Origin of the sequence: Micromonospora sp. NPDC048935, assembly GCF_043197875.1 — a bacterium.
GTDB lineage: Bacteria > Actinomycetota > Actinomycetes > Mycobacteriales > Micromonosporaceae > Micromonospora.
The window spans coordinates 89118-202647 of the sequence record NZ_JBICTZ010000004.1; the positions used below are offsets into that span (position 1 = coordinate 89118).

The 113530-nt window shown below is 72.3% G+C and carries 100 protein-coding genes and 1 pseudogene (2 of these 101 only partly in view); 61 read left to right on the forward strand and 40 right to left on the reverse strand.

The window, feature by feature from the left end; genetic code table 11:
* From ACGFIW_RS13655 to ACGFIW_RS13665, 3 genes are all read left to right on the forward strand, one after another.
* Nucleotides 1–3247 carry the 3' portion of an adenylate/guanylate cyclase domain-containing protein gene (locus ACGFIW_RS13655; protein WP_393314277.1) on the forward strand. The gene continues 380 nt to the left of window position 1, outside the view, so the window shows 3247 of its 3627 coding nt (coding positions 381–3627); its start codon lies off the left edge, out of view; it ends in the stop codon at nucleotides 3245–3247.
* A 183-nt stretch (nucleotides 3248–3430) separates the two neighbouring features.
* Nucleotides 3431–3934: a hypothetical protein gene (locus ACGFIW_RS13660; RefSeq protein WP_393314280.1), complete on the forward strand. Its 504-nt coding sequence runs from the start codon at nucleotides 3431–3433 to the stop codon at nucleotides 3932–3934.
* A 30-nt stretch (nucleotides 3935–3964) separates the two neighbouring features.
* Nucleotides 3965–5461, forward strand: a complete 1497-nt coding sequence (locus ACGFIW_RS13665; protein ID WP_393314283.1) for a serine/threonine-protein kinase — start codon at nucleotides 3965–3967, stop codon at nucleotides 5459–5461.
* Here the strand turns inward: ACGFIW_RS13665 and ACGFIW_RS13670 are convergent.
* The 3 genes from ACGFIW_RS13670 to ACGFIW_RS13680 all read right to left on the reverse strand — a co-directional run bounded on the left by ACGFIW_RS13670 (nucleotide 5448) and on the right by ACGFIW_RS13680 (nucleotide 7772).
* On the reverse strand, nucleotides 5448–5789 hold the full coding sequence (locus ACGFIW_RS13670; RefSeq protein ID WP_393314286.1) for a hypothetical protein: 342 nt from the start codon (nucleotides 5787–5789) through the stop codon (nucleotides 5448–5450). The two genes, ACGFIW_RS13665 and ACGFIW_RS13670, sit on opposite strands and share 14 nt — an antisense overlap.
* 103 nt (nucleotides 5790–5892) lie before the next feature.
* The gene (locus tag ACGFIW_RS13675; protein WP_393314288.1) at nucleotides 5893–7020 is read right to left on the reverse strand and encodes an ABC transporter permease; all 1128 of its coding nucleotides are present in this window, start codon (nucleotides 7018–7020) and stop codon (nucleotides 5893–5895) included.
* The gene (locus ACGFIW_RS13680; RefSeq protein WP_393314291.1) at nucleotides 7017–7772 is read right to left on the reverse strand and encodes an ABC transporter ATP-binding protein; all 756 of its coding nucleotides are present in this window, start codon (nucleotides 7770–7772) and stop codon (nucleotides 7017–7019) included. Before ACGFIW_RS13680 ends, ACGFIW_RS13675 begins: the two co-directional genes overlap by 4 nt.
* Before the next feature lie 153 nt (nucleotides 7773–7925).
* Here ACGFIW_RS13680 and ACGFIW_RS13685 point away from each other — a divergent pair, with 153 nt between their 5' ends.
* From ACGFIW_RS13685 to ACGFIW_RS13700, 4 genes are read left to right on the forward strand one after another with little or no spacing between them, the layout of a single operon-like run.
* Nucleotides 7926–8867, forward strand: coding sequence for a transporter substrate-binding domain-containing protein (locus tag ACGFIW_RS13685; protein ID WP_393314294.1), 942 nt, complete (start codon nucleotides 7926–7928; stop codon nucleotides 8865–8867).
* The gene (locus ACGFIW_RS13690) at nucleotides 8864–10072 is read left to right on the forward strand and encodes a hypothetical protein (RefSeq protein WP_393314297.1); all 1209 of its coding nucleotides are present in this window, start codon (nucleotides 8864–8866) and stop codon (nucleotides 10070–10072) included. The genes ACGFIW_RS13685 and ACGFIW_RS13690 overlap by 4 nt, the downstream gene beginning before the upstream one ends.
* 49 nt (nucleotides 10073–10121) lie before the next feature.
* The gene (locus ACGFIW_RS13695; RefSeq protein WP_393314300.1) at nucleotides 10122–10469 is read left to right on the forward strand and encodes a PadR family transcriptional regulator; all 348 of its coding nucleotides are present in this window, start codon (nucleotides 10122–10124) and stop codon (nucleotides 10467–10469) included.
* On the forward strand, nucleotides 10466–11482 hold the full coding sequence (locus tag ACGFIW_RS13700) for a hypothetical protein (protein ID WP_393314302.1): 1017 nt from the start codon (nucleotides 10466–10468) through the stop codon (nucleotides 11480–11482). The genes ACGFIW_RS13695 and ACGFIW_RS13700 overlap by 4 nt, the downstream gene beginning before the upstream one ends.
* Nucleotides 11483–11634: 152 nt before the next feature.
* Here ACGFIW_RS13700 and ACGFIW_RS13705 read toward each other — a convergent pair whose 3' ends face one another.
* Genes ACGFIW_RS13705 through ACGFIW_RS13735 form a run of 7 tightly spaced genes read right to left on the reverse strand, consistent with a single transcriptional unit; the run spans nucleotide 11635 to nucleotide 20786 of the window.
* Complete coding sequence (locus ACGFIW_RS13705; RefSeq protein ID WP_393314304.1) at nucleotides 11635–12798, reverse strand: acyl-CoA dehydrogenase family protein; 1164 nt, start codon at nucleotides 12796–12798, stop codon at nucleotides 11635–11637.
* A gap of 14 nt (nucleotides 12799–12812) precedes the next feature.
* Nucleotides 12813–14867, reverse strand: coding sequence for a biotin carboxylase N-terminal domain-containing protein (locus tag ACGFIW_RS13710; RefSeq protein WP_393314307.1), 2055 nt, complete (start codon nucleotides 14865–14867; stop codon nucleotides 12813–12815).
* An 11-nt stretch (nucleotides 14868–14878) separates the two neighbouring features.
* The gene (locus ACGFIW_RS13715) at nucleotides 14879–16480 is read right to left on the reverse strand and encodes an acyl-CoA carboxylase subunit beta (protein WP_393314309.1); all 1602 of its coding nucleotides are present in this window, start codon (nucleotides 16478–16480) and stop codon (nucleotides 14879–14881) included.
* Nucleotides 16477–17673, reverse strand: coding sequence for an acyl-CoA dehydrogenase family protein (locus tag ACGFIW_RS13720; RefSeq protein WP_393314312.1), 1197 nt, complete (start codon nucleotides 17671–17673; stop codon nucleotides 16477–16479). The genes ACGFIW_RS13715 and ACGFIW_RS13720 overlap by 4 nt, the downstream gene beginning before the upstream one ends.
* Complete coding sequence (locus ACGFIW_RS13725; RefSeq protein WP_393314314.1) at nucleotides 17670–19349, reverse strand: acyclic terpene utilization AtuA family protein; 1680 nt, start codon at nucleotides 19347–19349, stop codon at nucleotides 17670–17672. Before ACGFIW_RS13725 ends, ACGFIW_RS13720 begins: the two co-directional genes overlap by 4 nt.
* Entirely contained in the window at nucleotides 19346–20143 is a 798-nt protein-coding gene (locus tag ACGFIW_RS13730) for a TIGR03084 family metal-binding protein (RefSeq protein WP_393314317.1), read from the reverse strand. The genes ACGFIW_RS13725 and ACGFIW_RS13730 overlap by 4 nt, the downstream gene beginning before the upstream one ends.
* A gap of 37 nt (nucleotides 20144–20180) precedes the next feature.
* Nucleotides 20181–20786, reverse strand: a complete 606-nt coding sequence (locus ACGFIW_RS13735) for a TetR/AcrR family transcriptional regulator (RefSeq protein ID WP_393314320.1) — start codon at nucleotides 20784–20786, stop codon at nucleotides 20181–20183.
* Between the two features lie 251 nt (nucleotides 20787–21037).
* Here ACGFIW_RS13735 and ACGFIW_RS13740 point away from each other — a divergent pair, with 251 nt between their 5' ends.
* Nucleotides 21038–22768, forward strand: a complete 1731-nt coding sequence (locus tag ACGFIW_RS13740; protein WP_393314323.1) for a helix-turn-helix domain-containing protein — start codon at nucleotides 21038–21040, stop codon at nucleotides 22766–22768.
* Nucleotides 22769–22874: 106 nt separating this feature from the next.
* Here the strand turns inward: ACGFIW_RS13740 and ACGFIW_RS13745 are convergent, their stop codons facing one another.
* The 3 genes from ACGFIW_RS13745 to ACGFIW_RS13755 all read right to left on the reverse strand — a co-directional run bounded on the left by ACGFIW_RS13745 (nucleotide 22875) and on the right by ACGFIW_RS13755 (nucleotide 26642).
* Entirely contained in the window at nucleotides 22875–24845 is a 1971-nt protein-coding gene (locus tag ACGFIW_RS13745) for a hypothetical protein (RefSeq protein WP_393314326.1), read from the reverse strand.
* A 237-nt stretch (nucleotides 24846–25082) separates the two neighbouring features.
* Nucleotides 25083–25826, reverse strand: a complete 744-nt coding sequence (locus tag ACGFIW_RS13750; RefSeq protein WP_393314329.1) for a metallophosphoesterase family protein — start codon at nucleotides 25824–25826, stop codon at nucleotides 25083–25085.
* A gap of 138 nt (nucleotides 25827–25964) precedes the next feature.
* On the reverse strand, nucleotides 25965–26642 hold the full coding sequence (locus ACGFIW_RS13755; protein ID WP_110563686.1) for a Crp/Fnr family transcriptional regulator: 678 nt from the start codon (nucleotides 26640–26642) through the stop codon (nucleotides 25965–25967).
* 143 nt (nucleotides 26643–26785) lie between these two features.
* Between ACGFIW_RS13755 and ACGFIW_RS13760 the strand changes: the two genes are divergently transcribed.
* The 6 genes from ACGFIW_RS13760 to ACGFIW_RS13785 all read left to right on the forward strand — a co-directional run bounded on the left by ACGFIW_RS13760 (nucleotide 26786) and on the right by ACGFIW_RS13785 (nucleotide 32190).
* Nucleotides 26786–27448: an adenosylcobinamide amidohydrolase gene (locus ACGFIW_RS13760; RefSeq protein ID WP_393314332.1), complete on the forward strand. Its 663-nt coding sequence runs from the start codon at nucleotides 26786–26788 to the stop codon at nucleotides 27446–27448.
* Nucleotides 27449–27504: 56 nt separating this feature from the next.
* Nucleotides 27505–28674: a CapA family protein gene (locus ACGFIW_RS13765; protein ID WP_393314335.1), complete on the forward strand. Its 1170-nt coding sequence runs from the start codon at nucleotides 27505–27507 to the stop codon at nucleotides 28672–28674.
* Between the two features lie 41 nt (nucleotides 28675–28715).
* Complete coding sequence (gene nth / locus ACGFIW_RS13770; RefSeq protein ID WP_357554594.1) at nucleotides 28716–29504, forward strand: endonuclease III; 789 nt, start codon at nucleotides 28716–28718, stop codon at nucleotides 29502–29504.
* The gene (locus ACGFIW_RS13775; protein ID WP_393314338.1) at nucleotides 29501–30259 is read left to right on the forward strand and encodes a TlpA family protein disulfide reductase; all 759 of its coding nucleotides are present in this window, start codon (nucleotides 29501–29503) and stop codon (nucleotides 30257–30259) included. Before nth ends, ACGFIW_RS13775 begins: the two co-directional genes overlap by 4 nt.
* Nucleotides 30256–30948 carry an NUDIX hydrolase gene (locus tag ACGFIW_RS13780; RefSeq protein ID WP_393314341.1) on the forward strand — a complete coding sequence of 231 codons (693 nt, stop codon included), beginning with the start codon at nucleotides 30256–30258 and terminating at the stop codon, nucleotides 30946–30948. The genes ACGFIW_RS13775 and ACGFIW_RS13780 overlap by 4 nt, the downstream gene beginning before the upstream one ends.
* Nucleotides 30949–31011: 63 nt before the next feature.
* Nucleotides 31012–32190, forward strand: a complete 1179-nt coding sequence (locus ACGFIW_RS13785) for a MarP family serine protease (protein WP_393314343.1) — start codon at nucleotides 31012–31014, stop codon at nucleotides 32188–32190.
* A 13-nt stretch (nucleotides 32191–32203) separates the two neighbouring features.
* On the opposite strand, the gene ACGFIW_RS13790 is transcribed toward ACGFIW_RS13785, so the two are convergent.
* From ACGFIW_RS13790 to eccCa, 4 genes are all read right to left on the reverse strand, one after another.
* The gene (locus ACGFIW_RS13790; protein ID WP_393314346.1) at nucleotides 32204–32908 is read right to left on the reverse strand and encodes a phosphatase PAP2 family protein; all 705 of its coding nucleotides are present in this window, start codon (nucleotides 32906–32908) and stop codon (nucleotides 32204–32206) included.
* 37 nt (nucleotides 32909–32945) lie between these two features.
* Entirely contained in the window at nucleotides 32946–33737 is a 792-nt protein-coding gene (locus ACGFIW_RS13795) for a phosphatase PAP2 family protein (protein ID WP_393314349.1), read from the reverse strand.
* A gap of 41 nt (nucleotides 33738–33778) precedes the next feature.
* Nucleotides 33779–35116 (reverse strand): type VII secretion-associated serine protease mycosin, encoded by a 1338-nt coding sequence (mycP, locus tag ACGFIW_RS13800; protein WP_393314351.1) that lies wholly within the window; start codon nucleotides 35114–35116, stop codon nucleotides 33779–33781.
* 74 nt (nucleotides 35117–35190) lie between these two features.
* A complete protein-coding gene (eccCa, locus tag ACGFIW_RS13805; RefSeq protein WP_393314354.1) occupies nucleotides 35191–39171 on the reverse strand; it encodes a type VII secretion protein EccCa in 3981 nt (1326 codons plus the stop codon).
* A 101-nt stretch (nucleotides 39172–39272) separates the two neighbouring features.
* Between eccCa and eccD the strand changes: the two genes are divergently transcribed.
* Nucleotides 39273–40676, forward strand: a complete 1404-nt coding sequence (gene eccD / locus ACGFIW_RS13810) for a type VII secretion integral membrane protein EccD (protein WP_393314357.1) — start codon at nucleotides 39273–39275, stop codon at nucleotides 40674–40676.
* A gap of 31 nt (nucleotides 40677–40707) precedes the next feature.
* Here eccD and ACGFIW_RS13815 read toward each other — a convergent pair whose 3' ends face one another.
* The gene (locus ACGFIW_RS13815; RefSeq protein WP_109816465.1) at nucleotides 40708–41214 is read right to left on the reverse strand and encodes an inorganic diphosphatase; all 507 of its coding nucleotides are present in this window, start codon (nucleotides 41212–41214) and stop codon (nucleotides 40708–40710) included.
* A 561-nt stretch (nucleotides 41215–41775) separates the two neighbouring features.
* On the opposite strand from ACGFIW_RS13815, the gene dacB reads away from it, so the two are divergent.
* From dacB to tilS, 3 genes are all read left to right on the forward strand, one after another.
* Entirely contained in the window at nucleotides 41776–43257 is a 1482-nt protein-coding gene (dacB, locus tag ACGFIW_RS13820) for a D-alanyl-D-alanine carboxypeptidase/D-alanyl-D-alanine-endopeptidase (protein ID WP_393315280.1), read from the forward strand.
* A 92-nt stretch (nucleotides 43258–43349) separates the two neighbouring features.
* Nucleotides 43350–44420 (forward strand): zinc-dependent metalloprotease, encoded by a 1071-nt coding sequence (locus ACGFIW_RS13825; RefSeq protein ID WP_357075570.1) that lies wholly within the window; start codon nucleotides 43350–43352, stop codon nucleotides 44418–44420.
* A 10-nt stretch (nucleotides 44421–44430) separates the two neighbouring features.
* Nucleotides 44431–45423 carry a tRNA lysidine(34) synthetase TilS gene (gene tilS, locus ACGFIW_RS13830; RefSeq protein ID WP_393314360.1) on the forward strand — a complete coding sequence of 331 codons (993 nt, stop codon included), beginning with the start codon at nucleotides 44431–44433 and terminating at the stop codon, nucleotides 45421–45423.
* A gap of 202 nt (nucleotides 45424–45625) precedes the next feature.
* On the opposite strand, the gene ACGFIW_RS13835 is transcribed toward tilS, so the two are convergent.
* Nucleotides 45626–46588, reverse strand: a complete 963-nt coding sequence (locus ACGFIW_RS13835; RefSeq protein ID WP_393314363.1) for a GlxA family transcriptional regulator — start codon at nucleotides 46586–46588, stop codon at nucleotides 45626–45628.
* A 150-nt stretch (nucleotides 46589–46738) separates the two neighbouring features.
* On the opposite strand from ACGFIW_RS13835, the gene ACGFIW_RS13840 reads away from it, so the two are divergent.
* The 4 genes from ACGFIW_RS13840 (at nucleotide 46739) to folE (ending at nucleotide 50736) form a co-directional block, all read left to right on the forward strand.
* The gene (locus ACGFIW_RS13840) at nucleotides 46739–46876 is read left to right on the forward strand and encodes a hypothetical protein (protein WP_357554605.1); all 138 of its coding nucleotides are present in this window, start codon (nucleotides 46739–46741) and stop codon (nucleotides 46874–46876) included.
* Between the two features lie 100 nt (nucleotides 46877–46976).
* The gene (hpt, locus tag ACGFIW_RS13845; RefSeq protein WP_179781302.1) at nucleotides 46977–47552 is read left to right on the forward strand and encodes a hypoxanthine phosphoribosyltransferase; all 576 of its coding nucleotides are present in this window, start codon (nucleotides 46977–46979) and stop codon (nucleotides 47550–47552) included.
* Between the two features lie 464 nt (nucleotides 47553–48016).
* Entirely contained in the window at nucleotides 48017–50035 is a 2019-nt protein-coding gene (gene ftsH, locus ACGFIW_RS13850) for an ATP-dependent zinc metalloprotease FtsH (protein ID WP_393314366.1), read from the forward strand.
* 35 nt (nucleotides 50036–50070) lie between these two features.
* The gene (folE, locus tag ACGFIW_RS13855; RefSeq protein ID WP_393315283.1) at nucleotides 50071–50736 is read left to right on the forward strand and encodes a GTP cyclohydrolase I FolE; all 666 of its coding nucleotides are present in this window, start codon (nucleotides 50071–50073) and stop codon (nucleotides 50734–50736) included.
* A 64-nt stretch (nucleotides 50737–50800) separates the two neighbouring features.
* Here folE and ACGFIW_RS13860 read toward each other — a convergent pair whose 3' ends face one another.
* Nucleotides 50801–51520: a hypothetical protein gene (locus tag ACGFIW_RS13860; RefSeq protein ID WP_393314369.1), complete on the reverse strand. Its 720-nt coding sequence runs from the start codon at nucleotides 51518–51520 to the stop codon at nucleotides 50801–50803.
* 28 nt (nucleotides 51521–51548) lie between these two features.
* On the reverse strand, nucleotides 51549–54110 hold the full coding sequence (locus ACGFIW_RS13865; RefSeq protein ID WP_393314372.1) for an FtsK/SpoIIIE domain-containing protein: 2562 nt from the start codon (nucleotides 54108–54110) through the stop codon (nucleotides 51549–51551).
* A gap of 194 nt (nucleotides 54111–54304) precedes the next feature.
* Here ACGFIW_RS13865 and ACGFIW_RS13870 point away from each other — a divergent pair, with 194 nt between their 5' ends.
* Nucleotides 54305–54859, forward strand: coding sequence for a hypothetical protein (locus ACGFIW_RS13870; RefSeq protein ID WP_393315286.1), 555 nt, complete (start codon nucleotides 54305–54307; stop codon nucleotides 54857–54859).
* Nucleotides 54860–54865: 6 nt separating this feature from the next.
* On the opposite strand, the gene ACGFIW_RS13875 is transcribed toward ACGFIW_RS13870, so the two are convergent.
* The 7 genes and pseudogenes from ACGFIW_RS13875 to ACGFIW_RS13905 all read right to left on the reverse strand — a co-directional run bounded on the left by ACGFIW_RS13875 (nucleotide 54866) and on the right by ACGFIW_RS13905 (nucleotide 63375).
* Nucleotides 54866–55465, reverse strand: a complete 600-nt coding sequence (locus ACGFIW_RS13875; protein ID WP_393314375.1) for a hypothetical protein — start codon at nucleotides 55463–55465, stop codon at nucleotides 54866–54868.
* A gap of 13 nt (nucleotides 55466–55478) precedes the next feature.
* Nucleotides 55479–56654 (reverse strand): M23 family metallopeptidase, encoded by a 1176-nt coding sequence (locus ACGFIW_RS13880; RefSeq protein WP_393314377.1) that lies wholly within the window; start codon nucleotides 56652–56654, stop codon nucleotides 55479–55481.
* Entirely contained in the window at nucleotides 56651–57208 is a 558-nt protein-coding gene (locus tag ACGFIW_RS13885; protein ID WP_393314380.1) for a hypothetical protein, read from the reverse strand. Before ACGFIW_RS13885 ends, ACGFIW_RS13880 begins: the two co-directional genes overlap by 4 nt.
* Nucleotides 57205–59160 (reverse strand): MFS transporter, encoded by a 1956-nt coding sequence (locus tag ACGFIW_RS13890; RefSeq protein ID WP_393314382.1) that lies wholly within the window; start codon nucleotides 59158–59160, stop codon nucleotides 57205–57207. The genes ACGFIW_RS13885 and ACGFIW_RS13890 overlap by 4 nt, the downstream gene beginning before the upstream one ends.
* 1 nt (nucleotide 59161) lies before the next feature.
* Nucleotides 59162–61860, reverse strand: a pseudogene (locus ACGFIW_RS13895) (ATP-binding protein); the annotation flags it as partial.
* Between the two features lie 824 nt (nucleotides 61861–62684).
* Complete coding sequence (locus tag ACGFIW_RS13900; RefSeq protein ID WP_007466101.1) at nucleotides 62685–63047, reverse strand: hypothetical protein; 363 nt, start codon at nucleotides 63045–63047, stop codon at nucleotides 62685–62687.
* Between the two features lie 13 nt (nucleotides 63048–63060).
* Complete coding sequence (locus ACGFIW_RS13905; RefSeq protein WP_074315118.1) at nucleotides 63061–63375, reverse strand: hypothetical protein; 315 nt, start codon at nucleotides 63373–63375, stop codon at nucleotides 63061–63063.
* A gap of 354 nt (nucleotides 63376–63729) precedes the next feature.
* Between ACGFIW_RS13905 and folP the strand changes: the two genes are divergently transcribed.
* From folP to ACGFIW_RS13940, 7 genes are all read left to right on the forward strand, one after another.
* Nucleotides 63730–64626: a dihydropteroate synthase gene (gene folP / locus ACGFIW_RS13910; protein ID WP_393314385.1), complete on the forward strand. Its 897-nt coding sequence runs from the start codon at nucleotides 63730–63732 to the stop codon at nucleotides 64624–64626.
* Entirely contained in the window at nucleotides 64623–64991 is a 369-nt protein-coding gene (folB, locus tag ACGFIW_RS13915; protein WP_393314388.1) for a dihydroneopterin aldolase, read from the forward strand. The genes folP and folB overlap by 4 nt, the downstream gene beginning before the upstream one ends.
* Nucleotides 64988–65515: a 2-amino-4-hydroxy-6-hydroxymethyldihydropteridine diphosphokinase gene (gene folK / locus ACGFIW_RS13920; RefSeq protein ID WP_393314391.1), complete on the forward strand. Its 528-nt coding sequence runs from the start codon at nucleotides 64988–64990 to the stop codon at nucleotides 65513–65515. Before folB ends, folK begins: the two co-directional genes overlap by 4 nt.
* Nucleotides 65516–65534: 19 nt before the next feature.
* Nucleotides 65535–66074, forward strand: a complete 540-nt coding sequence (locus ACGFIW_RS13925; RefSeq protein ID WP_393314393.1) for a DUF3180 domain-containing protein — start codon at nucleotides 65535–65537, stop codon at nucleotides 66072–66074.
* Nucleotides 66075–66194: 120 nt separating this feature from the next.
* Nucleotides 66195–67409, forward strand: coding sequence for an ABC transporter permease (locus ACGFIW_RS13930; RefSeq protein WP_393314396.1), 1215 nt, complete (start codon nucleotides 66195–66197; stop codon nucleotides 67407–67409).
* A gap of 53 nt (nucleotides 67410–67462) precedes the next feature.
* Nucleotides 67463–67771 carry a hypothetical protein gene (locus ACGFIW_RS13935; RefSeq protein ID WP_030489956.1) on the forward strand — a complete coding sequence of 103 codons (309 nt, stop codon included), beginning with the start codon at nucleotides 67463–67465 and terminating at the stop codon, nucleotides 67769–67771.
* Between the two features lie 53 nt (nucleotides 67772–67824).
* Nucleotides 67825–68328, forward strand: coding sequence for a hypothetical protein (locus tag ACGFIW_RS13940; RefSeq protein WP_393314399.1), 504 nt, complete (start codon nucleotides 67825–67827; stop codon nucleotides 68326–68328).
* A 103-nt stretch (nucleotides 68329–68431) separates the two neighbouring features.
* Here the strand turns inward: ACGFIW_RS13940 and ACGFIW_RS13945 are convergent, their stop codons facing one another.
* Nucleotides 68432–69436, reverse strand: a complete 1005-nt coding sequence (locus tag ACGFIW_RS13945) for an ABC transporter ATP-binding protein (protein ID WP_393314402.1) — start codon at nucleotides 69434–69436, stop codon at nucleotides 68432–68434.
* Between the two features lie 2 nt (nucleotides 69437–69438).
* Between ACGFIW_RS13945 and ACGFIW_RS13950 the strand changes: the two genes are divergently transcribed.
* The 4 genes from ACGFIW_RS13950 to ACGFIW_RS13965 all read left to right on the forward strand — a co-directional run bounded on the left by ACGFIW_RS13950 (nucleotide 69439) and on the right by ACGFIW_RS13965 (nucleotide 73979).
* Nucleotides 69439–70125: an ABC transporter permease gene (locus ACGFIW_RS13950; RefSeq protein ID WP_393314405.1), complete on the forward strand. Its 687-nt coding sequence runs from the start codon at nucleotides 69439–69441 to the stop codon at nucleotides 70123–70125.
* A complete protein-coding gene (locus ACGFIW_RS13955) occupies nucleotides 70122–70862 on the forward strand; it encodes an ABC transporter permease (RefSeq protein WP_393314408.1) in 741 nt (246 codons plus the stop codon). Before ACGFIW_RS13950 ends, ACGFIW_RS13955 begins: the two co-directional genes overlap by 4 nt.
* A 201-nt stretch (nucleotides 70863–71063) precedes the next feature.
* Nucleotides 71064–72071, forward strand: a complete 1008-nt coding sequence (locus ACGFIW_RS13960; RefSeq protein ID WP_393314411.1) for a glycine betaine ABC transporter substrate-binding protein — start codon at nucleotides 71064–71066, stop codon at nucleotides 72069–72071.
* A 108-nt stretch (nucleotides 72072–72179) separates the two neighbouring features.
* Nucleotides 72180–73979, forward strand: coding sequence for a hypothetical protein (locus tag ACGFIW_RS13965; RefSeq protein ID WP_393314414.1), 1800 nt, complete (start codon nucleotides 72180–72182; stop codon nucleotides 73977–73979).
* 18 nt (nucleotides 73980–73997) lie between these two features.
* On the opposite strand, the gene ACGFIW_RS13970 is transcribed toward ACGFIW_RS13965, so the two are convergent.
* From ACGFIW_RS13970 to ACGFIW_RS13980, 3 genes are all read right to left on the reverse strand, one after another.
* Complete coding sequence (locus tag ACGFIW_RS13970) at nucleotides 73998–75185, reverse strand: NADH-quinone oxidoreductase subunit D (protein WP_393314417.1); 1188 nt, start codon at nucleotides 75183–75185, stop codon at nucleotides 73998–74000.
* Complete coding sequence (locus tag ACGFIW_RS13975) at nucleotides 75182–76471, reverse strand: SAM-dependent methyltransferase (protein WP_393314420.1); 1290 nt, start codon at nucleotides 76469–76471, stop codon at nucleotides 75182–75184. The genes ACGFIW_RS13970 and ACGFIW_RS13975 overlap by 4 nt, the downstream gene beginning before the upstream one ends.
* 155 nt (nucleotides 76472–76626) lie before the next feature.
* Nucleotides 76627–77535, reverse strand: a complete 909-nt coding sequence (locus ACGFIW_RS13980; RefSeq protein WP_393314423.1) for an SDR family oxidoreductase — start codon at nucleotides 77533–77535, stop codon at nucleotides 76627–76629.
* 120 nt (nucleotides 77536–77655) lie between these two features.
* Here ACGFIW_RS13980 and ACGFIW_RS13985 point away from each other — a divergent pair, with 120 nt between their 5' ends.
* The 8 genes from ACGFIW_RS13985 to ACGFIW_RS14020 all read left to right on the forward strand — a co-directional run bounded on the left by ACGFIW_RS13985 (nucleotide 77656) and on the right by ACGFIW_RS14020 (nucleotide 85106).
* Entirely contained in the window at nucleotides 77656–78225 is a 570-nt protein-coding gene (locus ACGFIW_RS13985) for a TetR family transcriptional regulator (RefSeq protein WP_393314425.1), read from the forward strand.
* Nucleotides 78226–78353: 128 nt separating this feature from the next.
* Complete coding sequence (locus ACGFIW_RS13990; protein WP_393314428.1) at nucleotides 78354–79325, forward strand: Rossmann-like and DUF2520 domain-containing protein; 972 nt, start codon at nucleotides 78354–78356, stop codon at nucleotides 79323–79325.
* Nucleotides 79322–80170, forward strand: coding sequence for a pantoate--beta-alanine ligase (gene panC / locus ACGFIW_RS13995; protein ID WP_393314431.1), 849 nt, complete (start codon nucleotides 79322–79324; stop codon nucleotides 80168–80170). The genes ACGFIW_RS13990 and panC overlap by 4 nt, the downstream gene beginning before the upstream one ends.
* Nucleotides 80171–80211: 41 nt before the next feature.
* A complete protein-coding gene (gene panD / locus ACGFIW_RS14000; RefSeq protein ID WP_357554627.1) occupies nucleotides 80212–80640 on the forward strand; it encodes an aspartate 1-decarboxylase in 429 nt (142 codons plus the stop codon).
* Nucleotides 80641–80736: 96 nt separating this feature from the next.
* Entirely contained in the window at nucleotides 80737–81633 is an 897-nt protein-coding gene (locus tag ACGFIW_RS14005; RefSeq protein ID WP_393314434.1) for a septum formation family protein, read from the forward strand.
* A 109-nt stretch (nucleotides 81634–81742) separates the two neighbouring features.
* Nucleotides 81743–83437 carry an L-aspartate oxidase gene (locus ACGFIW_RS14010; RefSeq protein WP_393314436.1) on the forward strand — a complete coding sequence of 565 codons (1695 nt, stop codon included), beginning with the start codon at nucleotides 81743–81745 and terminating at the stop codon, nucleotides 83435–83437.
* Nucleotides 83434–84330: a carboxylating nicotinate-nucleotide diphosphorylase gene (gene nadC, locus ACGFIW_RS14015; RefSeq protein WP_393314439.1), complete on the forward strand. Its 897-nt coding sequence runs from the start codon at nucleotides 83434–83436 to the stop codon at nucleotides 84328–84330. Before ACGFIW_RS14010 ends, nadC begins: the two co-directional genes overlap by 4 nt.
* Before the next feature lie 17 nt (nucleotides 84331–84347).
* Entirely contained in the window at nucleotides 84348–85106 is a 759-nt protein-coding gene (locus ACGFIW_RS14020) for a type III pantothenate kinase (RefSeq protein WP_357067967.1), read from the forward strand.
* A 3-nt stretch (nucleotides 85107–85109) separates the two neighbouring features.
* On the opposite strand, the gene ACGFIW_RS14025 is transcribed toward ACGFIW_RS14020, so the two are convergent.
* On the reverse strand, nucleotides 85110–85847 hold the full coding sequence (locus ACGFIW_RS14025) for a class I SAM-dependent methyltransferase (RefSeq protein WP_393314442.1): 738 nt from the start codon (nucleotides 85845–85847) through the stop codon (nucleotides 85110–85112).
* Between the two features lie 88 nt (nucleotides 85848–85935).
* Here ACGFIW_RS14025 and lysS point away from each other — a divergent pair, with 88 nt between their 5' ends.
* The 3 genes from lysS (at nucleotide 85936) to ACGFIW_RS14040 (ending at nucleotide 90979) form a co-directional block, all read left to right on the forward strand.
* On the forward strand, nucleotides 85936–87444 hold the full coding sequence (lysS, locus tag ACGFIW_RS14030) for a lysine--tRNA ligase (protein WP_393314445.1): 1509 nt from the start codon (nucleotides 85936–85938) through the stop codon (nucleotides 87442–87444).
* 111 nt (nucleotides 87445–87555) lie between these two features.
* Complete coding sequence (locus tag ACGFIW_RS14035; protein WP_110563841.1) at nucleotides 87556–87900, forward strand: Lsr2 family protein; 345 nt, start codon at nucleotides 87556–87558, stop codon at nucleotides 87898–87900.
* 535 nt (nucleotides 87901–88435) lie between these two features.
* On the forward strand, nucleotides 88436–90979 hold the full coding sequence (locus ACGFIW_RS14040; protein WP_393137234.1) for an ATP-dependent Clp protease ATP-binding subunit: 2544 nt from the start codon (nucleotides 88436–88438) through the stop codon (nucleotides 90977–90979).
* Nucleotides 90980–91988: 1009 nt separating this feature from the next.
* Here the strand turns inward: ACGFIW_RS14040 and ACGFIW_RS14045 are convergent.
* Nucleotides 91989–92900: an A/G-specific adenine glycosylase gene (locus ACGFIW_RS14045; RefSeq protein ID WP_393314448.1), complete on the reverse strand. Its 912-nt coding sequence runs from the start codon at nucleotides 92898–92900 to the stop codon at nucleotides 91989–91991.
* A gap of 96 nt (nucleotides 92901–92996) precedes the next feature.
* On the opposite strand from ACGFIW_RS14045, the gene ACGFIW_RS14050 reads away from it, so the two are divergent.
* The 3 genes from ACGFIW_RS14050 to ACGFIW_RS14060 all read left to right on the forward strand — a co-directional run bounded on the left by ACGFIW_RS14050 (nucleotide 92997) and on the right by ACGFIW_RS14060 (nucleotide 94919).
* Entirely contained in the window at nucleotides 92997–93509 is a 513-nt protein-coding gene (locus tag ACGFIW_RS14050) for a glycine cleavage system protein R (RefSeq protein ID WP_393314451.1), read from the forward strand.
* Nucleotides 93506–94078 (forward strand): peptide deformylase, encoded by a 573-nt coding sequence (locus tag ACGFIW_RS14055; protein ID WP_393314453.1) that lies wholly within the window; start codon nucleotides 93506–93508, stop codon nucleotides 94076–94078. The genes ACGFIW_RS14050 and ACGFIW_RS14055 overlap by 4 nt, the downstream gene beginning before the upstream one ends.
* 118 nt (nucleotides 94079–94196) lie before the next feature.
* A complete protein-coding gene (locus ACGFIW_RS14060; protein ID WP_393314456.1) occupies nucleotides 94197–94919 on the forward strand; it encodes a hypothetical protein in 723 nt (240 codons plus the stop codon).
* 6 nt (nucleotides 94920–94925) lie between these two features.
* Here ACGFIW_RS14060 and disA read toward each other — a convergent pair whose 3' ends face one another.
* From disA to ACGFIW_RS14080, 4 genes are all read right to left on the reverse strand, one after another.
* Nucleotides 94926–96110: a DNA integrity scanning diadenylate cyclase DisA gene (gene disA, locus ACGFIW_RS14065; protein WP_393314459.1), complete on the reverse strand. Its 1185-nt coding sequence runs from the start codon at nucleotides 96108–96110 to the stop codon at nucleotides 94926–94928.
* A 132-nt stretch (nucleotides 96111–96242) separates the two neighbouring features.
* On the reverse strand, nucleotides 96243–97700 hold the full coding sequence (radA, locus tag ACGFIW_RS14070; RefSeq protein WP_357067983.1) for a DNA repair protein RadA: 1458 nt from the start codon (nucleotides 97698–97700) through the stop codon (nucleotides 96243–96245).
* 85 nt (nucleotides 97701–97785) lie between these two features.
* Entirely contained in the window at nucleotides 97786–98607 is an 822-nt protein-coding gene (locus ACGFIW_RS14075; protein WP_393314462.1) for a hypothetical protein, read from the reverse strand.
* 140 nt (nucleotides 98608–98747) lie between these two features.
* A complete protein-coding gene (locus ACGFIW_RS14080; RefSeq protein ID WP_393314465.1) occupies nucleotides 98748–99587 on the reverse strand; it encodes a UbiA family prenyltransferase in 840 nt (279 codons plus the stop codon).
* 46 nt (nucleotides 99588–99633) lie between these two features.
* Between ACGFIW_RS14080 and ACGFIW_RS14085 the strand changes: the two genes are divergently transcribed.
* From ACGFIW_RS14085 to ACGFIW_RS14100, 4 genes are all read left to right on the forward strand, one after another.
* Entirely contained in the window at nucleotides 99634–100404 is a 771-nt protein-coding gene (locus tag ACGFIW_RS14085) for a methyltransferase domain-containing protein (RefSeq protein WP_393314468.1), read from the forward strand.
* 42 nt (nucleotides 100405–100446) lie between these two features.
* Nucleotides 100447–101613, forward strand: coding sequence for an acyl-CoA dehydrogenase family protein (locus tag ACGFIW_RS14090; protein WP_393314471.1), 1167 nt, complete (start codon nucleotides 100447–100449; stop codon nucleotides 101611–101613).
* Nucleotides 101614–101706: 93 nt separating this feature from the next.
* Nucleotides 101707–102756, forward strand: coding sequence for a type III polyketide synthase (locus ACGFIW_RS14095; protein WP_393314474.1), 1050 nt, complete (start codon nucleotides 101707–101709; stop codon nucleotides 102754–102756).
* A gap of 32 nt (nucleotides 102757–102788) precedes the next feature.
* Nucleotides 102789–103424 (forward strand): hypothetical protein, encoded by a 636-nt coding sequence (locus tag ACGFIW_RS14100; protein WP_393314477.1) that lies wholly within the window; start codon nucleotides 102789–102791, stop codon nucleotides 103422–103424.
* Nucleotides 103425–103445: 21 nt separating this feature from the next.
* On the opposite strand, the gene ACGFIW_RS14105 is transcribed toward ACGFIW_RS14100, so the two are convergent.
* Nucleotides 103446–104132 carry a hypothetical protein gene (locus ACGFIW_RS14105; RefSeq protein ID WP_393314481.1) on the reverse strand — a complete coding sequence of 229 codons (687 nt, stop codon included), beginning with the start codon at nucleotides 104130–104132 and terminating at the stop codon, nucleotides 103446–103448.
* 328 nt (nucleotides 104133–104460) lie between these two features.
* Between ACGFIW_RS14105 and ACGFIW_RS14110 the strand changes: the two genes are divergently transcribed.
* From ACGFIW_RS14110 to ACGFIW_RS14125, 4 genes are read left to right on the forward strand one after another with little or no spacing between them, the layout of a single operon-like run.
* Nucleotides 104461–104946, forward strand: coding sequence for a CarD family transcriptional regulator (locus tag ACGFIW_RS14110; RefSeq protein ID WP_007073334.1), 486 nt, complete (start codon nucleotides 104461–104463; stop codon nucleotides 104944–104946).
* Between the two features lie 55 nt (nucleotides 104947–105001).
* On the forward strand, nucleotides 105002–105697 hold the full coding sequence (ispD, locus tag ACGFIW_RS14115) for a 2-C-methyl-D-erythritol 4-phosphate cytidylyltransferase (protein WP_393314484.1): 696 nt from the start codon (nucleotides 105002–105004) through the stop codon (nucleotides 105695–105697).
* A gap of 16 nt (nucleotides 105698–105713) precedes the next feature.
* Nucleotides 105714–106196 (forward strand): 2-C-methyl-D-erythritol 2,4-cyclodiphosphate synthase, encoded by a 483-nt coding sequence (gene ispF / locus ACGFIW_RS14120; RefSeq protein WP_393314487.1) that lies wholly within the window; start codon nucleotides 105714–105716, stop codon nucleotides 106194–106196.
* Nucleotides 106197–106206: 10 nt separating this feature from the next.
* The gene (locus tag ACGFIW_RS14125) at nucleotides 106207–107235 is read left to right on the forward strand and encodes a tetratricopeptide repeat protein (RefSeq protein ID WP_393314490.1); all 1029 of its coding nucleotides are present in this window, start codon (nucleotides 106207–106209) and stop codon (nucleotides 107233–107235) included.
* Between the two features lie 141 nt (nucleotides 107236–107376).
* Here ACGFIW_RS14125 and ACGFIW_RS14130 read toward each other — a convergent pair whose 3' ends face one another.
* On the reverse strand, nucleotides 107377–108543 hold the full coding sequence (locus ACGFIW_RS14130; RefSeq protein ID WP_393314493.1) for a homogentisate 1,2-dioxygenase: 1167 nt from the start codon (nucleotides 108541–108543) through the stop codon (nucleotides 107377–107379).
* A gap of 94 nt (nucleotides 108544–108637) precedes the next feature.
* Between ACGFIW_RS14130 and ACGFIW_RS14135 the strand changes: the two genes are divergently transcribed.
* The 5 genes from ACGFIW_RS14135 to ACGFIW_RS14155 form a co-directional block, all read left to right on the forward strand.
* Nucleotides 108638–109507: a hypothetical protein gene (locus ACGFIW_RS14135; RefSeq protein ID WP_393314496.1), complete on the forward strand. Its 870-nt coding sequence runs from the start codon at nucleotides 108638–108640 to the stop codon at nucleotides 109505–109507.
* Nucleotides 109504–110700: a fumarylacetoacetase gene (fahA, locus tag ACGFIW_RS14140; RefSeq protein ID WP_393314499.1), complete on the forward strand. Its 1197-nt coding sequence runs from the start codon at nucleotides 109504–109506 to the stop codon at nucleotides 110698–110700. The genes ACGFIW_RS14135 and fahA overlap by 4 nt, the downstream gene beginning before the upstream one ends.
* Before the next feature lie 223 nt (nucleotides 110701–110923).
* The gene (locus tag ACGFIW_RS14145; RefSeq protein ID WP_393314502.1) at nucleotides 110924–111133 is read left to right on the forward strand and encodes a DUF397 domain-containing protein; all 210 of its coding nucleotides are present in this window, start codon (nucleotides 110924–110926) and stop codon (nucleotides 111131–111133) included.
* Between the two features lie 132 nt (nucleotides 111134–111265).
* Entirely contained in the window at nucleotides 111266–112024 is a 759-nt protein-coding gene (locus ACGFIW_RS14150) for a hypothetical protein (RefSeq protein WP_393314505.1), read from the forward strand.
* A gap of 220 nt (nucleotides 112025–112244) precedes the next feature.
* A protein-coding gene (locus ACGFIW_RS14155; protein ID WP_393314508.1) for a helix-turn-helix domain-containing protein crosses the window boundary here: on the forward strand, nucleotides 112245–113530 show its 5' portion. 580 nt of this gene lie beyond the right edge of the window; only the first 1286 of its 1866 coding nucleotides appear in the window; the start codon lies at nucleotides 112245–112247; the stop codon falls past the right edge of the window.

A 113530-nucleotide genomic window follows, 5' to 3' on the forward strand; every position in this document is an offset into this window, starting at 1 on the left:
CGGCGGCGCGCCGCTCGGGCTGCGGGTCGGGTTGAACACCGGCGACGTCATCGCGGGCATCCAGGCCGCGATCGAGTACACGGTCATCGGCGACACGGTGAACACTGCCGCCCGGCTGGCCGACGCCGCCGCGGTCGGCGCGGTCTACGCGGGCGGGCGCACCGCCGCCGCCACCCGGCACGTGTCGTCCTGGCGGGCACTGCGCCCGCTGCGGCTCAAGGGCAAGCGCGAGCCCGTCGAGGCGTACGAGCTGCTGGGTCTGCTGGACGCGCCGGGCACCCGCTCGGGGCTCGGCGACGAGGCTCCGTACGTCGGCCGGGAGACGGAGATCGGTCGGGTCGCCGGGCGGCTCGCCGAGGTGATCGACCAGGGTGACCCGCGCGTGCTGCTGATGACCGCCGAGGCGGGCATCGGCAAGTCCCGGTTCGCCGCCGAGGTCGAGCGACTCGCCGCCGGGTACGACGTGGGCGCCGGCCGGTACGCGGCGCACACCGGAGCCCGGGTGCTCTCGGTGCGCTGTGCCGCGTTCGGGGAGCGGCGGAGGCTCGCGCCCCTGGCCGACCTGGTGCGGGCCGCCGTCGGCCTGCCCAGCGACGCGTCGACCGCACTGACCCGCCCGGCGGTGGAGGAGCGGCTGCGCCGGCTCGGGCAGCGGCTCGCCCGCTCCGCCGCGGACACCGCGCCGATCGCCACCGACCAACTGCTCGCACTGCTCGGCTATGCCGAACTTCCGGCGCACGCGGGCACCGACAGCGGCGAGTGGGGCGGATCGGGCACCCCGGCCGCGGACGCTGAGGTGGTGCCGAACGCGGTCGCCGACCTGCTCAGCGGGCTCGCCTCGGAGGCGCCGCTGGTGATCGTGGTGGACGACCTGCACGACGCCACCGCCGAGACGATCGGCGCTCTCGGGCTGACCCTGTCCCGGCTCACCGGCCCGGTGCTGGTGCTGCTGCTGGGCCGCCCCGAGCTGGTGCGTACCGCCGGCGCGCTGACCCGGGTCGCGGACGCCGAGGTGCACTCGCTGCCGCCGCTGCGGGGTGCCGACGCGGCGCGGCTGCTCACCAGCTATCTCGGTGGCGGCAAACTGCCACCGGCCGACGCGGACCGGCTGCTCGCCACCGCGCAGGGCAACCCCTTCTACCTGGCCGAGCTTGTCACCCTGCTTATCGAGCGTGGGGCGCTCACCACGGAGACAGCGCGCGGTGTCCGCACCGCCGCGGAACGCTCCGGTGCCGGCGAGCGGGACCAGAGCGCCTCGGCCGGCTGGCGGTTGGTGCCCGGTTCGCTGGGGAGTCGGCTGCTCTCCCGCGACCTCGCCGCCGTGCTCGCCGCCCGGATCGACGCGCTGCCCCCGGACGCCCGTTCGGTGCTGCGCGACGCCGCGGTTACCGGCGACACGGTGCCGACCGGTGCGCTGGAGGCGATGCGTGAGCAGCGTGCCGGCCGCGACGGTCGACCGTCGGCCGTTGTCGCCGTCGAACTCGACCGCGCGGTCGAGGAGCTGCTGCAACGCCGGATGCTGCACCGCTCCCGGTCCGGCTACTCGTTCGCGACCCCGCTGATGCGGGAGGCCGCGTACGCCGGGGTGAGCAAGGCGGAGCTGGCCGAGCGGCACGCCGCGTTGGCCCGCTGGGCGGCGCCGGTGGACGGGGCCGCGACCGCAGCGCCGGGCGGGTTCACGGACGAGGCCCGGGACGACTTCGTGGCGACGCACGTCGAGCGGGCCGCCACGCTCGCCGACGCGGTGAAGCTGCGCCCGGACGCGCCGGCCCGGGCGGTGGTGCCGCTCGGCGTCGCCGCGCTCGGCCGGGCCGCCCGTCGGTCCTTGGCCGCCGGTGAGCCGGTGTTGGCCGTCGAGTACGCCGAGCGCGCCACCGAGCTGGCCCGCGACGGTGTGCCGGCGGCCGATCAGGTGGTGCACGCCCGGGCGCTGCTCCAGGTCGGCCGCGTCGCCGACGCGCTGGCGTACGCGGAGAAGATCGCCGCGAACGCGGGGGACGAGGCCACCCGGGTCGGAGCCCTGCTGCTCGCGGGGCAGGCCCAGGAGACCCTCGGTGACCAGGGCCGGGCGATGATCGCCTGGCACGAGGCGTTGCAGGTCGCCACGGCGGGTGGGTTGCCCGTGCAGCGGGCGACGGCGATGCGCCGGCTCGGCATGGCCGACTTCGTGGCCGGGCGGCTGAGCCAGGCGAGCAGCCGGTTGGCCGCCTCGTACCAGGTCAGCCTCGGTGCGCAGGATCGGCGCGGGCAGGCCTGGTCGCTACAGAACCTGGCCTGGGTGACCACCACCCGGGGTGACTTCGCCGGCACCGACGCGGTCCTCGGCCGGGCCGCCCGGCTCTTCGCCGAGTTGAAGGACCCGTACGGGCGGGCCTGGCTGCGCGGCACCACGGCGTTCGCCCGGCTGCTCGCCGGCCGGCTGCGTGAGGCGTGTCGGATGGCGCAGGTGTTCCTGCCCTTCGGCGAGCGGGTCGGTGAGGCGTGGGCGGTGGGCACACTCCGTGCGGTGGCGGCGTTCGCCACCGCCGAGCTGGGCGACCTGGCCGAGGCCGACCGGGAGGCCCGTCGGGCGTACCGGGAGTTCGCCGCCGTCTCCGACGACTGGGGGCGCGGGTTCGCACTTGTGGTCCGGGCGGTGGTGGCGCGTGGGCTGGGCGAGCCGGAGCACGCGGCGGACCTGCTCACCGACGCCCTCGCGTACGCCGAGCGCACCTCCCACCCGCTGCTCACCGGGATGGCCGGCGCGCTGCGCGGCTTCGTGGCGTTGGACCTGGGCGACTGCGAGACGGCCGAACGGGTCGCCCGCGCGGTGCTGACGGCAGTGGAGCCGCACAACCCGCAGGCCCCGGCCCAGGTGGCACCCCGGGTGCTGCTGGCGACGGCACGCCTGGCCGCCGGTGACTCGGCGACCGCCGTCGGGTTGCTCGCCCCGGTGGCGACGGCCGCCGCGAACGCGCCCTCGCTGCTCTTCTCCCGCCGCCAGACGATGGCCCAGTACGCGGCGGCGCTGCTCGCCCACGGCCAGCGGGAGCAGGCACTGGACTGGGCCCGGCGGGCGGTCACCGCGCCGGCCGAGGACGTGCGCAGCCAGGTGATCGCCGCCAGCGTGTTGGCCGAGGCGCTGGCCGCCTGTGGTCACCCGGAGGAGGCCCGGTCCTGCGCGGAGGAGGCGGTCCGCCTGGCGTACGCGACGGAGCAGCGCAGCGAACGCGCCGCCGCCAACGCCCTCCGCGCCCGCCTGGCCTGACCCTCCCTTTCTCGTCGGAAAGTGGCCCGCCGGTGACCGAAAGCTCTTGATCAATCTGGTGTCGGGGGTGCGGGCAGGGTTTTGCCGGTTCTGGGGATGTGGCGGTCGGGGTGAGCGGCTAGCGTGTCACCACCGTGTGCCGGTCCACAGTGCTGACCGTCGCCGTGCCTGGGGAGGCCCTTCATGAAGCTGCCGCGTTCCATCGCGGGCTGGACCATCGCGGTCTTCGGCGTGTTGGCGCTGGTGATGGGTGCGGTCGGTCTGCTCTGGCCGGAGGCGCAGTTGCGCATGCTCCGGCTCGAGGTGCCCCAGACGCGTGCCGTCGGTGACTACACCGGCACGTTCCTGGTGGCGTCCTCGATGGCGGCGTTCAACATGGGCGTCTACTACCTGCTCGCCACGATCACCGAGTGGCGGGCGTTCTACCGGTTCACCGTGGTCTTCCGACTTGTCACGTTCACGGTGTTCACCATCGCCGTGCTCTCCGACATCGCTCCGGGCGGGTTCTTCGGCGTGGCGGCCTGGGAGGGCCTGGGGGCTCTGGCCACCGCCGTCGGCCTGCGCCTGGATGCCCGTCGGGGAGCGTCGGCCGGTGGAGACGTGGCGTCCGACGGTGCCGGGCCGGCTGCGCGTTCCGCGGAGGGTACCGGTCCGGCCGGTGCCGCTCCGGCGGACGCGGTGCGCTGAGTCGCCGGCCGGGTTGGGTATTTTCGAGCGGTGACCGACACTCCGACCGGCGGCCTGCCGGTGCCGATCGTGCCAGGTCTGACTGATTTGCGGGTCTTTGCCCGAGGCGGCTACGCGACCGTCTACCAGGCCACCCAGATCTCGGTGGGTCGCGAGGTCGCCGTCAAGGTGGAAAACCGGACGCTGGACAGCGAGCGGGATCAGGCCCGCTTCCTGCGCGAGGCGCGGGCGGCCGGACGGATGTCGTCGCACCCGCACGTGGTGGACCTCTTCGACGTCGGGGTCACCGTCGACCAGCACCCCTACCTGATCATGGAACTCTGCGACGGCTCGTACGCCGAACGGATGCGGACCTCGCCGCTCGACCCGGTGGAGGCCCGTGACCTCGGCATCAAGATCGCCGATGCGCTGGCCCACTCGCACGCGGCCGGGGTGCTGCACCGAGACGTGAAACCAGCCAACATCCTGCACTCGGCCTTCAACTCGGCGGTGCTCGCCGATTTCGGGCTGGCCGTGCTCGCCGAGCACCGGGACGCCTCGGTCACCCTGGAGGTGCTCACCCCGGCGTACGCGCCGCCGGAGATGTTCAGCCACAGCCCACCGTCACCGGCCGTCGACGTGTACGCGCTCTGCGCCACCCTCTACGCGGTGATGCACGGCCGGCCGCCCCGCTGGCAGTCCGAGCGCAACCCCAGCCTGGTCACCGTCCTGGAGATGTTCAACCAGCCGCTCCCCGCCCTGCCGGGCGTCCCGGACGAGCTGATCGACGTGCTGCGCGCCGGCATGGTCAACGATCCGGCCGAGCGGCCCTCTGCCCTGGAACTGCACGACCTGCTCGTCAACCTGCCACTCGGTCCACCGTCGGCCCCGGTCAGCGGCGCGCCGGTCAGCGGTGGCGCGACCCGCCCCGGCCCGTACGCGGCCAGCAAGCCGGTGCCCCGACCGCCCATCGAGGACACCCAGCAGGTGCTCCCCGGTGGCAGGCGCTGGCGGCGCTGGTTCCTCGGCGGTGCCGGCGTGCTCGCACTCGCCGGCTCGGCGACCGCCGGAGCCTGGTTTGCCGACCACGGGTCGACGCCCACCCCGAGCCCGACGGTCAGCCAGGTCGCCGCACCGGCGACCGGGCCGCTGCCCGGCTGCACGACCGGCCCCGGTACGCCCACCGCCCTGCCCGAGGGCGCCCGGTGCCTGCCCGAGTTGGAGTGCTTCGGCCCGATGCGGATCCGCGGCAACCGCGCCGAGGCGGTTCGGCTGTCCTGCACCGGTCGGCACACCTGGGAGACGTACGCCGAGGGGATCCTGCCGGTGTCCCTGGTCGGCGCCGACTACGACGACGTGGTCACCGCCGCGCCGGTGCGACAGGTGTGCAGCGCCACGACGTTCCGGGTGACCACCGGGATCGCCGAGCCGAGCGGCTGGCACCTGGAGGTGCTCCCGCCGGTCGACGGCAGCGTCGACCGGACCTACCGGTGCCTGGCCGGGCGGGGCGTGGACGCGCTCGCCGCGCCCACTCTCACCGACCGCTGACGCCGTCCGACCCGCGCCGCCGGTCCCGCACCGCCCGCAGGGCGTCCCGACTGTCCAGGGCGTCGAGGGTGTCGGCGTCGATCCCGTACGGCATCAACTCGGCCGGCCCGGTGGTCGCCGGCCGGTCCTCCGGCTCCGGATGATCGGCCTGACGGGCGGCGGAGAAGTTGACCCCGGCGACCATGGCCAGCAGGACGCAGAGCAGGGCGAGGACCACGCCGACAAGGTCCTGTCGGCGCCAGACGACAAGCAGGGCCAGTGGCACAAGCGCTCCGAGTGCCGCGAGCACCGCCACCGTCCGCGCATCGGGCCTGGACAATCGACTCATTCGTCCAGCATGTCGTGACATCGGCGGCTGTCAACCGCAGAGTCGGGTCGACGCGCCGGTCGGCCGGTCCGTTCGACCTGGCCCGACCCGCCAGGTGAACGTCTCAGTGGTTGAGGTAGGCGAGGACTGCGCGAACACGCCGGTTGGCGTCGTCGGCCGGCGGCAGGTGCACGTGGGCGAACACCACACCCAACGGTAGGCCCGGCAGTGCGGCGACCCCGGCGAGCAGGACACTTTCCAGGCCGAGCAGGCGGCGCAGCTGTGCGGGGGTCGCGCCAGCGGTGCGCAGCAGGGCCAGCTCGCGCAGGCGTTGACGTACCCCGAGCGTGACGGTGCCGGTGAGGACGAAGACGGCCGCGAACGCCGTGATACCGATGACGGAGCCGAAGATCGAGATGGGGCCGATGTAGTCGGGCAGGGCACCGGGCAGGTCGGCCCGGACCCGGTCGGCGCCGGTGAGCACCGGCGCGTCCCCGGCGACCCCTTCGACGGCTTCGCGGAGCGCGACCGGATCGGTGCCAGGTCTGGCCAGGATCGCCACCGCGGTCGGCCCGGGCAGCCCCGACACCGACGCCACGTCGGAATCGGCGAGGAACAGTGCGCCCTGGGCGGGCAATCCGTCCCGCCCGGCTGGCGCGGCGACACCGGACACGACAAGGGTACGGACGCCGGTCTTCGTGGTGACGACGAGACGTCCACCAACAGTGGTGCCCGAGCGGTTGGCAAGGTCGGCGTCGATCACGACCTGGCCCGGACCGGGCGCCTCGCCGGTGCGCAGCGAGTACGGGGTCAGCTGTGCGGAACCCCACCCGTGTCCGATCACGGGAGCGTCATCGGCACCGCGCAGTCGCAGCCCGTGCGGCGTGCCTGCCTGGACCGGGAAGGCGACGTCCGCGGTCGCGGCCGCGACGCCCGGAAGGTCGTCCAGCCGACCGGCGAGGTCCGTCGGCAGCGTGCCGGCGCCGGTGAGCTTCTCGGACTTGACCTTGACCTTGACCTTTACCTTGTCCTTCTTCTGCTTGGTGGTGCGCTTCTCCACTGTCACGTCGCGGTCGCCCGACACGACGATCGGCGCCGCCGCGAACCGGTCGGCCGGCGGCTTCGCGGTGAGCACGGAGGCGAGCAGCAGACCGCCGCCGGCGAGTAGGGCCACGGCGAGCAGCGCGGCGAAGAACGTGCCCGCGTAGGCGCCGCGGTGCTGGCGCAGCGTGCCGAGAGCGAGCCGGATCATCGGACGGTCACCGCCATCATCTGTGCCGCGATCTTCTCGGCGGTGGGGTCGGCTAGCTCCGTGACGATCCGCCCGTCGGCGAGGAAGACCGCGCGGTCGGCCCACGCCGCCGCGGCCGGGTCGTGGGTGACCATGACGATCGTCGTGCCGACACCGTCCACCGCTTCGCGCAGCAGTTGGAGTACCTCGCGGCCGGTCGACAGGTCCAAGGCCCCGGTCGGTTCGTCGGCGAAGATGACCTCCGGTCGGCCGGCCAGGGCGCGGGCGAGGGCGACCCGCTGCCGCTGACCGCCGGACAGGTGGCCGGGCCGAGCGTTCTCCCGTCCCGTGAGCCCGACGCGGCGAATCACCTCCTGCGCCCACTTCCGGTCCGGTCGTACCCCGGCCAGCCGCTGCGGCAGCAGGATGTTGTGCCAGACCGACAGCGAATCCATCAGGTTGTACGACTGGAAGACGAAGCCGACCCGCTGCCGCCGTGCCTGGGTGAGCTGCGGTTCACGCAGCCCGCCGATGTCCTGGCCGGCGAGGAGTACCCGTCCGCTGTCCGGCCGGTCCAGGCCCGCCGCGCAGTGCAGGAGCGTGGATTTGCCCGAGCCCGACGGGCCCATCACGGCGGAGAACGAACCGGCCTCGAAGGCGACCGACACGCCGTCCAACGCCCGGACACCGCCCCCGCCCGGATAGGTCTTCGTCACGTCGAGTACTTCGACGACGACCGGCCCTCGACCGGCTGTCACATCGCTGTTTCGCATAGCGGAAAGCCTGGTCGAGGCGGCGTTTCTGGAACACACGGCGGCCCATGACCTCGGTGGTGGGGAAACCCCTACCACCGGCGACGTCTACACGAATTGGACACGAACGACTACTCTCGGTGTCTCGCAGGCTCTACCGGCAGCGAGGTGCGCATGAACTCAGGCAGTTCGCAGTCCCGGCTCCGCTCGGTCGCGACGACGCTGGCGGTCGCCCTCACCCTCACCCTGGCAGCCGCCGCCGGCTGCGACAGCCGGCAGGAACCCGACCTGCCGTCCGTGCAGCAGAAACTCCGTGAGTCGCACATCTACCGGCAGGCACAGCTGCGCATCGGCGTCGCCACCAAGGAACCGTTGATGGGCGACCTGCGCAACGGTCAGCACGTCGGCTTCGACGTCGAGATCGGCAGGTACATCGCCGCCTCCCTCGGCTACGAGGGCGAGCAGCGGCTGGAGTTCGTGTCGGTGGCCACCGAGAGCCGGATCCCCGCCTTGCAGGGCGGCACCGTCGACCTCGTGGTGTCCAGCTTCTCCATGACCGAGGAGCGCGAAAAGCTTGTCAGTTTCGCCGGCCCGTACTTCGTGACCACACAGGAGGTGATGGTGCCGGTCCGTCTCAAGGACAAGATCCGCACCATCGAGAACCTGCGCGAGCCGGTCTACCGGGTCTGCACCAGCGGCGGTTCCACCACCGAGGCCGAGTTGGAGAAGCATGGGGTCAAGACGTTCGTGGTGAAGGACGTCAAGGACTGCGTCGACGGCATTCGCGGCGGCAGGTACGACGCGGTCAGCTCGGACGAGACGATCCTCGCCGGCTTCCTGGCCACCTACCCCAAGGAGTTCGAGGTCGTCGACATGCCCTTCGGCACCAGCGAGCTGCTGGGCATCGGCGTGCCGATCGGCGACCCCGCCCTGCGTGACCTGGTCGCGTACTTCCTCCAGAAGAGCTACGAGCAGGGCCGCAACGGGCAGGCGAGCCCCTGGCAGAGCGCGTACAACCGCACCCTGGGCCCGTGGCTGAAGGTGGAGAAACGTCAGCCCCAGCCGCTGAAGGTGCCGCAGCTTGTCGACTTCGACGACAAGGCGCCGTCGAGGTGAGCACGGCGTCGACCGCGACCGGCGCGGACGGCCCGGTGCCGCCACCCCGCGCGTCCGTGCCGGGTGCGGGGGCCACGCCGGCCTTCGACGGTACGGCCGCAGCCGAACCGCCGGTTGCTGGGGTGGACCGCGCTGGGGTGGACCGTGCTGGCTGGCCGGTCGGCGTGCCGGTCGCCGAACCAGCCGAACCGGTCGTCGCCGACGTCGAGCCCGGGCGGGTCCGTTGGGATCCGGCCGAGCGACGCGCCCGCGCCAGCCAGTCCTTCTGGACCGCGCTGGTGGGCGTACCGGCGATCTTCTCGGTGCTCCGCCTCGGGGTGGAGGCGGGCGGCGAGCTTCAGACGACACTGCTGCTGGTGGCCAACGTCGGGCCGGTCAACCTGCTCGCCGGCTTCCTGACCACGGCGGCCCGGCTGCTCTCCACCGGAATGGTCGCCGTCTTCGCGCTCGGGGCGGTGCTGGCCGTGGGTGCGAACCAGTTGCCACCGGGGACCCGCCGGCGTCCGCTCTTCGCCCGCTGGGCCGACCTCACCCCGGCCTGGGTGGTGCTGGCCAGCTTCCTGCTCGCCCTGATCACGTGGCCGCTGCTCTACCTGCCGCTGCTGCTGCCGGCGTTCGCGGCAGCGTTTCAGCTCCGCCCCGGGCGGCTGCACGAACGGGTGCTGCCCCGGCTGCTCATGATCGTCGCGCTGCTCGCCGGGTACGCCTGGCTGCTGCTGCCCACGCTGCGCGACGCCGGCAGGCAGGGCGTGCTGTTGGTGCTGGCGCTTCTCGCGGTGCCGCCGCTGCTGGCCCTGTTCGTCGCGGGGCCGTTGCCCGGCCTGGTGATCCGGCCGCTGGCCTCGGTGACCGAGGTGGCGGTGCTGGCCATGCTCGTGTGGGCCGCGGTGCCGGTGATCAGCACACCGGTGCTGCCGCTGACGGTCACGACCGTGGGCGCGGAGAGCGGACCCACCGAGGACGTACGCGGGCACGTGATCACCACCGACGACGTCAACATGGTGATCCTCCAGGAGCGGGGTGGTGTGCGGTACGTGCCTGTCGATTTGGTCCGCGCGCAGGTGCTCTGCCCGAGTGAGGAGGAGCTGCCCCGGTACCGGCTGCGCATCCGTGACTTCCACGTGGAGGACTCGCTGCTGGAGGGCATGGGCCGCCGGGTCCGCCCGGTGCACCGCATCGACGCCGCCTGCCGGATTCCCGGTTGATGTCGTCCAGGACACTCGCATATACATTTCGACTGTATATACTGCGACGATGACTAGGGCTTCCCTGCACGAATCGACATACCTGATCCTCACCGCGCTCGTCGAGGCCCCTCGGCACGGCTACGCCGTCCTCGACGAGGTCCGCCGGATCTCCGACGGGCGTGTCGACCTGCGCGCCGGCACCCTCTACGCGGCGCTGGACCGGCTGCGTACCGAGGGCCTCGTCGACATCGAGCGCGAGGAGCAGGTGCAGTCCAGGTTGCGCCGGTACTACCGCCTCACCGCCGCCGGGGCGCAACGCCTGGCCGAAGAATCGGCACGCCTGCGGAGCAACGCCGACGCGGCGAGTGTGCGGCTGCGCCGTGCCGGCCTCATCTTCGAAGGCGGTGCGGCGTGACGTTGCACCAGGCATACCGGTGGCTGCTGGCCTGTTATCCCCGCGCGTACCGGCGGCAGTACGAGGACGAGTTGCTCGGGGTGTTGCTGGACGACGCCGCGCCGGGCCAGCGCAGGCCGACGGCACGAGACGTGTCCGCCCTGCTCGGTGGGGCGGTTCGGGCGCACGTACGCCAGGTTGGCACCCGATTCTCGATCGACGCGTGGCGGGACGCGGCGCAGGTGCTGGGCCTGATCGCCGCGCTGCTGCTGTTCGTGCGCGCCGCTCGCGTGCCGGTGCTGCACCTCGCCATGGTCGCGGACAGCTATCCCGCCGGGATCGGTGAGGAGTTCGCCCTCTGGCCGGGTTGTCTCGTGGCGGCGCTGTGGCTCGTCGTGGCGGTGTCGGCCGCATTCGGGTGGGGCCGGGCGGCAGCCGCCATCGCCGTCGGCGGCGCGGCGTACGAGGTGGTTCGGGTCGCCGAGGTCTACGGACAGTATTCGACGGTCCGCAACCTCTGGCCCGCCGTGCTCGCCGCGATGGTCCCGTTGGCACTCGCCCTCCGCGCTCCCCGTCCCGTCCCGGCTGTCCTCGCCCGCTGGCGGCTCGGCACGCTCGCGGCGGCGACGGTGGTAAGCGTCGGCGCTCCGAGCATCGCCATGCTGACCGGCGCCGACGACTCGACGTCGCCCATCTACGGCACGTGGATCTTCACGGTCGGCGTCGGCCGGGTCGAGGCGATCCTGCTGATCGTGGGATACCTGCTCTTCGCCCTTGCCGTCCTGTCGACGCCGACGGCGCTCCGGCTGCGCCTGCTCGCGCTCGTCGTCCCGGTGGGCGTCACGCTGCTGCTCACCCGGGTGGGGCTCGGGACCACCGGCACGTACCTGGAACGGTCCACCCACGACGGTGTCCTCGACGCGCTCACCTGGGCGCAGTGGTCGACCCTGGTGCTGGTGCCCGCGCTGCTCTTCGCGGTGGCCGTCGCCATCCTGCACCGTCGCGAGCGTCCGGGCCCGGAGCAGCCTGCCTAGGCAGGGCACGGGCCACGGGTGATCGACACGGTTTTCCTGAAGTCGGGGCATCGATGGGCCTTGGACACCCCGGAATCAAGGAAACCGAGTCCATCACCCGGCCGGGCGGACCGCCCGGGCTGGCCGGCCCGGGCCGGCCTGGGCGGTCCGGTTCAGTAGGACTTGTCCTGGCCGAGGACGTGTTGGGCGACGAAGTTGAGGATCATCTCTCGGCTGACCGGGGCGATTCGGCCGGCCCGTACCGCGCCGAGCAGGGTCGCCACCCCGTACTCGGTGGTCATGCCGGCCCCGCCGAGCACCTGGACGGCGGTGTCGACGGCGAGCGCGGCGGCCTCCCCGGCCGCGTACTTGGCCATGTTGCCAGCCACCCCGGCCTCCAGGTCGCGGCCCGCGTCGTAGAGGGTGGCGGCCTTCTGGATCATGAGTCGGGCCAGCTCCACCTGCACCGCAGCGTGTGCCAGCGGATGTGACACGCCCTGGTGCGAACCGATGCTCCGACCACCCCAGACCTTGCGGGTGGCGGTGTACCCGCTGGCCCGCTCGATGGCGTACCGGCCGGTACCGGCACCCATCGCGGCCACGGTGATCCGCTCCGGGTTGAGCCCGGCGAAGAGCGCCGGCAGGCCGGCGTCCAGCGACTCACCGAGCAGCGCGTCGGCGGGCACCCGCACGTCGTCCAGGTAGAGCAGGAACTGGTTCTCCGGGGAGACGATCTCCATGTCCAGCTTGGAGCGGGTCAGCCCGGCGGCGTCGGTCGGAACGAGGAACAGCGCCGGCTTGAGCTTGCCGGTGGAGGAATCCTCGGTGCGGGCCACCACCAGGACGTGGCCGGCCTCGTCGACCCCGGAGATGTAGCACTTGCGGCCGTTGAGCAGCCACCCGTCACCGTCGCGGCGGGCCACGGTGCCGAGTCGGTGGAAGTTGGAACCGGCCTCCGGCTCGGTGATCGCGAAGACGATCTTCTGGGTGCCGTCGGCGAGGCCGGGCAGGTGCCGCTTGCGCTGCTCCTCGGTGCCGTGTCGGCTGAGCACGGTGCCCGCGATCGCGGGGGAGACCACCAACAGCAGCAACGGGCAGCCGGCGGCGGCCAACTCCTCGCAGACGATGGCCAGCTCGGTGATGCCTCCGCCACCGCCGCCGTACTCGGTGGGGATGTTGACCCCCAGGTAGCCGAGCCGTCCCGCCTCCGCCCACAGCTCGGTGGTGTGTTCGCCGGCCTTGGCCTTCTCGACGAAGTAGCCGTGGCCGTAGCGGCGACCCAACGCCCGCACGGCGTCGCGAAGCTGGTCCTGTTCGGGGGTGAGGTCGAAGGTCATCACAAGTCCTCTCTTCAGTTGTCGATGACGGCCAGCACGGCGCCGGTGCGCACCTGACCTCCGGCCGGCACCGGCAACTCGGCGACCACGCCGTCGGTCGGGGCGAGCACGGGATGTTCCAGCTTCATCGCCTCCAGGGTGAGCAGCGGATCGCCGGCCGCGACCCGCTGGCCGACCTCGACGTGCACCCTGGTCACCGCGCCGGGCAGCGGCGCGAGCAGCGACCCGGCGGCCACCGCCGCCGTGGGTGGCGGGAGACGCGGCAGCTCGACCAGGCTCGCCGCCCCGTCCGGGCCGTCCACGAAAACCGCGGACCCCACCCGGTGTACGCGGTACGCGCACCGCACCCCGTCGACGTCGAGCACCACCCGGCCCGGGGCGGCCTCGACAAGCGCCACGACCGACCGTCCGGCGACCGGGCCGATACCGGCAGGACCCGTGGCGGTGGGTTCAGCGGCGGCACGGTCGGCGGAGGCGGTGCGGTCGGCGGCGGTGGGGCTGGTGGCGGCCGGGTCGGTGGACCACTCGGCGAGCCCGCCCGTGCGGTCCAGCCGGTAGCGGACCTCGATCTCGCCGTTCGGACCGCCGAACCGGGTGACCTGCGGGACGGCCGGCACGTTGCGCCAGCCCGACGGCAGCCCGGCCAGCACCTTGGCCTCGGCGCGGCGGCCGGTGGCGGCCGCGAGGGCCGCGGCGAGCGCCACCAGCGGAAGCTGGTCGGCGGGAAGCAGTGGTGCGAACACCTCCGGATGCCGGTCCAGGAATCCGGTGTCGATCTCCACGGCGGCGAACGCGGGGCTGCGCAGCACCCGGACCAGCAGGTCCCGGTTGGTGGTCACCCCGTGCAGCTCGGCTCGGGCCAGCGCGGTGGACAGCAGCCGGGTCGCCTCCGCGCGGGTGCGACCCCAGGCGGTCAGCTTCGCCAGCATCGAGTCGTAGTGCACCCCGACCACCGAGCCGGCCACCACCCCCGAGTCGAGCCGCAGGCCCGGCCCGGCCAGCCCACCGAACTCGGCGGCCACCCGGGGGACCGCGAACCGGTGCAGCGTCCCGGTGGCCGGCCGCCACCCCGCAGCCGCGTCCTCGGCGCACAGGCGTACCTCGATCGCGTGCCCGGTGCTGACCGGCAGGCTCGCCGGCAGGGGCTCGCCCTGGGCGACGAGTAGTTGCCAGCCCACCAGGTCCAGACCGGTGCACAGCTCGGTGACCGGGTGTTCCACCTGAAGGCGGGTGTTCATCTCCAGGAAGAAGAACTCCCCGCCCGGGGCGAGCAGGAACTCCACAGTGCCCGCCCCGACGTAGTCGACGGCGCGACCGGCGGCCACCGCCGCCTCGTGCAACGCCGTACGCACCCGTTCCGGAACGACAGCCGGCGCCTCCTCGACGATTTTCTGGTGTCGGCGCTGGATCGAGCACTCCCGGTCGCCGAGGGCCACCACCCGACCGTGGGTGTCCCCGAAGATCTGCACCTCGACGTGGCGGCCGCGCTCGACGTACCGCTCGATGAAGACCGTGCCGTCGCCGAACGCCGCAGCCGCCTCGCGGCTCGCCGAGGCGACGGCCTCGGCCAGCTCGTCGGCCTCCCGGACGATTCGCATCCCCCGCCCGCCGCCACCGGCGGACGCCTTCACCAGGACCGGAAAGTCGGTGATCGCATCGGTGTCGGTCCAACTGGGCAGCATCGGCACGCCGGCCTCGGCGAGCAGCGCCTTCGCGGCGAGCTTGTCGCCCATCGTGGCGATCACCTTGGCCGGCGGGCCGACCCAGGTCAGCCCCGCGTCGGTCACCGCCGCCGCGAACTCGGCATTCTCGGCGAGGAAGCCATACCCCGGGTGGACGGCGTCCGCGCCACAGCGCCGGGCCGCGTCCAGGATCAGCTCGACCCGCAGGTACGTCTCGGCGGGCGTGTCCCCGGGCAGCCGGACCGCGTAGTCGGCCTCGGCGACGAACGGCGCGTCGGCGTCCGCGTCCGAGTGCACGGCCACCGTCTGCACGCCGAGCGCCCGGCAGGTCGCGAAGACCCGGCGGGCGATCTCGCCGCGATTGGCCACGAGCAGTCTGTTGATCATGAGTGGCCCCTCTACATCCGGAAGACGCCGAAGCCGGTGGCACCGCGCACCGGACCGCTGTGGATCGCCGAGAGGCAGAGCCCGAGGACGGTACGGGTGTCCCGCGGATCGATCACCCCGTCGTCGTAGAGCCGGCCGGACAGGAAGAGCGCGCCGGACTGCGACTCGATCTGCTGCTCGACCATCATCCGCATCGCGGTGTCGGACTCCTCGTCGAAGGAGCGCCCCCGGGCGGCGGCGGCCTGCCGGGCCACGATGGACAGCACCCCGGCGAGCTGCGCCGGGCCCATCACCGCCGACTTCGCGTTCGGCCAGGTGAACAGGAACCTCGGCTCGTACGCCCGACCGCACATGCCGTAGTTGCCGGCCCCGTACGAGGCGCCCAGGTTGACGGTCAGGTGCGGCACCGTCGAGTTGGACACCGCATTGATCATCAGTGCGCCGTGCTTGATGATGCCGCGCTGCTCGTACTCGGTGCCGACCATGTAGCCGGTGGTGTTCTGGAGGAAGATCAACGGGGTGTCCGCGGCGTTCGCGAGCTGGATGAACTGGGCCGCCTTCTGCGCCTCCGCACTGAACAGCACACCCCGGGCGTTGGCCAGCACGCCCACCGGGTAGCCGTGCAGCTCGCCCCAACCGGTGACAAGCGCGTCCCCGTACGCCGGCTTGAACTCGTCGAAGTCACTGCCGTCCAGGATCCGGGCCAGCACCTCCCGAGGGTCGAACGGCACCTTCAGGTCGGCGCTGACGATGCCGAGCAGCTCCTCCGGGTCGTACTTCGGCGGCTGCGGCACCGCCGTCCGGGGCGACGGCCCCTGCTTGCGCCAGTTCAACCGGCGGACACACTGCCGGGCCAGCCGGATGCCGTCCCGCTCGTCGGCGGCCAGGTAATCGGCCAGCCCGGATGTGCCGGCGTGCATCACGGCCCCACCCAGCGACTCGTCGTCGGTGACCTCGCCGGTCGCCATCTTCACGAGCGGCGGCCCGGCCAGGTAGACCTGCGACCAGTCCCGGATCATGATCACGTGGTCGGACATCCCCGGCACGTACGCGCCACCGGCCGTGGCGTTGCCGAAGACCACGCTGACCGTGGGGATGCCCGCCGCCGAGAGCCGGGTCAGATCGCGGAACACCCGCCCGCCCGGGATGAAGATCTCCGCCTGGGTGGGCAGATCCGCCCCGGCCGACTCGACCAGGTTGACCATCGGCAGCCGGTTGGCCAGGGCGATCTCACCGGCCCGCCGGGTCTTGGCAAGCGACCACGGGTTGACCGCGCCGCCGCGTACCGTCGGGTCGTTGGCGACGATCAGACACTCCACGCCCTCGACCACCCCGATGCCGGTGACGACGCTGGCCCCGACCGGGAAGTCGGTGCCGTACGCGGCGACCGGCGACAGCTCCAGGAACGGGCTGTCCGCGTCCACAAGCAGCTCGATCCGCTCACGGGGGAGCAGCTTGCCGCGTTCGTGGTGTCGGGCGACGTACTTCTCACCACCACCGGCCCGCGCCTGGTCCAGCGCGGCATCCAACTCGGCCAGCCGTTCCCGCAGTGCCGCCCGGTTCGCCGCGTACCCGGGCGCGGCCGGGTCGATCGCGCTGTCCAGGATGCTCACAGGCCCATGCCCTTCGCGATGATCTCGTTCATGATTTCGGTGGTGCCGCCGCCGATGCCGAGGATCCGGGCATCGCGGTAGTGCCGCTCCACCTCCGCGTCGCGTAGGTAGCCGAAGCCACCGTGCAGTTGCAGCGCCTGGTCGACGACGTGGTCGCAGGCGGCCACCGCCACGTTCTTGGCCATCGCCACCTCGGTCACCACCGGCTCGCCCGCCGCCACCCGGGTGGCCACCTCGTGCACGTACGACCGGGCCGCCTCGGCGCGGGTGTGCATCTCGGCCAACCGGTGCCGGATCAACTGCCGGCTGGCCAGCGGACGCCCGAAGGTCTCCCGGTCCCGACACCAGCGCGTCGCCAGCTCGACGCAGCGCTGCGCCGTCGCGTACGCCTGGGTCGCCAGCGAGAGCCGCTCGGTGGCGAAGTGCTGCATGATCGCCAGGAAACCGGTGTTCTCCGTGCCGATCCGATTGGCGGCCGGCACCCGCACGTCGACGAACGACAGCTCGGCGGTGTCCGAGCAGTGCCAGCCCAGTTTCTCCAGCCGCCGCCCCACGCTGAACCCCGGCAACCCCTTGTCGATGACCAGCAGGGTCAGTTCGCCGCTGCCGGGAAAGTCGGTGCAGACCGCAGTGGTCACGAAGTCGGCCCGGTGCCCGCTGGTGATGTACGCCTTCGACCCGTTCACCACGTAGTGGTCGCCGTCGCGGCGGGCGGTCGTGCGGATGCCTGCCACGTCGGAGCCGCCGTCCGGCTCGGTGATGGCCAGGGCGCCGATCATCGTGCCGGCCAGGGTGGGCCGGACGTACCGCTCGATCAGACCGTCGTCGCCCGGGGACGCGGTGCCGCCGAGCCGGCCGCCCAGCGAGCCACCGGAGCGGGCGCCGGCCGCCGCCACCATGTGCGGCAACGCGATGCCGTGCGTGAACAGGGCCGCCACCAGTCCGGACGAGCCGCCGGAGCGGATCACCTCCTCGGTCACGATGATCGAGTCGAGCAGGTCACCGCCGCTGCCACCGACCGACTCGGGAAAGCCGACGCCGAGCAGGCCGAGCTTCGCGGCGGTCGCGTGCAGCGCCCGGGGCACCTCGCCGGCCCGCTCCCAGTCGTCCAGGTGCGGCAGCACCTCCCGGGTCACGAAGGAGCGGGTCAGCTCGCGTAGTTGCCGCCGCTCCGGCGTGTCCACGATGGTCACGACGTCACCCCGGCGGGCAGGTCGACGAGCCGGGCGCGCAGCAGCTCGCCGAGCGCCTTGGCCTGCGGGTCGAACCGGGTGGACGCGGCCACCCCCGCCCCGAGCAGCCCTTCGATCACGAAGTTGAGCGCGCGCAGGTTGGGCAACTCGTAGCGCCGCACCGACAGCGGCGCGGTCTCCGGCACCAGCGTGGCCAGCCGCTCGACCGTCAACCAGGTGCGCAGCCACGCGTACCCGGCGTCGGTTCGCGCCCAGACACCGAGGTTGGCATCCCCACCCTTGTCCCCGGAGCGTGCGCCGACCACCTCGCCGAGCGCACCGCGCCGGGTCGGACCGTCGACCGCCGCGTACGGGACAGTCCCGTCCGAGGCAGCAGCGGAATCGGAGGCGGCGGCGGAGGCGGTGCGGATCGGCGGGGCGATCGGCACCCGCTCACCGCCGGGAAGCACCGCGACGTGCGCCACCGCGGTCTGCGGCACCGCGTCGGCGGTGAAGACGCCGTACGGTGTCGCGTCGCCCGGCAGGGTGGTCAGCGTGCAGCCCGGGTACGAGGCCAGCGCCAACTCCACCGCGGCGGCCGAGAAGGCCCGCCCGGCCCGCGCCCGGTCGCCGTCCCGCAGGTGTACGTGCAGCAGCGCGCTGGCGGCCTCGGTGTCGGCGGCGTCGGCGTGGTCGGTCCGGGCCAGCGTGAACTCCAGCCCGTCCTTGCCCACCGCCTCCTCGACCTGCCCCCGGACCAGCGCGGCCTTCGCCTCGATGTCGAGCCCGCAGAGGACGAACGTCATCGAGTTGCGGAAGCCGCCGAGGTTGTTGACGCCGACCTTGAGTGTGGCCGGTGGCGGCGTACCCCGGACACCGGAGACCCGGACCCGGTCCGGCCCGTCGGGGCGCAGTGTCACCGTGTCCAGTCGGGTCACCACGTCCGGGCCCAGGTACGCGGGCCCCCCGATCTCGTAGAGCAGTTGGGCGGTGACCGTCTCCACGGTGACCGCACCACCGGTGCCGGCATGCTTGGTGAGCACCGTCGAACCGTCGGGGTGCACCTCGGCGATCGGAAATCCGGGTCGGTGCCCACCGTCGGGCAGCTCCGTGAAGAAGCTGAAGTTGCCGCCGGTGACCTGTGCGCCGCACTCGACGAGGTGCCCCGCCACGGTGGCCCCGGCCAGTTCGTCGAGGTCGTCGCGGCCCCATCCGTACCGGGCGATGGCCGGGCCGACGACCAGCGAGGCGTCGGTGACCCGTCCGGTGACCACCACGTCCGCTCCGCCGTCTAGGCAGGCCGCGATTCCGAACGCGCCGAGGTAGGCGTTCGCGCTCAACGCGTCCGGTCGCTGGATGGTGTCGCCCTCGACGTACCCGACCCTGGCCGGCAGGCCGAGCCGGGCGGCGAGTGCGGTGATCGCGGCGGCCAGGCCGGCCGGGTTCAACCCGCCGGCGTTGGTCACGATCCGCACCCCGCGTTCCAGGGCGGTGCCGAGGCACGTCTCCAGTTGACGCAGGAACGTCTTCGCGTAGCCCAGGTCGGGGTCGCGCAGCCGATCCCGGGCGAGGATCAGCATGGTCAGCTCGGCCAGGTAGTCACCGGTCAGCACGTCCAGCTCGCCGCCGTCGAGCATCTCTTGCCAGGCGGTGAAGCGGTCGCCGTAGAAGCCGGAGGCGTTACCGATGCGGATCATGCCGGCACTCCGTGGCGGCCGGTCGGTTGCCGGCCGTCACCCGGCGGCCCGGCGAACGCCTGCGCCACGTCGAGCCACTCGTCGGCGACCGGCCCGGTGGCGACCAGGGCGAGGTCCGCGCGGTGTCGGCGCTGGGTGACAAGCAGGCAGAAGTCCAGGGCGGGCCCGCTCAGCCGGTCGGGGGCGTCCGCCGGCCCCCAGGTCCAGATGTCGCCACCGGGCCCGACCAGTTCGACCCGGACCGGCGTCGTCGGGATGTCCCGGCCGCGGGCGGCAAAGCCGTGCCCGAGGGTACGCACACCGAGGTGCGCGACGTGCCGGAGCCGGTCGCTGTCGGGGCGGACCACGCCGAGGGCGTCGGCCACGTCCGTGCCGTGTGCCCAGGTCTCCATGATCCGGGCGGTGGCCATCGAGGTGGCCGACATGCGGGTGCCGTACCAGGGCAGTTTGCCCCCGGCCGGAACGGCGGCGAGTGCGTCGCCGAGCGCGGTTCGCCCGGCCCGCCAACGGGCGAGCAGTTCGGCCGGTGGGGCGAGGAACTCCTCGGCGCCGACGTCGACGAGCCGGGTCACGTCCGGTGCGGCGGTCACCGTCGCGTAGAACGCCTCGGGGTCGGTCGCGGCCAGCAGCGCGACGTGGTCGGTCCAGGCGAGGTGGGCGATCTGGTGCCCGATGCTCCAGCCCGGCGCGGGCGTCGGCCTCGCCCAGTCGGCGGTGGGCAGTGGTGCCACCAGGGCGTCCACCTGCGCGGACTCGTCGGCCAGGTCCGTGAGCAGGTCGCTGAGGTCGACCATGGTGCCTCCGGTCGGTGATGGCCGGTGCGGCCGGCGGTCAGGGCGTGAGGAGGGTGGCGAGTTGACGCTTCCAGGTGCTCAGCAGGGCGGTGCGGCGGGTGGAGTCGTCGTTGAGCAGGTTGGCCACCCCGAGCCCGCGGAGCAGGTCGAGGGTGGCCTGCACCGCCTCTCGGACGCCGGGTCGGCGTTCGTCGACGCCGAGCAGAGCGACGGTGAGCCGATGCATCTCCCGGCCGACGGTGGCCTCCAGCGGCACCAGGGCGTCCCGTAGTTCGCGATCGGTGCGGGCGGCGACCCAGAGCTCCAGAGCCGCCACGAACAGCGGCCCGGTGAACGCCACGCCAAGCAGGTCGATCACCCGGTCCAGTCGCTGTGGGCCGGCCGGCAGTGCCTCGGCCTCCACCCGCAACTCGTCCGCCCGGCGCTCGGCGAGATGTGCCACGGCGGCTGTCACCAGCGCGGCCCTGGTCGGGTAGTGGTGCAACTGGGCGCCGCGCGAGACCCCGGCCCGGGCCGCGACGACGGTGGTGGTGGTGCCGGACCAGCCGTGCTCGACCAGGCAGTCGACTGTCGCCTCCAGCAGGCGGGCCTGGGTGGCCCGGCTGCGCTCCTGCTGAGGAACACGCGTCGATGTGGTGGACACGGGGACAGCCTGCGCCCTGTAAAACAAACAGTCAAGACTGACTTTTTCTGGCCGCCGTTCCCCTCGCCTCCGGGGCGTCCGTGCCACAGCGGTCAGCGGCCAGGTCCGAAGGGCGGCCAGGTCCGAGGGGCGTCCTGGTTGCGGAGGTTGTTCTGGTTTGAGCCGCACGAGGTAGCGGTACGCCGAGCGATCGGCTTGAATCGTTCCGCATGGCTGTGGGCGTGCTGGCAGACGCGGGGGACGAACGGTCAATGGCGAACGAGCAGTACACCGACGGCACAGCACCTGACCCGGCGACCGCCGGCTCGGCTGCCGAGTTCGTGGCCCAGATGCGCGCGCTGCGTCAGTGGTCCGGGCTGACCATTCGACAGGTGTCGAAGAGGGCGCGGGATGCCGGCGACGTGCTCCCGCACAGCACCCTGAACACCGCCCTGGGCCGGGCCAACCTGCCGAGGGAGACGCTGGTCGCGGCGTTCGTCCGTGCCTGCGGGGGCGATCAGGCCACGGTGGCCCACTGGGTCGCCGCGCGCAAGGCGCTTGCCGCGGCCACCGCCGGCCAGCCCGAGCCGGTCGCCGTCGCAGTCGCCGCCGACCCGGGCATGGCCGATGCCGACTCGTTCGTCGACGAGTCGAGGGTCCGCCCGCCGTGGGGTTTGCTCGACGCGGTTCCACCCCTGCCGGCCGAGCTGGCGTCGGAACCCGGCTGGGGGCTCGACGGCCCGACACCGCCGGCAGCCGAGATCGCGGATCGCACCGGCGACCCGGCTGCCGGTGGGCAGCCTGTCGCCGCCACGTCCGGTGCTGGCCAGCCGGTCGTCGCGGATGCGCGGGGTGCCGCCGATCAGCTTGTCGCCGTCGCGGCGGGCATCGGTGCGTCGCACGGGTCGGTCGCGACCGGGCCGAGTCCCGTTGGCGAGGGCGGGCGTGCGCCGGGTGACGAGTCCGCCCCGAGCCGCGAGCCCGACCCGGCGGGAGGGCGGCCCGAGCCCGCCGCCGACGAGTCGACGCCCACCGAGGACCGGCCGGTCCGTCCCCTCCTCTACGCCGATGGACCGCTGGCCACGGCCGTGAAGGGCCGGCGCAACAGCGCCTGGTCGGGGCTGCACCGCAAACGTGCCCCGGACGCCGACGCCGCCGCCGCACCACTGCGGCTGCGGGACTTCGTGCCACCGCTGGCCTTCCGGTTCGGCCGACCGACACGCGCACTCCTCGGCGTACTGGTGCTGCTGCTGATCGTGGTGGCCGGCGGCATGGTGATCCAGACCCTGCGTGATCCCGATGTCGGGGACGATCCCCCGCCGGTGCTGGCCGAGCCGACGGCCAGCCTCGACGTCGACGTGCAGCTGCCGCCCGCGGACGCTGGCGCGCCGACATCCAGCCCACGCCCGAGCCTGCCCCCGACCAGCGCCGCACCGACGGTCACCAGCCCCGCGCAGAGTGCACCCCGGTTGAGTGCGCCCAGGTCGTCTCCGCCCCAGGCGGCGCAGACCAGGGCGGCCACCACGCTGCCCGCCGCAGGCCAGTACCGGATGATGCCGGCAGCCACAGTCGGGCAGTCGTACTGCGTGGGCGTGGGTCCCGAGCCGGGGAACGACCGCCCGGAGGTGGCGACGCTCGTTCCCTGCGCCGAGGCCGAGCCGGCCACCAGCGAGCTGCGGAAGGTCGGCTCGAACACGTACCAGATCTACTGGGCACACCCGTCGGGAGGCGGTGGCTGCCTGCAGGTCGACCCCGACCCGAACGGCGAACCCTCGACCGTCGACGGACAACTGGTGGCGCCACGCAGCTACTGCAATCGCCCCGACCAACGCTTCATCCTCGAACCGGTCCAGACGAGCGGAGGTCAGGGTTACCGGCTGCACGCCACGACCGCACCGAACAGGTGCATCGGTCCGATCGGCGGTGGCCGGGCCGCGGGTACGGCGATCGCACAGGTGTCGTGCTTCAACGACAACGTGCAGGTGTTCCTCTTCAAGCGGTGACGCACTCCGGCCAGCCACTCGTACGCCCCGGGTGGTGGTCGTGGTCGGTCGATGCGACGCCCCGCTGAGAACGACCATGAGCTGCCCCTGACCGCCTGATCCCGCCCTACTTGCCGCCGGTCTTCTTCGTGTCCTTGCCACCGGTCTTCTTGGCGCCCTTGTCGGCGTCCGCGGTCTTCTTGGTGGTGGTGGTCTTCTTGGGTGTGGGCTTGTTGCCGGTGGTGGTCTTCTTGGTGGTGGGTCCGTTGTTGGCGTTGCGGGCGTTTTGTTCGCGGAGTTTGCGGGTGCGTTCGGTGACGCAGGTGTCGTAGCCGCCGCATTCTTTGCGGGCTTGGAGGTAGGCGGGGTCGTTGTTGGACTGGTTGGCGCGCTTGGTGCTGGTGGTGATTTTCTTGGTGGTGGTGGTCTTCTTGGGCGTGGTCTTGTTGCCGGTGGTGGTCTTCTTGGTGCTGGGCCCGTTGGTGGTGTTGCGGGCGTTCTGCTCGCGGAGCTTGCGAGTGCGCTCGACGACGCACGTGTCGTAGCCGCCGCATTCCTTGCGGGCTTGGAGGTACGCGGGGTCGTTGTTGGATCGGTCGGCTTGCTTCTTGAGCTTGGTGTCGAGTTCGCGGAGTTTGCGGGTGCGTTCGGTGACGCAGGTGTCGTAGCCGCCGCATTCCTTGCGGGCCTGGAGGTACGCGGGGTCGTTGTTGGATCGGTCGGCCTGCTTCTTGAGCTTGGTGTCGAGCTCGCGGAGTTTGCGGGTGCGATCCGTGACGCAGGTGTCGTAGCCGCCGCATTCCCGGTGGGCCTGGAGGTAGTTGCGGTCGTTCCTGGACCGCTTCGCGATGTTCTCGGCCTCCTCGTACTTGATCAGCGCCGGCCCGATCCGCAGGGCCTCGGTCTGCCGGAAGCCCTTCGAGCTGTCGAAGTCACGCCTGGTCTTCTCCCACGGGCTGCGCTCCGGGTACTCGCGGTAGTCGGCGATGATGCGCTGGCGCAGCGCCGGATCGTCCATCGCGCGGTGCAGCAACTTCTCGTCCTCCGCCTGACCGTGCTTACGGATCTCGTCGGCGATGCCCTGGCCGATCAGCTCGCTGGCCCCGCTGTCGACCCGCGGGCCGCGCGGCCGGAACACCGAGGACCATGGCCGCGTCGCCTTCGGGCCGACGGACTGGGGTCCCTTCGGCGCGGTCCTGGTCGCGCCGGTCGGTGGCTTCTTCGGCCCCTTCGGTTCCTTGGGGCGACGGGCGGTGGTGCCGGAGGCGTCGCCGTCGCCGCCCCTGCGGCGGTCGTAGTCGGCCTTCTCCGCCTCGGCCTCCGCCAGTTCCTTCTGGACGGCGTCGCGCTTCTTTGCCAGCTCCTTCTTGGCGCCCGGCAGAGCACCCCTCCGCTCGGCCCTGGCCAGTTCACGGTCCAGATCCTTGAGCGTGTTCCGCAGCCGATTGACGTTCCCGTCGTAGTCGGGCTTGGTGGGCGTCGCATCGCGGAGGTTGCGACGGTTGTTGGCCACGTCCTTCCGCTTCTGCGGCAACTTGGCCGCTGCCTTGGCCCGTTGCTTCGGCGAGCGGGTGGTGTCCGTCGCGATCTCCGTCAGCCTCTTCAGCTCTCGTTCGCTCTTCGCAAGCTTCTTGTTCAGGGCCGTAACGCGCTTCTGTGACTTGCGGTAGACCGCCTCGCCGTCTTGGAGCAGGGGGTAGAGGTCCTTCAGACCGAAGCCGGTCTTGCCCTCCGCCACCCACCCCTGGACCCTGTTGATGACCTGGTCCGCGATGATCTTCTTCATGTAGTTCGGGTCGTCCGGGGTCGGTGAGCCCAGGGCCGAGATGTCGTAACCGAGTTGCGCGAGCATCCGACGGGCTCGCGACATCGCGTTGCGGGATTCGGTCGGGTCCGGCGTCGGACTGGCCGCCGCCGGGCGTTCGTCCGGTTCTCCGGGGGCAGCCGACGCCGCCGGGGCCGGGGCGACAAGCATGAGGCTCGCCGCGACGGCGACCACCGCGACAAGCGGCACCAGCCAACCGCGCACCACCGCCGCCCACCGCGCCAACATCCAGCCGGTCCGCGTGGAACGGCATTCCGCACGCCTGGTACCCATCACTGCCCTCCAACTTTCGCCTGCCACGGTCACCCGCCGCCCAGGGCGGCCGGCCGGCCCGGATCACGACCGGGCCGGTGGGCGCCGACGTCGCGGCCGGCGCTCACTCGTTCCATGACAGCCGTGACCATCACGTCCGGGAAGAGCAGCCGCGGGTCGGGACAGTCCCGGACAGCCCGGGACGGGGGCCGGAGCAGGCGAGGGACGGGTCGGGAGGTGACCGGGTCAGACCCGGCTTCAGCGGCCGTCGCGGGGAGCGAAGACGGCGAGCGCCTCGGCGTCACTGTGCCGGGACCGCAGGTATTCGTTGGCCCACCCGGCGGCGTCCGGGAAGGTCGAGTCGGCGGCCACCCGGGCGCAGGCGGCGTCGACATCGAAGCGGGTACGGCGAAGCTGCACGCCGGGTCCGAGCAGCGCCCAGTACGCTCCAGCGCCGCCGTACGGCATGCCGATGCTGCCCGGGTTGACCACCAGACGTCGGTCGACCAGCCGGGTGAAGGGCATGTGGGTGTGGCCGCAGACCACGGTCGTCACCTCGGCCGGCACCTCGGCGAACACCTCCGCCCAGCGCTCCATCCGGGTGTCGACGAGGACGACCTCCTCGTCGTCGCGGGGGGTGGCGTGGCAGAACAGCACCGGGCCCAGGCCGTCGATCTCCAGGGTCACCGTCAGCGGGAGCACGGCCAGCCGAGCCACCTGGTCATCGCGAAGCTGCTCGGCGGCCCAGTTCGACACCTCGATGGAGGCGGGGCGGCCGGCGCGGGCCTCGACGAGCTCCCGGTCGGCGTTGCCGCCCACCCAGCAGACCCGGTCGCCGAGAGCAGCGAGCAGGTCCAGCACCTCGACCGGTTGTGGACCGGCCGCGATGTCCCCGGTGAGCACGATCAGGTCGGCGGTGGCGACATCCGGTTCGGCCAGCACGGCCTCAAGTGCGGGCAGCACCGCGTGGATGTCGGAGAGGACAGCAACCCGGTCCGGCATCAGCCCATCCTGGGCGCCGGCCCTGCGCCGGGTCCAGCGATTCCGCTACGGGCAGACGACGAAATCCGGCCCGGCCCGCATGTCGCGGGCCGGGCCGGAACGTCATGGGCGCCGGGGTGGTGGCCCCGGCGCGCCGGATCAGACGCGGGCGCGCCGGGCGAGGCGCTCCGGGTCCAGGATGATGATGCTCTTGCCGTCCAGTCGCAGCCAGCCGCGCGAGGCGAAGTCGGCGAGCGCCTTGTTGACCGTTTCCCGGGAGGCGCCGACGAGCTGGGCGATCTCCTCCTGGGTGAGGTCGTGGGTCACCCGCAGGACGCCACCGTCGCGGGTGCCGAACCGACCAGCCATCTGGAGCAGGTTCTTGGCGACCCGACCCGGCACGTCCGTGAAGATCAGGTCGGCGAGCGAGTCGTTCGTCCGTCGCAGCCGCCGGGCGAGCACCCGCAGCAGTTGCTCGGCGATCTCCGGCCGGTTGGCCAGCCACGGCCGCAGCGCCTGCTTGCGCAGTCGTACGAGCCGGGTGTCCGTCACCGCGGTGGCGGTCGCCGTACGCGGACCCGGGTCGAAGAGCGACAGCTCACCGACCATGTCCGACGGCCCCATCACCGCGATCAGGTTCTGTCGGCCGTCCGCTGCGCGGCGACCAACCTTGATCTTCCCGGACAGCAGGATATAGAGACTGTCACCGGGCTCGCCCTCATTGAAAACGATCTCGCCCTTGCGGACCTCGATCGTCTCCATCTCCTTGGCGAGCGCCTCGGCAGCTTCCGGGTCGACACCCTGGAAGATCCCGCTGCGGGCCAGTACCTCGTCCATCGCGCACCTCCGGTTGCGCGTGCCGTCCGTCGGCCGGGGCCGCCGTCCGCTGATCCCCTCGCGCGCCGCCAAGTCTAGGCGCACATGAGCTTGAATCCGAGGTCGCCCCTGGAATCTTGATCGTTGGGCGTAACCTGCCCGACGTGCTAAGCGAGCCAACTCTGACCAGTCGTGTCGAGGACGGGCGGGACACACCGCTGCTCGTCTGGCGCGCCGACGGGCCCCTGCGGGCAGTCAGCAGTGGCCCCCTCGGCGGTGGGATCGGGGCCCGGCACTGGGTGCTGAACGCGACAGTGCCGATGTCGTACGACCGGGACGACCCGGCCACCCACCTGGCCGCGCTCGCCGCCGGCCTCGCCCTCGACGGGCCGGGCGTCGGTCTGCTGACCGGCGTGGACGTGGCCGAGGTGGTGACGCGGACCGACACCGGGGTGCGGGCCTGGGCGACGGTCGGGCTCGGCACGCCGGTGCTCGCGGCCGCGCCCGCTCCGCCCGCGCTCGCCGAGCGCGTCGGCACGGTCAACATCGTGGTGTACGTGCCGGCCCGGCTCGCCGACTCGGCACTTGTCAACGCGGTGGCCACGGCGACCGAGGCGAAGGCCCAGGCGATCAGCGAGCTGGGGCTGCCGGGGACCGGCACGCCGACCGACGCGGTCACCGTGCTCTGCCCCGTCGACGGACCGGAGGCCGCGTACGGCGGGCCTCGCTCCACCTGGGGTGCCCCGCTCGCCCGGGCGGTGCACGCCGCGGTGCTCGCCGGGGGTGTCCGGGCGGTCGTGCCCTGGTCAGAGCAGGTGCCGGGCTGAAATTTCGACCGATCGGCTGTCGTCGGCGAGTTTAGAGCCCGGTAGGGTCGCGAGCGATGTATGCTGCCGCCCCCGTCGTGTCCCGCCCGCGTCGCCGCGTCGCCCTCGGCCTCGCCGCGCTGCTGGCCAGCCTGCTCGTCGGCGGCTGCGGTGACCCCGGAGGCGACGCCTCCGTCTGGCAGCCTGGTGCCGGCGGCGGCACCGGCGCGCCGGTGACCACCGCCGACCCGCAGGGGCCGGCAGCCTCCGCTGACCGCGCCGCGATCTCGCTCTCCGCCACCGGCGACATCATCATGGGCAACGCGCCGAGCCGGCTGCCCGCCGCCGGAGGCAAGGGCTTCTTCAACTCGGTCACCGAGGCCCTCAGGGCGGATCTGGTGATGGGCAACCTGGAGGAGCCGCTGACCGTGGACACGGGCACCGGCAAGTGCGGTGCCAACTCCACCCGCTGTTTCCAGTTCCGGGCCCCACCGGAGTACGCCGCCCACCTGCGCGACGCCGGCTTCGACCTGCTCAACCAGGCCAACAACCACGGCAACGACTACGGGCCGAAGGGCTACGAGAACACCCGGCGGGCGCTGGAGAAGTACGACCTGGAGCACACCGGCGCACCGGACCAGATCACCGTGGTCGACGTCAGGGGTGTCAGGGTCGCGGTGGCCGGCTTCTCGTCGTACGTCTGGTCCAACAGCCTCGTCGACATCGCCAGGGCGAAGACGGTGGTCGCCAAGGCCGCCACCATGGCCGACCTGGTCGTGGTGCAGGTGCACATGGGTGGCGAGGGCGCGGAGAAGACCCGGGTGAAGCCGGGCACGGAGATGTTCCTGGGCGAGAACCGGGGCGACCCGGTCAAGTTCTCGCACACCATGATCGACGCCGGTGCGGATCTGATCGTCGGGCACGGGCCGCACGTGCTGCGCGGCATGGAGTTCTACCGGGGCCGGCTGATCGCCTACAGCCTCGGCAACTTCGCCGGCGGCGGCAACTCGCTGAGCAACGACGGCCGGCTCGGCTGGGGCGGCGTGCTGAAGGTGTCGCTGAAGCCGGACGGCAGCTGGGCCGGTGGCTCGTTCACCTCGACGTACATGAACGACTCCGGTAAGCCGACGATGGACTCGAACGACCGGGGTCTGGGCCTGATCGGCGACCTGAGCCGCAGCGACTTCCCGAAGAGCGGCGCCCGGTTCGACGGGCAGGGAAACATCTCCCCGCCGGCCGGCGGCTGACCCGAGGAGGAACATCCGGGGTGCGACGTAGGCTGACCGTCGTGACCAGTAGTCCCCCCGGTGCCAGCGAGACCGACCTCGGGCGCAAACGCCGCGCCCGCAAGATCGGCCGGGTGCTGGCCGAGACGCATCCCGACGCGCACTGCGAGTTGGACCACTCCAGTGCCCTGGAGTTGTCCGTCGCCACGATCCTCTCCGCCCAGTGCACGGACAAGAAGGTCAACGAGGTCACCCCGAAGCTCTTCGCCCGCTACCCGAGCGCCGCCGCGTACGCCGGAGCCGACCGCGGCGAGATGGAGGAGCTGATCCGGCCGACCGGCTTCTACCGAAACAAGACCGACTCGCTGATCAAGCTCGGCCAGGCGCTTCTCGACAGGTACGACGGCAACGTCCCCGGCCGGCTCGCCGACCTGGTGACGCTGCCCGGGATCGGCCGCAAGACCGCCAACGTGATCCTCGGCAACGCCTTCGACGTTCCCGGCATCACCGTCGACACGCACTTCCAGCGGCTGGTCCACCGGTGGCGGCTGACCGGCGAGACCGACCCGGTCAAGATCGAGCACGCGGTCGGCGCGCTGTACGACAAGCGTGACTGGACCATGCTGTCGCACCGGATCATCTTCCACGGGCGACGGGTCTGCCACGCCCGTAAACCGGCCTGCGGCGCCTGCACACTCGCGAAGCTCTGCCCCTCGTACGGCACCGGCCCGACCGAGCCGGCCGCCGCCGCGAAGCTGCTCAAGGGCCCTCGGGCGCGCGACCTGGCGGTGGCCGCCGGGGTCGATCCGGAGCTGGTGCCCGCCCAGGCGGTCGCCGCGGAGGTGCCGTGAACCGCCGCCACGGTGCGGGTGCGACGAGCCGGCGTCTCGCCCTGGTGATCCTGCCGCTGCTGCTGACCGTCACCGGGTGCACCAGCGGCGCGACCGGCGACGACCCGGCCCCCGGCCCGGCCGCCGCCGAGCGACCCTCGCCGTTCCGGGACTGCGCCACCCTGAACACCGCACCCGCCGCCGCATCCCCCGGCTCTTCCGGCACGGCGACCCCTGGCGCGGCGGCGTCCGGCGCGGCGGCGTCCGGCACGGCGACCCCTGGCGCGGCGGCCTCCGGCGCGGCGACCCCTGGCGCGGCGGCGTCCGGCGCGGCGGCGTCCGCCGGTGGTGGGCAGGCGCTGCCGGAGCTGACGCTGTCCTGCTTCACCGGCGGTGCCCCCGTCGCCCTGCGGGACGTGGCCGGGCCTGCGGTGATCAACGTGTGGGCGTCCTGGTGCGGGCCGTGCCGCAAGGAGCTGCCCGCCTTCCAGCGACTCAGCGAGCGGACCGCCGGACGACTCCAGGTGGTCGGCGTCAACACCCGGGACAGCCGGGACGGCGCCCAGTCCATCGGCGAGGACTTCGGCGTACGGTTCCCGATCCTGGTCGACCAGGGCGACGCGGTGCAACGGGAGTTGAGGCGCAACGCCTTCCCGCTGACCCTGTTCGTCGACGCGCAGGGCCGGATCCGGCACGTGGACGCCACCGGGGCACTCGACGACGCCCAGCTCGCCAAGCTGGTCCGCAAGCACCTCGGTCTGGCGGTGCCGGCGTGACCCGTCGACCGCCCGAGTGGATCGAGCCCCTGTTGACCCGGCTCGGCACCGCCCGCGCCGAGGACTTCACCCGCCTGACCACCCCGGCCGAGGGCGGTCGGGAGAGCGCCGTGCTGGTGCTGCTCGGTGAGCAGCCCGGCGCCGGGCCCGACGTGCTGATCCTGCAACGTGCCGCCACCCTGCGTACCCACGCCGGCCAGCCGGCCTTTCCCGGCGGCGCGGCCGACCCGGAGGACGCCGACGTCCGCGCCACCGCGCTGCGGGAGGCGAACGAGGAGGTCGGCCTGGACCCGGCCAGCGTGACCGTGCTGGCCGAGCTGCCGAAACTGTGGATCCCGGTCAGCGACTTCGTGGTCACGCCGGTGTTGGCCTGGTGGCACGACCCGCACCCGGTGCACCCGCGGGAACCGGCCGAGGTGGCGCACGTGGCCCGCCTGCCGGTGAGCGAGCTTGTCGACCCGGCCAACCGGCTGCGGGTCCGCCACCCGAGCGGCTGGATCGGTCCGGCGTTCTCGGCACGCGGGATGCTCGTCTGGGGCTTCACCGCCGGGGTGCTGGCCACCCTCCTGGAGATGGGCGGCTGGGCCCGTCCGTGGCCGCGCGGTCGGGTGGTGGAGCTGCCGCCCAGCGGTGCCACCCCGGCACCGTCGGCGGGCACCGACGAGGCCGACGAGACAGCCCTGCGCTGACCGCAACCTCACTTTCCGCAAGCGATGGTCATCCGGCGGGCGCACTGCCCGTACGCTTGACCCGTGTCCGTCGTGGATCTGCTGCTGCTCCTGCTCATGCTTCTGTTCGCGATCAGCGGATACCGTCAGGGCTTCGCCATCGGCATCCTGTCGCTCGCCGGCTTCTTCCTGGGTCTCCTGCTGGGTCTCCAGCTCGGGCCGCTGTTCGCCAGGCAGTTCGTGGATCCGGTCGCTCGGGTGTTGATCTCGCTGGTGGTGATCTTCGGGTTGGCCGTGATCGGGCAGGCGCTGGCCGGCTGGCTCGGCTCACGCCTGCGTAAGACGATCACCAGTGAGGTGGGCAGGCGGGCCGACGACATCGGCGGGGCCGTCGTCTCACTGCTCGCGGTGCTCCTGTTCGCCTGGCTGATCGCCGTGCCGTTCGGCTCGTCCGCGGTGCCCTGGATCGCCGCGGCGGTGCGCAACAGTGCGCTGATCACGGTGGTCAACCGGGTGCTGCCCAACGAGGCCCACGACCTCACCACGGCGTTGCAGGACACGCTCGACACCGACGGGTTCCCGGACGTCTTCGGTGACCTCGCGCCCACGCGGGCCCGGCAGGTCGACCCGCCCGACCCGGCACTGGCCGGCTCGCAGGTGGTGGTCAACGGTCAGCGGTCGGTCGTCAAGGTGCTCGGCTCCGCGCCCAGCTGCTCACGCCGCATCGAGGGCTCCGGTTTCGTGTACGCCGACGACCGGGTGATGACCAACGCGCACGTCGTCGCCGGCACCCGCTCGGTCGCCGTGGAGTTGGGCGGCGAGCGGTACGACGGCAAGGTGGTGGTCTACGACCCGGACCGGGACCTGGCCGTGCTACTCGTGCCCGGGCTGCCCGGCCCGTCCCTGCGGTTCGCCGCCGGCAACGCGGGCAGCGGCTCGGACGCCATCGTGCTCGGGTTCCCGCTCGACGGTCCCTACAACGCGCAGTCGGCGCGGGTCCGCGACGTCGACCAGATCACCGGACCGGACATCTACTCCGCCAAGGACGTGACCCGGGAGGTCTACACGATCCGGGCGTTGGTCCGCAGCGGCAACTCCGGGGGGCCGCTGCTGTCCGCCAACGGCCTGGTCCTCGGCGTGATCTTCGCGGCGGTGGCCGACGACCCGAACACCGGCTTCGCGGTGACCGCGGCCGAGGCCCGCCCGGTGGCGCTGGCCGGTGCCGAACGCAACCGGCAGGTCGGCACCGGCGAGTGCACCTGAACGTCGAGCGGGCTCAGCCGGGGGCCGGGACGGTTCGTCGCCCGGTCGGCAGCTCCGCCCGTCCCCACCGCAGCCCTCGGTCCAGCACCGCACGGGCCATGATCGCGACGCAGGTGCCGCCGTTGAGGAAGGACGCCACCACGTCGCTCGGGTGATGCATCCCCCGATACATCCGGGTCAGCGCCACACCCAGCGGCACCATCAGCAGCAGCGTCCACCAGGCGACCTTCGCGCCGGTGCTGCGCACCCGCAGCGCCATCAGCACGGCGATACCGACATAGAGCGCGACTGCCGCCGAGGTGTGCCCGGACGGGAAGCTCGACGTGGGCGGCGAGACATCCATGTGCTCCACCGCCGGTCGTCGCCTGTCGATCGCCAGCGTGGTCAGCAGGAACACCAGCGCCTGGGCGGTCACCGCCGCGCACAGGAACAGCGGCTCCCGCCAGCGGTTCAGCCAGAGCCGCAGCGCCAGCGCCACCAGGACGGTGACCACGACGATCATCTGGGTGCTGGCCAGTGTGCTGAACACCAGCGAGACGGTGTTCCAGCCGGCGGTGCGGTCGCCGGCGAGTTCCCGGTTCACCGCGTCTTCGACGGTGAACGGCCAGGTCCGTACGAGCACCCGGGTGACCAGCAACCCGAGCAGCACCATGACGCCGAACAGGAGGGACACCGGCAGCAGCACCCGCCGGATGATCTGGACCACGGTGTCGGACATGAGTGCGCCAATACCCGGTGGACCTCCTCGGCACGCCTCAGGCCGCCCCGGGGTGCCGCTCGACCTCGGGAGCAACGCCGTCGCGGGCCGGCTGGACCGGCCGAAGGCCGGTGTGCGCACGCCAACTGGTGAACGCGGCGGTGGTGGCCGCGACCACCGCCACACCGAGCAGCCAGCCGCCCAGCACGTCGCTGGTGAAGTGCACGCCGAGCGCCACCCTGCTCAACCCGGTCACGATGGTGAGCAGCAGTGCTGCGACCCAGAGCGCGGCCCGCCCCAATCCCCGGCCGGCGTACGGCAACAGGACCAGCAGCAGCACCCCGGCGGTCAGTGTGGCGTTCAGCGCGTGACCCGACGGGAACGAGTAGCCGGCCGCCCGCGCCACCGGGTCCAGCAGCTCCGGGCGGTCTCGGCCGACGAGCAGCTTCAGCAACGGGCCGAACGACCCACCCACCACCATGGTGGTGGTCGCCCAGAGGGCCAGCCGGCGGGCTCCCCGGCGCAGCAGCCAGATCACCAGGAGCAGGGTGACGGCCCGCAGCGGCATCGGCGCGAACAGCTCGCTCCAGATCCGCATCAGCACGACCCAGGCCGGATGGTCGAGCGCGTACCCGTGCAGCGCGGCGGTGACAGCCGTGTCCAGCCGGTGCAGCGGCGCCCAGGCGCCGAGCACCAGCAGCGCGAGCAGCGCGAAGGGCACCAGCACCAGGAACGCCGCCGTCGCGGCGAGGGTCAGCCGCAGCCCCAGCGAATGGTCCGGGTCGAGTCGGCGGTGCCGCCAGGACGGGTGTCGGGCGGTGCCGAGGGTACGTGGGCCGGGCGCGTTCATGCGAACCGTTCTACCCCAGCGACCGGCCGGTCAGGCCTCGGTCAACGGGACCGCTGACGGAGTCGGCGCACCAGCAGGGCAGCGCCGCCGGTCAGGGCGACGAGGAGCACGAACCCGGTCCACAGTTGCTCCGGTGCCGACGTGTCCTGGCCGCCCGCCGCCCGGGCCCTCCACCGGGTCTGCTGATGGGGAGCGGCGAGACCGAGCGGATCGCTGCCGGCGCCGGCCACCGAGTCGTCGGCCGCGCCGGGAGCCGCGCCGAAGCCGGTCACACCCGGCGACGTCTGGTCGTCGAGCGGGTTGGCGGTCACCGGCGGCACCTGGGCGGTCAACGCGGCGACCGGGTCGACCATCCCGTACCCGAAACGGTCGTCCCGACCGGTCGGACCGAGATCCCGGGCGGTGGCCAGCAGGCGGTTGACCACCTCACCCGCGGGCATCTGCGGATAGCGGGACCGGACCAGCGCGGCGGTGGCCGCCACCAGCGGTGCGGCGAAGCTGGTGCCCTGCACCCGCCAGTACCCGTTCGGGGATTTGGCGCCGACCAGCCCGGTGGCGGGGGCGCTGAGCACCGTCGCCCGGCCGGTGATCGAGCCGGACCACAGGTTCTCGCTGCTGCGCTCCAGGCCGGTGACCGCGATGACGCCCGGCTCACGGGCCGGATACCACACCTTGGTGCTGGTGGAGGTGGCCAGGTTGCCGGTGCAGGCGATGACGACCACGTCCCGGACGAACGCGTAGTCCAGGGCGGCCGCCAGGGCCGGGCTGTCACCACTGCCGCCCAACGACAGGTTGATCACGCGGGCGCCGTGGTCGACAGCCCAGCGAACCCCCTGGGCGACGATGAGCGCGTCGTCGTAGCGGTTGTCCTCGTCGAGCACCCGGACCGGCAGGATCCGCGCGTCCGGCGCGAGGCCGACCACGCCCCGCTTGTCGTCCTTGCGGCCGGCGATCAGACCGGCGACAGTCGTGCCGTGCCCCACCGGATCCGGGCCCGGCCCCCCGGCGGGGCCGACCAGATCCTGACCGGGCAGCACCTGACCGACCAGGTCGGGATGACTGCCATCCACCCCGGAGTCGACCACGGCGACTGTCACGCCCCGGCCGGTCGAGCTGCGCCAGGCGGTCTCGGCCTGCAACTCGTCGAGCTGCCACTGCTCGTCACGGACCTGGTCGGTGCGGGCGACGGTGTCGCCGGGGGCGAACGCGAGCGGCGCGCCGGCAAGCTGCCCGCCACGGCTGGGCGCGGTGACGGGCACGGCCGCCGCGGTCGGCCCCACGACGACGAGCGCTGCGGCCACACCGAGCAACGCCCGGACGGTCGCCCGTCGGGCCGCCGACGGACCGCTGTGCCGCACCCCTGTCACATCCCCAGCCATTCATCCCGACGGAACCATGACGATCGGAGATTACCGGTTTCCCCACCCGTCACGGGAAGAACCGGCGAGTCAGGTCACTGTGGCGGCAGTTGGGCGAGCTGAACGAGGCGTACGCCCTCCCGTCTGGTGACCAGCCGGCCACGCCCCGGCGGCAGCGGTCCCGGTCGCACCGGGCCGACGAGTGCGCCCTCCTCCGGGCTGCCCGCCATCACCAGGCCGGCGGTGGACAGTTCCCGCAGCCGTTGCACGATCGGCTCGTACTGGGCGCGGCCCGCGCCACCGGACCGGCGCGCCAGCACCAGGTGCAGCCCGACGTCCCGCGCGTGCGGCAGGTGCTCCTCCAGCGCGCGCAACGGGTTGGCCGGTCCGGCCGCCACCAGGTCGTAGTCGTCCACCAGCACGAACAGCTCCGGCCCGGACCACCAGGACCGGTCCCGTAGCTGCTGCGGGGTGACCTCCGGCCCCGGAGCCCGCCGCTCCAGATAGCCGGCGGCCGACTCGACCAGGTCGGCGGTGTGCGCGGCAGCGGTGCCGTACCCGATCAGGTGCGGCGTCTCGATGGCACCGAGCAGGCTCCGCCGGTAGTCGACAAGGATCACCCGGGCCTGCTCGGGAGTGAACCGGGTGATGATCGACGTGGCCAGCGCCCGCAGGAACGACGACTTGCCGCACTCCGAGTCCCCGAAGACCACGAAATGTGGCTCGGTGGCGAAGTCGAGCACCACCGGACGCAGGTCCGCCTCCGCGATCCCGATCGGCAACCGCAGGCCGCTCGTCGCGGCGAGGTCCAGATCGGCGTACGGCAGCACGGGCGGGAGCAGCCGGACCCGGGGCGCCGGTGTGCCGTCCCAACTGCCGGCGACCCGCTTGACCAGATCGGCGGTGTCCCCGATGGCGGTGAGTTGGGGCAGCGCGGTGAGGAAGTGCAGGCCCTCCGCTGTCACCCCCCGACCCGAGCGCTCCGGCACGTTGGCGGCGGCACGCCGGGCCACCAGCGAGTCGGACGGGTCACCGAGGCGCAGCTCCAGCCGCGAGCCGAACAGGTCCCGGATCGCCGGACGGAAGTCCAGCCAGCGCAGCGCGGTGGCGACCACGTGCAGCCCGTACGACAGGCCCCGGGTGGCCAGGTCGGTCACCAACGGTTCCAGGTCGTCGTACTCGCCACGGACCGTACTCCAACCGTCGATCACCAGGAACACGTCACCGAAGGGATCGGCCCCGGGCGGGCTCGTCGGCCCCGCAGCGGCCCGGCGCTGCCGGTACACGGCCATCGACTCCACGCCCAGCTCCGCGAAGCGGCGTTCCCGATCGGCAAGCAGGGTGGTCATCTCGCCGACGGTGCGTCGTACGGCGGTCGGGTCGGCCCGACCGGTCACCCCGCCCACGTGCGGGAGGTCACGCAGCGCGGCCAACCCGCCGCCACCGAAGTCGAGGCAGTAGACCTGCACCTCGGCCGGGGTGTGGGTGAGCGCCAACGCGCAGATCAGCGTGCGCAGGGCCGTGGACTTGCCACTCTGCGGCGCGCCGACCACCGCGATGTGCCCGGCGGCGCCGTCCAACGCCAGCCAGAGCAGGTCGCGGCGCTGCTCCAACGGCTTGTCGACGACGGCGAGCGGCACGCCGAGTGCGCCGTGCAGCTCCGGGTTGCCCACGGTGAGCCCGCGCTTCGGGTCCACCTCGACCGGCCCGAGCAGCTCGTCCAGGGCCGGTGGCTGACCGAGCGGCGGAAGCCAGACCTGGTGCGCCGGCGGGCCCTGCCCGACGAGCCGGTCCACCAGCAGGTCGAGCAGGGTCTCCCGGTCCTCCTCCTCCGCCACGACGGGCACGACCGGGGTCGCCGGCTCGGGCACCGGCACGACGTGGGTGGTGAAGGTGAGCAGCCGGGCGCCCCCCTCGGCGGTGACGCCGGCCGTCGCGGTCCGCCGGCGGACGGCGCCGGAGACGTACGCGGTCCTGAACCGGGCCAGCGGGTCGGTGCCGGCACGCAGGTAGCCGTGACCCGGCGAGCGGGGCAGCTCGTGCGCGTCCGGCACCCCGAGCACGGTGCGCGACTCCAACGCGGAGAAGGTACGCAGACCGATCCGGTAGGAGAGGTGGGTGTCCAGCCCGCGTAGCCGCCCCTCCTCCAGTCGCTGGCTGGCGAGCAGCAGGTGCACGCCGAGCGACCGGCCCAGCCGGCCGATCTGCACGAACAGGTCGATGAAGTCGGGCTTGGCGGAGAGCAACTCGGAGAACTCGTCGCAGATCAGCAGCAGCGACGGCAGCGGAGCCAGTGGGCTGCCGGCCGCCCGGGCCCGCTCGTAGTCGCGCACGCTGGCGAAGTTGCCGGCGCGGCGCAGCAGCTCCTGGCGGCGGACCAGCTCCCCGTTGATCGCGTCGACCATCCGGTCGACGAGGGGCAACGCGTCGGCCAGGTTCGTGATCACGGCCGCGGTGTGCGGCAGCCGGTCGAACGAGGCGAAGGTGGCGCCACCCTTGAAGTCGACGAGCACGAAGTTGAGCTGTTCCGAGCTGTGTGTGGTGGCCAGGCCCAGCACCAGCGTGCGCAGTAACTCGGACTTGCCGGAGCCGGTCGCCCCGATCAGTAGGCCGTGCGGGCCCATCCCGTCCTGGGCGGACTCCTTGAGGTCCAGCTCGATGGCCCCGCCGTCCGCGCCCACCCCGATCGGCACCCGCAGCCGGTCCCGTGCCGAGCGCGGCAGCCAGCCCTGCTCGGCGGTGAAGCTCTCCGGGTCACCGAGCCCGAGCAGTTCGGGAAGGCCCAGGTCGGCCTGGAGCGGGGCGTCCGGTCCGCGTGCCGCGCCGGCGAGCCGCAGCGGCGCCAACCGTCGGGAGATCGCCTCGGCGTCGGCGAGGTCGAGCTGGTCGGCGGTGCCCACCTCGGCGTGCCCGTCGGACGACCACGAGTGCAGCCGTCGGCCGTGCAACTCCAGTAGCAGCGCGTACCTGTCGAGCAGCCGCGGCGGCGGGGTGTCCAGGTCCAGCACGGTGACCGCGTCGATGCCGCCGTCACCGGTCAGGTCACTGGCGCCGGTCAAATCGCCACCGTCGAGGACCACCACCACGTGCGGGCCGTCGGTGGCCGGCCCGGCCGGGCTGAACCGCGACCGGCTGGCCAGCACGTCGGCCAGCAGCCGCTCCAACTCGGCGGCGGAACTGGTGACCAGGCGTACCGGGCCGAGCGCGTCGGTGCGGCTCGGATGGTGCGCGTGCGGGAGCCATTTCACCCACTCCCAGCAGGCCCTGCGTTCGGGCCCGGCGCAGACCGCGACGAGCAGCTCGTCGGGGGCGTGGAAGACCGCGAGCTGGGTCAGCACGGCCCGGACCAGCGACTGCGCCGCCGGGTCGCCGGTGGGTGGCCCGCCGGTGGTCTGGGTGCCGCCCCCACTCCGGGCGGCGGACCGCACGTGCACCCGGGCGAAGCTGCGCAACGACAGGGCCACCGGCAGGTCCGGCACGACGGAGTACGCGTCCAGGAAGCGACGCAGCGCGCCCGCGGTCATCGGCTCCAACTCCTCCAACGGCCGGGTGACCGGTGGAACGAGCGGGGTGGCCAGCGTCTGCGGCCCGACGGCGACCCGCACCACCGCGAAGTCCGGGTCGGCGGGCCGCCGCTCCCAGACCCGGTGACTGTCCACCGTCGACCAGAGCCCGCCCGGGTCCGGGTGCCGGTAGTAGAGCCCGGCGCGCTGCTGTCCCGCGGTGCGGCGGACCCGCCGCCGCAACGTGGCCAGGTGGCGCAGGTACTCCCTGCGGGCGGCCATCATCTCGGACTTCTTCGGTGTGCCGGAGGCGCTGCCCCACGAGGTCACCAGCATCGCCAGCGAGGAGAGCCCGAACATCCCACCCACCACGTACGAGTAGGCGCCCCCGCCCCGGCCGAACATCATCGCCATCGCCACCGTGCCCCCGAGCATCGGCAGCAGCATGAGCATCTGCTGCCACCGCCCGCCGGCCACCACGGGGATCTCCGGCGGCGCCTCGACCGGCAGTTCACCGGCGGGGATCTCCGGTGCCGGTCGACGCGGCGGGCGCTTGATGACGACGGTGGACAACCGGCCTCCTGACAGCGCTGGGTAACCCGAACCGGACTCATGGTAGGTAAAGTCCTGTCGTCCGCGCAGCCTCAGATCCCCCTCGATATGGAGACCAGTCGATGACTACCGGGCTGGCCCGCGTCACCATCAGCGCGCCGCAACGACGGCTGGACGTCGCCCTGCCGGAGCAGGTGCCCCTGGCCGAGTTGCTGCCCGACGTGCTGAGACACGCCGGTGTTGGGCTCGCCGACGACGGCGAACAGCACGGCGGCTGGGTCCTGCGCCGCACCGACGGCGCGCTGCTGACGACCGCACAGGCGCTGCTGCCCCAGGGCGTCCGCGACGGTGAGGTGCTGCACCTCGTGCCGGCCCGCGCGCACTGGCCCGAGCTGGAGTACGACGACGTGGTCGAGGCGATCGCCGACGGCGCCCGCCGCCGCGGCGGTGCCTGGTCGCCCACGGCCACCCGGGCCGCTGGTCTGGCCGGTGCCGCCGTCCCGCTCCTCGTCGGGCTGCTCGCCCTGCTCGTCGGCGGCCCCACCCACCGGGCCGGCTGGCTGGCGGCCGCCGTGGTGGCGCTGCTGCTCACCGTCGCCGGCACGGTGGCCTCCCGCGCCAACGGGGACGGCACCGCCGGGGCGACGCTCGGTGGCTACGCGCTGCCGTACGCGTTCATGGCCGGCGCCCTCGCGGTCGGCTCCGGCGACCCGGTCGGGCCCTTCGGGCCGGCCCGCTGGGTGGGCGCACCCGAGCTGCTGGCCGGTTCGGTGGCGCTGCTGCTGGTGGCGCTGATCGGCCTGCTCGGGGTGGCCAGCCGACTGCGGGTCTTCGTGGCCGGTGTCACGGTCGGCCTGCTCGGCACCGGGGCGGCGCTCGGTGGGCTGCTGCTGACCCCGGCCGGTACGGCGGCGGTGCTGCTCAGTGCACTGGTCTTCGCCATCGGCGTGATACCGCTGCTGGCCATCCGGCTGGGCAAGCTGCCCCTGCCGCCGATCACCCTGCCGACCTCGACCCCCACGGAAGGGCCGGGGCGGGACCGGGACCTGCCGGACCGGGGCCGGGTACACGCCGCGGTGACCCGCACCGAGGAGGTGCTCACCGGGATGTTGATCGGGCACGCGCTGCTGGCGGTGGCCGCGGCGGTCGTACTCGGCGTCACCGGCGCGACGGCCGGCCGGGTGCTGCTGGCGGTCACCTCGGCCGTGCTGCTGCTGCGGTCGCGGTTGTTCGTGGCACTGCGGCACCGGGTGTCGACGGTGCTCGCCGGGCTGGCCGGCTACGCCGTGCTGGGCGCGGTGCTTGTCGACCGGGCCGACGACGCCGGGCGACTGGCGCTGGTCCTGGGCGGCGCGGTGCTGGCCCTGGTGGCCGCCGCCGGCGGCACCGGATATGCCCGCCGGCCGGTCTCGCCGTACCTCGGGAGGGTCGCGGACCTCACCGACACGGCCCTCGTGGTCGCCGTGGTGCCGATCGCGTGCGCGGTGCTCGACCTGTACGACCGGGCCCGGGGGCTGCTCGGTTGAGCGGCCCCCGGGCCCGGTGCGTCAGCGGTCGTCAGTGGGCGGATTCGCCGCGCGCCTCGGCGTCGCGGGCCCGCTGGTAGGAGGCGTGGATCTCGGCCTCGGCCTCGGTGCGGCCGACCCAGGTCGCGCCCTCCACCGACTTGCCGGGCTCCAGGTCCTTGTACACCTCGAAGAAGTGCTGGATCTCCAGCCGGTCGAACTCGCCGAGGTGGTGGATGTCGCGCAGGTGCTCCTGGCGAGGGTCCTCGTAGGGCACGCAGAGGACCTTGTCGTCCCCGCCCTTCTCGTCGGTCATCCGGAACATGCCGATGGTGCGGCAGCGGATCAGGCAGCCCGGGAAGGTCGGCTCGGGGACCAGGACCAGCGCGTCCAGCGGGTCGCCGTCCTCGCCCAGAGTGCCCTCGATGAACCCGTAGTCGGCCGGGTATTGAGTGGAGGTGAAGAGGGTGCGGTCCAGCCGGATCCGGCCGGTCTTGTGGTCCACCTCGTACTTGTTCCGGTGACCCTTGGGGATCTCAACCGTCACGTCGAAATCCATCTGCACGCTCCCTCGTCTGCCCACGCTGGCTAACGGAACCACTGACGGCCCCTCCGGACAGGTGAATGCCCACCCGCCGACTCCGGCCGCCGCATAGTCTTCGGACCGAAGTAGTGTCACCCAAGCCGATTTTCGCTGGGGGAGGAGGGGGTCGTGGGGAGGGAAGATTCACACTACCGCCCGGACAGGGGCTCCGCGCACGGTACCGGACGATCCGGATCCGGTGGTGCCACGGGGAGGGTCCCGGTGCCCGAGGCCCACCTTCCACGGACTCCCGAGCCAGCGACCCCGGCCCCCGAGCCAACCCCGCCGCTGCCCTGGCGCCCGCCGGCCGGCTCGCCGCAGCCCACCCCGAACAACGGCCGCTTCCCGGTCGTCGGCGGTGACCGGCCGACGAGTGGCCCGTCGCGCGGCAGCGCATCCGTCCCGGTGAACCCGGCTCCGCCCGGCCCGTCGCGCGGCAGCGCCTCGGTCCCGGTGAGCCCGGCTCCGCCCGGCCCGTGGCCTGGCCCGACCGCCGGTGGCGCCGATGTCCCACCGCTGGGTCCGCCGGTCTCCGCGTTGCCCTCGCCCGCCGATGCCGCGCCGGCACCCACGCCGGTCGCCCCGGCTCGTCGGCGGCGGCTGCCGGTGGTGTTGGCCGTCGTTCTGCTGTTGGTGCTCGTCGGCGTCGGCGTCGGCGTCGGCGTCGGCGTTGTCCGGCCCGGTCCGGTCGCCGGATGGCTGGGCGACGACGCCGGGTCCGCGCCGCACGCGGCTGGCGTGACCCCCGAGCCGGATCCGGCGGACGTGCTGCCCGGCCCAGACCCGAACGCCGCGCTGCCCACCCCGGACGGGGTTCGTGCCGCGCTCGACCCGCTGGTGGGGGCCGCTGCCCTGGGCTCGCGGGTGAACGTCTCGGTGGCCGATGTCATCTCCGGCCAGACGCTGTTCGGCAAGGGGGCGGACGACGGCACCGTGCCCGCCTCGGTGACGAAACTGGCGACGGCGGTGACGGCGCTGGCCGCCCGAGGACCGGGCTATCGGATCCCCACCCGCGTGGTGGCGGGCACGAAGGCCGGCGAGGTGGTGATCATCGGTGGCGGCGATCCCACCCTCGCGATCAACAAGAAGGGTTACTACCCGGGAGCGGCGCGGCTCGACGATCTGGCCGCCCAGGTGCGGACGGCGCTCGGTGGCACCACCCCGACCAGTGTCACCGTCGACGGTTCGGTCTACTCCGGTCCGGTCTACGGCCCGGGTTGGGACGACGACATCCCCACCGGCGGATCCGGCGGCGCGGTGACGGCGTTGATGACCGACGGCGCCCGCCGGGACCCGGGCGTCGCACACGGAGCCGCTGAGCGGTTCGCCGAGCCGGACCTGGCCGCCGGTAAGTCGTTCGCCCGGCTGCTCGGTGTGCCGTCCGACGCCGTGAGGCGTGGCACGGCCCCGGCGCCCGCCGCGGCCGGTGGCACCCCGGCGGCCGGCACCGAGCTGGGGGTGGTGTTGTCTCCGCCGATGATCCGGCTGGTCGACATCATGATCAGCGAGAGTGACAACCTGGTGGCCGAGGCACTGGCCCGTCAGGTCGCGTTGGCCCGCAACCAGCCGGCCTCGTTCGACGGCGGCGCTGCCGCGATGGACGCGGAGGTGGCCGAGCTGGGCCTACCCGCCGACGAGATCACCCTCTCCGACGGCAGCGGTTTGTCCCGCAACAACCGGATCAGCCCGTCGTTGCTGACCGACCTGATCCGACTGGCGGCGAGCCCGGACCATCCGGAGTTGGCAGGTGTCTTCGGCGGTCTGCCGGTGGGCGGCTGGTCCGGGACTCTGGGTGAGCGCTACCGCAATACCGCGGGCACCACCGCCGGGGCGGGAAGCGTGCGGGCGAAGACCGGCACACTGACCGCCGTGCACTCCATCGCGGGCCTGGTCACCACCGCCGATGGTCGGCTACTCACCTTCGCGGTGCTCACCGACCAGGTGCCGGGCGGGAAGGAAACCGCCCAACCGGCGCTGGACCGGATCGCCGCCGCACTGGCGAGCTGCGGCTGCCGCTGACCGGGGCCTCCGGCCTCCGTCGGGGCCGGCAGCGCGGTCGATCGGGGGCGCGAGCCCGGGCCGGGGTGTCGCGGCGCGGGTACGGTGGGTCCATGGCGCAGTTCGTGGACTGGGATCTGGCCGCCGCCACCGCGGGGGCGTTGAGCAAGTCTGGCCCCCGCGTGTCGTATGCAGAGGCCACCGACGTGGTCGGCGACCTGCGTCGGCTGACCGACGAGGCGGCCGGGCACGTGGCCGACTACACGGGGCTGCGGGCGCAGGTGGCGCATCCGCCGGTCCGGGTGGTCGACAGGCGTGACTGGGCCGCGACGAACATCGCCGGTCTGCGCGAGGTGATCACTCCGCTGGTGAGCCGACTGTCCGGCGACAAGCAGCCGGGCGCGTTGACCGAGGCGGTCGGGTCCCGGCTGACCGGGGTGCAGGCCGGCACGGTGCTGGCCTACCTCTCCGGCCGGGTGCTCGGGCAGTACGAGGTCTTCTCGGCCGACCCGGGCCAACTGCTGCTGGTCGCCCCGAACATCGTCGAGGTGGAGCGCAAGCTCGGCGCCGACCCCCGGGACTTCCGGCTCTGGGTGTGCCTGCACGAGGTCACCCACCGGACCCAGTTCACCGCCGTCCCGTGGATGCGGGGTTACTTCCTCGGCGAGGTGCAGGCGTTCGTTGACGCCTCGTCCAGCGGGAGTGAGCACCTGGTCGAGCGGTTGCGGCGCGGCGTGGCCACGTTGTCCGAGGCGGTCCGTGACCCGGAGAGCCGCACCAGCGTGCTGGACATCGTGCAGACACCGGCGCAGCGGGCCGTACTGGACCGGCTCACCGCGTTGATGACCCTGTTGGAGGGGCACGCCGAGTTCGTCATGGACGGCGTCGGCCCACAGGTGATCCCGAGCGTGGGGCAGATCCGGGCGTCGTTCAACCGACGCCGGGAGGCGGGCAACCCGCTGGAGAAGGCCATCCGCCGGCTGCTCGGGGTGGACGTCAAGATGCGCCAGTACGCCGAGGGACGCAAGTTCGTACACGGCGTGGTGGAGCGGGTCGGCATGGACGGGTTCAACTCGATCTTCAACTCGCCGCTCACGCTGCCCCGGCTGTCCGAGTTGGGTGACCCGGATGCCTGGGTGGCCCGGGTGCACGGCCCTGCCGGCACCGTTCCGGCCGCTGGCTGACGACCCAGCGGTGGCCGCGCTCGCCCCACCGGTGGCCGCGATCCGGGTGGCGGTCCGCCGCTCCCTGACCGGTCTGCCGTCCGGTGGGCCGGTGCTTGTCGCCTGTTCCGGCGGAGCCGACTCGCTCGCCCTCGCGGCGGCCACCGCGTTCGTGGCGCCCCGGCTGGGCCGCGCCGCACTGCTCGTCACTGTCGACCACGACCTGCAGGCCGGCTCCGCGGAGCGTGCCGAGGCGGTGGCCGCCTGGGCTGCCGAGTTCGGGTTCGCGTCGACGACGGTGGTGCGGGTGGAGGTGGCCGGGCGTCCGGGCGGGCCGGAGGCGGCGGCCCGGGAGGCTCGTTACGAGGCGCTGACCGAGGTGGCCCGGCAGCAGAACGCCGTCGCGGTGCTCACCGGGCACACCCGCGACGACCAGGCGGAGACGGTGCTGCTGGCGCTCGCCCGGGGCGCCGGCCCACGAGGGCTGGCCGGAATGCCCGCCCGCCGGGACCTGGGCGGGGTGCCGCTGCTGCGCCCGCTGCTGGAGATCGGTCGGGAGCAGACCCGCGCCGCGTGTGCCGTGCTCGGGCTGAGCCCGTGGCAGGATCCGCACAACACCGACCCGTCGTACGCCCGCTCCCGGGTGCGGGCCGACCTGCTGCCGGCGCTGGTACGGGCGCTCGGGCCCGGCGTGGTGGCCAACCTCGCGCGTACCGCCGGGTTGGTGGCGGCCGACAACGCCGCGCTCGACGAGGTGGCGGCGACGGCGCTGGCTGCGGCCCGGTGCCCCGACGGAGGGCTCTCGGTGCCCGCGCTGGCCGGTCTGACTCCCGCGGTGCGTGGCCGGGTGCTGCACTCGTGGGCGCGTGAGCTGGGTGCCCTGCCGGGAGCGCTGTCGCACCGGCACGTCAACGCCCTGGACGCCCTGGTCACCGACTGGCACGGTCAGGGCCCGACCGATCTGCCCGGGGGTTTTCGGGTGCTCCGCCGCGGCGGCCGGCTGTCGCCGCTGAGCGCCGGCTGATTCGCCGCCGGTCGACGCCTCGAACGCATCCCGCCGAGGACCCGCCCCACCACCCTGCGGGCCCTTTGCTCTGCACCCGCCCACGCGCCAGTTACGGACCGTGCGCGGTGCGCGGGCGGGTGCAGAGCAAAGGCGGCGCGGGTGGTGCATCGGTCGGCCGCCTGCCCGGCTCATCCGGCGGTACGAGCCGGTGCCGAGGGCCTCAGCCGCTGTGTGCCCGGTCCCGGAAGGTGGTCCGGTAGCTGTGTGGCGTGGCGCCGACCCGGCGGGTGAAGTGGTGGCGCAGCGCCGCGGCGTCGCCGAAGCCGGCCTGGTCGGCGACGGCCTCCACGCTCAACGGGGTCTCCTCGAGCAGCCGCCGGGCGAGCAGCACCCGTTGGTTGGTGAGCCAGTCGTGGGGGGTGGTTCCGGTCTCGGCGCGGAAGCGGCGGGCGAACGTGCGTGGTGCCATGCCGGCGCGGGCAGCCAGCTCCTCCACGGTGGTCGTCCGGTCCAGGTGCCCCATCAGCCACTCCAGCACCGGCTCCAGGGTGGGCGCCTCGGGCGCCTTCGGGATGGGTGCCTCGACGTACTGGGACTGGCCACCGTCGCGGTGCGGCGGGACCACCATCCGCCGGGCCAGCCGGGTCGCGGTGGCCGAGCCGTGCTCCTGGCGGATCAGGTGCAGGCAGGCGTCGATGCCGGCGGCGGTGCCGGCGCTGGTGAGCAGCCGGCCGTCCTGGACGTAGAGCGAGTTGCAGCGCACCCGGGCGCGTGGGTGCCGGCGTTGCAGTTCGTCCACGTACCGCCAGTGGGTCGTGCACTCCCGGTCGTCGAGCAGCCCGGCCTCGCCGAGCAGGAAGGCCCCGGAGCAGACGCTGAACAGGTGCGCCCCGCGGGCGTCGGCCCGGCGGAGCGCGTCGAGCACCGATCCCGGGACGGTGGTGCCCTGGCTGTGCGCGGGGATCGCCACCAGGTCGGCCTCCTCCAGGGGGTCGAGGTCGGCGTGCGGGGTGAGGTGGAAGCCGGACGAGGTGCGGACGGGCCCGCCGTCCGGGCTGCACAGCTGGAAGCGGTAGCCGGGAAAGCCGTCGGCCGTGCGGTCGGAGCCGAACACCTCGGCGAGCACGCCGAGCTCGAAGGGGGCGACCTGGTCGAGGACGAGGACGGCGACGTTGCGCAGCATGTGACGAGGGTAACCACAGTGGTGGCAGTAAATCGATGCTCAGTGGCATCACTGCCACTGTCTGATCGGGGCGAGTGGTCGGAGACTGGTGTCAGCCCGGTGCGCACCGGCGGCGAAACCGACAGCAATCATGCGAAAGCGAGTGCCGCCATGGAGTTCCTGTTCTTCCTCCTGTTCCTCGTCCTGCTCGTCGCCGCCTCGGCGGCCGGCCTCACCGCCGACAGTCACGATTCGGCCGACTGGAAGCCCAGCGACGGCGGTCGCCGCTGGCGGTCACGCACCAACTGATGCGATTAGCATTATTTGCGCAGAAAATCCCGGGCGGGACTGCGCCAAAAGGTGCGGCCCCGCCGACGGAGGCCATCCGACGTACGGCAGGCTAGGAGTCATGGCTGACGGCTCCTGGTACGACGCCGACATCGACCACGTGATCATCTCGGAGGCGCAGATCCGCGAGAAGACAGCGGAGCTGGCCAAGCAGGTCTCCGCCGACTACTCCCACGTGACTGACGGCCTGCTGCTGGTGTGCGTACTCAAGGGTGCGGTGATGTTCATGGCCGACTTCGCCCGGGCGCTGGGCCGCAACGGCCCCCCGGCCGAGCTCGACTTCATGGCCATCTCCTCGTACGGCCAGGGCACCACCTCGTCCGGGGTGGTCCGCATCCTCAAGGACCTGGACCGGGACATCGCCGGTCGGCACGTGGTGGTCGTCGAGGACATCGTCGACTCCGGGCTCACGCTCTCCTGGCTGCTGCGCTACCTGGAGTCCCGCTCGGCGGCGAGCGTCGAGGTCGTCGCGCTGTTCCGCAAGCCGGACGCGGTCAAGGTGCCGGTCCCGGTCAAGTACGTCGGCTTCGACATCCCCACCGAGTTCGTCGTCGGCTACGGCCTGGACTTCGGTGAGCGCTACCGGGAGCTGCCCTACGTCGGGGTGCTCAAGCCCGAGGTCTACGCCCGCTCCTGACGCCCGCCGCGCTCCCCCGGGGGAGCGTGAGGTCGACTCGCATCGGCCTCCATCAAGCCGACGTTCAGCGCGCTCTCAGTTGTTGCGGCTACCGTGGACCCGGTGGCCCGGAGGTTACTCCGCGCCCGACCCCTCTCGGCCGCTTGACCGGGCCGTCGGGTGGCCGGGACGGACTCCCCGCCACGCCGGTTTCCAGCCGGACCCGCCGTACGCGGGTCGCGGGGCTGGTGGGCCTGCCCACGGTGCGTGCCATCGATATCAAAGGTGCGCCGAGTGCGGGGCTCGCGAGCTCGCTCCTCGCGTACACGGTGTACCGTCGAATGACCGCGGCGCGGCAGTTTTCGCGCCTCGGGGTCGAGGCCGCCCCGCATGGCAGCTCCGGCCGCCGCTCACCGCGGCGACACCAATCAGATGGTCAGGACGTCGATCAGGAGGATGCGGGCGCTCCGGCGCTCGACAACAGTATGGAACGTACGCGTTTCTTCCGCCGACCGGTGGTCTGGATCATCCTGGTCATCCTCGGCGCAGTTGTGCTCAGTCAGCTGTTCACCGCTGGTCCCAGCTACCACCGCGTGGACACTTCCGTTGCGCTCGATCAGCTCCACACCGCCAAGATCAACAAGGTGGTCTTCCAGGACAAGGAGCAGACGCTCCAACTGGACCTGGCCCAGAAGACCAAGTTCGGCAAGACCGAGACCAACAAGATCGAGGCTCAATTCCCGTACCAGGTCGGCGACGAGATCTGGAACGAGGTGCTGGACGCCAAGGCGGCCAACCGCGTCACCGGTCCGGCCGACGCCAAGGTCTCCTCGGACAGCATCTGGGTGAGCCTGCTGGTCAACCTGCTGCCGATCGCGTTGCTCGTCCTCCTGCTGCTGTTCTTCATGTCGCAGATGCAGGGCGGCGGCTCCCGGGTGCTCAACTTCGGCAAGTCCAAGGCGAAGATGATCACCAAGGACACTCCGAAGACGACCTTCGCGGACGTCGCGGGTGCCGAGGAGGCCGTCGAGGAGCTGCACGAGATCAAGGACTTTCTCCAGAACCCGGCGAAGTACCAGGCTCTGGGCGCCAAGATCCCGAAGGGTGTGCTGCTCTTCGGCCCGCCCGGCACCGGCAAGACGCTGCTGGCCCGCGCGGTCGCCGGCGAGGCCGGGGTGCCGTTCTACTCCATCTCCGGCTCCGACTTCGTGGAGATGTTCGTCGGTGTCGGCGCCAGCCGGGTCCGCGACCTCTTCGAGCAGGCCAAGACCAACGCTCCGGCGATCGTCTTCGTCGACGAGATCGACGCCGTCGGCCGGCACCGTGGCGCCGGCATGGGCGGCGGTCACGACGAGCGCGAGCAGACGCTCAACCAGCTGCTCGTCGAGATGGACGGCTTCGACACCAAGGGCGGGGTCATCCTGATCGCGGCCACCAACCGGCCGGACATCCTCGACCCCGCGCTGCTGCGCCCCGGTCGGTTCGACAGGCAGATCCCGGTGGACGCCCCCGACATGGAGGGCCGCAAGGCCGTCCTGCGGGTGCACGCCAAGGGCAAGCCGTTCACCCCCGACGTCGACCTCGACTCGGTGGCGCGGCGTACCCCGGGCTTCAGCGGCGCCGACCTGGCCAACGTGATCAATGAGTCGGCCCTGCTCACCGCCCGTAAGGACCAGCGGGCGATCACCAACGAGACCCTGGAAGAGTCGATCGATCGGGTGATCGCTGGTCCGCAGCGGCGGACCCGGGTGATGAGCGACCAGGAAAAGAAGATCACCGCGTACCACGAGGGAGGGCACGCGCTTGTCGCCTGGGCGCTGCCGCACGCCGCGCCGGTGCACAAGGTGACGATCCTGTCCCGGAGTCGGTCACTGGGCCACACCCTGGTGCTGCCGACCGAGGACAAGTACACCCAGACCCGGGCCGAAATGATCGACACCCTGGCGTACGCGCTGGGCGGGCGGGCCGCCGAGGAGCTGGTCTTCCACGAGCCGACCACCGGCGCGGGCGACGACATCAACAAAGCCACCCAGCTGGCCCGCGCGATGATCACGCAGTACGGCATGAGCTCCAAGCTCGGCGCGATCAAGTACGGCACCAGCGGAGACGAGCCGTTCCTCGGCCGCAACATGGGTCACGAGCGGGACTACTCGGACTCGGTGGCCGCCGAGATCGACGGCGAGATGCGGGCGCTCGTCGAGCTGGCGCACGACGAGGCCTGGGAGATCCTGGTGGAGTACCGGGACGTCCTGGACAACATCGTGCTCGAGCTGATCGAGAAGGAGACCCTCTCCACCGCCGACATGGCGCGGATCTGCGCCCGGGTGGTCAAGCGCCCGCCGCTGGTGCCCTACAACGGCTTCGGTAAGCGCCAGCCGTCCACCGAGCCGCCCGTGCTCACCCCTGCGGAGAAGGACAAGCTCAAGGCGCAGGCCCAGGCCGACGGCGCGCAGGCGTCGGTCGGCGGTGGGGCGCCGTCCAACAACTCGGACGGTACGCACTGAGCAACGACTCGACGGCCAGCTCCCCTCACCGGGAGCTGGCCGTCTCCGCGACCGAGCCGGACGGCGACGACGGGCTGGACTACGTTGCCGCCCGGCTGATCAGTGGCCGGTTGACCGGCCGTCCCGTCGAGGACGCCGTCGACCTGGGCCGCATCGAGAAGGCCGTCCGCGAGATCCTCATCGCGGTCGGTGAGGATCCCGACCGCGACGGGCTCCAGCAGACCCCGGCCCGGGTCGCCCGCGCGTACGCCGAACTATTCGCCGGCCTGCGCGTCGACCCGGCCCAGGTGCTCAGCACCACCTTCGAGGCCAACCACGAAGAGCTGGTGATCGTCCGGGACATCGACGTGATGAGCCTCTGCGAGCACCACCTGCTGCCGTTCCGCGGCAGCGCGCACATCGGCTACATCCCCGGCCCGGACGGGCGGATCACCGGCCTGTCCAAGCTGGCCCGACTGGTCGAGGTCTTCGCCCGCCGACCCCAGGTGCAGGAGCGACTCACCTCGCAGGTCGCTGACCTGCTGATGAACAAACTCGAGCCACGTGGCGTCGTCGTCGTGCTCGAGTGCGAACACATGTGCATGGCGATGCGTGGCATCCAGAAATCCGGTGCCAAGACCATCACGTCGGCGGTGCGCGGCATCCTGCAGACCGACTCCAAGTCCCGTGCCGAGGCGATGGCGTTGATCATTCCCCGCTGAGGTTCCGACGCACGACGGCCGGCCGACCCGTTCCGGGACGGCCGGCCGGTGCGTTCCCGGCGGATCAGCCGGCGAGTAGGACCAGCAGCAGGCCGGCCGTCACCAGCACCGCCGGCACCAGGCACACAAGCGCGCCGAAGCGCACCGTCCGATCCAGTCGCTCGGCGGGGCTCACGCGGAACAACCGCCCAATGCCCACCCAACCGGCGACGAACGCGACAGCCGGCATCGGCAACCCACAGATCAACGCGGCCACACTTGCCGCTCCCACGCCGGTAGCCGCGTACACCGCGATCTGGATCAGCGGCACCACGAGCGCGAACGGCCCGTACACCAGCAGGTTGCGCACCCGCGCGGGCCAGGACCCCGGTCGGAACCGGCGCCGCGCGGCCAGGGCCGCGTCCGCCGCCTCGGCCCGGCCCCGCGCGACCCGCAGCGCCGCGAGCACGGCTGCCGGGCCGCCCGCCATCGACCGGGACGCCTCGCTCAGCTCCGGTGGCGACGGCACCAGGGAAATCGCTGGTACGCCCAGCTCGCGCAGCCGCTCCTGCTGGCTCGCCAGCTCGGTACGGACCACCGACAACTCCTCCCGGGCGGTCTCCGCCGACCGGGCCTGCTCACCGGCGGCGGCAGCCGCACTGCGGCGTACCCCGTCCAGTTGGCGGGCTGCGGCCAGGTATTCCGCCCAGGCCGAGCTGGGCTCGACCGTCGCCTGCGTGGCGTCCTCGTTCGCCGCGGGAACCCGCTGCCGCCCCGGCCCGGTCACCGTGGCCTTCGGACCCATCTCGACACCTCCTGCCCGCGCCACCGGATCACCCGGCCTCGTCGGCGAACGGCACCAGGACCGTGCCCCGCTCGTCCGGACCGTCCCAGAGCACCGCCCGGTCGGGCCGACCCCGCCACTCCACCGCCCGCCCGAAGACCGCGGTGAGCTGCGCGACCGGCACGTCCAGCACGACCACGGCGGCCAGCTTGTCGGCCTCGCCAGGTGGTTCGAGAAGTGCGGCGAACGGCGGCACCGCACGCCACCAACCCAGCAGGTGCCGGCCCGTCGGCGGCCCGTCCCGCAGCAGCGCACGAAGCCGGTCCACCGGCAACTCCCGTGGGCCCGGCCGGTCCAGACCGAAGACCACCAGGTACGTCGGCAGGTCGTCGGCCGGATCCGCGAGCAGCGTCGGCACATCCACCAGCTCGGCCGGATGCCGGGTCGCCAGCTCCGCCGTCAACGCCTCCGCCAACGCTCTGGCGCCCGGATCCGGTGCCGCCACCAGGAAACGGGCGGTGCCCGTCGCATGGTGGCCCGCGGTGCTGCGGGCTGCCGTCGCCAACAGCCCGCCCGCCGCCGCACCCGATCCGAGCACCGCGAGATTGCGGCCCGCGGCCGGCCCCAACGGTACGGCGACCGTTGAGCGGGCCACATCCACGGCGCGGCCCAGCAGGGCGGCCGGCCCGTGCGACTGCCCCGCCAACGCCGCCCGGTGCTGCGGATCGTTGCCGAGCACAGGACGGGCGTACCCGGCGAAGACGACCGGCGGCACCGACCTGGCCGGGCGGGCCTCCCACAGCTCGTGCCGAAGCCCCTCCACCACCTCCGGGTGGTCCTGCGGATCAGGGTGCCGGATCAGTCGTTCGTGACCTCGGATCGCGCCCCGGGGGCCGCCGAGCCCGCCGGCAGTGTTCACCACCGCGCTGCCCACCGGCAGGCCCGCGGCCGAGTCGTTCGTCGGCTCCAGCACCGGACTGCCACCCGGTAGCGCCACCCGTACCGGAAACTGCCCAAGCACCGAATCCCGATGCCCCACGTCCGCGCGGGCACCCAACCCCAGCTCGCCCGCACCGGCCAACACCAGGTGCACGCCGTACGCCCGCCCGGACCGAGCCAGCCCGTCCAACTGGGCGGCCACCTCGGCGGCCAGCCGGTCCCGCTCGGCGAAGAGCAGCGGCACATTATCCAACACGCACACGATCCGGGGCAGCGGCTGATGCTGACGCAACTCGGCGAAGCGTTGGCCGCCGGCCCGCGCCCCAGCCTCCGCCCTACGCTGCACCTCGGCCGTCAACTCGTCGAGCAGGTCCCGGACGTACTCCCGATCGGCGGCCATTGCCGCCGCACGCACCTGCGGAATCCACGACCGGTCCCGCTCGGTCTGCAGAAACTCCACGAACGACTCACCGTCGCCGAGATCCACCAGGTAGAGCATCAGCTCGTCCGGGCCGTAGCGGGCGGCGAGGCCAAGCATCGCGGTGGTCAGGAACGCCGCGCGACCCGCCGTGGACCGCCCACTGACCAGCCAGTGCGGGGTCAGCTCGGTGAAGCCCAGGGGCACCGACCGCCCGCCGGCATCACCAACCGTGGTGGTCAGCCCGTCCGTGGAATCCGACTCCCACAGCCGGTCACCCGTCGGCGGCAGCAGAGCCGCCAACCCCAACCGCGAGCCGGCCTCCACCTGCTCGGCAAGCCGCCGACAGACCGCATCGACGAGATCAGCCGGGGGGTCCGACTCCACGAAGACCGGTGAGTTCAATCCGCCCGGCGGATCCGCCCCGGGGCTGGCAAAGGACGCAGTCGGTGGGTCACCGAGCAGGGCGTACGAGTTACGCAGCGTCAGCGGTGTGCTGTGCGGCAGCGGTGCCCGACCCGCGTGCGGACCGGACGGAGGCCAACCGGCCACCATCAGGTGCAGGCCGGCGGCCGGCCCCTGCTCGGCCAGCGCCTCGATCCGCGCCAGATCGGTCGGCCCGGTCGACTCCGGCAGAGCGGCGAACACGAGCAACAGCGTGCGGTCGTGGCGGCGTCGCCCACTCGCCCCCGGAGTGACCCACTGCTCCGCCTCCGTCAGCACCGCGCGCAGACCCGCCACGTCCACCGCCGTCGGCGGTAACAGGCCAGCATCGGCGAGCGCGCCGAACGGGGCCAGCGCGGCACCCGTGGCATCCACCGCGCGAATCAACAACGCGCCCGCCGGCGTCGCGGCCAACAACCGCAGGAGTACGGCCCGGAGCAACCCGGCCACCCGTGGCTCCCGAGCGTCGGCGTCCACGCTCAGGTGACCCGTGCCGACAAGTGGCACCAACGCGGGAAAGCGGGCGTCATCCAACGGCGCCGCCGTGCCGACCCGGACGAACGGCGGCGGGCCGTCACCCGCCGGCGAGTCCACGGTGAGGGAATCCAACGCGGCGCCCGACCAGCCCGGGGCCAACCGCGCGGCGACCACCCGAAGTCGATCGGCCAGCTCGTACTGGCGGCGCTGGTCGGCAGGGGCCGGCCGCGTCTCATCCAGAATCCCGGCGGCAGCGGTCGCGACAGCCGCCGCCCGGCGATGCAGAGCCGCGGCGCGGTTCGTGCGTGACTTCGGACCGGCCACCGCGTCCACCCCCTCTGCCCGAGGTTGGCAACCCCTCCCCGAGCAGAGACGGTATCCCAGTCGAGGCCGCTCCTCCGGGAGGTGCCACGGCGCTGCGCCGGTGATGTCGTGGATCTCACCGACGGGTAGGGTCCGTCACGATCCGCTGGATCTGGGGCATTGGCTCCGGGCCGTCCAGCCGATAACGTCAGGAGGTGGAATCAGTGCAGCCCCCCGCCGGTTCCCAGGTCTCCCGCGTACCGGCCCAGCGGACACCACCCGAGCAGCTGCCGCCCGCCCCGGGGCCGCCGGAGCCGCAGCCGCCCCGCCGCCGAATGCGCACGGTGCTCACAGTCGTCGCCGGGGTGCTCGCGCTGCTCTGCCTCGGCGGGCTCGTCACGGGCGTGGTGCTGTACCACCGCGCGTCCGCCCCAGACCGCAGTACTCCGGATGTGGTGGTGGCTAACTATATCCAGTCCTTCCTCGCTGATCGTAACGACGCGAGAGCAAAGGAGTTTGCCTGTGAGGGAGGCACTGACTTCAACGAGTTAAGGGTTCTTCGGGACGATTTGGTGGCGCGAGAAAAACGCTTCAATACGGCGATTTCAACAAGTTGGGAGAACTTTGACGTTCAGCGCCAAGGCGACTCCGCCAACGTCGAGGTTGACCTAATTTTGTCGGCCTTCGTGGATGGAATATCCCAGAGCGATCGCCAGCGTTGGCGTTTTGAGACGCATCAGCAGGACGGCTGGCGGGTATGTAAGGCCGATGGGCCTTAGGCGGACTCACTCAATCCACAGCAGATGTACTGGAACCTCCAGAGTGGTGGGTGACTGGCCGCGCCAGGCCCAGCGGTACCACTCTGCCTCCGGCGTGATCCGAACGCAGATGTCTCCCTCGGCACCGGAGTAGGTTTCGGTGACCGCTCGCAGGTCGCGGTGCTCCACACCGCCCTCGACGTGCACCACCCGGCGGCCCGTGACGGCGTCCGCCTCGAACACGGGTGTGGGAGCCCGGTGTGCTGGACCATCCAGCGAGACCAACCGGATGCCGGTGTCCCGAGGGCTGTCCTCCGCTGCCCGGTCGCCGACCGATTCCACCCAGACCCGTTCCACCGGCACCAGTGGCGCGAACACCTCGACCTGGTCGGCCTCGGCCCGGTACCACTCGTGCTCGGGGATCACCGGCACGTAGGTCCGGGCACTCTGGACCACCCGGTCGTCCGCGCGCAGGTCGCCACGCCAGCCCAATCCCGGCAGCCCGACCAGCACCCTCTGTCCGCGCAACTCCACCCGCCCTGTCGCGGGAGTGATGGCCAACGGCCGAGGCGGCCGGGGGGCCCAGTCCGGCTGGTCGGCGAAGGGGTCCGGCAACGGTCCAGTCATGTCCGTGCTGGCCTCACTCAGCGTCGCGCAGCGGGGCGCCCCGCTGGCGCATGAACGGGACCGGGTTGACCGCGCCTGAAGCGTTGCGGTTGTTGCGCAGGTGTACTTCGAAATGCAGGTGCGGGCCGGAGGAATTGCCGCTGCTGCCGACCTTTCCGATCACCTCGCCGGCCGCCACCATCTGATGTACCTTGACGAAGGGCTGAACCACCATGTGGCAGTACCGGGTGATGGAGCCACCTGCGTGCAGCAGGTCGACGTACCAGCCACAGCCCTTCTTGCCGGGGAACCCGTCCACGTCGCAGTCCTGCCGGTTGCGGTAGTCCTCATCGCAGGTGGAGACCAGCACACGACCAGCCGCTGCCGCCCGGATCTCGGTGCCCTTGGCCGCGCCGATGTCGACGCCGTCGTGGCCGGGTCGGCTCGCGGTGCGGAAACCGGAGCCGACTCTCCCAGGAATCGGTGCGGTCCAGCCGGAGGCCGCGATCTGGCCGTGCTCGGCCGCGTCGCAGACTGCCTTACCGTTGATTTCGACAGTGCGGGCCGCCCCGCCGGCCAAGGCGTCAACCAGCTTGCTGGCCAGCTCCTCGTGCTTGGCGTACGCGTCCGGATAGGCGCTGATCTGCACCTGCTGCGCCACCACGGTCAGCGGCCGGCGTTGCCAGCCCCGCACCTTGACGAGCTTCTCGTAGAACTTGCGAGCCGTGTACGCGGGCGTCATCCGCTCGGCGACGGAGCCCCACCCCGGCCGCTGCTGAAAAAGGCCCAGCGAGTCGTGGTCGGCCCCGACGCCCTCGTGCGGCAGGGCCAACGAGGCCGGAACGTCGCTGTTCGCCAGGTTGCGCAGAGCGGACTCCTGCATCGCGGTGGCCAGGGCGATCACCCATCCTCGCGAGGGCACCCCCAGATCCTGGCCGACCTTGATGATGATCGCGGCGTTGCGGACCTGTGCGTCGCCGTACTCGGTGAACCTCGGCAACTCGCCGGCGACGTTCACCGGGCGGACCGGGCCGCATCCCCTATCGGCCAGGGTGTCACCGTTCTCCGCGTCGCCACCGAGCCCACTGAGGAAGAACGCCGCGGTGCCGCCGGTGCAGCAGAGGAGGAGCAGCACACCGGTGACCATCGTGGCGATCACTCCGATGCGCAATGGCCGGCGAAGGGGAGCCGCGCCCCCGGCGACGCTCATTGCCGTTCCCAATCCACCACGTCGACCAACCAGCCGTCCTTTGCGGAGACCAACTCCAGTCGTAGCCGACCGGTGTCCAACGGCAGCAACACCTCGACGAACGTCTCGGAGCGTGCCCGCACGTCCGGTGGCCCGGTGACCTTCTCGGCCGGAACCCCGCCCGGGTCGGCGCCGGACAGCTTCTCGGTAAGCGCCGGCGTCGACAACGGCCGCAGGTCGGCCTGCCACTGGTCGGCGACCATACCGGGCTGGCCGAGCCAGGCCTTGGCGAACCGGTCGGCGATCTGCTCGGGGGTGCGGGCACCCGCCGGTGTGATCGGCGACGGCGGAGCCTCGGTGGACGTCACCCCATCGTCACCGACCGTCGGGTCCACGGTGGTGATCGGCCCCTCCGGCCGGTTACTCAGCCCGTCCGCCGGATCGGGGGGGCCCGAGACCAGGCGGGCCGCCCCGATCACACCGAAGATGAGAACTGCGATCACCAGCGCCACCCCCAGTCGGGACCGTAGCGCCCGGGTGAAGAGGAACTCCAGGGCCCGTCGCATCGCCGTCACCGAGCCTCTGAGCGCACCCGCGGTCCGGTACGGTCTGGCGCACGTTCCGTAGAGCCTGGCCGGTAGACCACGAACGACGGGTTCTCGGCCGGCACGTCCGGTTCGGTCCAGGCCGCCGGCTGCCGACGCCGAGGCTGGGGTGGAACCTGACGGCTCCTGGCGCCGGTCTGCTCGCTGGTGCCCTCATCGGCGCGCTCCCGACCGTCCGGGCGCGCGTTGCCGGGCCGCTGAGCCTCCAATGGCGCGGTTGGCGTCGACACCGGGTCCTCCCTGCGTGCCTCCGGACGCAGCCGGGTCTGCTCGGCGTCCGCCGACCGACGACGTCCGCCCGCCGGCTCGGCCGTGCCGCCGGGCTCGACCACGTCGAGCCGCGCCGCGACCCGCATGTCCCGGAAGAAGCGACGGTGCCAGGAACCGGCCGAGCTGACCGCCTCGCTGCTGTCCTTGCCTCCGAGCTGGGTGATCCGCCGGTACGGCCGCAGCAACAGCCAGCCGACCACCCCACAGAGCCAGACCAGCACCACCTGAAGCCAGCCGGGGAGGGTGGACGTGCTCATGATCAGATCGACCGCAAACAGGTAGACCGCGGCCCCGGTGCCGAAGATGGCGATGTTGAAGACCGCGGCGACCACGGCGTTCGCCAGGCGCCGCAGCCCGGCGCTGGCCGGCCGGAGCAAGCCGACCGTGCCCAGGATGGGTGCCGCGATGACCGCCCACCGGAAGATCAGGAAGCCCAGCAGGACCAGCACCGACGCAGTGAGATCGAACAGTGCGAAGAGCACGGCTGCAAGCACCGCGATGAACCCCGAGCCGATTCGGTCCATGTCGCGGGTGCCCATCAGGAATTCGTACGCCTCCGGGTCCTCGATTTTGATTTGCTCAGCAACTGTCATCCATTGCTGCTGTTTGGCCTTGATGACCACATCGCGAGTGGCGGGATTCGAGCGGATTGATTCCGCCTCACCCCAGCTCAGTGATTTGGCGTCATAGAGCGCTCTGCCGTACTTCCTCGCAGTCTCACTTTCAGATGAACCGAGTACGCCACGCAGCCAGTTTCGGTAGAGCATCGACTCGGTCGCGGTGTCGCTGGCCCGGACGGCCGGTGGTCGCTTGTCGACACAGGAATCGGGGTTCGGTAGCACGCACTTGTCGGCTGGGATGTCCCTGGACGCCGGGCCTATGGCGTCGTGCACGACTCCGAGAGAGGTAATTAGCGTGCCGTCGGCGATGTTCGCCGACTTGACTGGCCAGGCCGCGAGTGCAGTAACGGCTATCATCACCAGCAACGCCCAGCCGGCCGTCGTCATCGCATTGCTCATATCGGACTGACGAGAGCGCCAAAGCAGATAGAGGCCCACCACGCATAGCGTGACTATCCCGAAGACGCTAAATACTTTCTGGTAGACGGATTTGGTGGCTTTCTCGACCAGCGGGTCGGCCCAACTCCACATCGAGCGGGGATCCCAAGCTCGCTCCCGCATCGCGTTGGAGGCACCCACTACTGCCGTGGCCATCATGAGTTCGCCGTTGGCGACCGTCGTAGTGAACTTGTAGTCCGGGTGCAGAACGGTAGAGGCGCAGCCGCCCTCTACGTCATAGGTATTGAAGCTGTAGCCGCCGTAGCCGTAGTCGCTGTAGATGCCTTTAGGGCCCGGCAACTTTGAAGACTCTGGGCGGGAAGCGAACCAGCCCGCTAGGCCGGAATCCGGGGCGGACGGCACAGGCGGCTTCCTGCAGTCAATCTCCGCCTCACTGACCTTCTTCAGTTTCTCGACGCAGGCGCGGAAGTCGGCCTGCCACTCCTTGGTCGTGCAGAGGTCGGCGCGGGCCTGGGCGGCGGGCGGTGCGGCGGCCGCGGCCTCCGCGCCGATCAGCGGCCAGGAGAGGGTGGCCCCGGCCAGTACGCCGAGGGCGAGCAGGAACGACGTGATCCGTGCCCGGGCCCTCGCCATGTCACGCCTCCAGATCCGGCAGGGAGATGCTCGGTAGCACGCCGGCCGCCGCGGCGATCGCGGCGGGCGTCGTGTCGAGGTGGTCCAACAGCCCTTCGACGTACGAGACGTCGACGCGGACCTTCTGCACGCGGCCGTCGACGTCGCGCATCACGAACTCGCGGAAGCCGAGGCGGCTGGACGAGCTGGTGTCGGCGGCGGAGAGTGAGGCGAGTGTGGCTTCGTAGCCGTCGTTGACCGGCACCCGCAGCAGCCTCAGCGCTTCGGAGGCGATCTCGGCGTCCTCGGCGATCCGCCCGACGAAGACGGTGGAGACCAGGTTCTGCACGTCGAGGCCGAGGATGTCGCGTGGGTTCTGCGAGGCGACCAGCGCGGCGAGGTTCCACTTGCGGGAGTCCCGGGCGAGCCGGACCAGGAACGAACGCCCGGATCGCCAGCCTTCCATGAAGTGCGCCTCGTCGAGGCCGACGAGTTTGCGCGACGACATCGACCCGCCGTAGCAGCGGCGGACGGCGAGCCGGTGCGCGGTGTGCAGCATCGGCAGGGCCAGTGCTTCCTCGGCGGACCAGTACTCGCGTTCGATCTTGAGGTCGGGCAACCGCAGCCCGGCCATGGTGATCACGGTGAGTGCGGCGTCGGCGCCGAGCAGCCCCTCCGGTGGCCGGCCGAAGAACAGCATGGCCAGGGGCATCTCGGCGGTGTCCAGCAGGAGGTTGGCAAGCTCCTTGCCGGCGTCGTCGTCGAGACGACCGAGGCAGCTCACCACGTCGTCCAGTGTGGACGTCTCCTCGGCGGGGACCTGCCGCACCGCGTGCCGGAACAGGGTGGCGGTCGACGCCTCGCGGGCCACCTGCGGCGGAACGAGCATCATGCAGATGTCCTGGACGAGCATCCGCCGCTCGGCCCGCGCGTTGGAGACGGCGATCTCGAACTCCCGGTCACCAGCCGCGCCGGTAGCGAATTCGGTACGCAGTGGGGTGGGAATGAGTGAGTAGGGTGCCAGGGTGCCGTGCTCCGAGCCGGTCAGGTTCAACACCCGGGAGTACGGTCGCAGCTCGGGCATCGCGCAGAGTCGGGCCAGCGGCCCGGACGGGTCGAGCAGGGTCACCTGGACACCTCTGCGGGCAGCCAGGTAGCCCAGTGCGCCGAGCAGTGTCGACTTGCCACCGCCCGGTTCGGCGACGAAGACCGCGAGCCCGGAGCGTTCCCGGACCTCCATGGGGAAGTGCAGGTCGAGAAAGACCGGGCGGCGGCAGGTGCCGGCGGTCCGACCGATCAGGTCGCCCCGCCGGTCGCCCACGTTCGAGGCGGCCTGCGGGAGCGCGGCGGCGAGCAACGGCACCGGCATGCGGCGGACGTAGCCGGTGTTGGCGATCGGCTCGCCGGGGATGAACTCGCGGGCCAGCCAGTCCTGGTTTTTCGGGTGTTGCAGGGAGATGCGCAACTCCCGGGAGTAGAGCTGGATGAGCCGGCGGGCGCGCTCCAGGCACTCTTCCCTGGTCCGGCCGCCGACGGCGATCCGGTGCCAGCCGTGCGCACGGGCCGAGTCGACCGGCAGGCCGGTGGTCATCTCGTCGCCGATCACCAGCGCCCGCTTGGCCAGTCGCTCCAGTTCCGGGGGTGCGTCGATGCCGTGCTCGGCGTAGTCGAGCTGCTGCGAGCGGATCATCCGCAGCCGGTGTTCGAGATTGCGGAAGGAGTCACCGGAGCCGAGGATGTCGACGCGGGTGGAAATCTCCATCGGCCACGGCAGCCGCTCGTGGAAGTGCAGCCACGGCTCGTGCCGCTCGGGAATCTCCAGCGGCTCCATCCGGCCCACGGCGAGCACGGCGACGTGCCGTTCCTCGCCGGTCATCCGGTTGACGAGTTTCACCGTCGAGCCGTACGGGGTGCGGTAGCGCTCCACCTGTTCGGTGAGGGCGAGCAGGTCACCGCGCTCCCAGCGCCCGTCGGTGACCGGGGAGAGCGTGCCGGGCGGTGCCATGCACAGCGCCACCGAGCGGTAGAGCAGCCACTCCAGCTCCTGGGCGGTGACCCGCCGGCCGCGCATGCCGAACGCCCCGAGCACCTCGTCGAACTGCTCCACGGTGCGGCCCAGTTTGCGGCGTTCGCCCTCGGCGGTGCCCCGGCCGAAGGTGCGCAGCAACCGCTCGGTGAGCGAGTCGCCGAGGGACCGCCGGGCGAAGGTGACGCCCAGGTAGGTCTGCCCCTCGGCGTGGTTGACGGCCATCAGGTGCCGCTGGGCGGCGACCAGGTGATCAGCCCAACTGGTGGTGCCGGGCACGTCGGCGAGGGGTGCGCGGGTGTGTGCGTCGATGGTGCGCGCCCACTCGTCGGCGGGGAACGGCCGGGTGGTGCGGCGCAGGTGCAGCCGGAAGCCCGCCAGGCCGGCGTACTGCTCGGAGATGGCCGAGAGCAGCGCCTCGCGCTCGGCGTCCGGCCGGAATGCCCAGCGGACCTCGGGCAGCCAATACCAGGCGGTGACGGTGTTGGGGGTGAAGGTCAGGTGGCCGGCGATCTCGGTGATGGCCAGCTCGACCGACGGGTCCCGATCCCCGAATTTGATCTTCGGGGCGCGGACCCGGGTTGGCTTGGTCGGTCGGTCCGGTCGGCTCGCGGCACGCTGCCGGGGCGGGGCGACCTCCCGACCGCTCGGGTCGGTGCCGGTGCCCCCGGGGCGGTCCGAGCGGGTGGCGCGGCGCTCCGTGCCCTCCAGCGCCGGCCGATCCGTGCGGCCGGCGCTGACCGGCTGCTCGGCCGGGGCCGGTTGAGCAGTCGGTCGGTCGGGCTGGGGTGCTGGCCGGCTGGGTGGCGCGACCGTGGAGCGGCTGGCCGGCGTGGCGCTCGCCGGCCCGCTGACCGGACCGGTGCCTGCCGGTGGTCTGACCGGACCGGTGGTTGCCGGTGGTGTGGTGGCGGTGGGGTCGGGCTCGTCCGACGGACGGAGCATCGGCAGCCGATCGCCGACCTGGTGCGGCACCCGGGACTCAATGGCCGGGTGACCGCCGCCGTGTCGTGGCTCGACGGACCGGCGGCCGCTGCGGGGCTGGTCGTCGGGCGTCCACGGTGGTTCGAGCTCGGGTGTCGGGCGGGCCGGTGCCGGGCTGGCCGTCGGCGGCTGGACTGGGATCGCCTGCTGCTCCCGAATGCTCGGGCCGGCCGGCAGGGCTCGCGCGGCGGTGGGCCGTGCCCCGCCGAACAGGTCCAGGAAGGGGGAGTCGATGTCGGCGTTCTCGCCGGCCGAGACCGCACTGGGCTCGGCGGGTGGTGTCCGGCGGGGGACCGGTCGGGGTGCCTGGAACACACCCACCGCACCGTGGCCGGGCGACGTCACCAGCGCGGGGTCGAGGGCCACCTCGTCCTCGTCTTCGGTGTAGTCGAATGATTGCGCTCGGTGACCAGCCGGCACGCCCGAGTGGCCGGCCGGAGGACCCGGCGTGGACGAGCGACTCATGCGACCGCCCTCGAACCTGGCGGAAGGCTCCTGCCCGCGTCGTGCCACGGACCGATCGGCGTACGCCCGGTCATGCCAGCTCCTCCCGGATCCTGATCCGGCTGCCGACCAGGCGCGGGTCGCGCTGCTCGATCGCCGGCTCCCGAGTGCGTCGCCAGTCGGTCAGCGCGGTGCGGATGACCACCCGCGCCGGCCGGTCGGGGTCGACGTGCCGGAAGATGAACGACGTGGTCACGATGGCGAGCGCGATCTCCCAGGCCGGGAAGAGCTCGACCGTCAACGTGAACAGCCAGTGGATGAACATGTAGAGGGGGACCAGCAGCATGAAGAGCCCGTACTGGGCGTAGGGCAGGTGGACCGGAAGGGTGTAACCGGGCGGCCCGAGGTAGACCAGGCGGGCCCGGTAGATGTCGTCGTCGGTGCGCAGCCGCATCTGGTGAACGCGCCTATTCGAAGATCAGGTCGATCAGGTAATCGCCGACGAAGAAGAGTGTTGCCGCACCGGCGATGAAGGCGAGCCCGACGATCGCGATCGCGGAGCTGGTCAGCACCTTGGAGATCTCGCCCCGGCTGGCCCGGCCGATGAAGATGACGCCCAGGACGGCCAGCAGGATCGGCGCGATCTTGCTGGCGAAGAAGGTGACCACACTGTTGGTGTCGATCCCCTTCGGTGCCGGCTCGGCGAGCGGAGTCGACGCCAGGGTGGAGAGCGCGTGGGCGACGCCGGACGACGCCGTCTCCATGAGCTCGAAGGCGATCACTGGAACCTCCCCATAGCGCGGCCGGCGGTGCCGCGGCGGTGCAAAAGGCGAACCTGGCGGAAATCTGCTCCACAGGGCGCAGCGTTCTTGACCCTGCGTTCGTTACTCACCACATAGCGTGGCGAGGTTTGGGCGGATTTTTCCCGCTTCGGCCCTCCCTCCAAGCTTCGCCATCTCGATGCTGGCCAATTCCAAAGCGTACGGGCCGCCCCGGATTGCGACAAGCCGCGAAGAGGCTGCCCGATGCTGCCCGGATGACCGATCGTACACCTGTTCTAATCAGCACGTCAGGGTCGGTCGGGGGAGCCGACCCGGGTCGATTGGCGCCGCCGCCGCGACCGGTACCGTCTAGTCGTGACCGATCTGGTGCGGGCCTCGGGCCCGGTGGTGATGGGCGTCCTCAACGTCACACCGGACTCCTTCTCCGACGGCGGACGGTACGCCGACCTCGACTCGGCCGTCGGACACGGCGTCCGTCTGCGCGACGCCGGTGCACACCTGGTCGACATCGGCGGTGAGTCGACCCGGCCGGGTGCCGAGCGGATCGACGCCGCGACCGAGGTGGCCCGGGTGTTGCCGGTCATCCGCGAGCTGACCGCCGCCGGCGTGGCGGTCAGCATCGACACCAGCCGCGCGCGGGTGGCCGAGGCCGCCCTGTCCGCCGGGGCGGCGGTGGTCAACGACGTCTCCGGCGGGTTGGCCGACCCGGACATGGCCCGCGTGGTTCGCGACGCGCACTGCCCCTGGGTGTTGATGCACTGGCGTGGCCACTCCCGCGCGATGCGTGAGTTGGCCCACTACACCGACGTGGTGGCCGACGTGCGGGCCGAGCTGGCCCAACGGATCGACGCGGCGCTGGCCGCCGGGGTGGCCGCCGATCGGATCATCGTCGACCCCGGGCTCGGTTTCGCCAAGACCGCCGAGCACAACTGGGAACTCAGCGCCCGTCTGCCGGAGCTGCTGGACCTCGGCTGCCCGCTGCTCTTCGGGGCCAGCCGCAAGTCGTACCTCGGCAGGTTGCTCGCCGCCCCGGACGGCACCCCACGACCGACCGCCCAGCGGGAGGCGGCCACGGTGGCCACCAGCGTGCTGGCGGTCGCCGCGGGAGCCTGGGGCGTCCGCGTGCACGACGTGCGGGCCACCGCCGACGCCCTCGCGGTCTGGGTCGCGACCGGCAGCCCGCGCCTGGCCGTGCCGTCGCACGACCAGCCGCGGGCACGACACGAGTACGAGCAGGAGGTACGGCGATGACGACCGACCGGATCCAGCTGACCGGCCTGCGGGCCCACGGCCGACACGGGGTGTACGACTTCGAGCGGGCCCAGGGACAGGACTTCGTGGTCGACGCCGTCCTCGAAATGGACCTGGCCCCGGCGGCTGCCAGCGACGACGTCACCGACACCGTCCACTACGGCGAGTTGGCCGAACGCCTGGTCGCGGTGGTGACCGGCGAGCCGGTGAACCTGATCGAGACCCTGGCCGACCGACTCCTCGCGGTCTGCCTGGCCGACGAACGGGTGGGCACCGCCACGATCACCGTGCACAAGCCGGAGGCCCCGGTGCCGCACACCTTCACCGACGTGGCCGTCACCATGACCCGGACGCGGGCCCGGTGACCAGGGCGGTGCTGTCGCTCGGCAGCAACCTGGGCGACCGGCTGGGCCACCTGCGCACGGCTGTCGCCTCGTTCGGCGACACCGTACTCGTGCTCTCCGGGGTGTACGAGACTCCACCGTGGGGCGACGCCGACCAGCCCGCGTACCTCAACGCGGTGCTGCTCGCCCAGGACGCGAGCGCGACCCCGCGCGACTGGCTGGAGCGGGCTCGCGGCGCGGAGCACGCGGCCGGCCGGGTCCGTGACCCGCAACGGCGGTTCGGGCCGCGCACCCTCGACGTGGACGTGATCGCGGTCTGGGGCGACGACGACGAGCCGGTGCTCAGCGACGACGAGGAGTTGACCCTGCCGCACCCCCGGGCGCACCTGCGCGCCTTCGTGCTGCGGCCGTGGATCGACATCCAGCCGTACGGCCGGCTGCCCGGTCACGGCTGGTTGACCGACCTGCTCACCACCGGCCCCGCGGCGGCCGACGCGCTGGAACTGCGCCCCCGGCCGGAGTTGGCGTTAGAGTCGACGGCATGACCGAGCGGAGTCGGCCGGCATGACGCAGGCGAAGTCCCCACCACCGGGCGGGTCCGGCCCGGATCGGTCCCGGATGGGCCCCACCCGGATCTCGACCCTGGTCGTGGCCGCCCTGGCCGCAGCGGCGGTGGCCTGGTTGCTGATCAGCTCTCTCTACTACAGCGGCATCCCCCGGCTGCCCTGGCTGCCGGTGGTGACGCTGGCCGGGCTGGCGGTGCTTGAGGCGTACGCCGCGATCAACACCCGGGGCCGGATCGAGCGCAAGCCGGGGCGGGACGCGGTCAACCCACTGCTGGTCGCCCGTTTCGTGGTGTTGGCCAAGGCGTCGGCGCTGGCCGCGGCCATCTTCGCCGGCTTCTACGCGGGGCTCGCCGGCTGGCTCTTCCTGGAGACCACACGCGCTGCCCTGGATGATCGTCCGGCCGCGGGCGGGGGCCTGCTCGCCTCGCTGGCTCTGGTGGGCGCCGCGCTGTGGCTGGAGCGCTCCTGCCGGGTGCCGGAACGCCCGGACGACGAACGCGAGCAGGACCCACGGGAGAGCCGTCCCGGCCAGCGCTGAGCAGGGGGTTACGCCCGGCTCCGGGCGCGGGTACGGTGCCTGCGATCGGAGAGCAAGGGCCGCCCACGGTCCGTCCGCGCGCCGGACCGGGGACGGCCGGGCCACTGGGGAGGCGGCGTCATGGGGTACGAAGAAGCGGGCCGGGACCGCTCGACCGAGCCCTCGTCCGGGGTGCCCGCCGCCGTTCTGGAGAACGTCTTCGACGACCCCACCCACGGTGAGCCCGGCCGGGACCGGATCGGCGTGCAACTGGGCTGGGAGTTCGTGCTGCTGGCCGGGCTGGCCGCCCTGGGCTGGCTGCTCTGGCGGGAGGACCAGGCCGCCCTGCGCGCCGACAACCTGCGCACGTTGCTCGTCGACGCGGTCGGGTTGGGGTTGCTCGCCCTGGCCGCCGGGCTGAGCCTGCGTACCGCGGCACCGAACCTGGCCATCGGGCCGGTCGCGGTCGCCACCGCCCTGCACTACGCCGAGCAGGGTGATCGGGGCCTGCCGGCGTCGGTCGGCCCGGCCGTGGCGGTCGCCGCGCTGGGCGGGCTCGCGCTGGCGTTGGTCGTGGTGGTGCTGCACGTGCCGGCGTGGGCCGCCAGCCTGGCCGGCGCGGCCGGTGTGGTGGTGTTCATCGAACGCCGTTCGGCGCCGGTGCTGGTGCAGGGCGACTACGACCCGGGGCGCAGCGCCGGTTACCTCTTCGCCGGCTTCGCGGCGGTGGCCGTCCTCAGCGGGCTGTTCGGCGCGATCCGGGCGATCCGCCGGCTGGTCGGCCGGTATCGGCCGGTCGCCGACCCGGCCCGTCGGCGGGGCGCGGTCGCCGCCGTGGTCGCCGGGGCCGCGCTTGTCGGCTCCACCGTGTTCGCCGCCCTCGCCGGTGTGCTGATCGCCGCCAACGACCCCGGGCCGGTGGCACCTACCTCGGGCCTGGACTGGACGGTCCTGGGGATCGGGGTGGCCCTGCTCGCCGGCACCAGCGCGTACGGCCGCCGGGGCGGTGTGTTCGGCGTGGTGCTGGCGGTCAGCCTGGTCACCGTCTTCCAGGCGTACGCGCCGGAGCGGGGCTGGACGCTGAGCACCTGGGCGGTCGGCGGTGCCGTGCTGGGTGCCGGACTGCTTGTCACCCGGCTGGTCGAGACATTCGGTCGGCCCCGACCCGGCAGCACCGAGAAACCGGAACCGGTCACCGACGGCACGATCAGCACGGGTTGGACCATGCCGCAGTCACAGTCGGTGGACAACTGGCCTCCGACGCTGCCGACGCCGGCCGCGCCCCAACCGGTCGACCCGTGGCGGGATCCGCGCTGGGAGGACAGCCCGCGCCGGTGGGACGTCGACGAGCGGTGACCACGGCGGCGTCCGCCGAGCCGGAGCTGATCTCGACCGTTAGGCTCGGCGACATGACCGACACACCTGCCGCCGCCCCCGGCGGAACCTCGTTCGCCGAGCTTGACGCGCTGTCCACCGAGGAGCTGCGGGAGCGGGCGTTCGCCCTGGCCCGGGAGCGTCGCGACGTCAAGTTCTACTGGTCGGTGCTGCGGCACCTGCCGAACGCGGACGAGGCCACGGTGCTGGACGGCGCACCGAACTCGATCGGCCCGACCATTGACGAGGCCAACGCGCTGTGGCGGGAGCTGACGGGTCACGGTTACGAGGAGTCCGCGCCGCTGCTGCGGGCCGCCTTCATCGACTACCTGCTGAAGCACTGAGCCGCTCGGGGCAGCCCAGGTCCACCCGAACGACAGGTTCGGGGCTTGGGCGGATGGCGTCGCTCTTCCACCGCTCCGGGCCGGTCAGCCGTTACGGCACGGCGGCCGGCACCGGTGCGCTCGCCGTGTTGTTGCTGGTCGGGATATGCGGCAGTCCCGCGTACACCGGTTGGGCCGCCACCCAGACCGACCCGGACTCGGCCGGCGCGTTCTACCTGCGTCTGCTCGCGTGGCCGGCCTGGCGGCTCCACGCGGATGGGCAGGCCGGCGGCCTGTTCGCCGCCGACCTGCGGGCCGTGCTGCTGGTGGTCCTCGCGGTGGCCCTGCTCTACCTGTTGCCCGCCGCGCAGGTGGCCCGGGTGCCCGGCTCGGTCAGCCAGTTCCTCTCCGGCTGGGCCGCGTACGTGCTCGCCGGCGGGCTCGCCGCCGTGCTGGCGGCGCTGCTCGGCCCGGATCCGTCACTGCTGGTCGCCCTGCGGGACGCCAGCACCGGCGCCGGCTACGGCTTCCTCACCGGGTGGATCATCGGCACCGCCAGCCTCGGTGGCCGGGCCTGAGCTGGCCCGGCGCGGTCGCGCCTGAGCTGGCCCGGCGCGGTCGCGCCTGAGCTGGGGCGGCCGGGACCGGGCCGCCGTCGGCGGCAGCCCGGTCGCCGTCCGGTCAGTTCGGCGTGCGGACCAGGTCGAGCAGGCGGTGTCGACTGAGCGCACCCACCGGTCGGCCGGCGTCGGTCACCACGAGCTGGTCCCGTCCCGAGGTGAGCAACACGGCCAGGGCGTCGTACGCGGTGCCGTCCAGTGCCACGGTGGGCAGGTCCGCCGCGGCGTCGCCGGGTACGGGTTCCAGTGTCTCCCGGTCGAGTGGGGTCACCGCCAGGCGGCGGATGCCCCGGTCGGCCCCGACGAACTCCCGGACGAACGGAGTGGCGGGTGCGCCGAGCAGCGCGGCCGGCGTGTCGTACTGCTCCAGGTGCCCGCCCTCGGAGAGCACCGCGATCCGGTCGCCGAGCCGGACCGCCTCGTCGAGGTCGTGGGTGACCAGGACGATGGTCTTGCGGACCTCGGCCTGAAGCCGGAGGAACTCCTCCTGAAGGCGGGTCCGGACGATCGGGTCGACGGCCGAGAACGGCTCGTCCATCAGCAGCACCACCGGGTCGGCGGCGAGCGCGCGGGCCACCCCGACCCGTTGCCGCTGACCACCGGAGAGTTCGTGCGGGTAGCGGCCGCCGAACTGGGCCGGGTCCAGGCCGACCAGGTCGAGCAACTCGTCGACCCGGGCCCGGGTCTGGCGCTTGGGCCACCTGAGCAGGCCCGGCACGGTGGCCACGTTGGCCCGGACCGTCTGGTGTGGAAACAGGCCGACGTTCTGGATCACGTATCCGATACGGCGGCGCAGCCGCACCGGGTCGGCGTCCGTCACGTCCTCGTCGCCGAGCGTGATCCGGCCGGCGGTCGGCTCGATCAGACGATTGATCATGCGCAGTACCGTCGACTTGCCGCAGCCGGACGGGCCGATCAGCACCACCAGCTCGCCGGCCCGGACGTCCAGGCTGAGGTCCCGGACCGCCTCGGTGCCGTTCGGGTAGCGCTTCTGGATGCCCTGTAGGGAGATCGACGCCGCGCGAGGGGATGAGGCCACGTCGGCAGCCTCCGGGGTAACGTCCACGTATGTCCTTCCGCCTGAGCTACCGGGCCGACCCGGGTAACCCCTGGTTCTCCTGGCAGTACGTGCGGGACAACTCTGACACGATCCTCGCCGCCGTGCGCGAACACGCCACCCTCACCGGGCGGGCGGTGCTGCTGGCCGTGTTGATCGCTCTGCCGTTGTCCGTGCTCGCGTACTGGTTCCGGCCGCTCGCCGGGCCGATCCTCGCCGTCAGCGGGGTGGTCTACACCATCCCGTCGTTGGCCCTCTTCGCGTTCATCGCCCCCTACCTGGGCACCGGGGCGACCACGGTGCTGGTCGGGCTGGTCCTCTACGCGCTGCTGCTGATCGTGCGCAACGTGGTGGCCGGTCTCAACCAGGTGCCCCCGGAGGTTCGGGAGGCCGCCGAGGGCATGGGTTACGGCCGGTGGGGGCGCCTGTTCCGAATCGACCTGCCGCTGGCGCTGCCGGGCATCGTGACAGGCGTACGGCTGGCGACCGTCTCGACGGTGGCGTTGGTCACGGTCGGGGTGCTGGTCGGGCACGGCGGGCTCGGGCAGTTGATCTTCGCGGGCTTCCAGAACAACCTCTACAAGGCCGAGATCATGACTGCCGCGCTGCTCTGCGTGGCGCTCGCGGTCGTGCTCGACCTGCTGCTCATCCTGGTCGCCCGACTGGTGACCCCCTGGTCCACCCGGAGGGCACGGTGACCGTCGCGGCGAACCCCATCGGGCAGGCGATCACCTGGATCAACGACCCACTGAACTGGACCAACCCCGGCGGCATGCTGGACCGGCTCGGCGAGCACCTGACGATCTCGGCCCTGGCGGTGGCGCTCGGCTGCCTGGTGGCCTGGCCGCTCGGGCTGTGGCTGGGGCACCTCGGTCGCGGTGGCGGCCTCGTGGTGCTGATCTCCAACGCCACCCTGGCCATCCCCACCCTGGCGCTGCTGACCATCCTGCCGGTGGCCTTCGCCAGCGGTTTCGGGCGGACGCCGGTCGTGGTGGCGCTCGCCGTCTTCGCCGTCCCGCCGCTGCTGGCCAACGCGTACACCGGGGTGCGGCAGGTGGACCCGGAGGCCCGCGACGCGGCCCGGGGGATGGGCCTGTCCGGCGGGCAGTTGCTGCGCCGCGTCGAGTTGCCGCTCGCGGTGCCCTACCTGGCCGCCGGCTTCCGGACCGCCGCGGTCCAGGTGATCGCGACCGCCGCGCTGGCCTCGTTCGTCAACGGCGGCGGCCTGGGCCAGATCATCCGGACCGGCTTCGGCATCGGTATCGCGGCCGGCGGTGGGCAGATCGTCGCCGGCGGTGTGCTGGTGGCCGGTCTGGCGCTGCTGGCCGAGGTGGTCCTCGGCGGTGTCGAACGCCTGGTCACCCCCCGCCCGCTGCGGCGCGGACGGCAGCGCACGGGCCGGCCGCGGCCCGCCGACGCCACCGGGAGAGCCTGACCCCCTCCGGGTGAGCCCGCGGCGAGCTGGCGACCCGCACCGGTCCGATCGGTGATGATGAGGTGACGAAGTCCATCCCAGGTTGTCGGTCGGTTGCGGAGCATGTTGGGTGGACATTCGCGGGCGACCGACAGTCAGGATCGCCCGTCGGACACGCGGCCGGCCCGGGACGGGCCGCGCCGGGACACGGAAGGCGGGCACATGCGCGCACGTACACGTCTGGCGATCGGCGCGATCGGCGCCGTCGCCGGGGCAGCGCTTCTCACCGGTTGCGGTGACGCCGGCTCGTCCGGCACCGACGCACCCCAGCAGAGCGCCTCTGGCGCCGGGTGCGCCCCGGTCGCCGGCAAGCAGCTCATCGCCCTGCAGGACGACAAGAAGCTCCAGAACTCCGACAACGTCATTCCCGCGGTCAACAGCAAGGCGGCCAACCCGCAGCTGATCGCCGCACTGGACAAGGTCTCCGCGACCCTCGACACGCCGAAGCTGATCCAGCTCAACAAGGCCGTCAACGAGGACCGCAAGACCGCCAAGGTGGCGGCCGAGGAGTTCGCGAGCGCCAACAACATCACCGCGGGCATCGCCAAGGGGTCGGGCGGCGACATCGTGGTGGGCGCCGCCAACTTCGCCGAGAGCCAGATTCTGGGCGAGCTGTACCGGATCGCGCTCACCGCCGCCGGCTACCAGGTCAAGGTGCAGCAGATCGGCAACCGCGAGCTGTACGAGCCGGCGCTGGTGAAGGGCGAGATCCAGGTCGTCCCGGAGTACGCGGCGACGATGGCCGAGTTCCTCAACACCAAGAACAACGGTGGTGGCACTCCTCCGCCGGTCTCCTCGCCCGACATCAACGCCACGGTGACGGCGCTCAAGGCCCAGGGTGACAAGGTCGGCATCACGTTCGGCGCCCCGGCCGCCGCACAGGACCAGAACGCCTTCGCCGTCACCCAGGCGTTCGCCGACAAGTACGGCGTACGGACCCTCTCCGAGTTCGCCGCGAAGTGCTCGGGCAGCGCGACGAAGCTGGGCGGCCCGCCGGAGTGCGAGCAGCGTCCGTTCTGCAAGCCGGGTCTGGAGAAGACGTACGGGCTGAAGGTCGGCTCGTTCTCCTCACTGGACCAGGGTGGGCCGCTGACCAAGAGCGGTCTGCGGGACGGCTCGATCAGCGTGGGCCTGATCTTCTCCTCGGACGGCGCGTTCGCCACCAACTGAGCTCTCGTCGGGCGTACCGCGGACGCCCCCGCCCCGACCGGGCGGGGGCGTCCGCACGTCCGGGGACCCCGTTCCCTCCGACGGACCTCGTCGGTAGGCTGCACATCCATGCCAGCCCCGGTCACCTCTGACACCCGGCGTCGACCATCGCTGCTGACCGTGCTCTTCTGGGCGGGGGTGGCTCTCGCGCCGGTGGCGGCGCTGATCCTGCTGGTCGCCGACGGCAACGGTCCGCTGCGCTTCGCCGCGGTGCTCGCCATCGTCTCCGTGGTGCTGATCGGCCTCTCCATCGCGCTGCGGGCCGACGATGCCGGTGCCTCGGCCCGGGCCGACGAGTTGCAGGACGAGATCGAGGAGCTGCGTACCCAGCTCGCGACCGCCGCGCAGCGCGGAAGCCAGGCCCTCGACCAGGCGCACCGGGCACAGGAGGGGATCGCCGCGGTCCGCCGCCGTCTTGACGCCAGCGGTGCCGCTCTCGCCGGTGCCGCCCCCGTCGCTGCCGCCGCCCCGGTGGCGGAGCCGGCGGGCGCCGGCCGGGCGCGGGTGCCGAGCGTCGAGCCACCGGGGGACAACGCTCCGGTGGCCCGTAGCCGCGTTTCGGTGCCGGGTGACGCGCCGCCCGGCCGCGCCCGGGTGCCCGGCCCGGACGACGCGTCCCGGTGGGGTCACCCCGCGCATCCGGACGACGGGCCGGCCCACCCACGGGAGGCCGCCGAGCCGCGGGCGACGGCGGGAACGTACGGCGCACAACGGCCGGCCGACGCCACGTACGGCTCGGCGCGTCGCCAGGAGCACGACCGCCCCGAACCGGCGCACCGACCCCTCGGCGTGGTCCGGCACACCGAAACCGTGCACGTCACCACCCGGCACACGGTGGTGGACGGCGGGCCCGCCGAGCCGGGTGGGCACTACGGCGGTGAGCCGGGTGGACACTACGGCGGTGAACACCCGGGCCGGTGGACCCCACCGGCGCAGGAGTGGGCCCGGGGTGGCGGCGTGGACGAGCGTGCCCGCACGACCGGCCGACCGGCGGGCGAGCCGGGGGAGCGCCCCCGAGCCGGGTACGGCGACGACCGGGCTCGCCCCGGTGACAACCGGGTGCGGGGGCCGCAGCCTCCGACCGGTGGCGAACCCGAGTGGAGCGGCGCGCGGGAAGCGTCGGGTTGGGGTCCCGACCGGAACGTGCCGGACCGGGACGGGCACGAGCCGGGCCGGACGGGTCGCCGTGACGAGCCGGAGTGGACCGATCCGCGCGACACGTACGACGAGCCAGGCCCGGCCGCCGGGCCGCACCAGGTGTCGCAGCGTCCGACCTCGGGCTCCTCCTGGGACAGCCCGGACGAGCGTGGTTGGTCGGAGCGGCGCGATCGGGCCGGCGCGGCCGCTCCGCAGCCCGGCCCGGCCCTGCGGGCCGACGACACGGGCGAGTACTGGTCGCAGTTGCGGGCCGGTGACCGGTGGGCCGCCGTCCGTGACGACGAGGATGGCCACGAGCTGCGGGTCGGCGAACGCCGGGCCGAGGTGCGCACGGACGCCACCGGCACCGAGTACCGGATGGCCGACCGCTGGGCCGCCGTCCGGCACGAGGAGCCGCGTCGGCACGAGCAGCCCCGCGGGCACGAGGAGCCGCGTCGGCACGAGGAGCGCGAGTCGTACCAGCGGGACGAGCCGGCGCGTCGGCACGATCGCGACGGTGGCTGGCGGGCCGAGCAGGCGGGCCGCCCGGCGCTACCGGTGGGCGGGGTGCCGGTGCCGGACGAGTGGCGTCCTCCGCGCCAGCGCGGCCACCAGGCGGAACCCGCACCCGAGCGGACCGGCCGGCGTCGGGTCGACGAGCGCTACGGCTACCCGCCGCAGGACGACGTACCGCGTGCCGGTGGCACCCCGCCCGCGGAGCACTGGCGCTGACACCTCAGGCGGCCCGGCTCACTTGTCGATGTCGCCGACCACGAAGAACATCGAACCGAGGATCGCGATCAGATCCGGCACCAGGCAGCCCGGGAGCAGAGTGGCCAACGCCTGCACGTTCGCGTAGGACGCGGTGCGCAACTTCAACCGCCACGGCGTCTTCTCACCCCGCGACACCAGGTAGTAGCCGTTGATGCCGAGCGGGTTCTCCGTCCAGGCGTACGTGTGCCCCTCCGGCGCCTTGAGCACCTTCGGCAGGCGGGTGTTGATCGGCCCGGTCAGCCGGTCCACCCGGTCCAGGCACTGCTCGGCGAGGTCCAGCGACGCGTACACCTGGTCCAGCAGCACCTCGAAGCGCGCGTGGCAGTCGCCGGCGGTGCGGGTGACCACCGGCACGTCCAACTCGTCGTAGGCCAGGTACGGGTCGTCGCGGCGCAGGTCCAGGTCGAGCCCGGAGGCGCGGGCCACCGGCCCGGACGCGCCGAACGCGGCGGCGTCCGCGGCGGACAGCACGCCCACGCCCACCGTCCGCGCCAGGAAGATCTCGTTGCGCCGGATCAGGTGGTCCAGGTCGGGCAGCCGCCCGCGTACCTCGCCGATCGCCGCACGCGCCCGACCGGTCCACCCGTACGGCACCTCCTCCTTGAGGCCACCCACCCGGTTGAACATGTAGTGGATCCGGCCCCCGGAGACCTCCTCCATCACCGCCTGGATCGTCTCCCGTTCCCGGAAGGCGTAGAAGATCGGCGTGATCGCCCCGATCTCCAGCGGGTACGAGCCGAGGAACATCAGGTGGTTGAGCACCCGGTTCAGCTCCGCGAGGGCCATCCGCAGCCAGGTGGCCCGCTCCGGCACCTCCATGCCCATCAGGCGTTCCACCGCGAGCACCACACCCAGCTCGTTGGAGAACGCCGACAGCCAGTCGTGCCGGTTGGCCAGCACGATGATCTGCCGGTAGTCGCGCACCTCGAAGAGCTTCTCCGCGCCCCGGTGCATGTAACCGACGATCGGTTCGCAGGCGACCACCCGTTCGCCGTCGAGCACCAGCTTGAGTCGCAGCACACCGTGCGTGGAGGGGTGCTGCGGGCCGATGTTCAGCACCATGTCGGTGCCGAGCTGCTGATCACCGGTGCCGGCGACCAGGCCGGCCCCGGTGCCGACGGTCAGTTCACGAAGGTCCCCGGCGTCGGTGGTCATGCCCGTCATCGTGCCACGACCGGGCCGAGTGGGATGCCGACCGGTTGGCGCAGCCACAGGTGCCCGCCGAACCCTACCGGGTCGGTCAGCTCGGCCACCGCCGACGCGGCGGCCAACGCCCGCACGTACCCCGCCGGGTCGGTGCCGGCCATGCTCAGCGGCGGTCGGCTGCCGTCGGCCCCGAGCGCCCGCAGCGCCTCGGCCTGCGAGACCAGGGAGTACGCACACCGGGCGACCGCCGCACCGGCGGAGGCGACCGAGTCCATGGCGACGTGCGCGGTCACGTCACTCGACCCGTCCGGCACCGGAGGCACCTGCCGCCCAGCCCGGTACCCGGTCAACGTCCCGTGCACGGGCCTGTTGTCCCGCAGGTGCCCGTAGTCGACGGCCAGCGCCAGACCGCATTCGATCCTGCCTATCGCGTCGGCCCACGCCTCATCCCTGCTGCGGCCGATCTCGGCTCGTAGGTGGTCACTGTGGGGGGTTTCGGGGCAGCCCGGCCGGCTCCGGGCGGTCAGGCTTGATCCCTGCGCCGGCCGGGCTGCCCCGAAACCCGACTCGCTTCCGCTTGTCGCGTCGGCCCAGGTCAAACCCTGGTCCGGGGCACCGTCCGCGCTGCGAAGGCTCGTGGGGCTGGGCCACCATTCCGTCAGCCACTCAAGATCATCAGGGCTGAGCGGGTCGCCGATGGTTTCGGTGCCGCTTGTGGGGTCGACCAGTACGTATCGCCAGCCTTCTTCGGTGTGTGCCGCTATGTCCAGGGGGACGTTGTCCAGCCACTCGGTGGCCAGTAGTACTCCGGTGATCCCGTTGGGGATCTCGGCTGTCCAGTTGATCTCTTCGGGCAGGTTCTCCGGGCGGCCGGCGTACTCGACTGCTGTGAAGCGGACGCGCTCCGCAAGCGACGGACGGACGGTGCCGGACGGCGGCTCGTTCCGCAAGGAACGGGTGGCGGCCGTGGGAGTCGGGGTTTCCGGGGAGCCCGCCCGCGCAGGGATCAAGCCTGACCGCCCGGAGCGGGTGGGCTCCCCGGAAACCCCCACCGCAAGCCCGACGGACGCCAGCAGGGTGAGCAGCAGCTCCCCTCGCCCGGCACCCACGTCGACCACGTCGAACCGTGGCGGATGACCGAGGGCCGAGTCCACGGTTTCGAGAAGCCGTAGCAGCGCGGTGGCGAAGGCCGGTGAGGCGTGCACGCTGGTGCGGAAGTGGTCGGCCGGCCCGGTGCCGGCGACGAAGAAGCCACCCGGCCCGTAGAGGGCTCTGCTCATGGCGTCCCGCCAGGCGATCGACATCCACCCACTCCGATTCCGGCCCGCGTCACGATCATCCGCGCCGTCCCGCTCGGCAGCGGAGTGGGGCGCGCGGTGATCAGTTGCTGAAAGTAGGTCAGGAAAGCTCCCAGCACCTACTCTTCATCATTTGATCAAAGTGGGCTCCCCGGAAGTGTTCAGGCCCGGAAGTAGTGCCCCGCGTCCAGGTCGGCGATCAGGTCGGGGTGGTCGGGGGTCCAGCCCAGCAGCTCGCGCGTGACGGCGGAGGACGTCGGGTTGTCCAGCTGCGCGATCGACCCGAGGAAGCCGAAGTACCCGTTCGCCTCGTCGGGGCTGATGCTCCGGACCGGGATGTCGAGGTTGCGGCCGATGGCCTCGGCGATCTGCCGGAAGGGGACTCCTGCGTCGGCGACAGCGTGCAGGCGCGCACCGGCCGGGGCCTTTTCCAGGGCGAGTCGGTAGAGGTCGGCCGCGTCGAGCGTGTGCACCGCCGGCCACTGGTTGGTGCCCTCGCCGACGTACGCGGCGTACCCGTGCTGCCGGGCCGACGCGATGAGGGCGGTGATGAAGCCGACGTGGTCCAGAGAGCTGTGCACGATGGGGAGCCGGACGACGGAGGAGCGCACCCCGCGGGAGGCGAGGCCAGCCACGAAGTTGTCCGCGTCGATCCGGTAGCCACCGGTGGGGAAGGTGTCGTGTTCGGTGCCGGGGCGGCCGACGATGCCGCTCATCACGAGCATGGCGGTCCCGCCCGTGCCGACCAGGGGCTTGCCGGAGCCGGCCAGGCCGTCGGCGAGTGTCGTGAGAGCCGCCAGGTCGACCTCGGCTGCGGCGGCCAGGTCGCCGCTTACCAGGAGGTCGTGGCGGAATGCCAGATGGATCACCCCGTCGGAGCCGGCCGCCTCCTCCCGAAGCGTGTCGAGGTCGGACAGGTCGCCACGGCGTACCTCGCCGCCGAGCTTCTCGATCGCGGCGGCGGACGTGTCGGAGCGGGCCAGGCCGACGACGTCGTGTCCGGCGGAGATCAGTTTCGGTACGACCGCGGAGCCGAGGTGGCCGGAGGCGCCGGTGACGAATACGCGCATGGCGGTTCCTTTGTGAGATGGTCATGTCGCCTTGTGACATCACCGTATCCCATGATGTCGCGATGCGACATGGCTCAGCCGGAAAGAATGTCGCAACGTGACATCGGATACCATCCCCGCATGGCCCGCTGGCAACCGGACGCGCGCGGCCGCCTGGAGGCGGCCGCCTTCGAGCTGTTCCGCGAGCGCGGCTTCGAGCAGACGACGGTCGCCGACATCGCCGCCCGGGCCGGGCTCGACAAGCGCACCTTCTACCGGCTCTTCGGCGACAAACGCGAGGCGCTCTTCAGCGGCGGAGAGCAGCTGGAGGAGGTTCTGGTCAAGGCGGTGGCCGAGACGGACGCCGGGCCGTTCGAGGCGGTGGTCGCCGCCTTCCGCCAGGTGGGGGAGCAGATCTTCACCGACCGCCTCGAACTGGTGCGGATGCGCCAGTCGATCATTGCCGGTAGTCCCGAGTTGCAGGAGCGTGAGCTGCGCAAGACGAGCTCGCTGACGGCCGCGGTCGCCGCCGCTCTGCGTGCCAAGGGCCTCAGCGAGACGACCGCCGCTTTGGCGACCGAGTCCGGCGTGATGATCTTCCGGGTGGCGCTCGCCCGCTGGGTCGCACCCGAGAGCGATGGCGGCTCGCTCGCCGACCTGATCACCGAGGTGGCCACCGAACTACGCACGCTCACGACGGCCCCGGGCTGAGCCCGACCGTTCACCACCGGGCCCTTCCGTCAGTGGTGAAGGTTTTCACACATGCTTGTCCTGGTTCGACGGGCCGGGCGCATACTTGCGATCGACCGGTACCCCTTCTCGAGGACTGGATCGTCGTCATGAGCGCACCGCTGCGCCCGCGCCCGGCCGCCCAGTTTGGGCCTGCCACACCGCGGGACCGCGCCGTCACCGGCGCCCCTTCCTCCCGCCTGCTCACCGTCGGCGTCGTCGGCGCCGGTCGGGTCGGCGCCGTCCTGGGTGCCGCACTCGTCGCCGCCGGGCACCGGGTGGTCGCCGTCACCGGCGACTCCGGGGCCAGTCGAGCCCGCCTCGCCCTGCTGCTGCCCGAGGTGCCCCGTCGCCCGGCTGCCGCCGTCGCCCACGCCGCCGCCGACCTGCTGCTGATCGCGGTGCCGGACGACACGTTGGCCGGTGTGGTGGCCGACCTCGCCGACCGGGGCGCGCTGCGTCCGGGGCAGATCGTCGCGCACACCTCGGGCGCGCACGGCCTGGGCGTGCTGGGCCCGGCCGCCGCGGTCGGCGCCCGCCCGCTCGCCCTGCACCCCGCCATGACCTTCACCGGTACGCCGGACGACCTGGCCCGGCTGGACGGCATCTCGTACGGGGTGACCGCCCCGGCGGAGCTGCGCCCCCTCGCCGCCCGGCTGGTCGCCGACCTGGGTGGCGTGCCCGAATGGGTGGCCGAGTCGGACCGCCCGCTGTACCACGCCGCGCTGGCCCACGGCGCGAACCACCTGGTGACCCTGGTGAACGAGGCGACCGACCGGCTGCGCGACGCCGGGGTGGCCCGACCGGAGAAGGTGCTCGCCCCGCTGCTGCGGGCCGCCCTGGAAAACGCGCTGCGGCTCGGTGACGACGCGTTGACCGGCCCGGTCTCCCGGGGCGACGCGGGCACCGTCAAGCGGCACCTGACCCGGTTGGCCGCCACGGCTCCGGAGTCCGTCCCCGCCTATCTCGCGTTGGCCCGGCGTACCGCCGACCGGGCGATCGCCGCCGGCCGACTGCGGCCGGTGGACGCGCAGTCGCTGCTCGGCGTGCTCGCCGAAACCGCCCGGGAGGTGGCCGCATGACACAGGTCGTGCACTCGCGTGCCGAGCTGGCCGAGGCCCGGGCCGGGCTGAAGGGCACGGTCGGTGTGGTGATGACGATGGGCGCGCTGCACTCCGGGCACGAGACGTTGCTGCGGGCGGCCCGGGAACAGGCCGACCACGTGCTGGTGACGATCTTCGTGAACCCGTTGCAGTTCGGGCCGAACGAGGACTTCGGCAGGTACCCGCGCACCCTCGACGCCGACCTGGAGGTGTGCCGGCGGGCGGGCGCGGACCTCGTCTTCGCCCCGTCGGTGGCGGACATGTACCCGGACGGTCAGCCCCAAGTCCGCCTCGACCCGGGCCCGCTCGGTGCGGAGTTGGAGGGCGCGAGCCGCCCCGGCTTCTTCCACGGTGTGCTCACCGTGGTGCTGAAGCTGCTCCAGCTCACCCGACCGGACCTGGCGTTCTTCGGTGAGAAGGACTACCAGCAGCTCACCCTGGTCCGGCGGATGACCCGGGACCTGGACGTGCCGGTCGAGGTGGTCGGCGTGCCGACCGTCCGGGAGCCGGACGGGTTGGCGCTGTCCAGCCGCAACCGCTACCTGAGCGAGTCGGAGCGGGCCGCCGCGCTGAGCCTGTCCGCCGCGTTGCGGGCCGGTGCCCGCGCCGCCGAGGACGGCCGGGACGCGGGAGCGGTGCTGACCGCCGCGCACACCGCGTTCGGCGCCGGTACGCCGGGAGCCCGCCTCGACTACCTGGTGCTCACCGATCCCGAGCTGGAGCCGGGGCCGGTCAGCGGGCCGGCGCGGCTGGTGATCGCCGCCTGGGTGGGCGCAACCCGCCTGATCGACAACGCGGCAGTCCACCTCGCCCCGCGCCCCTGACCCGGCCGCCACCCTCCACCAATCCCCGAAAGGCCACCCCGATGTTCCGGACCATGCTCAAGTCGAAGATCCACCGAGCCACCGTGACCCAGGCCGACCTGCACTACGTCGGTTCCGTGACAGTGGACGAGGATCTGCTCGACGCCGCCGACCTGCTCCCCGGCGAGCAGGTGGCGATCGTGGACATCACCAACGGTGCCCGGCTGGAGACGTACGTGATCCCCGGCGTGCGGGGCAGCGGTGTGATCGGCATCAACGGTGCCGCCGCGCACCTGGTGCACCCCGGTGACCTGGTCATCCTGATCTCGTACGGCCAGATGGACGACGCCGAGGCCCGGTCGTACCGGCCATTGGTGGTGCACGTGGACGCCGACAACCGGGTGATCGAGTTGGGCGGTGACCCGGCCGGTGTGGCACCCGGCATGGCCGGTGACCCGGTGCCCAGTCCGTTCGCCGTGTCCGGAGTCTGATCTCCCGCGACGCAATTCCGGTCTGTTACCAGAAGGTCATTACCGGTTACCCTTGGCGCACTGGCGGAAGCCGGTCGGTGGCTGGGGGAGGCCGCTATGCGCAGTGCCACGACGACCCTGTTCGCCGCCGCCGTGACGGCAGTGCTGCTGGTGGGCTGTGCCGGGTCCGATGGCCTGGACGGTGACCTGACCGACGACTGGGCGGCGCTGCCGCAGGCGTCGGCGTTCACCCCGGCCGCCGGCGTCTGTCAGGCCGCCGACTTCACCGACGTGGTCACCCTCGCCGCGTACGAGCCGGTGGACTGCGCCGGCCCGCACCGGGTGGAGACCGTGCACGTGGGGGCGTTTCCGGCCGAACGGGCGAGCGCCCCGGCGGGCGGCTCGGCGGAGTTGCGGGGCGCGTTCACCGAGTGCGACACCCGGGCGACCGGGTACGTGGGCGACGACTGGCGGGCCGGCCGACTGCGGCTGTCGGTGGCGCTGCCCTCCGGGCCGGGCTGGACGGCCGGTTCCCGGTGGTTCCGGTGCGACCTCACCGAGCTGACCACCGTCGAGTCCGCGGCCACCGTGGTGGTCCGGTCGGGCAGCCTGCGGGACGCGTTGAAGGGGGCCGCCGGGCTGCGGCTCGGTTGCCAGCAGACCCGCACCGCGGCCGGTGCGGGTGTGCAGACACTCGTCCCGGTGGAGTGCGCGCGACAGCACGACGCCGAGTTCGTCGGGGTGTGGCGCGCACCGGACATGCCGTACCCGACCCGGGGTGCCGACTGGACGCCGCTCTACGACGGCTGTCGCAGCGTCCTCGGCCGGTACGTGGGCGTGCCGAACGACGTCCACCTGCGCTTTCGGAGCGGATTGGTGGCCCGCCCGCCGGGTGCGGGGCGCTGGCGGGTCGGCGACCGGGGTGTCCGCTGCTACCTCTGGCTCAGCGACCGTACGGTGACCGCCTCGCTGAAGGGCGCGGGCCCGGCTGGTCTTCCCATCCGGACGAAGTGACAGCGGCCCACCGGTCGGCACGGGACGGGCGGCGCCGGGACGGGGTAGCCCAAAACACTCGTCCCGCCCCCGCCGCCCCGAGCGAGGATGCTTCGGGTTGACTGGGGGGATGGACCTTCCCACCGTCGACCTGCCGGCCCTGCCCCAGTTGTTGGCCGCGCCCGCGCCCGGCTGGGTGGAGACCACCGACGTGATCGTGGTGGGTTCCGGGGTGGCCGGGTTGACCGCCGCACTGCACCTGCGTGAGGCGGGCCTGCACGTCACGGTGGTCACCAAGGTCAACATCGACGACGGCTCGACCCGCTGGGCGCAGGGCGGCATCGCCGCCGTGCTCGACCCGACCGACACCCCGGCGGCACATGCCCGCGACACCGAGATCGCCGGAGTCGGGCTCTGCGACCCGGCGGCGGTCCGGGCGCTTGTCGAGGAGGGCCCGACCCGGCTGCGGGAGTTGATGCGCGTCGGTGCCGAGTTCGACCGCCACCCGGACGGCTCCCTGATGCTGACCCGTGAGGGCGGGCACCGGGCGGACCGGATCGTGCACGCCGGCGGTGACGCCACCGGCGCGGAGGTGCAGCGGGCCCTGCACGCCGCGGTGCAACGCGACCCGTGGATCCGCCTGGTCGAGCACGCCCTGGTCCTGGACCTGCTGCGAGCGCCCGGCGACGGCCCGGACGGGCTCGGCCCGGCCTGCGGGATCACCCTGCACGTGCTCGGCGAGGGCAGCGAGGACGGCGTCGGCGCGCTGCTGGCCCGTGCGGTGGTGCTCGCCACCGGCGGGATGGGGCAGATCTTCGCGGCCACCACCAACCCGGCGGTCTCCACCGGCGACGGGGTGGCGCTGGCGCTGCGGGCCGGCGCGGCGGTGACCGACGTGGAGTTCGTCCAGTTCCATCCGACCGCCCTGATCACCCCGCCCGGCGCGGGAGTGCCCGGCGCCGGGCACGCGCAGCAGCCGCTGGTCTCCGAGGCGCTGCGCGGCGAGGGCGCCTACCTGGTGGACGCCGACGGCAAGCGGTTCATGGTGGGCCAACACGAGTTGGCCGAGCTGGCACCCCGGGACGTGGTGGCCAAGGGCATCCACCGGGTGTTGCTGGCCACCGGCGCGGACCACGTCTTCCTCGACGCACGGCACCTGGGCGGGGATTTCCTGGCCGGGCGGTTCCCCACCATCGTGGCGTCCTGCCTGGCCATCGGCGTGGACCCGGCGATCGACCTGATCCCGGTGGCACCGGCCGCCCACTACGCCTCCGGCGGCGTCCGCACCGATCTGCGCGGCCGCACCTCGATCCCCGGCCTGTACGCCTGCGGCGAGGTGGCGTGCACGGGTGTGCACGGTGCGAACCGGCTGGCCAGCAACTCGCTGCTGGAGGGCCTGGTCTTCTCCCGGCGGATCGCCGAGGACATCGCGGCCGGCCTGCCCGAGCAGGCCCAGCCGGCGGACACCGGTGCCTGGCGCGGGGGCGCGGGCTGGGTGCTGCCCGCGGAGGCGACGCCGACCCTGCAACGGGCGATGACCCGGGGCGCCGGGGTGCTCCGATCCGCGGCGACGCTCGCCGAGGCGGCCGGGACACTGCGGGAGTTGGGCGTCGCCCGAGGTCGGCCCCGGACCGCCGACTGGGAGGCGACGAACCTGCTCACCGTGGCGTCGACACTTGTCGCCGCGGCGTACGCGCGGGGTGAGACCCGGGGCTGCCACTGGCGGGAGGACTTCCCGACGGCCGACGAGCGGTGGCTGGGCCACCTGGTCGGGTCGGTCGGGGCAGGAGGCCGGGTGGGCCAGAAGTGGGAGGAAAACGCATGACGGGGTCGACAGAGGCGGCGTTGCGGGCGGCCGGGCTGGATCCGGTGCAGGTGCGGCAGGTGATCGAGACCGCGCTGGTCGAGGATCTGGGCCCGGACTTCCTGGACGTCACGAGTGTGGCCACCATTCCGGCGGAGCAGACCGACACCGCCGACCTGGTGGCCCGCGCGGATGGTGTGCTGGCCGGGACGGCCGTGGCCGCCGCCGTGTTCGAGCTGGTGGGGGAGGTGACGGGCTTCGGTCGTACCGTCGAGGTGTCGGTGTCGGCCCGCGACGGCGAGCGGGTGGCCCGCGGCGACGTGCTGGCGACGGTGACCGGCCCGACCCGGCTGCTGCTGACGGCCGAGCGAACGGCGCTCAACCTGCTCTGTCGGATGTCCGGGGTGGCCACCCACACCCGGGCCTGGGCGGACGCGTTGGCCGGCACGAAGGCGATGGTGCTGGACACCCGCAAGACGACGCCGGGCCTGCGGGCGCTGGAGAAGTACGCGGTGCGTGCCGGCGGGGGCACTAACAAGCGGATGGGCCTCTACGACGTGGCCATGATCAAGGACAACCACAAGCTGGCGGCCGGGGGAATCACGGCGGCGTACCGGCGGGTCCGGGAGGCGTTCCCGGAGGTGCCGGTGCAGGTCGAGGTGACAACTGTCGGCGAGGCGGTGGAGGCGGTGGAGGCCGGCGCGGACTTCCTGCTCTGCGACAACATGACGCCGGAGGTGCTGGCCGAGGCGGTGGCCGCGGTGGGTGACCGGGCCGAGTTGGAGGCGACCGGCGGGTTGACCCTGGAGGTGGCGGGGCGTTATGCGGCCGCCGGCGTCGACTTCCTCTCGGTGGGCGCGCTGACCCACTCGTCGCCGATCCTGGACATCGCGCTGGACCTGCGCACCGACTAGTTGTCTAGGCTGCGTGCGTGCTGCTCTGCATCGACATCGGAAACACCAACACCGTGCTGGCGACCTTCGACGGCGACAAGCTGGTGCACTCCTGGCGGATCAAGACCGATGCCCGCTCGACGGCGGACGAGTTGGGCCTGATGTTCCGTGGGCTGCTCGCCGGGGACAACGTCGAGATCACCGGCGTGGCCGCCTGCTCGACAGTGCCTGCCGCGCTGCGCTCGCTGCGCACCATGCTCGGCCGCTACTACGCGGACCTGCCGAGCGTGATCGTCGAGCCGGGTGTGCGGACCGGGGTGCAGTTGGCGATCGACAACCCGAAGGAGGTGGGCGCCGACCGGGTGGTGAACACGCTTGCCGCGTACTCCCTCTACGGCGGGCCGTCGATCGTGGTGGACTTCGGCACCACCACCAACTTCGACGTGATCAGCGGTCGGGGCGAGTTCCTCGGCGGGGCGTTCGCCCCGGGCATCGAGATCTCCTTCGACGCGCTTGCCGCCCGCGCCGCCCAGCTCCGCAAGGTCGAGGCCACCAAGCCCCGTTCGGTGATCGGCAAGAACACCGTGGAGTGCCTCCAGGCCGGCCTCTACTTCGGGTTCGCCGGGCAGGTGGACCGCATCGTCGAGCGGATGACCGAGGAGTTGGGCGAGGTGAAGGCGGTGATCGCCACCGGCGGCCTCGCCTCCCTGGTGATCAACGAGTGCCGCACCATCACCCACCACGAGCCGATGATCACGCTGATCGGCCTCCGGATGGTCTACGAACGCAACCTGTGACCGTCAGTGCCGCCGGGCGCGCAGCACCAACGTCCGGTACGGCAGCTCGACGGTCTCCCGACCGGCCAGGTCGGGGTGGGTGTCGAGGAGTTCGGTCAGCTCCCGCTCCACCCGTTGCTGATCCTCGCTGGAGGCGGTGAGCCAGTACGAGCGGGTACGGACCATGCCGAGCACCTCGTCCGGGGTGAGGGTCGTGCGGTGTCCGAACTCGCGCGCCTCGATCGCGCCGAACGCGGGGCCGAAGTCCGTGGTCCCTTCGATCAGGCCGGCGGACTTGTCGTCGAGGTGGGCGATCCGGCCCAGTTCCGACACCCAGTCGACACTGTCGTCCCGGATGTTCCAGATGGGGGCGAAGGTGCCGCCGGGGCGGAGCACCCGGCGGATCTCGGCGTGCGCCGGCTCCCGGTCGAACCAGTGGTACGCCGTCCCGACCAGCACCGCGTCCGCCATCGCGTCGGGCAGCGGCACCTCCTCGGCGCTGCCCGCCAGCGCCGCCGTGCCCGGGGTGCTCTCGGCGAGCTGCGCCCGCATCCCCGGATCGGGCTCGACGGGTACGACCTCGTGGCCCAGCGCCTGCACGTCGCGGGTCAGGATGCCGGTGCCCGCGCCGAGATCGACGATCCGGGCGCTGTGCAACCCGTCGAGTGCCCACCGGAGGGCAGGTGCCGGATAGTGCGGGCGAAACCGGTCGTAACTGCTCGCCGCGGCACCGAACGAGAGGGCCTGAGTGTGATCGACCATGGCGGGCAGGTTATCCGGTAACAGCCCCCGGACGGCTTGAGTACGCTCGGCCCTGACCCCCTGAATCTTCGTGACGAGGAAGCGTGCCGTGAGCGAGCAGAACGCCGTGCCAGTGGACCCCGCCGACGACCTTCCCGAGCAGATGAAGGTCCGCCGGGAGAAGCGGGACCGGATGCTCGCCGAGGGCGTCGAGCCCTACCCGGTCGGCTTTCCCCGGACGACCACCCTGGCCCAGGTCCGGGAGCGCTACGCCGACCTGCCGACCGACACCGCGACCGGCGACCAGGTCGCGGTCACCGGCCGGGTGATCTTCGTACGCAACACCGGCAAGCTCTGCTTCGCGACCCTGCGCGACGGAGACGGCACCGAGTTGCAGGCGATGCTCTCCCTGGACCGGGTCGGGCCGGAGCGGCTGGAGGCGTGGAAGCGCCTGGTCGACCTCGGTGACCACGTCGGCGTCAGTGGTGAGGTGATCACCAGCCGCCGGGGTGAGCTGTCGGTGTTGGCGCAGCAGTGGGAGATGACCGCCAAGGCGCTGCGACCGTTGCCGGTGGCGCACAAGCCGCTCTCCGAGGAGGCCCGCGTTCGGCAGCGCTACGTCGACCTGATCGTCCGGCCGCAGGCACGGGAGATGGTCCGTACCCGAGCCGCCGCGGTACGCAGTCTGCGCGATTCACTCCACGGGCAGGGCTTCATCGAGGTGGAAACACCGATGTTGCAACTGCTGCATGGTGGGGCGGCGGCCCGGCCGTTCGTGACCCACAGCAATGCGTTGAGCACTGATCTGTATCTGCGAATCGCTCCGGAACTGTTTCTCAAGCGCGCCGTGGTCGGCGGTGTCGACCGAGTCTTCGAGATCAACCGCAACTTCCGTAATGAGGGTGTCGACTCTTCGCACTCGCCCGAGTTCGCGATGCTGGAGACGTACCAGGCGTACGGCGACTACGACACGATCGCCGAGTTGACCCGTAATCTCGTGCAACAGGCGGCGGTCGCGGTCAGTGGTTCGACGGTGGTGACCCACGCCGACGGGCGGGAGTTCGACCTGGGCGGCGAGTGGCGGTCGGTCACGCTGTTCGGCGTACTTTCCGAAGCGCTCGGCGAGGAGGTCACGGTCCGCACCGACCGGACCCGCCTGGTCGAGTACGCGGACAAGGTGGGATTGGCGGTGGACCCGAAGTGGGGGCCCGGCAAGCTGGCCGAGGAACTGTTCGAGGAGCTGGTCGTCCCCAGCCTGGAGGCGCCCACCTTCGTGCGGGACTACCCGGAGGAGACCAGCCCGCTCACCCGGGGCCACCGCAGCGAGCCGGGGCTGGCCGAGAAGTGGGACCTCTACGTGCTCGGTTTCGAGCTGGGCACCGGGTACTCCGAGCTGGTCGACCCGGTGGTGCAGCGGGAGCGGCTGGTGGCCCAGGCGCAGCTCGCGGCCCGTGGCGACGACGAGGCGATGCGCCTCGACGAGGACTTTCTCCGGGCGATGGAGTACGGAATGCCGCCGGCCGGCGGTATGGGAATGGGAATCGACCGGCTGTTGATGGCCCTGACCGGCCTCGGAATTCGGGAAACGATCCTCTTCCCCTTGGTCCGCCCGGAGTAGTCCCGCCCGGCACGCGCCGAGCCGTAACGGCATCCTATTGACGCGGCAAGCACTCCGGGGGTTATTGTGCTCTCGTTAGCAGGAGTGCCCTGCTCGAAAGGAATGTGGGACGTGGCCAAGCAGATCATTCACAAGCTGGTCGATGACCTGGACGGCGGGGACGCGGACGAGACCGTCAAGTTCGCCCTCGACGGCGTTCAGTACGAGATCGACCTGTCGAGTGCCAACGCGGCTAAATTGCGCGACGCTTTTGCCTCGTACGTCGGCGCCGGCACCAAGGTCGGCCGGGGCGGCGTGGTGATCGGTGGACGGGCCGCCCGCGGTCGGGGCGGCGCGACGGCCGATCGCGAACAGAACAAGGCGATCCGGGAGTGGGCCAAGAAGGCCGGCAAGGACATCTCGGACCGGGGTCGTATCCCGCAGGAGATCGTCGACGAGTACCACGCGAAGCGCTGATCCATCACCCGCTGGTGGCCAGTCGCCACCGCAGGCGACACCGACGCCGGGCCGGAGGAGTTCTCCGGGCCGGCGTCGCCGTGTCTGCGGCCCGGGGTCGCCGTGTCTGCGGGCCGGCGTCGCCGTGTCTGCGGGCCGGGAAGCATTCCGCCTCCACCGGCGTTGTCCACAACCAGTGGAGCAACTATCCACAGCCTGTGGACAACCTTCCCCAGGCTCGGTGCGCGGCGTCGCCGCGACCGGCGGTCCGCCCTTCCGAGGGCTTCCGGAACGCCTCCGAAGCCCGGATCGGGCGTCGGTCGCCCCAGTCGGATTTCGCTCTGCGCGTAGCGACAGGACTACCGGAACACCTCCTGAGCGCGGACGGTTGTCCAAAACGACGTGCAACCGACCCAGACCGGAGACACACGACCTCAGCTGAGTCGGTCAACGACGATAGAGTAAGGAGGCACGGACGCCCGTCCCGGACGTTCGTGCACCGGCCCCGCCAAGATCTTGACCATCAAGGCGCACGGCACGTGAGGAGCACGAGGGCATGTTCGAGCGGTTCACCGACCGAGCGCGACGGGTTGTCGTCCTGGCCCAAGAAGAGGCCCGGATGCTCAACCACAACTACATCGGTACGGAACACATCCTGCTGGGCCTGATCCACGAAGGTGAAGGCGTCGCGGCAAAGGCCCTGGAGAGCCTCGGCATCTCCCTGGAGGGCGTCCGCCAGCAGGTCGAGGAGATCATCGGCCAGGGTCAGCAGGCGCCGAGCGGGCACATCCCGTTCACGCCGCGGGCCAAGAAGGTGCTGGAGCTGTCGCTGCGCGAGGCGCTGCAGCTCGGCCACAACTACATCGGCACGGAGCACATCCTGCTCGGGCTGATCCGTGAGGGCGAGGGCGTCGCCGCCCAGGTGCTGGTCAAGCTCGGCGCCGACCTCAACCGGGTCCGCCAGCAGGTGATCCAGCTGCTCTCCGGCTACCAGGGCAAGGAGCCTGCCGCGGCGGGCGCCGCGCCGGGTGAGGCCGCGCCGTCGACCAGCCTGGTGCTGGACCAGTTCGGCCGCAACCTGACCCAGGCCGCCCGCGAGGGCAAGCTCGACCCGGTCATCGGGCGCGAGAAGGAAATCGAGCGGGTCATGCAGGTGCTCTCCCGCCGTACCAAGAACAACCCGGTCCTGATCGGTGAGCCCGGCGTCGGTAAGACCGCCGTGGTGGAGGGGCTTTCCCAGAAGATCATCAAGGGCGAGGTGCCCGAGACTCTGAAGGACAAGCAGCTCTACACGCTCGACCTGGGTGCGCTGGTCGCGGGCTCCCGCTACCGCGGTGACTTCGAGGAGCGCCTCAAGAAGGTGCTCAAGGAGATCCGCACCCGCGGCGACATCATCCTGTTCATCGACGAGATCCACACCCTGGTGGGTGCGGGTGCCGCCGAGGGCGCGATCGACGCGGCGAGCATCCTCAAGCCGATGCTGGCCCGTGGTGAGCTGCAGACCATCGGTGCCACCACCCTCGACGAGTACCGCAAGCACCTGGAAAAGGATGCCGCTCTCGAGCGTCGGTTCCAGCCGATCCAGGTGGGTGAGCCGTCGCTGGCGCACACCATCGAGATCCTCAAGGGCCTGCGTGACCGTTACGAGGCGCACCACCGGGTGAGCATCACCGACGCCGCTCTCGTGGCTGCGGCGACGCTTGCCGACCGGTACATCTCCGACCGCTTCCTGCCGGACAAGGCGATCGACCTGATCGACGAGGCCGGTGCCCGGATGCGGATCCGTCGGATGACCGCGCCGCCAGACCTGCGTGACTTCGACGAGCGGATCGCCCAGGTCCGTCGCGACAAGGAGTCCGCGATCGACGCTCAGGACTTCGAGCGTGCCGCCCAGCTGCGTGACAAGGAGAAGCAGCTCCTTGGTCAGAAGGCTCAGCGGGAGAAGGAGTGGAAGGCCGGTGACCTGGACGTCGTCAGCGAGGTTGACGACGAGCAGATCGCCGAGGTGCTCGGCAACTGGACTGGCATCCCGGTCTACAAGCTGACCGAGGAGGAGACCTCACGCCTGCTGCGCATGGAGGACGAGCTGCACAAGCGCGTCATCGGCCAGGAGGACGCGGTCAAGGCGGTCTCGAAGGCGATCCGGCGTACCCGGGCCGGCCTGAAGGACCCGAAGCGCCCGTCGGGCTCGTTCATCTTCGCCGGCCCGTCCGGTGTCGGTAAGACCGAGCTGTCCAAGGCGCTCGCCGAGTTCCTCTTCGGCAGCGAGGACGCCCTCATCCAGCTGGACATGTCCGAGTTCCACGACCGCTACACGGTCTCCCGGCTCGTGGGTGCCCCTCCCGGCTACGTCGGTTACGACGAGGGCGGGCAGCTGACCGAGAAGGTGCGGCGTCGGCCGTTCTCGGTGGTCCTCTTCGACGAGATCGAGAAGGCCCACCCGGACGTGTTCAACACGCTGCTCCAGATCCTCGAAGACGGTCGGCTCACCGACGGTCAGGGTCGGATCGTGGACTTCAAGAACACGGTCATCATCCTGACCACCAACCTGGGCACCCGCGACGTCGCCAAGGCGGTGTCGCTGGGCTTCCAGCAGTCGGAGGACTCCGAGTCCAACTACGACCGGATGAAGCAGAAGGTCAACGACGAGCTCAAGCAGCACTTCCGGCCTGAGTTCCTCAACCGGATCGACGACACCATCGTCTTCCACCAGCTGCGCCAGAGCGAGATCCTCTCGATCGTGGACATCATGATCCAGCGGATCGAGGGCCAGCTGCGTAACAAGGACATGGGTCTGGAGCTGACCGACAACGCCAAGAAGTACCTGGCGGCGAAGGGCTTCGACCCGGTGCTCGGTGCCCGTCCGCTTCGTCGCACGATCCAGCGCGACATCGAGGACAACCTCTCCGAGCGGATCCTCTTCAACGAGCTGACCCCGGGTCAGATCGTCGTGGTGGACTGCGAAGGCGACCCGAACGACATCGACAAGTCCAAGCTCGTCTTCCGAGGCGCGGACAAGCCGGTCGAAGTTCCGGACGCCGTCCCGGCCGACCTGGGCGGCACTGCCGCTGGCACGGCCGCCGCAGGCGCCGACGAGTAGCACAACCAGCACAGCAACGGGTGGGGCCCCGGTGGCGAAAGCCATCGGGGCCCCACCTTTTGCGCTACACCCCACAGGTCACACCCGCCCGTGCCGCGTGCCGCGTGCCGCGTGCCGCGCCTGTGCCCCGTGCCCCGCGCCCGCGGCCCCGTGCCCCGTGCCCCGTGCCCGCGCTCGTGCCCCGTGCCCCGCGCCCGCGCTCGTGCCGCTGCGCCTGTGCCCCGCGCCCGCGCCCGTGCCCCGCGCCCGCGCCCGTGCCCCGCGCCCGCGCCCGCGCCCCGACACTCGCGCCCCGCGCCCGGCGGGACACGCCTCACAAGATCCGCGCAACATCAGGGAAAGTGCTGGCTCACGGCGTCCGGAGGCAGCACTTTCCCTGATGTTGTGGGCTGACCGGGGCGGGGCTGTCCGTCGACTCGCAATCCTCGTCGATCATGGAGGTTCTGGTGGGTGACAAAGCGCCCCGATGACACCAGACCAGGTTCCTTTCCCCGCGATCTCGCACTTGCTGTCGCAGCATAAGGGTCAATTCAGGGCATTTCGGCGACCGAAACTGCAAGATCGGCGCGGCCGGGGCAGGGCAGGGCGGGGAGGGGCGGAGCGGGCCAGGGCAGGGCGGGGCGGGGCGAGGGCGGGGCAGGGCGAGGTGAGGGTGGGGCGGGGCAGGGCGAGGTGAGGGTGGGGCGGGGCAGGGTGGGGTGAGGGTGAGGATGGGGTGGGGCGACGGACCTGGGAGGGCGGGAGTTTGGCACGACTCCTTTGCTCGGCAGCCGACCGCTGGCGCACCTGTGGGGCGAGCACGATCTTGCGGCAGGTGCGGCAGGTGCGGCAGGTGCGGCAGGTGCGGCAGGTGCGGGCGCTGTGGGCGCTGTGGGCGGGGACGGTCGGTGGGGCGCGGGCCTACCTAGAGGCCGAGCGTGCTGGCCGTCCGAGGTGGGAGTCTGGCAAACGCGCTGGCCTGCCGACGGTCGTGGATCACCACCCAACGGCCCGGCCCGCCTGGAGTGGGTCAGGTGGTCAGGTCGGCGGTGGGGACGGACGGGCCGTCGCCGACGAGGCGGAAGGAATCGGTGCCGGCCGGTTCGACAAGCCCGTCCTGCACCAGGCCGGCCAGGGCTCGGGCGCGCTGAACGGCATCGGTCCAGACCTGGTCCAGCCGTTGGTGCGGCACCGGTCCGGTGGTCTCGCGGAGCACCGCGAGCAGCAGGCCGCGTACCTGTCGGTCGGTGCCCGCGTACCGCTGGGGTCGGCGGGTCGGCCCGGTCGGGGTCTCCTGGCCGGAGGCCCGCCACGCGCAGATCGACTCGACCGGGCAGGCTGTGCAGCGCGGTGACCGGGCGGTGCAGATGACCGCGCCCAGCTCCATGAACGCGGCGCTGGCCAGCGCGGCGGCGGCCGGTTGCGCCGGGAGTAACTCCTCGGTGGCGACCAGGTCGGCTGGCCGGGTGACCGGCCCGGCGTCCGGCTCGCCGGCTACGGCCCGGCAGACCACCCGACGCACGTTGGTGTCGACCACCGGGTGCCGCTGCCCGTACGCGAAGGCTGCCACCGCCCGCGCCGTGTACGTGCCGACCCCGGGCAGGGCCAGTAGTTGTTCCAGGCGGTCCGGCACCTGGCCGCCGTGCCGGTCGACGATCGCGACCGCGCATTCCCGCAGCCGGAGCGCCCGACGGGGGTAACCGAGGCGTCCCCACATCCGGATTGCCTCGGCGGGGGTGTCCGCGGCCAGCGCTGCCGGCTCTGGCCAGCGGGCCAGCCAGGCATGCCAGGCTGGCACCACGCGGACCACGGGTGTCTGCTGGAGCATGACCTCGCTGACCAGGATGGCCCACGGGCTGGTGCCCGGCGCACGCCACGGGAGGTCGCGGGCGTGCTGTTGGAACCATCGGCTGACCAGGGTGGCGAAATCGGGTTGAGTCATGGCGCCGTCGATGATGTCACGTGGTGCGGTCCCGCTGGATGGGCGGTTCGGGCGGGGTGTCCGGAGGGCGCCGGACGGATCGGCGAGAATGCGCGGATGAACGAGCTCGCGATCACCGTCATCGGTCGGGACCGGCCGGGCATCGTGGCCGACGTCGCCGAGGTGCTCGCCCGACTGGGCGCGAACCTCACCGACAGCACGATGACGCGGCTGCGGGGGCATTTCGCGATGACCCTGATCTGCACTGGGCCGGCCGTCGTCGAGGTTGAGGCCGCGCTGGCGCCGCTGGCCGCCGAGGGTCAACTGCTGGCGACGGTACGCGCGGTGACTCCCGACGGCGACGTGCCCGCGGTGGGTGAGCCGTACGTGATGGCGGTGCACGGTTCGGACCGGATGGGCATCGTGGCGGCGATGACGCGGGTGCTTGTCGACGCGGGCGGGAACGTCACCGACCTGAGCACCCGGTTGGCGGGTTCGCTCTACGTGGTGTTGGCCGAGGTCGAGTTGCCGGCCGGCGTGGCTGACACACTTGTCGACCGGCTGCATCGGACGGCTGCGGAGCTGGGCGTGGAGGTCACGCTCCGTCCGGCGGACCCGGATCTGCTGTGACCGCCGCGGAGAGCGTCCCGGACGCCGGTCTGGGCGGCTGGACACCGGAGTCGCTGACCCTGTCGGGTGTGGTGCGGGCGGTGTTGTCCGCCCCGCACCCGGTGCTGAGTCGGGCCGCCGGAGAGGTCGATCCCACGGCGGACGAGACAGTCCAGCTCGCGGCCGACCTGGTGGCGACGATGCGGGTGTCGCCGGGCTGCGTCGGGTTGGCGGCACCGCAGGTGGGGGTGGGTGCTCGTGTCTTCGCGGTGGACGTGACTGGGCATCCGAAGGCGGTCACGGTGCACGGGACCTTCGTGTTGTGCAATGCGCGCGTGGTCGAGGCGACCCGGTGGAAACCGGGCCGGGAGGGCTGCATGTCGGTGCCGGACCTGACCGGGGACGTGAAGCGAGCCAGCCGGCTGGTGGTCGAGGGTGACCTGCCGGGCACCGGCACGCCGGTCCGGTTGGTGACCGACGGCTTCGAGGCGCGGGCGTTGCAGCACGAGATCGACCACTGCGCGGGGTTGCTCTTTCTGGATCGGGTGGCCGGTGCGCACGCCGTCTATCAGCGCAAGGTCTACCTCTGATCGGGTGCCGGACACTCGGGCTGTCCGTCCTCAGTGGAGGATGCAGCGGGTGTCCCGGGAGGGCTTCGGCGCGTCGCGCTCCGCTGGTGGGCGCAGCGCGGCTACGGTGGGGGGCATCATGCGTCTGACGGTCGGCCCCCTGCCACCCGCCGTTTACTGGCGGCGTCGCGTCGTCGTACTCGGAGCGGGGCTTCTCTTCCTGATTGTCCTGCTCTACTCCTGCACCAACTCGGGTCGCTCCGACGACGACCCGAAGACGGGAGCGGCGTCCACGGCCACGCCCACCGGAACGAGCCGTCCGGACGGGCCGCTGCTGACTCCACAGACCGGGGCTCCGCCGCCGTCCGCCTCCGCCGATGCCGGTGCCGGTGCGACGACTCCGAGCCCCGCGATCACCAGCAACACGCCTCCACCGGGTGCGGCCGCCGGTGCGGAGGACGACGGCACCTGCACCGACGCGGAGATCCGGGTGGTGTCGGTGGCGAGTCCGACCTCGGTCCAGCGGGGGGCGCTCGTCGACCTGGAACTCAAGATCAAAAACACGTCGGACCGGACGTGCAGCCGGAACGTCGGTGCCGAGGCGCAGGAGATCTTCATCAAGTCCGGTGCGGAGAAGATCTGGTCCTCGGACACCTGCGGCAAGGTCCAGGGTTCGGACGTGCAGTCCTTCACCCCGAACTTCGAGCGCTCCTACAGCGTGGCGTGGAACGGGCGGGACACCAGCCGGTGCGACGGCAGCGGGCTGGCCGGCGGGCCGTTCCCGCCGACCGGAGCGTACGAGGTGTTCGCCCGGGTCGGCACGAAGCTCAGCGCGCCGGTGAAACTGACCGTCACCGGCTGAGCCGGATCAGACGTACCGTTCCAGGATCGATGCCTCGGCGAGCCGGGACAGCCCTTCACGGACGCCGCGGGCCCGGGCATCGCCGACCCCTTCGACGGCCTGCAGGTCCTCGACGGTCGCGCCGAGCAGCCGTTGGAGGCTGCCGAAGTGCAGCACCAGGCGGTCGACCACGGCCACCGGCAGCCGCGGCACCTTGGCCAGCAGTCGGAAGCCGCGAGGGCTGACCGCGGCGTCCAGCGCGTCGGACGCGGCCGGGTAGCCGATGGCCTTGGCCACCGACACCAGGTCGATCAGCTCGGTGGCGCCGAGCAGGTCCAGCTCGACAAGTGCCTCGTCCAGGGTGCGCGGCTTGCGGCCCACCGGGAGATAGTCCCGGATGACAAGCGTCCGGTCGGCGTCCACGCCGGCCATCAGCTCGTCGAGTTGCAGGGCCAGCAGGCGACCGTCGGTGCCCAGCTCCACCACGTAGCCGGCGATCTCGTCGGCGATCCGGCGAACCATCTCCAGGCGCTGCACCACGGCCACCGCGTCCCGGACGGTGACAAGATCCTCGATCTCCAGTGCGGAGAGCGTGCCGGAGACCTCGTCCAGTCGGAGCTTGTATCGCTCAAGGGTGGCGAGCGCCTGGTTGGCCCGGGAGAGGATCGCCGCCGAGTCGTCGAGCACGTGCCGCTGGCCGTTGACGTAGAGGCTGATGATCCGCATCGACTGGCTGACCGAAATGACCGGATAGCCGGTCTGTCGGGCCACCCGCTCCGCGGTGCGGTGCCGGGTGCCGGACTCTTCGGTCGGGATGGACGGGTCGGGCATCAGGTGCACGGCCGCCCGGACGATCCTGGTGCCGTCGCTGGAGAGCACGACGGCGCCGTCCATCTTGCACAGCTCCCGGACCCGCGTCGCGGAGAACTCCACGTCCAGCGGAAAGCCGCCGGTGCACAGGCCCTCGACGACCTTGTCGTAGCCGAGCACGATCAGCGCGCCGGTGCGGCCGCGCAGGATGCGCTCCAAACCGTCGCGCAGGGCGGTGCCCGGGGCCATCAGGGCGAGGTTGGCGCGCAGTGGGTCCCCGGCGCTCCCGGTGGCTCCCGCGGTCACGCTCACGCTGATCGTGCGGGCGGGCGAGCCCACGGCGCCGGTGCGGGCCTGGGGCGGCGCGCCGGCTGGCTTGGTGGTATCGCGGTCGATCGGCACGGGGACAGTCTACGGACTGCCGTGCGGTGGGTGCTGTCGTGGTTACTGTGATGTGTCACGATGCGGCCCTTCCAACCCGTTTCCTGGTTGCGACGTGCTGTCCGGTTTCGCCGTCTCGGTCGGCACAGTGGGTCACTCAGCGGACGCGCGAGCCGCATGGTGCAGTGCAGAACGGACATCCGTGACCTCGGTCACGCGCATCTGCTCGGGGCCCGCGCCGGCGCTGGTCGGGCCGCAGCCGGGCGGCACCAGGGCCACCTTGAACCCCAGCCGGGCCGCCTCGGCCAGTCGGCGGGGCACCGCACCGACCCGACGCACCTCGCCGGTCAGGCCCACCTCGCCGATCGCCACCAGGTGCGGCGCGATGGCCAGGTTGAGCCCGCCGGAGGCGACCGCCAACGCGACAGCCAGGTCGGCGGCCGGCTCCACCACCCGGATGCCGCCGACCGTGGCGGCGAAGACCTCCCGGTCGTGCAGGGTCAGCCGCTCGGTGCGCCGTTGCAGCACCGCGAGCACCATCGCCAGGCGCGCCGAGTCGAGGCCGGAGACGGTGCGCCGGGGAGAACCGGCCACCGTCGCGCCGATCAGCGCCTGCACCTCGGTGACCAGGGCCCGTCGCCCCTCCATGGCCACCGTCACGCAGGTGCCCGGGACCGGCTCCGCGTAGCGGGTCAGGAACAGCCCGGACGGATCGGCCAGGCTGCTGATGCCCCCCTCGTGCATCTCGAAACAGCCGACCTCGTCGGCCGCGCCGAACCGGTTCTTCACGCCGCGCACCAGGCGCAGCGAGGAGTGCTTGTCACCCTCGAAGTGCAACACCACGTCGACCAGGTGCTCCAGCACCCGCGGCCCGGCCACCTGGCCGTCCTTGGTGACGTGCCCGACCAGCACGGTGGCGATGCCGCGCTCCTTGGCGACCGAGACCAGCGCGGCGGTGACCGCGCGCACCTGGGTCACCCCGCCGGGCACCCCCTCGGTGCCGGTGGTGGAGATGGTCTGCACCGAGTCGAGCACCAGCAGGCCCGGCTTGACCGCGTCGAGGTGGCCGAGCACCGACGCCAGGTCGCTCTCTGCCGCGAGGTAGAGCCTGTCGTGCAGGGTGCCCATCCGCTCGGCGCGCAACCGCACCTGACTGACCGACTCTTCGCCACTGACCACCAGCGAGGGGCTGCCGGCATTGACCGCCCACTGCTGGGCCACATCCAGCAGCAGTGTCGACTTGCCCACGCCGGGCTCGCCGGCGAGCAGCACCACGGCTCCGGGCACCAGGCCGCCGCCGAGCACCCGGTCGAGCTCGCTCACCCCCGTGGGCACGGCGCGGGCCGGGGCGGCGCTGATGGTGGCGATCGGCCGGGCCGGCTCGGACGGCACCCGGGAGCTGACCACCCGACCGGAGACCGTCGGGCCGGTCACCGTGCTCTCGACCACCGCGCCCCACTCGCCGCACTCCGGGCAGCGCCCCACCCACTTGGGCGGCTGGTGCCCACAGGCGTCGCACTGGTAGGCCGGACGAGGCTCGCGGGCGGTGGACCGACCACGGGCGGCATTTGTCGTGCCGCCACGCGGAGGGGTCGATCGGGAGGTGGTCACATCAGGACGCTAGCCCCCTCGTACGACGAAAACACCCCGGCGTGGTGGTCACCACGCCGGGGCGTCCGTCGATGCGGAGGTCGTGTCACTCGTGGGACGTGCCGCCCTCGTCGCCCTCGTAGCCGCCCTCGCGCTCGATGACCGGCGAGGGGGGTGCGGCCGGGGTCAGCGGCACCGCGATCGGCGCCTGGCCGGTCAGCGTGTTGCCATTGCCGAAGTCGAAGGTCACCGAGACGTTCTGACCGGAGCGCAGCGCCTCGGTCAGGCCGATCAGCCGGAGCTGCGAGGTGGCCTCGGAGTTGAGCTGGAGGTAGCTCAGCGGAGCCAGCTCGACCCGGGCCAGCTCGCCGGGGGCCGCGGGGCTGGCCGAACCCGACGCCCGCGCCGACTCCGGAGCGGACGGCGTGGCCGAGGACGACCCGGTCTCGGACGGGGTCGCCGACGGGCTCTGCGAGCCGGACGTGGAGACCGACGGGCTCTGCGAGCCGGACGGTGACGCGCTGCCGGACGGGGACGCACTGCCGGACGGGGACGCACTGCCGGACGCCGACGCGCTGGCCGAGGCGGACGCCGACGCGCTCGCCGAGCCGCCGCTGATCCGCACCTCGCGAGCGCTCTCGGTGGTGATGGTGACCGTGACCGTCTCCTTGGAGTCGTTGTAGATCACGGCGTTGAGCGGGGCGTCCTGGCCGGCCTTGTAGCCCTCGACGCCCGGGTAGTTCACCAGCAGGCCCCGGACGGAGAAGGAACCGTTGTTGGTCGTGAGGTTGACGCCCTGGACCGACGGCTCCTTCAACGCGGTCTCGGCGATCTGACCGGTGCCGCATCCGGACGCCAGCAGGCCCGTTGCCGCAATCCCGGACAGCAACAGGGCCGCCCGCCGGGATCCCCTGATCGAGCGCGTCACGTCGGTCCTCCTCGTCACAATCCCCACCCGGACCGCATGCCGGGCACGGTGGCCATACCCGCGCAGACCGCGCTCCAGGGTAGTTGGGGCTGATCGAGGCCCGCACGGGGACCCGGCAATGCCACCTGGCCGGGTGCCGTTCACACCACCCGACCGCTCGCCACCAGCAGGACCACGTCGATCAGGGCCACCAGCATCACCGCCCGGAAGGCCGCCACCGGCCGCCGGCCCGCCCGGACCGCCGAGCGTCCGGCGTACCAGCTCAGTGCCGGCACCACGGCGGCCGTGCCGACCGCCGCCAGCCCGATGGCCGACGGCGGCCCGGGTGGTCCGAGGACCAGGGTCGCGGTCGCCGCGAGCAGCAGGCCGGCCGCCGCCGCCCGGCTGCCGGCGGCTCCCAGCCGGTGGGGGAGGCCGCGCACGCCGGTCCGGGCGTCGTCGTCGAGGTCGGGCAGCACGTTGGCGAAGTGCGCCCCGGCTCCCAGGCAGGCCGCCGCCGTCACCAACCAGACCGGTGGGGCCGGCTGGCCCGGCAGCGCCAGCACCACGAAGGCGGGCAGGGCGCCGAACGAGACGGCGTACGGCAGCACCGAGAAGGCGGTGCCCTTGAGCGGCCAGTCGTAGAGCAGCGCGGAGACCAGGGCGACGGTCAGCCAGAACGCCGCCGTCGGGTTCGTGGTCAGCGCCAGCAGCGGGCAGGCGAGCGCGGCCACCGCCGCGGCCCAGGCCGTGGCGCGCCGGCCGACCGCGCCGGCGGCGACCGGTTTGTCGGTACGCCCCACAGTGGCGTCCCGCTCGGCGTCCAGTGCGTCGTTGGTCCAGCCGACGGCGAGCTGACTGGCCAGCACGGCGAGCACCACCGAGACGATTCCGGACGCCCGGTGGCCCACTCCCCACGCCAGCAGACCGGCGACCGTGGTCACCGCCGCGCCCGGTTCTGGATGGCTCGCTCTGACCAGCCCTAACACCCTCGACGACATAAGGGAAGTCTGGTCGTTACCGAGCAGTCGTGCCACGCTCGGTGCCATGCGAGACGTGGCTGCGGCCGCGACGCCCGCCGGCCCGAGGGTGTTGCCGCGTAACGACCCGCGCCAGTACGACGACCTGGCCGGTGAGTGGTGGCGGCCGGATGGCGCGTTCGCGATGCTGCACTGGCTTGCCGCGGCCCGCGCGGCGCTGGTGCCACCGACGACCCGCCCGGGCGCGTTGCTCGTGGACCTGGGCTGCGGTGCCGGCCTGCTCGCGCCACACCTGGCCGGCAGGGGCTACCGCCACGTCGGTGTGGATCTGACCCACTCGGCGCTGGTCCAGGCGGCCGAGCACGGCGTGCGCGTCGTCCAGGGTGACGCGACAGCGGTGCCGCTCCCGGACGGCTGCGCCGACGTGGTCTCGGCGGGCGAGTTGCTGGAGCACGTGCCGGCCTGGCCGCGGGTGGTCGCCGAGGCGTGCCGGCTGCTGCGCCCGGGCGGCCTCCTCGTGCTGGACACCCTGAACGACACGGCGCTGGCCCGGCTCGTCGCGGTACGGATCGCCGAGCGACTGCCGACGGTGCCGCGCGGCATCCACGATCCACGGTTGTTCGTGGATGCCCGGGCGTTGGTCGCCGAGTGCGCTCGACACGGTGTCGACCTGCGGGTGCGCGGCATCCGCCCGCAGGTCACCGGCCTGGTCGCCTGGCTGCTGCGGCGGGCCCGCGCGAGCCGGCCGGGTGCGACGCCGACCGGCACCATCCCGCGCATCGTGCCCACCCGGTCCACCGCCGTGCTCTACCAGGGCTGGGGGGTCCGAAACGGATAGTCGGGCCGTGGCGGGGTACGGCACTGGTGAGGAGGAGGCGAGATGACGGTGCACGCGCTTGAGGCGGCCCGCCGGTTGGCACCCCGGTTCGCCGCGCGGGCGGCCCAGCACGACCGGGACGGTTCCTTTCCGGTGGACGACTTCCGTGATCTGCGGGACGCTGGCCTGTTCGGGTTGCTGGTGCCCCGCGCGCTGGGAGGCATGGGAGCGACCTTCGCCGAGTACGCCGCAGTCGCCACTGAGCTTGCCCGGGGCAACGGGGCGACCGCCCTGGTGTTCAACATGCACGCCTCGGTGACCGGCGCGCTGGGCGCGGTCACCGAGGAGTTGGCCGAGGCGTTGGGCGTGCCGGACGAGGCGCTGGCCGCCCGGGACCGGCTGCTCGCCGCCGCCGCGGGTGGCTCCTGGTACGCGGTCGCGATGAGCGAGCGTGGCGCCGGCGCCCGGCTGTCCCAACTGAGCACCGTCTACGAGGCGACCGACGGGGGCTGGCACCTCAAGGGCAGCAAGACGTTCTGTTCCGGTGCCGGGCACGCCGATGGCTACCTGGTGGCGGCACGCAGCGCGGGCGACCAGTCGGTGGTCTCACAGTTCCTGGTGCCGGCCGGTGACGGCCTGACCGTGGAGCCGACCTGGGACGCGCTCGGCATGCGGGCCACCTCCTCACACGACCTGCACCTGGACGTCACGGTTCCCACGGACCGGCTGCTCGGCGGTGTCGAGGGTCTGGCGTTGGTGGTGGCCCAGTTGATGCCGCACTGGCTGGTGGCCAGTTACGCGGCCGTCTACGTGGGGGTCGCCCGGGCGGCGATCGACGCGGCGGTCGAGCACCTCAACGAGCGCCGGCTGGCCGGTCTGCCGGCGGTGCGGGCCCGACTGGGTCGGGCGGACGCGGCCACGGCGGCCGCCCAACTGGTGGTCGCCGAGGCGGCCCGTCGGGTGGACGAGGCACCGGGCGACGAGGAGACCAACCGCTGGGTGTGGCGGGCGAAGCTGCTCGCCGGCACCACTGCCGCGGAGGTGGCGGCGTCGGTGCTGGAGGCGGCCGGCACCTCGGCGACCCGCCGTGGTCACCCGTTGGAGCGGCTCTACCGGGATGCCCGCTGCGGCTCACTGCACCCGGCCACGTCGGACGTCTGCGCCGACTGGCTCGGCATCGCCGCGTTGGGCGGCGACCCGGATCGTGACGGATCGGCACCGCGTTGGTGAGCCCGGCCACGGGGCTCGCAGGAAAGAACGGCCAGCCGAGGCGGCTGGTGGGACGGCCAGGGGGAGGACAGCATCTGACGAGAGGTGGGGATCGTGTCCGTACCAGTGATCGCGGGGCTCGGGGCTGCGCAGCCGCCGTCCGCTTCGCAGGACGAGTTGTGGGAGGGCTTCTTCTCCCGGCACTTCACCGGCACCACCCGGTCGTTGGCCGAGCGGGTCTTCGCGAACTCCGGGGTGACCCGGCGTCAGGCGGCGGTCAACCCGCTGCTGGAGGACGTCTCGGACTGGCCGACCGAGCGCCGGATGCGCCGCTACCAGGTGGAGGCTCTGCCGTTGGGCAAGGAGGCGGTGGGTCGTGCGTTGACCGCCGCCGGGCTGGGCGCCTGTGACATCGGGCTGTTCATCGTCTGCTCCTGCACCGGCTATGCCACCCCCGGGTTGGACATCCTGCTCGCCCGGGACCTCGGCATGGCCGCGGACACCCAGCGGATGTTCATCGGCCACATGGGCTGTTACGCGGCACTGCCGGGGCTGGGTGCGGCGAGTGACTTCGTCACCGCGCGGGGGCGGCCGGCGCTACTGCTCTGCGCGGAGCTGACCAGCCTGCACATCCAGCCGTCCAGCGCCCGGGTGGACACCCAGCAGATCGTCTCCCACGCGCTCTTCTCGGACGCCGCGGTCGCCGCCGTGGTCGTGCCCGGTGGCCGGGGGTACGCGTTACGCGAGGTCACCTCGGTCACCGACACCTCGACCGCCGACCACATGACCTGGGACGTCACGGATGCCGGCTTCCGGATGGGGTTGTCGCCGAAGGTGCCGCAGGTGCTTTCGAGGCACGTCCGCGGGTTGGTCGACGAGCTGCTGGCCCGGCACGGCGTCACCAACTCCGACGTGGACGGTTGGGCGGTGCACCCGGGCGGTCCGCGGATCCTCAACGTGGTGGAGCGGGAGTTGGCGCTTCCTCCGCAGGGGTTGGCGGCGTCCCGGGCGACGCTCGACGAGCACGGCAACTGTTCGTCGCCGACCGTGTTGCTGATCCTGGACCGGTTGGCCCGTTCGACGCCGGCGGCTCGACGGGTCGTCATGCTGGCCTTCGGCCCCGGCCTCACGCTGTACGCTGCCCTGCTCGATCGACAGGACTGAGTCTCCGCCACCTGCGGCGTTACGCTGGATGGGTGGATGTGACGGCGGATGAGCGGCTGCGCTCGGCGGTGCTGTTCGGTGCGACGGTGGCCGTCCTTGTCGCCGGTGGCTGGTGGTGGCGTTCGGCCGCGCCCTCTCCGGCGGCCGGGCCTGCTGGTGTGGCGACCGCGCCTGCCGTGGGGCCCAGCGTCAGCACGCCGTTGGATCGCGTCCTGGTCCCCGGTGGTGAGCTGACCGCCCGGGTCGATGGAGAGACGGGGACGGGCGTCCGGGCGGTGGATGCCCCGCGGGCGGTGATCGACCCGGCCAACGGCAAGATCATCGACATCGAGGGTGATCCGAGCTGGCTCTTCTTCAAGGGTGATCTGCCCTCGTTCCGGGAGACGATCTGGCGGGAGCGGACGGTGCTGGTGTCGGGGCAGCGCGTCGTCCGGCAGGCGGGCGGCGGTGACTCCCGCTACCTGCTGCAGTACCGGTGCACCAGGCCGGGCACCCTGTCGGTGACGGTCTTCGACGGCGAGTTGGCCGGGCCGTCCGAGATCGACTGCGACGGCACGATCACCACCACCGAGGTGCTTTCGCACGGTCGGCCGTTCCGGGTGTCGCTGGCGACCGTCGGAATGCGCGAGATCGACGTCGAGGCGCAGCTCGTCGGCCTGCCTCGCTAGGGCCATCCGGCCCGCGTGGCGTCAGCCGGCGAGGGCGCTCAGGTCGCCGCGGTAGGAGTCGACGGTCCCCAGGTCGGGCAACACCCGGGTCACCACGCCGTCGCGGTCGACGAGCAGCGCGGTCAGGGTGCCGGGGCGGGCCGGTTGGCCCAGGAACGACCGCAGCCCGCCGGCGGGGTCGGCCAGTGCCCGGACGCCCCTGCCGTCGGGTGGCGGGGTCGCGACCGTCCGCCCTCCGGCCACGGTGACCACCACGACGCCGGCCGGCGCTGCCGTCACGGCCTCGCCGATCCGCTCGGGACAGGGGCAGCCGTCCACCAGGATGATCATCGCGGGTAGCAGGCCGCGTAGCGGCACCGGCTCCTGGGCGGCACCGACCAGGTCGAGCGCGGGCAGTGCCCGCCCGGCGACGGTCGCGGGAGGCGCGTACGGGGCCGGGGTCGGGCGGTCGGTGCCCCGGCTGGCGCGTGGCCAGGCGACGGCGAGGAGGCCGGCCATCGTGGTGAGCACCGCGACCATCAGCACCAGCAGTGGCAGGGCGAGGTGGCCGGAGCGGTCGCGGGCGGCGCGGCGCAGCTCGCGGCGCACCTGGGCGGCCTCGCCGGCGAGCGCCGAGGCGTCGTCGGGGACCACGACGCGGCCCCACTCGGGTGGCAGGCCGGGCAGGCCCTCGGTCGGCCCGTGGCCCTCGGCATCCGGCTTGCCCATCGGACCTCCTGCAAGGGTCTCGAGAGCGGAGTGCGGCTCGGTCTCCAGCGTCGCGCACCAGGGGCACCTCCCGCTACACCTGGGCGCATTCCCGCTGGCCGGGATACCATGGGAGAAGCGCATAGCCCTTGATCTCGACGTTCTGTTCACCCGTGCCGGGCAGTCATCCGCACGTTACGGAGCGTGTTCGAACCATCGGTTTGACCGCCTGTCAAGCTGAAGCAAGACCTCTCACAGGGCCCCTGAGCTGCGCCAACGGTCAGGACATCGGTGAGACATCGGTGCCTGAGCGTGTTACCCTAGACACAGCGAAAGGGGTTTCGAACCTATGGTTTTCAGTGTCGGCGAGACCGTTGTTTACCCCCACCACGGGGCCGCACTCATCGAGGCAATCGAGACTCGGGTCATCAAGGGCGAGCCTAAGCAATACCTCGTCCTGAGGGTCGCGCAGGGTGACCTGACGGTCCGGGTGCCGGCCGAGAACGCCGAGATCGTGGGCGTGCGTGAGGTTGTCGGCGAAGAGGGCCTCGGCAAGGTCTTCGACGTTCTCCGGGCTCCACACACCGAGGAGCCGACCAACTGGTCGCGGCGTTACAAGGCCAACTTGGAGAAGCTGGCCTCCGGCAATCCGCTGAAGGTCGCCGAGGTCGTGCGTGACCTGTGGCGTCGGGAGCGGGAGCGGGGCCTCTCCGCGGGCGAGAAGCGGATGCTTGCCAAGGCCCGCGACATTCTCGTCGGCGAGGTCGCGCTGGCCGAGAAGAGCACCAAGGATGAGGCGGAGACGCTGCTCGACAAGGTCCTGACCGAGGCCTAGTCCGCACAGCATCGTCATCCCGCTACGTAGCGAAGAAACCACCGAGGACCGCGACGTGACCGCGCAGCTCAATCCGCGCGGTGACGTCGCGGTCCTCGTGCCTGCGGCGGGTGCTGGCGTACGCCTCGGTCCCGGTCGACCCAAGGCGCTGCGTCTGCTCGCCGGCGAGCCGCTGTTGGTGCACGCCGTGCGTCGACTGGCCGCCGCGCCGTCGGTGCACACGATCGTGGTGGCCGCACCGGTCGCCGAGGTGCAGGCCGTCCGCGAGTTGCTGGCCCCGGTCGCGCCCGTCATCGTCGTGGCGGGCGGTGCGGAACGGCAGGCGTCGGTGTCCGCCGCGCTGGCCGCGGTGCCCGCCGGCCCGACGATCGTCCTGGTGCATGACGCCGCCCGCGCGCTCACCCCACCCGAGCTCGTCGAGTCTGTCGCGGCGGCGGTTCGCGACGGACGGGCCGCGGTGATCCCGGTGCTGCCGGTCGTCGACACGATCAAGGAGGTCGGTGCCGACGAGGTGGTGCTCGGCACCGTCGACCGTTCCGCCCTGCGTGCGGTGCAGACCCCGCAGGGTTTCCGCCGGTCCGTGCTCAGTGCCGCGCACGCCGCGGCCGGCGACCCCCTCACCGACGACGCCGGGCTGGTCGAGAAGCAGGGCGTGGCGGTGAGCTGCGTGCCGGGTTCGGAGTACGCCCTGAAGATCACCCGGCCGTTCGACCTGGCGCTGGCCGAGCACCTGCTTGCCGCCTCCGCGTGACGCGTACTCTCTGGTCATGATCGTTCCCAGGGTGGCCATCGGTACCGACGTGCATGCGTTCGAGCCTGGCCGGCCCTGCTGGGTCGCGGGCCTGCTCTGGCCCGACCAGGACGGCCTCGCCGGGCACTCGGACGCCGATGTGGCCGCGCACGCCGCCTGCAACGCGCTGCTCTCCGCCGCCGGTCTCGGTGATCTCGGCTCCGCCTTCGGGGTGGGCCAGCCGGAGTGGGCCGGTGCGTCCGGGGTCGCGCTGCTGACCGAGACGGCACGCCGGGTGCGGGCAAGCGGCCTGGAGATCGGCAACGTGTCGGTGCAGGTCATCGGCAACCGCCCCAAGATCGGCAAGCGTCGTGCGGAGGCGCAGGAGGTGCTGTCCGCCGCCGTCGGCGCTCCGGTCACCCTCTCCGCCGCGACCACCGACGGGCTTGGCTTCACCGGCCGCGAGGAAGGGCTCACCGGCATCGCGGTGGCCCTGGTGTACGACGCGCCGGCCGCCTAGGCTCGCCGCGATGTCCAGCGACCCGGCCCCCGACCAGTCCGCCGCCGACGGCTACGTCCAGCGGGCCCAACTTCTCGCCGAGCTCGGCCGCCACGACGAGGCGGTCGGGGAGCTGACCTACGGGCTGGCCCTCCAGCGCGACGACGTGGACGCCCTCACCATGCTGGCCCGGGTGCACCTGGCCGCCGGCCGCCCAGCCGAGGCGCTCACCGCCGCGGACCGGGCCGTGGCGGTCGCGCCGGAGTCCCTCCCGCCGCTTGTCGCCAGGGCCATGGCGCTTGCCGACCTGGAGCGGTATTCCGAGTCGGCGGCCACCGCCGACCGGATCCTCGCCCTCGGCCCGGCCGACGCGTACGCCCAGCGGAGCGCGGCGGCGATCCTGGCGGACGCCCGTAACGGCCAACCGGCGTTGAACGCGGCCTGGCGTGGCGTCGAACTGGCTCCGGAGGAGTCGCAGGCGCACCTCGTGCTCAGTCTGGTCGCCGCCCGCCTGGACCTTTTCGACCTGGCCGAGCGGGCCTACCGGGAGGCGCTGCGGCTCGACCCACGTCTCGCCGATGCCACGCACGACGTGGGTGTCCTGCGGCTGGAGCAGCGCCGCTGGTCGGAGGCGTTGGCACACGTCGCCGAGGCGGTGACGATCAGCCCGAGCCGGATCGACTCGCCACGGACCCTCGCGTACGGGCTGCACCGTCTGGTGCTCTACGGCGCGGGCTGGTCGCTGGTGGCGGCGGTGCTCGTCGCGTTCGCGGCGTCGGCGAACGACGGGTTCTCCCGCATCCTGGCGGTCCTCGCCGCGCTCACCGGCGGGGTTGTCGTCTGGCAGCTCGCGGCCCGGCTGCCGGGACTGACCCGGACAGTCCTGCCCGCCCTGCTGCACTCGGACCGCGCGATGGCCCTGGCGATCTACGCCGTGGCCGCCGCGCCGCTGCTGCTGCTGGTCTACGCGGTGGTCGGTTCCCCGTGGCCCCTGGTGCTGGCGATCGTCGCCACGGCGATAGCCGAGTTCGCCATCTTCACCAGAACCGCCATCCGCTGACCCACCCCCCGGCGTAACCCGTAAAGATCACCAGCGTCGCTCAGCTCGACCAGGTCAGGTTTTCGCCGGAGCCCGACCCGCGCAGGGATCAAGCCTGACCGCCCGAAGCGGGTCGGGCTCCGGCGAAAACCCCCAGGGCGACTAAACAGAACGCGCCCACGTCCAGGCGTATCCCTCGTCCTCGCAGCCACTGGCGGCGTCGCAGAGATCGAGCGGACGGAAGGTGTCGACCATGACGGCCAGCTCGTCGAAGTAGTCGGCCCCGATGGAACGCTCGGCGGCACCCGGCTGCGGTCCGTGGGTGAACCCGGACGGGTGCAGCGAGATCGAGCCCTGCTCGATGCCGGAGCCGCGGCGGGCCTCGTAGTTGCCGCCGGTGTAGAAGAGCATCTCGTCGGAGTCGACGTTGTGGTGGTTGTACGGCACCGGGATCGAGTCCGGGTGGTAGTCGACCTTGCGGGGCACGAACGAGCAGATGACGAAGTTGGGCCCCTGGAAGGTCTGGTGCACCGGCGGGGGCTGGTGGATGCGGCCGGTGATCGGCTCGAAGTCGTGGATGGAGAAGGCCCACGGGTAGAGGTGCCCGTCCCAGCCGACCACGTCGAACGGGTGGTGGGCGTAGACGTGGCGGGTCCAACCGCGCCGGTGCCGGACCAGCACCTCGACCTCCTCGCCGTCGACGAGCAGCGGGGCGTCGGGGCCGCGGACGTCGCGCTCGCAGTAGGGCGAGTGCTCCAGGAACTGGCCGCGGACGGAGAGGTAGCGCTTGGGCGGGCCGATGTGCCCGGTCGCCTCGACGGCGAGCAGCCGGACCGGCTGGTCGCCGGTGGGCACCAGCCGGTGGATGGTCGAGGTGGGGATGACGACGTAGTCGCCGGCGACCGCGTCCAGCACCCCGAACGGGGACTCGATCCGCAGGGTGCCCGCCTCGACGTAGAGGCAGTGGTCGCCGGTGGCGTCGCGGAACAGCGGCGAGGGCCGGTCGGCGAGCACGTACCCGATGCGGACGTCGTCGTTGGCGAGCAGGTACTGCCGGCCGAGGATCGGGTCGGCGCCGCCGGTGTCCAGTTTGTGGGTGCGCAGGTGGCGGGGCTTGAGCGGCAGGTTCGGTGCCCGGGTGAACGTGGGCGGGGTGAACTCGTCGGCGGCCAGGATCGCGGTGGGTGCGTGCCGGTGGTAGAGCAGGGACGAGTCGGAGGAGAAGCCCTCCTGGCCCATCAGCTCCTCGGCGTAGAGGCTGCCGTCGGGTTGACGGAACTGGGTGTGGCGCTTGCGCGGCACCTCGCCGACGCTGCGGTAATACGGCATTTCGCCTCCCGAATTGTCCCGTCCACCGGCCAGGTGTGTCCGATAATCGGACGTTGTTGTCCGTTCCTCGTAGCGTCCCGTACATTCTTGTTCCGTGTCAACGCAGGTGCCCGTACTCCTCGATGGCCTGGTGGACGACGCTGCCGTCTTCCCGCCGGGCAGCGCCGCGCTGCGCGACGCCGTGGCCGCCCACCGGCAGCACCGCGCCGCCTGGTACGCGGACCTGGTCGGTCCGCTGCTGATCCCCGCCTCGACAGTCGCGGCGGGCGAGCTGAGTGCTCTGGTCGACCCGGGCGAGGGCCTGGTGATCGGGCTGATCGGTGACACCGGGATCGGGAACCTGCCGCTCGCGCTCTCGCGCCTGGCACCGGACGGTGTGACCGCGCGTCAGGTCGAGGTGGCGGTCGCCAAGCGCGGTGAGGACCCGCTGCCCGGCGTCGCCGAACTGCTGCGGCTGACCGACACCATGCCGGGCGTGCAGGCCGTGTACGCCGAGCTTCCGTTGACCTTCGGGCTGATGGGCGCACTGGACGCGCTCACCGCCGCCCGCGCCGACGGTGTGCCGATCGCGGCCAAGTTCCGCACCGGCGGCCTGGCCGCCGAACTGTTCCCGACCCCGACCGAGTTGGCCACGGTGATCTGCGCCTGCCGGGACCGGGACCTGCCGTTCAAGCTCACCGCCGGGCTGCACCAGGCCGTCCGGCACCTCGACCCGGAGACCGGGTTCACTCACCACGGGTACGCCAACGTGCTGGCCGCGACGCTGGCCGCCGCCGACGGCGCGGGGGTGAGCCGGGTCGCCGAGCTGCTGACGGCGCTCGACCCGCGCCCCCTGTTGGAACGCGCCACCGCACGGCTGCACGAGCCCCGCCCACTCTGGGTCGGCTTCGGCTCGTGCAGCATCCTGGAACCACTTACCGATCTGATCCGGCTGGGGCTGGTGAACGGGGGCTACGACGCATGACCTGGGTGACCGGCGTTGACGGTTCGCCGTACGGGGTGACGAACCTGCCGTACGGGGTCTTCCAGTGCGACGGCAGCGGGCCGCGGATCGGCGTACGGATCGGGTCGTGGGTGTTGGACCTGGCCGCGGCGGAGGCCGCGGAGCTGGTGCTGGCCGCCGGGGCGTTGTGCCGGCCCACCCTGAACGAGTTCATGGCGTTGGGCCGTCCGCAGTGGGTCGCGGTGCGGCAGCGGATCACCGAGCTGTTGACCGACCCGACGCACCGGGCCGCCGTGGAGCCGATGCTGGTGCCCCTCGACGACGTGGAGCTGTTGCTCCCGATCGAGGTCGCCGACTACGTCGACTTCTACTCCTCCGAGCACCACGCGTCGAACGTCGGGCAGATCTTCCGCCCCGGTCAGCCGGCGCTGTTGCCCAACTGGAAGCACCTCCCGATCGGCTACCACGGGCGGGCCGGCACGGTGGTCGTCTCCGGCACGCCGGTGACCCGGCCCACCGGCCAGCGGGCCTCCGCCGAGGGCCCGGTCACCGGCCCATCGGTACGCCTCGACATCGAGGCCGAGGTCGGCTTCGTGGTGGGCGTACCGAGCGGGTTGGGCGATCGGGTGTCCGTCGACGACTTCGCCGACCACGTGTTCGGGGTGGTGCTCGTCAACGACTGGTCCGCTCGGGACATCCAGGCATGGGAGTACCAGCCGCTCGGCCCGTTCCTCGGCAAGTCGTTCGCCACCTCGGTCTCGGCCTGGGTCACGCCGCTGGACGCGCTCGGTGACGCCTTCGTGCCGGCCCCCGACCAGGACCCGCCGGTGGTCGACTACCTGCGCGACGTGCCGCACCTGGGTCTGGACCTTCGGCTGGCGGTGGAGTGGAACGGCGCGCTGGTCAGCGAACCACCGTTCGCCACCATGTACTGGACGCCCGCCCAGCAGTTGGCCCACCTCACCGTCAACGGCGCGGCACTGCGCACCGGCGACCTGTACGCCTCCGGCACCGTCTCCGGCCCCGACCGGTCGCAGGTCGGCTCGTTCCTGGAGCTGACCTGGGGCGGGGCGGAGCCGGTCGCGGTGGGCGACGAGAGCCGCACCTTCCTTGCCGACGGCGACACGGTGACCATCACCGCCACCGCTCCCGGCCCGGACGGCACCACCATCGCCCTGGGCGAGGTCACCGGCACGGTCCGTCCGGCCCGCTGAGTAGGCCGTCCGGCCGGCCCGCTGAGTGGGCCCGTTCCGTCCGGTCTGTTGACCGGGCTCGTTCCGTCCGTCTCGCCCATGGGACCCGTGATCGCACCGGCTGTGCGACCGCCGGCCCTGGTTGAACCGTTGATCGTCCGGATACGTCGCCTCGCCGCACGGTCCGGGCCACCCTCCTGGTTACCAGCGGCGGTGGGGCCCATCGCACACGGAGGTAACGACGATGCACGATCTCGCGGGCGCGGTCTGGCGTACCAGCAGCCGCTCCAACGACCAGGGGCTCTGCGTGGAAGTGGCAGACAACCTGGTCGATGTCCATGGTCTGGTCGCCATCCGCGACTCCAAGGACCAGACCGGCCCCACACTCGCGGTCAGCCCGCTCGGGTGGACGGCGTTCATCGGCGCGATTCGAGTCGGTCGGTTCGAAGGCTGACCGGCGCTTCGGCACCGGTCGGCGACGACCGGTGCCGAACCGTCGTCCAGGGCCTGTCCCGGTGGTCGTCCGGGACTGTCCCAGACGGCGGATCGCTTGCCGAGACCAGTTCGTACAACTGGTCTGGAGGACATGAGAACCCATTCGGTTGTGGGCGGAATTCGCCCCAACACACGCAACGCAATCCTCGGCATCATCTCCCTGCTCGTCGCGCTCAGCGTGATCCTCGCCCTGGTGACCGGCTCGGGTGACAACGCCAACGCCGCCAAGAGTCGCGTGCAGGTCATCGAGCCCGCCGCCGAAGGCTCCGGTGGCACGTCGGCCCAGGGCAACGACGGCACCGCCGAACGGGCCATCGCCGAACGGTCCAGCAGCGAGCTGACCCAGGGCGACGAGGTCACCGCCGACCAGGCCGCCGCTGACGGCAGCGACGTGGCCGAGGGCAGCGCCGACGCCGACTCCGACCAGGCCGCCGAGGACAGCGGCGAACTGGCCCAGGGCGACGAGGTCACCGCCGATCGGGCCGCCGCCGGCGCGAAGAAGGCCAGGCCGTGCGAAGGGCACGGATACAAGCGGTACAGCCCGCGCCGTACGTTCCAGTGGCAGAAGACGTCGCCCTGGTTCTGGGCGACCCGCAACTCCAAGCCGGGCGACGCGTACGTGCAGTTCCGTTCGGGGGGCGGCGAGTACGTCTACAAGCAGCTGACGAACTGCAGCATCGTCCGCGGGTGGATGGCCGGGGCCGCTTCCTACCGCACCAACCAGTGCGGTGACATGCGATCGTGTCAGCCATCGGCCTGGCAGACCATCACGGAGAAGGGCAGTTGCTCACGGGTCTACAACAAGATCCGCGCGTACGACCCCACGCACCACAAGTGCTTCACCTACTAGTCGGCGCACCGCCGCGGGCCCCGCTCAGGTGACCTGCACCGGCTCTCTGGCCTGATCATCAGTCGTACCGACTTGAAACGTTCCCACCGCCCGGCCATGCTCAACCGGCCGGGCGGTGGGTCGTCCACTGTCGACACGACGCGGTCGGAATCGAGCGACGTCGACGCTCGGATGCGCCAGCAGGGTGTCGGGCTGGCTAAGCACGGGGGAGGAACGGTCGATGGCGAACGAGCAGTCCACCGCCGGTGGGGCGCCTGACCCACAGGCCGCCCGCTCGGCGGCCGAGTTCGTGGCCCAGATGCGGGCGCTCCGTCAGTGGTCCGGACTGACCATCCGGCAGGTTACGAGGAAGGCGCAGGAGGCTGGCGACGTGCTGCCGCACAGCACGCTGAACACGGCGTTGGGCCGGGCCACCCTGCCGAGGGAGGAATTGGTCGCGGCCTTCGTCCGGGCGTGCGGCGGCGATCAGGACACGGTGAACGCCTGGATCACGGTGCGCAAGGGACTCGCCGCGGCCGCGGCCGGTCAGCCCGAGCCGGTCGCCACCGTCGCCACCGTCGCGGGGACAGCCGGTGCCAGTTCGATCGCCGACGAGCCGAGGGTCCGCCCGCCGTGGGGGCTGCTCGACGCGGTACCGCCCCTACCGGCCGAGCTGTCGCAGGTGACCGACTGGGAACGCGACGGCGTGCGGCCGCCGGAGACGACCGGCGACGAGCCGGACAGCAGCGAGACGGTGACCCCGGGGTCGGCTGTCGCCGGGTTGGCAAGCGACGAGCCAGCCGCCGCCGTCGAGAAGCCGCACCGATACGCGCCCGAGCCGAATTCGTCCGCCCCGCGCGAAGCCGCGGCGTCGCCCCGGGTGCCCGAGCCGGCCGCGACGCGGCCCGACCTGGCTGCCGCGCTGCCGGAGCCGACTGCGACGCGGTCCGAGCCGGCCGCGACGCGGTCCGAGCCGGCTGCCGCGCTGCCGGAGCCGACTGCAACGCGGTCCGAGCCGGCCGCAACGCGGTCCGAGCCGGCCGCAACGCGGTCCGAGCCGGCCGCAACGCGGTCCGAGCCGACTCGCGCGCTGCCCGAGCCGGCTGACGCGTGGTCCGAGCCGGCTGGCGTGCTGTCCGAGGCGGGCGCGGGTGAATCGGTTCCGGCCGCGGACCGGCCGTCGCGTGTCCACGCGTACTCCGACGGGCCGCTGGCCACGGCGGTGCGGAACCGGCGCGACGGCGCCTGGTCAGGGCTGCACCGCAAGCGGGCCGCGGAGGCCGACGGGGCGGCTGTCGCACCGCTGCGGCTGCGCGACTTTGTGCCGCCGCTGGCTTTTCGGGCCGGCTGGTCGACGCGTGTGCTCCTCGGCGCGATGGTTGTCCTGCTGGTCCTGGTGGCCGTCGGCGTGGCGGTCCGGGCACTCCGCGATGCCAACCGGGGTGACGGCCCGACAGGCGTGCAGGCGGGGCCGACCGTCGCCCAGGACGACGGGGGGCAACTGCTGTCGAAAGATCGCGACGGGAA

What these genes read in the sequence shown, in the direction of transcription:
- ACGFIW_RS13660 (WP_393314280.1), top strand. Translation starts at nt 3,431, where the DNA reads ATGAAGCTGCCGCGTTCCATCGCGGGCTGGACCATCGCGGTCTTCGGC.
- ACGFIW_RS13670 (WP_393314286.1), bottom strand. Translation starts at nt 5,789, where the DNA reads ATGAGTCGATTGTCCAGGCCCGATGCGCGGACGGTGGCGGTGCTCGCG.
- ACGFIW_RS13675 (WP_393314288.1), bottom strand. Translation starts at nt 7,020, where the DNA reads ATGATCCGGCTCGCTCTCGGCACGCTGCGCCAGCACCGCGGCGCCTAC.
- ACGFIW_RS13680 (WP_393314291.1), bottom strand. Translation starts at nt 7,772, where the DNA reads ATGCGAAACAGCGATGTGACAGCCGGTCGAGGGCCGGTCGTCGTCGAA.
- ACGFIW_RS13685 (WP_393314294.1), top strand. Translation starts at nt 7,926, where the DNA reads ATGAACTCAGGCAGTTCGCAGTCCCGGCTCCGCTCGGTCGCGACGACG.
- ACGFIW_RS13695 (WP_393314300.1), top strand. Translation starts at nt 10,122, where the DNA reads ATGACTAGGGCTTCCCTGCACGAATCGACATACCTGATCCTCACCGCG.
- ACGFIW_RS13705 (WP_393314304.1), bottom strand. Translation starts at nt 12,798, where the DNA reads ATGACCTTCGACCTCACCCCCGAACAGGACCAGCTTCGCGACGCCGTG.
- ACGFIW_RS13710 (WP_393314307.1), bottom strand. Translation starts at nt 14,867, where the DNA reads ATGATCAACAGACTGCTCGTGGCCAATCGCGGCGAGATCGCCCGCCGG.
- ACGFIW_RS13725 (WP_393314314.1), bottom strand. Translation starts at nt 19,349, where the DNA reads ATGATCCGCATCGGTAACGCCTCCGGCTTCTACGGCGACCGCTTCACC.
- ACGFIW_RS13730 (WP_393314317.1), bottom strand. Translation starts at nt 20,143, where the DNA reads ATGGTCGACCTCAGCGACCTGCTCACGGACCTGGCCGACGAGTCCGCG.
- ACGFIW_RS13740 (WP_393314323.1), top strand. Translation starts at nt 21,038, where the DNA reads ATGGCGAACGAGCAGTACACCGACGGCACAGCACCTGACCCGGCGACC.
- ACGFIW_RS13745 (WP_393314326.1), bottom strand. Translation starts at nt 24,845, where the DNA reads ATGGGTACCAGGCGTGCGGAATGCCGTTCCACGCGGACCGGCTGGATG.
- ACGFIW_RS13750 (WP_393314329.1), bottom strand. Translation starts at nt 25,826, where the DNA reads ATGCCGGACCGGGTTGCTGTCCTCTCCGACATCCACGCGGTGCTGCCC.
- ACGFIW_RS13755 (WP_110563686.1), bottom strand. Translation starts at nt 26,642, where the DNA reads ATGGACGAGGTACTGGCCCGCAGCGGGATCTTCCAGGGTGTCGACCCG.
- ACGFIW_RS13765 (WP_393314335.1), top strand. Translation starts at nt 27,505, where the DNA reads ATGTATGCTGCCGCCCCCGTCGTGTCCCGCCCGCGTCGCCGCGTCGCC.
- ACGFIW_RS13790 (WP_393314346.1), bottom strand. Translation starts at nt 32,908, where the DNA reads ATGTCCGACACCGTGGTCCAGATCATCCGGCGGGTGCTGCTGCCGGTG.
- ACGFIW_RS13795 (WP_393314349.1), bottom strand. Translation starts at nt 33,737, where the DNA reads ATGAACGCGCCCGGCCCACGTACCCTCGGCACCGCCCGACACCCGTCC.
- mycP (WP_393314351.1), bottom strand. Translation starts at nt 35,116, where the DNA reads ATGGCTGGGGATGTGACAGGGGTGCGGCACAGCGGTCCGTCGGCGGCC.
- eccD (WP_393314357.1), top strand. Translation starts at nt 39,273, where the DNA reads ATGACTACCGGGCTGGCCCGCGTCACCATCAGCGCGCCGCAACGACGG.
- ACGFIW_RS13815 (WP_109816465.1), bottom strand. Translation starts at nt 41,214, where the DNA reads ATGGATTTCGACGTGACGGTTGAGATCCCCAAGGGTCACCGGAACAAG.
- ACGFIW_RS13825 (WP_357075570.1), top strand. Translation starts at nt 43,350, where the DNA reads ATGGCGCAGTTCGTGGACTGGGATCTGGCCGCCGCCACCGCGGGGGCG.
- ACGFIW_RS13835 (WP_393314363.1), bottom strand. Translation starts at nt 46,588, where the DNA reads ATGCTGCGCAACGTCGCCGTCCTCGTCCTCGACCAGGTCGCCCCCTTC.
- ACGFIW_RS13840 (WP_357554605.1), top strand. Translation starts at nt 46,739, where the DNA reads ATGGAGTTCCTGTTCTTCCTCCTGTTCCTCGTCCTGCTCGTCGCCGCC.
- hpt (WP_179781302.1), top strand. Translation starts at nt 46,977, where the DNA reads ATGGCTGACGGCTCCTGGTACGACGCCGACATCGACCACGTGATCATC.
- ftsH (WP_393314366.1), top strand. Translation starts at nt 48,017, where the DNA reads ATGGAACGTACGCGTTTCTTCCGCCGACCGGTGGTCTGGATCATCCTG.
- ACGFIW_RS13860 (WP_393314369.1), bottom strand. Translation starts at nt 51,520, where the DNA reads ATGGGTCCGAAGGCCACGGTGACCGGGCCGGGGCGGCAGCGGGTTCCC.
- ACGFIW_RS13875 (WP_393314375.1), bottom strand. Translation starts at nt 55,465, where the DNA reads ATGACTGGACCGTTGCCGGACCCCTTCGCCGACCAGCCGGACTGGGCC.
- ACGFIW_RS13880 (WP_393314377.1), bottom strand. Translation starts at nt 56,654, where the DNA reads ATGAGCGTCGCCGGGGGCGCGGCTCCCCTTCGCCGGCCATTGCGCATC.
- ACGFIW_RS13890 (WP_393314382.1), bottom strand. Translation starts at nt 59,160, where the DNA reads ATGGCGAGGGCCCGGGCACGGATCACGTCGTTCCTGCTCGCCCTCGGC.
- ACGFIW_RS13900 (WP_007466101.1), bottom strand. Translation starts at nt 63,047, where the DNA reads ATGCGGCTGCGCACCGACGACGACATCTACCGGGCCCGCCTGGTCTAC.
- folB (WP_393314388.1), top strand. Translation starts at nt 64,623, where the DNA reads ATGACGACCGACCGGATCCAGCTGACCGGCCTGCGGGCCCACGGCCGA.
- ACGFIW_RS13925 (WP_393314393.1), top strand. Translation starts at nt 65,535, where the DNA reads ATGACGCAGGCGAAGTCCCCACCACCGGGCGGGTCCGGCCCGGATCGG.
- ACGFIW_RS13930 (WP_393314396.1), top strand. Translation starts at nt 66,195, where the DNA reads ATGGGGTACGAAGAAGCGGGCCGGGACCGCTCGACCGAGCCCTCGTCC.
- ACGFIW_RS13935 (WP_030489956.1), top strand. Translation starts at nt 67,463, where the DNA reads ATGACCGACACACCTGCCGCCGCCCCCGGCGGAACCTCGTTCGCCGAG.
- ACGFIW_RS13940 (WP_393314399.1), top strand. Translation starts at nt 67,825, where the DNA reads ATGGCGTCGCTCTTCCACCGCTCCGGGCCGGTCAGCCGTTACGGCACG.
- ACGFIW_RS13950 (WP_393314405.1), top strand. Translation starts at nt 69,439, where the DNA reads ATGTCCTTCCGCCTGAGCTACCGGGCCGACCCGGGTAACCCCTGGTTC.
- ACGFIW_RS13960 (WP_393314411.1), top strand. Translation starts at nt 71,064, where the DNA reads ATGCGCGCACGTACACGTCTGGCGATCGGCGCGATCGGCGCCGTCGCC.
- ACGFIW_RS13965 (WP_393314414.1), top strand. Translation starts at nt 72,180, where the DNA reads ATGCCAGCCCCGGTCACCTCTGACACCCGGCGTCGACCATCGCTGCTG.
- ACGFIW_RS13970 (WP_393314417.1), bottom strand. Translation starts at nt 75,185, where the DNA reads ATGACGGGCATGACCACCGACGCCGGGGACCTTCGTGAACTGACCGTC.
- ACGFIW_RS13975 (WP_393314420.1), bottom strand. Translation starts at nt 76,471, where the DNA reads ATGTCGATCGCCTGGCGGGACGCCATGAGCAGAGCCCTCTACGGGCCG.
- ACGFIW_RS13980 (WP_393314423.1), bottom strand. Translation starts at nt 77,535, where the DNA reads ATGCGCGTATTCGTCACCGGCGCCTCCGGCCACCTCGGCTCCGCGGTC.
- ACGFIW_RS13985 (WP_393314425.1), top strand. Translation starts at nt 77,656, where the DNA reads ATGGCCCGCTGGCAACCGGACGCGCGCGGCCGCCTGGAGGCGGCCGCC.
- ACGFIW_RS13990 (WP_393314428.1), top strand. Translation starts at nt 78,354, where the DNA reads ATGAGCGCACCGCTGCGCCCGCGCCCGGCCGCCCAGTTTGGGCCTGCC.
- panC (WP_393314431.1), top strand. Translation starts at nt 79,322, where the DNA reads ATGACACAGGTCGTGCACTCGCGTGCCGAGCTGGCCGAGGCCCGGGCC.
- panD (WP_357554627.1), top strand. Translation starts at nt 80,212, where the DNA reads ATGTTCCGGACCATGCTCAAGTCGAAGATCCACCGAGCCACCGTGACC.
- ACGFIW_RS14005 (WP_393314434.1), top strand. Translation starts at nt 80,737, where the DNA reads ATGCGCAGTGCCACGACGACCCTGTTCGCCGCCGCCGTGACGGCAGTG.
- ACGFIW_RS14010 (WP_393314436.1), top strand. Translation starts at nt 81,743, where the DNA reads ATGGACCTTCCCACCGTCGACCTGCCGGCCCTGCCCCAGTTGTTGGCC.
- nadC (WP_393314439.1), top strand. Translation starts at nt 83,434, where the DNA reads ATGACGGGGTCGACAGAGGCGGCGTTGCGGGCGGCCGGGCTGGATCCG.
- ACGFIW_RS14025 (WP_393314442.1), bottom strand. Translation starts at nt 85,847, where the DNA reads ATGGTCGATCACACTCAGGCCCTCTCGTTCGGTGCCGCGGCGAGCAGT.
- ACGFIW_RS14040 (WP_393137234.1), top strand. Translation starts at nt 88,436, where the DNA reads ATGTTCGAGCGGTTCACCGACCGAGCGCGACGGGTTGTCGTCCTGGCC.
- ACGFIW_RS14045 (WP_393314448.1), bottom strand. Translation starts at nt 92,900, where the DNA reads ATGACTCAACCCGATTTCGCCACCCTGGTCAGCCGATGGTTCCAACAG.
- ACGFIW_RS14050 (WP_393314451.1), top strand. Translation starts at nt 92,997, where the DNA reads ATGAACGAGCTCGCGATCACCGTCATCGGTCGGGACCGGCCGGGCATC.
- ACGFIW_RS14060 (WP_393314456.1), top strand. Translation starts at nt 94,197, where the DNA reads ATGCGTCTGACGGTCGGCCCCCTGCCACCCGCCGTTTACTGGCGGCGT.
- ACGFIW_RS14080 (WP_393314465.1), bottom strand. Translation starts at nt 99,587, where the DNA reads ATGTCGTCGAGGGTGTTAGGGCTGGTCAGAGCGAGCCATCCAGAACCG.
- ACGFIW_RS14085 (WP_393314468.1), top strand. Translation starts at nt 99,634, where the DNA reads ATGCGAGACGTGGCTGCGGCCGCGACGCCCGCCGGCCCGAGGGTGTTG.
- ACGFIW_RS14090 (WP_393314471.1), top strand. Translation starts at nt 100,447, where the DNA reads ATGACGGTGCACGCGCTTGAGGCGGCCCGCCGGTTGGCACCCCGGTTC.
- ACGFIW_RS14105 (WP_393314481.1), bottom strand. Translation starts at nt 104,132, where the DNA reads ATGGGCAAGCCGGATGCCGAGGGCCACGGGCCGACCGAGGGCCTGCCC.
- ACGFIW_RS14110 (WP_007073334.1), top strand. Translation starts at nt 104,461, where the DNA reads ATGGTTTTCAGTGTCGGCGAGACCGTTGTTTACCCCCACCACGGGGCC.
- ispF (WP_393314487.1), top strand. Translation starts at nt 105,714, where the DNA reads ATGATCGTTCCCAGGGTGGCCATCGGTACCGACGTGCATGCGTTCGAG.
- ACGFIW_RS14125 (WP_393314490.1), top strand. Translation starts at nt 106,207, where the DNA reads ATGTCCAGCGACCCGGCCCCCGACCAGTCCGCCGCCGACGGCTACGTC.
- ACGFIW_RS14130 (WP_393314493.1), bottom strand. Translation starts at nt 108,543, where the DNA reads ATGCCGTATTACCGCAGCGTCGGCGAGGTGCCGCGCAAGCGCCACACC.
- fahA (WP_393314499.1), top strand. Translation starts at nt 109,504, where the DNA reads ATGACCTGGGTGACCGGCGTTGACGGTTCGCCGTACGGGGTGACGAAC.
- ACGFIW_RS14145 (WP_393314502.1), top strand. Translation starts at nt 110,924, where the DNA reads ATGCACGATCTCGCGGGCGCGGTCTGGCGTACCAGCAGCCGCTCCAAC.
- ACGFIW_RS14150 (WP_393314505.1), top strand. Translation starts at nt 111,266, where the DNA reads ATGAGAACCCATTCGGTTGTGGGCGGAATTCGCCCCAACACACGCAAC.